The sequence below is a fragment of the Butyrivibrio sp. INlla18 genome, from assembly GCF_900103635.1.
GTDB lineage: Bacteria > Bacillota > Clostridia > Lachnospirales > Lachnospiraceae > Butyrivibrio.
The window spans coordinates 1-115,343 of sequence record NZ_FMXK01000006.1 but is presented as its reverse complement, the minus strand read 5'-3'; the positions used below and the strand labels follow the sequence as shown (position 1 = coordinate 115,343).

Genomic DNA, 115,343 nt, shown 5'->3' with positions numbered 1-115,343 from the left:
TTCCTACTAACGTATAGAGTAAAGAATTGCTGTAACCTACCCAGATCGAACTATACTCAAACACTGCCTTATAGCTATCAAGTGTTGGTGCAACAGGAAGAAATCTGACTCTTCCTGCCATAAGAGCATCACCTGAACTAAAAGAACAGCTCACAATGTAGATAAGCGGATATAGTTCTATTACAAGTAATAACGCCAGTAAAATATAATTTATGAAATATACGACCTTGTCCTGAGATATTTTCTTATTCATTGTTTATTTCACCTTCCCCAAAACTTAAGATTATAAAAATCCATTACCCGTCAACTTATCTGCTATCTTATTGGTAACAAGAATAAGAACAAGTCCTATAAGTGATTGAAAAAGTCCTATCGCTGTCGAATAGGAATAATCCGGAAATGTTGAAACTAATGAGACCTTGTATGCATATGTTGTTATTACTTCTGATGCACTTACATTGTTCTGATTCTGCATAGCAAGGACTTTCTCATATCCAATATTTAAGACACTTCCCATGTTAAGGATCAGCATTATGACCACAGTTGGAAGTATCGCTGGAATATCCACATATTTTATTCTCTGCAAAAGAGTTGCTCCATCGATTATGGCCGCTTCGTGCTGCTCCATATCAACACCCGCAAGTGCTGCGATATAGATAATCGAACAAAATCCAACTCCCTGCCATACTCCGGACCAAACATATAAGGATGGGAACAACCCTGCTGATCCAAGTACACTTACGCCAAATTTCTCATATACAAATTTTCCGATTACGCCTATTCTGGTATCCATCAAAAGGTTTATGATACCAACAAAGACTACTGTAGAAATGAAGTATGGGCAGTAACTAACCATCTGCACCGTTTTTCTAAACCTCAGATTTTTGGCATAGTTAAGTGAAAGTGCCAGTAAGATCGCAGTTGGGATTGATACGAGCATAGAATAAAATGAAAGAATAAGTGTATTTCCCAGGCATTCTTTAAAGTTATAGTTATTAAAGAATCTGATGAAATTGTTCATTCCACAGTTTTCTGCCCAAGGGCTTCCCCATATTCCTTTGCTTACCTGATAATTCTTAAAGGCAAGTATTACTCCGTACATTGGTGCGTATGCGAATATAAAAAGAACTATGACCGGCAGCGACACCATAAGATACAACTGCCAATGTCTTAAAGCATATTGACCAAATCTTTTTAAACTTGATTCTGTGTTTTTCATTTAGCTTTTTTCCTTCCGTCAGATTTGATGGTTCAATTATTATTTCTTTCCGGAAAAAAAATCTATATACAATGTTTTTTTGGAATATTCAAAATTTAAAAGGGGCCCGAAGGCCCCTTTTTATCAGTGTTTTTATATTCAGATGTTTCCAATCTTAAAATCTTCCTCAATAGAATTTAGACCATTTGCAGATATCTTTAGTGTTACAATTTCGTTTTCATATCCTGAACGAAGAATTACTGTTGCTCTTCCTCTAAATGAAGTTGTATCTCCATCAGTATAATTATCTTCTGTAACAGGATTAGCTGATCCAAAGCCTGCAATAGTTGTTCCTTTATTTTTACTTGCAAGTTCAGCCTTTAAACTGATCTTTGCATCAGAAACTACATTTCCATCTTCGTCAATGACTTCTACTCCAACATAAATAAGTGAATGTCCATCAGCTTTCATCTCTTTCTTTTCAGGAATAAGTCTTAAGCTGTGAGGTGCCTTAGTAGTAACAATCTTATCTCTGCTAACTTCAGAGCCTTTTTCATAGCTTATAGCTTCCACTTTACCTGGAACATACTCTGTCTCAAAAGAAACTGAGTTTGGTAATGGTTTTTCCAAACTTACCTTCTTTCTTCCAAGGCTCTTTCCATTTACAAGAACTTCTACTTCTTCCGCCTTTGAAAATACAACGATCTTTATATTCCTGTTTTCATAACCTTCATAGTTCCAGTTCTTTCTGACTTCTGTGAATCCCCATGGAGTCATCATCTCTACTTTTCCAAAGGTATCAGGATGCATTGAATAAACATATGTCTTGTCGCTTCCCCATACTACACTTCTGTAGGCTCCTTGTGGTAGCATAAAACCTGTAATATCATAGTCGGCATCATTTGCAAGTCTCCATGGATATGGTGATGAGGTCGGAGGCATCAGGTACCATCCTCCTGACTTTGCCTTTGGGTCATTTTCATCAACATACTCAGCCTTACCAATTCCCGCTTCTCCAATGTAGTCCCAGGCTGTCCAGGTAAACTCTCCTATAACATATGGGAGTCTTTCTACCAGTGGCCATCTAAAGCCTATTTCTCTTGGGAAATTCTCAGATCCAAGGATCACTCTATCAGGGAACATCTCATGATCTCTTTCATACAGTCCTTCCATGTAGTTGTATCCCACAATATCAAGTCCGTTTGTAAAGGGCTCTGACATAGTTTCCCAGCTTGTACTTATAAGTCCCTCTGAAGAGTTTTGATTTTGACTTTGTCCCTTCATGAGATCATCGTCAAGACCTCCCCAGTATGAACAGATGCCATTACTTATTGGTCTAGTTGCATCAATCTCTCTGATCATGTCACAAAGTTCTTTAGCAAGTGTATATCCATTATCGAGGCCTCCTCTTTCAGGTATCTCGTTACCTGTAGACCAAAGGATAACAGATGGATGATTCCTGTCTCTTTTTACAAAGGCTGTAAGGTCTTTTTCCCAGTCAGATGCAAAAAACTGGCTATAATCTCCGCCACGCTTTGCCATTCCCCAGGCATCAAAAGCTTCATCAAAAACATACATTCCAAGTCTGTCACAAGCTTCAATAAATGCTGAAGATGGAGGATTATGTGCTGTTCGAACCGCATTAAAGCCTGATTCTTTAAGCTTTTTTATCTTTCTTTCTTCTGCTTCATATAATGAAACAGCCCCTAAAAGTCCATTGTCATGATGAAGGCATCCGCCCTTTAATTTAACTTCTTTTCCATTTATTCTAAGTCCTCTTTCAGCATCTGCTGTAATAGTTCTGACACCAAAGAGGGTCTCTGTCTCATCTGCCTTGAATTTTTCTTCCGGAATAAAATGAGTTCTATAAATACCAAGGCTCTTTACACTCACCTTTACTTTATACAGGTTTGGGTTTTCTGCATCCCATAGCTTTGGATCATGTAATATGAACGAAATCCTTGCCGTATCTGTTTTTCCTGAGTTTACCTGTATTACACTCTTTGTCTTTTTCTTCTCTTTTCCATCTTCTTCATCAAAAACTGATACATTAACTTCGCAAAGTCTGTTTTCCAAAGTCCTATTAGCTACTTCTATAACTGCTTCCAAATAAGCTCTGTTTCCATCCACTTCCTTGGTGCAAATAAATACTCCATTTTCTGGCACATGAACTCTTGGACCATGACATATCTTAACGCCTCTGTATAAACCTGATCCTGTATACCATCTGCTGTTTACATACATTGTGGTATTACAGTTAATTGTTATCCTGTTTTCTTTTCCGAAGGTCACATAATCAGTAAGGTCTACATAGAATGGTGCATAACCATAATGCTGACTGCCTACCTTACACCCATTTACATCTATGGACACATTCATCATGGCGCCATCAATCATCAGTCCAACGCATTCATCCTTCCAGTCTTCAGGAATAAAAACCATCTTTGTGTAATTAGAAAGGCCTCCTACAAAATAACCACTATCTGACCTTGCAGGTGCATCAGGTGAGACTTTGGTGCCGATCATTCCATCATGCGGAAGATTGACTACCTCCCCTGGATCTTCGTCCAGCATCCCCAGGGAATCAACGAAATTCCTTCTAAATGTCCATTTTTCATCAATACATACTTTTTCCATAATAACTTACCCTCTCTTAGTTTATATGATCTTATTTTTAGTCATTTCTATATTCAGATGTATTAAGTCCTGTCACTCGCTTAAATGCCCTGCAGAAGGAATTTGTAGATCCATATCCTACCATCTCACTTATCTTAACTATAGGAAGGTCTGTAGTCCTAAGGAGATCTTTGGCCTTATCAATCCTGATATTTTCTATATAATTTGAGAACTTGATTCCCTGAGTCTGTTTAAAGAGACTTGATAAATATGGCTGACTTATCTCAAACTGATCTGCCACCATGGAAAGAGACAGATTCGGATCACCATAATGGCTATCTATATAAGATACAATGCCGCCAGCTATCATGTCTGCATCCTGCATCTTCTTTTGTCTGTTCATGAACTGGCATAATTCCTTAAACAGGTTAAGTGTTATTCTGATCTGGTTAAGTACAGGCAGGTTATGATTCTTTTCAAGTTCTTTGTAGTATCTTGCATACTCACTGTCACCGAGCTTTACAAGGTCAAGCAGCCTAAAGAGTGTGGACTGAAGATCTGTGATCAGCATGTGCTGCACATATACAGGAAGGTCTGACTCAATAAAATATTCCGTGACTATCATCTCCAGATAATCATGAAGTCCCTTCTCATCACCAGTTGTCACATAATGTACAAGCTTAACATGCATATCTGCTGACGGATAGCCAATTGAGTGATTTTCTCTATGGTCATACCAAATGATAGTATTTTCAATCTGCTCTGCTTCATTGTAGCAAAGATACGCAGCATTAAGATATGACTCTCTGATGCGATCCGGACTACTTTCTGTACTTCCTCCATATACAAATATCTTTTCAGCCAGTGATGGAGCCATCTGCATCTTTATATTTTTTACTAGTTCACTGGACTTTTTCCTTATCTCATCCTCACCTGCAGCCTCAGTATTCATTATAAGCGCAAGCTGTCCTTCTCCAAGGTCTGTATAAAGACTTCCTGGAAGCTTTTGATCTATAAGCTCAGTAAGAGAAGCTGAGAAGGTATTTAAAAGCTTTTGATCTCCTTCATCGCCTCCATTTATGACCATATGGAACCTAAAAAGCAGAACCCAAAATGTCCTGTTCTCCACCTGATATTGTAGATAATCTGCCATTCTGAGGATCTCTTTTTCTTCCTGAAAGCCAGAAAATAAAAGTCTGTTAACAAATGCTGTCTGCAAATATGGTTTTTGATCATTCAGAGCATTTGAAAGTTTGTCATTAGAATCTGCCAAATATGTAAATGCCTCTTTTAAGCTGGCCAAAGCTGACTGATGTCCGCCAAATCTCTCTATCTTAAGGGACATTTTATTTAACATATCATTTATAGGAGTAGCATTCTTGATAGAAATCTGATAACTAAGGATCACATCTACCAAAATACCTACAAAAATAAATGCCACAAGTAAAAGAATGCAGTACGTAAGTCTTTGATTGATGATCTTGTTGGGAACAAAGTTAGTGTACCTCATACCCGAAGCTTCCGATTCAAGTGAGATCATAGTATACTGCTCTCCGCCAAGATTTACCTCTTTTTGAATTGCATCTTTTTCATCATCAGCTTCCTGCAAAAGATTTTCTATATCACTATCACTAATAGTCATCTCATCATCAAAAGCTTTATATATGATATTTCCCGAAAAATCCTGAACAACCTGTATACTGCCTTCTTCCATGGCTGGCATCACAGATGATGCAACATCCTCTTTTATGTAGATAGCTACATGTCCATCCCCTCCAATGGTCGTAGAAAGAAGAGGTCTTGTATAGCAGATCAGATTTTCTTTAGTCTTTTTTACATAGATTTCGTATTCTTCCATAGGAAGAAATCCGTAATGTTTACTTTCTTCAGTTCTATCTAAAGACCATTTTTCAAAATCTTCGATATTATCTTTCCTAAGATATAGATCATAAAACTGCTCATAAGTGTAGGCAATTGATTTATTGATAACAACTTCCGACTTATCAAAAAATATATAATAGCCATATACTGCCTGATTTACCAGGTACAGATCTGGCAGAGCTTCCTGGAGCTCATGGATCTTGTAGGTATTGGGATACTCCATGACATTATCAAGATTTTTAAAATGATTAACTTCTACATTTGAAGTAAGACAATCTCCCAGATAGTTCACCTCTGACACAATAGTATCAAAGATGCTTGCTGAATGGATCAGCTCAGTCTTTCTGGTGTTGATGTCATCATGATTAATAACAGCAAGCATGTATGCATAGTAGCTGCAGCATATCACCATAGGTAGCAGCAACACAAAAAAGTACATAATAAAATATTTCTTGAACAGAATATTTTTATTTCCCCTCTTATTCATAAAGAAAGACTACCTTCCCCGCCAAATTTAGAGCTTGTACAAGCCAATTATAACAATACAATTATCATATCTTCCTGTTTGAAAAGATATATTCAATTTATATTTTCATATATTCAAATCTTTAGAATGCCCATAAATACAATGACTTGAGCAAAACGCTCAAGTCATCTTTCGTTTTTCATCCACCGTAATTTCTCCGTTTACGGTTTTGACACAGCACTTCACATATTTTAATTTTCCTAAATGCGGCCTGACGATATAATCCTTAAATCCAACATCAGTCGGACGGATTCCCGCAATGTATTTGGCCATTGTAATAAGCGGGCCTCCAGACCATGCATGATTTAAAGTGCCATTCTTATTCCAGTACTCCCATAATGTGGAATAATCTTCTTCTACCATTTGTTTATATCGACGTTTTATACGAAGCATGGCTTCATCAATGTATCCCATTTCACACAGTGCATCTAATACATATTTTTCCATGTAAGGGCTGGAATTTTCTACAGTCTGCAAAATATAAAGCATTCCCTTATAGTTTTCAGGTTTTGCTAATCCAGATAATACAGCCAAAGCATTTGCTCGGTCATCAGGAACTCCATTATCAGTATTATGGTAATAGGAACCATCCTTTAAGAAATACTTATCAAAATTCTTCTTTATAGACTCCATCCTGTTTGTGTAAAATGCTATATCCTCTGTGTGCCCTAAAAGTTCAGCCATTTTCATGCCGCTATCAAGAGCCATATAGTACCAGCAATTATCCATTACCTTGATATCTGCATTTGCTCCCCAATCAGCCCAATCCCAGCTTCCGGTTCTATGAAGTACAAGACCATCTTCTCCCATCTCAAATGCCTTCAGATAGTCTTTTGACATATCATAAGCCGTTGCTGGTATACTGACATCACCAGTGTATTCATAGTAATAATAAAATCCCCAAATACCTGCCAGATTTTGCATAGGAAGTTCAAACTGATCTGTACCAGAAGGAACAACCGTCAACATTTTTCCAGTATGCTCCCACCATCCAACAAGAGAATCAACACCTTTTTTGTATAATAAAAGCGCTGACTCATTCAGGCAGTAAAGAGACATCTGCATCTCAATATTGACATCTCCCCACCACTGCGTACGTTCTCTGTCGGGACAATCCATGAAAGTATCTCTCATGGTAACATATAGCGTTCTGAGACATTTTTCCCATAATTTATTATAGAAAGCATCATCACATTCAAATCTGCCAACAAATTCAGTATTATAGCCTGTCTCACGGTAAGACAAGCCATGTACTGTAATTCCGGCTGGAATGTGATAATATGCTCTTTCTCCATTCATCCAGCCAAAAGCTTCAAATCCCTGATGTCCTTCTTTGGTATAATAAACCGCCATCACAGACTTATCCTTTGTTTCTCCAACTTCATAATTGTCAGAACAGATCTTTATCTTAAGGCCCGCTGGTGCAGAGATTTCAAGGATTGGCAAAAACTGCGCGTTGTGTGGAAGTTTCATTTCAAACACAGAATCTTCAGAAACAATAGTATCACTCACATCACTCGAATTTAGATATTCAGTTATCCCATAATCTTTTAACTGAGGTATGATTCTTTTTTCCAGTTGTCCCCATCTATCGCGTAAATAAACATCAGCATCATCCCAAAACGAAAAATCATAATCACTTTGAAACCAATTCTCTATATTCATGGAAGCATCAAAATAGAGATTGGGCTCCGCTAATCTAAAATTCACTGGAGGATCAGCTGGATCCGGTCTTACAAAGGCCTGATGTTTACGAGCTTTCCAGGACGAATCGGAAATCAGATTATAATCTGGAAGTTCCATTGCAAACATCAATCCGCCCCTCCCACTGGAAAGATGGGAAAAGCCGCTTTTTCCAATGTACCAAACCAATATTGCAAGATGATTTATTCCATCCACAAGATGTTCTGACAGATTCACTTCATCAAAGTAAGTTCCTTCAGGAGATGGTCCTCGTTTTAATCCGCCTTCCCTCACTACCATTGTTCCATTAACATAAAGCCAGTACTTAGAATCAACTGCAATTTGCGCAATTGCCCTTATCCCGGAATTGGATTTCCATGTGAAATCTTTGCGAAAGCAAATCCAAGTATTTTCTTCATTTTCACCTTCAAGCCATATAAGATCTGCTTGTTCTAGTATTTCATGCTTACCATTTTCAATCATAGACATTCTGGTATATCGCTCCCCTATATCTCACTATCTAAAAGCATCGTTTCAATTATACATAATCCACTATCATCATGGAATACCCGCCTTATATGATAATTTGCCATCCACACTTTTGGGAAATCCGCCAGCCTGAAGTGTGCTCTTGTTCATCCTTCGGATTTTTATGTTTAGCAAAAAAGAGGACTGTCAAAGACAGTCCTCTCAAAATAGCATAGATACTATTTATTATTTATTCTTAGAATCGTTGTAAGCCTTCTTTGCAGCTTCGAATCCAGCCTTAAGTCCCTCAAGACCAGCCTTAGCTACTTCTGCTGACTGCTGTGCAAGATCCTTAGCGATCTCCTCAGCCTTCTTTGCAGCATCCTCAAGCTTAGCCTTTGTCTCATCATCTACAACGCTCTTGCTTGAAGCCTTGCTTGCCTTCTCGGCGATAGCAGCCTGTGCTGCAGCAAGTCTAGCAACAGGTACACGGAATGGTGAGCATGATACATAGTCAAGACCAATCTTGTGGCAGAACTCAACTGATGAAGGATCTCCACCGTGCTCTCCACAGATACCAACGTGAAGTGATGGGTTAACTGGCTTACCAAGCTTAAGTGACATTTCCATAAGCTTACCAACACCTGTCTGGTCAAGCTTAGCAAATGGATCGTTCTCGAAGATCTTTGTGTCATAGTAAGCATTGAGGAACTTACCAGCATCATCACGAGAGAATCCGAATGTCATCTGTGTAAGATCGTTTGTACCAAAGCAGAAGAAATCAGCTTCCTTAGCAATCTCATCAGCTGTAAGAGCAGCTCTTGGGATCTCAATCATTGTACCAACTTCATAATCAAGCTTAGCACCTGCAGCAGCGATCTCAGCATCAGCTGTCTCAACTACTACCTGCTTAACGTACTTAAGCTCCTTAACCTCACATACAAGTGGGATCATGATTTCAGGCTTAACATTCCAGTCAGCGTGTGCCTTCTGAACTTCAAGAGCAGCACGGATAACTGCCTTAGTCTGCATCTTAGCAATTTCAGGATATGTAACTGCAAGACGGCATCCTCTGTGACCCATCATAGGGTTGAACTCGTGAAGTGAGTTGATGATAGCCTTGATCTCGTCTACAGACTTGCCCTTAGCATCAGCAAGCTTCTTGATCTCGTCCTCTGTTGTAGGAACGAACTCGTGAAGAGGTGGATCAAGGAATCTGATTGTAACTGGGCATCCCTCAAGAGCTTCATAGAGCTGCTTGAAGTCGTTCTGCTGATAAGGAAGGATCTTCTCAAGAGCAGCTTCTCTCTCTTCTACTGTATCTGAGCAGATCATCTCACGGAATGCAGCAATTCTGTCTTCCTCGAAGAACATGTGCTCTGTACGGCAAAGACCGATACCCTCAGCACCAAGCTCTCTAGCCTTCTTAGCATCAGCAGGTGTATCAGCGTTTGTACGAACCTTAAGTCTTCTGAACTCATCAGCCCAAGCCATGATACGTCCGAACTCACCAGCGATCTGAGCGTCAACTGTTGCGATCTGACCATCATAGATGTTACCTGTTGTACCATCGATTGAAAGGAAGTCTCCCTCGTGGAACTCTTTTCCACCAAGTGTGAACTTCTTGTTCTCTTCGTCCATGTTGATGTCGCCACAACCTGATACGCAGCACTCACCCATACCACGAGCAACTACGGCAGCGTGTGATGTCATACCGCCACGAACTGTAAGGATACCCTGAGCAGCCTTCATACCTGTGATATCTTCTGGAGATGTCTCAAGACGTACAAGAACTACCTTCTCGCCTCTTTCAGCCCAAGCTACAGCGTCATCAGCTGTAAATACAACCTTACCGCAAGCAGCTCCTGGAGATGCACCAAGACCCTTTCCGATTGGTGTTGCAGCCTTAAGAGCAGCAGCATCAAACTGTGGGTGAAGAAGTGTATCAAGGTTTCTAGGATCGATCATTGCTACAGCTTCTTCTGGAGTCTTGTGTCCCTCATCAACGAGGTCGCAAGCGATCTTAAGAGCAGCTGGAGCTGTTCTCTTACCGTTACGGCACTGAAGCATGTAAAGCTTCTTGTTCTCTACTGTGAACTCCATATCCTGCATGTCATGGTAGTGATTCTCAAGAGTCTCACAAACCTTGATGAACTCAGCATATGCTTCTGGGAATTCCTTCTCCATCTGAGCGATTGGCATAGGTGTACGAACACCGGCAACTACGTCCTCACCCTGAGCGTTGATAAGGAACTCACCCATAAGTTTATTCTCACCTGTTGCAGGGTCACGAGTAAATGCAACACCTGTACCAGACTCATTGTTAAGGTTACCGAATACCATAGGCATTACGTTAACAGCTGTTCCCCATGAATATGGGATATCGTTATCACGACGATATACGTTAGCACGAGGGTTATCCCATGAACGGAATACTGCCTCGATAGCGAGCTTAAGCTGCTCTACAGGATCTGAAGGGAAGTCTTTTCCGAGCTGCTTCTTGTACTCAGCCTTGAACTGCTCAGCAAGTTCCTTAAGATCTGCTGCTGTAAGATCTACGTCAAACTTAACACCCTTCTTCTCTTTCATCTGATCGATGAGCTGCTCGAAGTACTTCTTACCAACTTCCATAACAACGTCAGAGAACATCTGGATGAAACGACGATATGAATCGTATACGAAACGCTCGAATGCAGGATCAGGATTGCCCTTGATCATTGCTGCTACTACGTCGTCGTTAAGACCGAGGTTAAGGATTGTATCCATCATACCAGGCATTGATGCACGAGCACCTGAACGAACTGATACAAGAAGAGGATTCTGAAGATCACCAAACTTCTTACCGTTGATCTCCTCCATCTTCTTAACGCCGTCCATAGCCTGAGCCATGATCTCGTCGTTGATCTTACGACCATCCTCATAATACTGTGTGCAGGCCTCTGTTGTGATTGTGAAGCCCTGTGGTACTGGAAGGCCAATGCTTGTCATCTCTGCTAGGTTAGCACCCTTACCACCGAGAAGGTTACGCATTGTCATGTTACCTTCGCTGAACATATAAACCCACTTGTTCGCCATGTTTTTTACCTTTCTTACCGATTCTATATTTAATCGGTACCCTTACTTTTTATTATAATCACTGTGCTAGTTATCATAAGCTTCCGCAATGATATGTAATTGCTCTAGCCTGTGATAATACAGCTTGAAACACTTACATATCACCACGCAAGCTGTTCCATAATAAACTGCACAGAAATTACCATGATAAGAACAAAAGCTTAAACTCTTGGCCCATTCTGAGGAATGAAACTATCAAAGATGTAAACATCAAAGTGTTTCTTAGCCTCTGTAAGCTCTGATTCGCTCTTTATCGTCCAGGCAGCTGCTGTACTCTTGTACAGGTTCTTGCAAAGTCTCCTTGAACAATTAGCATGATACTTGTGATTAAAAGCTATAAAATCAGGCTTGGTCAAAAAGTTAAGCAAAAGATTGGTGAGTATGAAATACAATACTCCCTTAAACTCTTCTGGCTTTTCTCTATGGAAGTCATCTGAAAGCTGACCTCTGAATACATCAGGATGTTTTCTCCTGAACCAGAAAAGTCCCAGTGGGTTAAAGGACTCAATGCAATATATTCCGTTGTAATCCCTCAACAAACTGTCTACAATTGGACAAACCGATAAATCTGTAAGTTCGATCTTAAGCTCTATGATAAGGGGAACCTTACCACCTACCATCTTAAGAAAGTCTTCAAATTTAGGTATCTTCTCCTCCGAATCAAGAAGATGGAAATTCATGAGCTCTTCGTAGGTATAATCGATCACCTTACCTTTTACCCCAAGGCTACCATCAGGATTCCTAACGGCATCCCCTACTTCATGTCCCTTGTCATATCTGGCAACTCTAGCCAAAGTGAAATCGTGGAATACAACCGGGACATTGTCTTTGGTAAGCTGAACATCACATTCTATACCATATCCGCCCTCTACAGCCTTCTTAAAAGCTGCCATAGAGTTCTCTGGAGCCATAGACTTATTGTCATGCAATCCTCTGTGAGCATACAAGACTTTGGTAAATGGTTCCCTTGAAGGTCTCTTTATCATTCTAGGCATTATCATAAAGAAATATAAGACTGCCAAAACAACGAAAAATATAAGTAAAACCCTCAAAAACAGCATGAACATCACTTCCTAATTACAATTTAAAGCCTCGTTAAAAAATAAACGCGACGCGTCCGCTAAATATTTTACAGCCTTCTTCCGTATAACGCAACCATTTATTTATTAAATGTGTAGCTTTTGCTCTAAAAATTTTATCCTGTTTTTGTATGCTTCTTACAATAAAATAATCCTATCTGGTTTTCGCCAGATAGGACTAATGTTCAAAAATCACTATTATATGAGGTCTATTCTATCAATCGAGAAAAGGCAAGGTATTACAAGGAAATTGCTTCCCTCTGCTTTAGTCCTGTCAAAATGCAACTCAGGATCTACATTAAGCCACTTATTTATCACTTCAGATTCTTCATCTGAATTTTTGATATTTACGTTATTTCTAGGCTCCTCATAATATGAGAACAAAATATTCTCATGAACAGAGATAAAAGCGTACTTATCTCCCTTTAAAAGCCCCTCTTCTACTATAGCGTTATGATACATGATGTATGAAGGAAGCTTATGAGGATATACAAAAGCAATCCTTCCGATGCGCTGTTTCTGAGCTGAAGTTCTCTCATGCTCCCACTTATCAAGATCATCTTCTGGAATATGATGATAATAAACGTTTATCATTGGAGCAAAAAATCTATCTCCATCCTCTTCTGGCCAAGGCTTTAAATAAGGCTTTAAGTCGGCCATAAGAGCATCAACGTCCATTGCTTTTTCATGAAGCTCCCCGACGATCTCCTCAATATATAAAAAGCCCATGTCCTTATATCTGTAAAAAGAAGCATTGCAAAGCTTTCCATTACTGATAAGCTCTAAAAGTTCCTGTTTGCATCTATCTAAGATATTATCAAGAGGCATATCGCCTCCCATTAGTTTAAAGCTGCATCTGTACTGTGATCTTCGTATCATTCCCTACTCCTCCAAGTAAAATAATATAAGCATTAAAAACTGGAATAGATAAATGTAGCTGCATCGTACCCTGGTCCCCAAACTCCGCAGGTAACCACAAATATGATCGCTACAATATATATGAGCCATCTAAGCCACAGGCTCTGTGCTACTATCCTGTCTCTGATGACAATGCCCTTTTTGCCAAATGCGTCAACTATCACCAAAAGAACTAAAGACATGATAACAAGTCGTACATCTGCTTCAGCCAGGCCAAGTGTAAACAAAGTACCATCAGTAAGGCTCCAAAGTGTTACCTTCCACATATGTGTTAGTACATAGATTGCTGTTTCAAAGGTGTCTGCTCTAAAGAATATCCATCCGATATTAACCAGCATAAAGGTAACAAGTATCTTTAGAAGGTGGTGTGAAAAGCTCTCTCTATCAATCTTAAATACTGCTACAAGCTTATCTCTAACTGGCTTTAGCACAATGCCAAGAACCTGAAATACTCCATGAAGAAGTCCCCATACTACAAATGTCCAAGCTGCTCCATGCCAGAGTCCGCTAACTGCAAACACTATCATGAGATTAATAAGCTTTCTCACATACCCCTTTCTGTTACCACCAAGAGGAATGTAGAGATAATCTCTAAACCATGTAGATAAAGAGATATGCCATCTGCGCCAGAATTCTGCAACTGACTCAGAAAGATATGGCTGCGAAAAGTTGTCCATGATCTTGATACCCATGATCCTTGCTGTTCCAATGGCTATACATGAATATCCTGCAAAATCGCAGTAGATCTCAAAGGTATAAAAGATAGTTGCCAAAAAGAGCACTGTACCTGTGTATGAAGAAGGAGACTCATATACCTTATTTACAAGTACTGCTAGTCTATCTGCTATTATGATCTTCTGAAAATATCCCCAAAGCATCAAAAGAAGTCCATCTCTCATAGCTTCATAAGAAAAGCTCTTGGGTTCCTTAAACTGAGGAAGCATATTTCCAGCTCTTTCTATAGGTCCTGAAGTGATCTGTGGAAAGAATGAAATAAAAAGTGCTAGCCTAAGATAGTTCTTTTCAGCAGGGATCTTGCCCCTGTAGCAATCAATGAGATAACCAATACTCTGGAACAGATAAAAAGAAATTCCGGCAGGAAGTATTATATTTACTACCGGCATGGTATCTGAAAGTTTAAAAAGACTTACTATATTTCCGACTGTTTCAAGTAAAAAGCCTGTGTATTTAAAATATCCTAATAAGCAGACCAAAAGCACTATGCTAAGTACAAGACAAAGCTTTGCTGTTTTAGGTGCCTTTTCCTTATTTTTTTCGATAAGAAGTCCTGCGCCGTAGGTAACAAGCGTTACTGCGATCAAAAATACCAGGAATTTGCCGCTTACGATATAGTAAAAGGCCATGCTCGCCAAAAGAAGCCAGATATATCTGACTTTCTTTGGGATAATAAAATATATGAATATGGTCCCCATGATAAAGATCAGGAACTGAAGTGATACAAACTGCATTTCATTCCTCCATACTAGCTAGTAGATCATCTTTCTTCGTAGCTATAATCAAAGCTCTCGCCCGTGTAATACTGATGGGAAGATACCTCCCCCTCTTCAAAAAAGATTATCTGAACATCTGAATAAGCAAATTCGTCAGAATAAAGGTAGTTCGTTTCCTTATCATCTCCAATGTTCATGATCCTATAAAGGTCGCTTACGCCCTCATAGGTGATCACACCATCTGATGTTTCGATCACCTTTTCTTCATCATCACCTGCAAACTCTGTAATATTTCCATGATCTGAGATCAAGAAGTATGAGGATTTAGAAGCTATTGCTTCATCGAGCTTTTCTCCTGCTCCAAAGCTCTTTAACTGTCTCATGAGCACATCATCTGCGTAAGCCACAGAACCGCCTCTTATACTAAAAGCAAACGATGTTGAATCTCCATCTAGTTTCATCATAATAAGCTGAGTATGGATGTCTGCATTCCCTGTAAGGGCGCTTTTTTGACTATCATAGAACTCATCTGCGCACTTTTGCCAGGTAGCATACTCTGCGTCGCCTCTGTGATCAGCAAGGTCAAAGTTTTCTTTTAACCAGTTTCCAATATATCTGGTAACCTTGGTAGCCCCCAAGATATTAAGGTGTCCAGCATCCATGAAATCAAGTCCATAATCCACAACATCAGGGATCTCAAGCATGTTAAGGCAAGGAATGCCATATTCAGAAGCTATCTGGCTAGCAGTATGAGCAGCCGCCTGATTCTCTGCCATAGCAAGGAAAGGCACTGTAACTATGGCTACCTTGATGCCTCTTATCTGACAATCGTCAATGATCCTTCTAAGGTATGTGGTGCCTACTGTCTCTCTATCAAGAGTTCCTGCGCCATAATCTGTATAAGTAAAGCCATCTGAATGCATGACATATTTCATCTCAGCACCCATGAACCTATTGATGTCTGCATTTCCAGTAAGTCTGTTAAAGTCGTCAGAATCAAGCTCTTTCCATCTGTCATGATAAATAATGTAATCAAACAAAAATGGATATTTCTTGGCATCATCCTGGAACATGTCATTTATAGCAAGGATCTTGGTCCTTGTAAGCGGAAATCTGTCGATATTAAGATGAAGCTCATCGCTGTTAACATTAGCATTTGGATCATCCACATATCTGACGTCATTTTCAAGCATATAGGCATCGATCACCACAAGATCAGGTATACGTCTCTCAAGGGCAAGTCTGAACTGCCAATAGCTTGATAAAAGGACGCTTCCATATCCGCCAAGGTTATAGGCTGTGATCCCCTGCTCATCATAGAGCTGAACAGGATTGATACCATTTATTACATGAGACGACCCCAAAAAGAACACATCTACATGCTCTTTTTCGGCTTCCTGTATATACATCTCATTTTTTATATAGCTGGATTTACGCTCAACAACAAGCGCCACTGCCATAAAGCAAAATAATAAGATCAGCAAAAAAGCTACTGTTTTTGTAAATAGTAAGAATTTTCTTTTCATACAAACCCCTGAATAAAATTTATCACTTCATTATAGCATAAGTTCAAAGAGTTCCTGGTCTGTTAAGTGCTTTCTGATCCTTAAGATCAAATGCACTTTGTTGCCACCAGCACCCTGCTGATACATTCTCTGCCACTTATAAAAATGCGGTCCATCGCCGTAAAATCTTACAAAAGACATAAGTCCGCAAAGAACATAATAAGACTGCCTTATATCTGCTTCGCAGTCGTTGTTAAAAAAGCCCTTAAATATGCCTTTTTCTGCATTTCTCATTTCTTCATAGCCTGTTTTAAAGGCTTTTGCTGCAAGGCCTGCTTCATAAAAAGCTCCAAGATAGTCAGGTTCACCTTCTTTATCCTGTCCTTGTGAAATACAGTCTATTACTTCTCTCTCAGCCTCATTTTCAAGTTCTGGATCTTTATCTACAAGGCATTTTAATATGGCATCACAGGTATGAAGTGCACCAAGATAGCTATAGTAATGGTATTTTACCTGCCAGATAAAAAGGTCTTCTAGCCTGTCTTTATCCGTTCCTTCAAGTCTGTCCAAAAGCTCAAGGCACTTATCAAGATACTCTTTGTAGCCTTCTGCGCCCCTTTCAATGATAGGCCTATAATCTAAAACTTGCTCCTTTAAAGTCTTTTTATCAGAAAACCACTTCCACTCATCGGCAGCTTTAGTTTTTGATGGAGCTTTTTGGTCAAAGGCAGTAACAAAGCCTGTTGTAAGAACTCTTGCTCCATGATTTGTAAACTGCTCTCCAGCGTGGTCATCTGCATTTGGACCGTAGGATGGGCAGTAAGAAGCCCACTTCTTGTAAAGAGCTGCTATTTCTTTTACATTCTTTTCTTCAAAGTAGCTCTTGCAATAGTCATATGTATAGCCTTCTGCATAGGCTTCATAGTCAGTATCACTTGGCTCATCTTTCCAAAGCCTTGCCAAAAGATCAAGGTAATAGGCATGGGGCTTAATATTTGAACAGTTAATGATCCAGAAATCATCAGCTTTTTTGTCATATACATTAGAGATCTCTTTTACCACAAAGGCTGGGGAGTTTGGAAGCATGGTCATCTGGGCCGCAGCCTGAAGATCATAAAAGGAAGCATGATAATAGATTCCATGCCTGCCACCAGCGTTATCCTCAGGAAGTGCATATATCCTAGGATTGTGATTGCCCTGTCTTCTAGATACCATCTTGCCAAAGCCATTGTCAGCCCAGATAAAGATCACATCCTCAGGAAGATCAAGAAGCCCCTTCTTGTATAGCTCCATAGTCTCCCCATAAAGATTGGTGCAGCAGATTGCATTATCATCATACTCTTTTACAAGGTCATACTGCCTGCGGATAAGCTTACTCATAAGTTTTCCGCGCTTTTCATCTGTGTCATAGGCTGGATCATCAGACCAAAAAGGCCTGTCCCCCTGCCCTCTAAAGCCAAGATTCCAGATAACCTTTTGATCCTCCTGAGTGATCAAAGCTTCTCTCCAAAGCTTCTCAAAAAGCTCTGGATACTTGTCATATGAGGCATCAAGGTCAGGATAAGCCCTTGCAAACATCTTGGCTCCAAGAGGCTCTGCGTGGTGATGGGTTATCCATAGTCCCATCTTAGAAGCAAGCTTATTGTAAATATGGGCATTTTCGTCTGTCCCTGGAATAGTCATATTGCCTCCACAGCGAAGAAGCGCTTCAAAAGCCATCTCCCAGGGCTTTTCATTATCTCCATCAACTTTCCAGTCATCGATCAAAACTTCATCATTTACAAACCAGCCCCTAAACTTAACCCTGTAAGGCCTAGATTCATAGTAATAATCATCAGGAATCTCTACTGCTTCTTTTTTATGAAATTCCTGCTCATTCCAAAACCAAAATTCATTTACTCCAAGGAAATTTTTGCTGACAAAATAGATTCCATAGATAAATCCAAGATCATCAGAAGCTGATATCACAAGGGATTTTAGGCCTACTGCGCCTTCTTTTATCTCTTTTACCCTGATGACAAAGCATTCCTTTTGAATATCTTCTACATGGTTAAAAGAAATAACAAAACCCTCTAGTTCTGAATCAGATAATGTATTTTGAATATCCCTTTTTAAGGCATTTACAGCCATCAAGACTGCCTCTGATAAATGTGATTCCCCTATTATTTTCGAATTACACGTGATCATTCCCCATTTTTCCCTTCAAAAAAAATACAACTATTAAAGATAGTATCATAAAAAAAGTGGCTAGAGTATCTATTCTCTAGCCATTTTTGATTTTAATTTATCTTCATACATCAGAGCATCTGCCCTCTTAAATACATCATCCATGGAAACATCCTTTTTACTGTCAAAAACCGCCATTCCTATAGCAGCTGAATACCTCTCCCATGGTTCTTTACTCTCATCTGCAGAAGTTAATGCAAATATTGCTTTGAGCTTTTCTAAAAGCGCATCTTTAGTTTCGTAATCCTTATTTTCCAAAAGAACCACGAACTCATCGCCACCTATTCTAAATACCGGAGAGTGATCATATACAACGCAGATCTCATGACAAGCGCCAAAGATGTAGTCATTTCCATGCTCATGACCAAAGCCATCATTGATCTTTTTTAGATTATTAAGATCTACCATCACGATACCAAATCTGGCTTTTCCTTTTATGATATCATCATCAACTCTTTCCTTTGTCTTGTCGTACCAGGCTTTATTCTTTACATGAGTAAGCGCATCCTGGTAAGCCAGCATATCCATATGATTTACCTTATTTCTCATGTCTTCTACTTTATCTTCTGCATCAAGAACGCTGATAACATATTTTCTCATGTCATCAGACATCTGTATAACTGCATTTGATAAAGATTCAACTTCATTTTGGGTATGGATTTCTGGAGGATCATACTTTAATTTCTCAGGATCCTTTTGATCATGCGAAGTCTTAGCGAAAGCAACTACGCTCTTTTCAAGCTTACTGATGGGCTCTGTGATGTTTTTGTTGAGCCACATCATAAAGATTGTTATGAACATTATAGCAAGTGCCACAATAAGTATTACGTTTACAGCAGTATGAAGCTTTATGGTATTTCTAAGTTCAGATACTTCTATATCCACGCAAAGAACTGCAAACTTATTGCCATCTGGATCAATAAGAGATTTAAGCCCTGTATAGTCATATCCCCAGGCACTAAAATCCTTAAAAAAAGTTATATCTGAGCCATCGTTTTCATTCATGGCATCATAATAAAGCTTTAATTCATCCAGCTCATAATCATCATAGGCTACAGAACACAGATAATATCCATCAGGTTCAAACTCTCTTCCATACTTGGTATCTGCTGATAATATATTTACCATACAGGGTTCGTCGCCCATGATCGGATAAACAATGTAAAGATAGTGAATATCAAAGTCTTCCATTATGCCGTCCATAAAATCCATAAGTTCCTTGTACTTATCGGATTCCACTTCTGTTCTGACACACTCTGAAAGATCCTCGATATCAATATGATTCTCAACGTAATTTATAATGTCTGTCATTCTCTCTTCATAAGAGTGATAAAGAGATTTTGTGTATGTACTGTATGTCAAGATACTTAAAATAAGACACAAAAGGACAAAGAATACTAAGCAGCCCAAAAAAATACTTCTTTTTAAAGGTTTGTTGTATGTCTTCATCCTTTTTGATCCTCAAATATAGCGTGGTTAATCTATCTTGTTTACATAAGTACACAGATAATTATACTATATTTCAGTAACTTATATTCCGTTTTTTATATAGCTTTTACAAACAATTTATCATTTATCTTAGTCATCAACATCGAAATGCTCTAAGATTTTTTCCTTCTTTGGCGGCTTAACATCTCCATGCTTGACCATCATCATTGTGCTAAATGCAAGGCAGGAAAATACCACTGCATAAGGGAACAATGTCCTGTATGAAACATGTTCAAGTAAAAAGCCTGATAATATTGGTGTTAGCACCTGAGCTGCCATTGAAAATGTGTAATAGGTTCCTGTGTATTTACCAATATCGCCTGCCCTACTCATCTCAACAACCATAGGATAAGAGTTTACATTTATTGCTGCCCAGCCAATTCCGATAAGGGCAAAAAAGATATTGATAGATGATGAATAAACCGGCATAAGAGCTGCTACAAAATAGCAGACAGTCATTATAACAACACCTACAAGTATAGTCTTTTTTCTTCCAACCTTTGATGAAATAAAGCCAATAGGAATATAGCTAAGTACTGCAGCAACTGTAGCTATGAGAAGTGTTCCTGCATATCCGTCCTGAAGATGCCATACCTCTTCAACATATCTGGTGTAGGCTGTTGTTACGGCATTGTAGGCCATATACCAAAAAGCAACTGATAAAAGGAGGAAAACCAGGCTCCTAAATACATCCTTTGGAAGCTTTGCGCCTTTTCCTTTATTTTCTTCCATATCAGATTCTATCTCTTCACCAAGAGAATGAAGTCCGCCCTCTTCTTCTATCTGCTTTTTGATCTTGTTTTCATTTATAGTTGCCACAAGGATCGCAACTGCAAGGAGCATCAAGATCACTATACTGAGCATAAGTGGCAGATAATTTGTATCTGCCTCATTTTCAGCACTCTTTAAAAGGACCATAGTCATAACAAGAGTAAATACTCCGCCAAGTGCACCCATAAGGTTGATGATGGCGTTACCCTGGCTTCGAAGTGGCGCAGGTGTAAGCTCTGGCATAAGTGAAACCGCTGGAGATCTATAGGTTCCCATGGCAATAAGGAGCACCAGCAAAATCACAACGAAAAATGGCAGATTACCTGATGGCTTTGCTACTAGTATCAGCACTGACAGAGCAGTTACTGCTACTAATGTTCCAACTACGATGTATGGAGTTCTTTTGCCAAATCTACTATCTGTCCTGTCTGACAGAACACCAAATATAGGTAAAAGAAACAGAGCTAGTATATTATCAAACGCCATGATAAAGCCTGTAGCTGTCTCTCCAAGATTGAAGTTGTACTTAAGTATTCTTGGAATCTCGTTGTCGTAGAACTGCCAGAATGCACAGATTGACATAAAGGCAAGTCCTATTAAAATAGTGCGCTTATAATTTAGTTTCATTTCCCCATTCTCCCAACATTTCTTATTTTAGTGTTTTTTCATTCTGAAGTCTTTGTGACCATCCGCAAACCACATATTCTTGGCTCTATATGGATTAGTCTCTTTGCCCGCGTTTGTGGCTGGTGTGGTAAAGTATACAGTTCCCACAGCTGTATCATCTACCTTAGTGTACACATCATCCCAAGTATTCATGGACATGTTGTTACATATAATGTACTTGTTAGAATCCATGGTGATCCTTCCACGTTTCTTTTCCCAAAGGTCAGTACATTCGTGAAGCCAATAGCCGCCTCTTGTAAGAGATGCTGTAACTGTATAGCTTCCACCTTCAGTAAGCTGCTTTTTGATGGCACTTACTACTCCTGCAAAAAGGATCATTCCAGGAATATAGTCAAGGGGTACGCCATTTAGATTAACTGGCTTTTTAAGGCTGCCGTTTCTGATGCTAAGACCTGTTATATCCTCTGCACATGGTGCCCATCCTGGTCTTGTATCCCAAACAGTATCTGAAAAGCACACAAGACTTCCATATATGACATTAGGATTTAATTTATGAATATCCTTCTCAGAAAGACCAAATTTATCAAGAGAGCCCTTCTGATAAGAACATATGACAACGTCAGCTTTCTTAACAAGCTCTTTTGCCTTCTTTAACTGTTCAGGAACATTAAAGTCAAGCTGAACGCTATTCTTGCCAGCCCAGCCGTCAAGCTCAAGCATAGCCTGCTCCTGTTCAACATACTTGCCTCTCCTGATCATCAGTACATCTGCGCCAGCTTCAGCTAAAAGCCTCGTACAGGCAGGTCCTGCAATGATATGAGTAAGGTCCAGAACTTTAAGCCCTGAAAGCGGTCCTCTCTTTTTCTCATAGATACCATATTTTTTCTTGGAGGTATTACTGATCCTAGTCAGTCTATAAAGTGGCATATCGCACACTGCCTTACCAACTTCGGATTCTTCCCACTCCTGTCTTGTCCTTAGCATGCAGCCGCAAGCTCCGTTTTCAAAGGTTTTTTCCTCAAGGTCAAGAGCCTCAAATTTCCTGACTGCCCTGCGAGTCCTTATTTTATCAAAGAAAAGAGATCCAAAGACAAATTTCTCAGGAGCCTTCTTGATTCCTAAGGTCTCCATCATTATTTTCTTTTGGGATTCATAATAGACATGAGCAGAGAACTTTCTGCCATCTTTGGTCTTGTACTTATAAAAAGAGCCATTTAAAGCATTATCAACTCTCATAGCTGAGTTATATCTTGCCTTTATAAACTCTCTGTTACCGGAATATGAACTCATATAAAGCCTTACAACCTGAAGACCAGCCATATCTACGTCGCAGATAATAGGCAGGTTCTCTTTTGAACCACTTCTGATATTGGCTATATCCTGCAAAAGAGCCTGATCAAGCGCAAGGATAGCCGCTGCAGGTCCAGTCTGAAGAACCCTTTCATCTTCATAGAGCCTTTTTACAGCCTTTTTACGAAGCGATAATAAAACCGGCTTTAATACACCTGGAAATGGATTGTTAGTGTGACATGCTTTTTGAATCTGCTTTTGCCTGGAATCAGACAGATTAAAGATAACTTTTGAATCAACTTCTACATCGAGCCTGTCAAGAAGATCTGCATAGCACATTATTGCCTGAAGAGCCTTCTTCCCCATAACTTTACTCATGCATTTACCCCTTCATAAGTGATTGTGATTGATTATTCGATATCCTTTTATATTATACCATCTCATTATCCATAAAAAAACACAATGTAAAAGGCGGGCATCCATTGTTTCAATGAACACCCGCCCTTACTTCTGCTTTTCCAAGGGTCGTTTCCTCTTCTTTCTGCATTCTTCAAATGCTCTTATATTTTAAATCACATCCTTTAGCGACTCCTTGACATCCCTAGGCTAATGTGAAGCATCGCCACCGTCGCTGTTGATGTCAGTCGCCTCGATAACCGTTGCTCGTCTTTGATGAAGCTTAGCCATCTCGACTGCTTTGGTTTTTCTTCTGTGTGATTGTATATATAATATAACATGTACGATAAAGTTTGTCAACAACTTGAAAGAATTGTTTTTGTTTTCAGACAATTCAGACGATTCCTGTATTTATGGGAATCAAATTTCCATACTATTTTATTTGCTACAAAAGTAATTATAATGTATGATATTTTTTGAAGATTTATATATAAATAAAGGGGTTTTATTATGAGCGAATATATTATCAGTTGCTGTTCTACAGCAGACTTAACAGCTGAGCATTTTACACAAAGAGATATCCACTATATTTGCTTTCATTTTGAACTTGACGGCAAGGAATATCCTGATGATCTAGGACAGTCTATCTCTTTTGAAGATTTCTACAGTCAGATGGCTAAAGGAGCCATGACCAGAACATCTCAGGTTGGCGTCGGTGAATATGTTGAATATTTTGAATCCTTCCTCAAAGAAGGAAAAGATGTGCTTCATCTTACACTTAGTTCCGGAATCTCTGGAACACTTAACTCTGCTACTATCGCAAGAGACCAGCTCAAAGAAAAGTATCCAGAGAGAAAGCTTTATGTAGTTGATTCACTTGCAGCTTCATCTGGCTTTGGTCTTCTCACAAATAAGCTTGCTGATCTTCGTGATCAGGGAATGGGAATCGACGAGTTGTATGAATGGGTGATCGAGCACAGACTTGAGTGCCAGCACTGGTTCTTTGTATCAGATCTTAGCTATCTCGTTAGAGGTGGCCGAGTATCAAAGGTTGCAGGCACGATTGGAAGTGTCCTTAACATTTGCCCTCTTATGAACGTAGATTACCAGGGACATCTTATTGTTAGATCTAAGGTAAGAGGTAAATCAGCCGTTATGAAGGCACAGGTTCAGAAGATGATCGAACTTGCTGAGAATGGCAAAGATTACGATGGAGATTGCTACATTTCTAATTCAGCTTGCTATGAAGATGCTAGAAAAGTTGCAGATATGGTCGAAGAAACTTTCCCTAAGCTTAAAGGTAAAGTTAAGATATTTAGCATCGGTACTACTATTGGTAGTCACACAGGCCCAGGAACAGTTGCATTATTCTTCTGGGGAAATAAAAGACTTGATTGATCCAATAATTAAAGCAAACAAAAAACCGCCAATATGGCGGTTTTTTTATTCTGCTAAAAGCAGGTTATGTGTATCATAATCCTTGATCAGATTAGTGATCTTCTTGTCATCCCCAATCACTGTAACATCAAGTGGTCTGTAAAGATTAAGTGATAAAAGACCAACTATTGATTTGCCATCAATAAAACTGTGTCCGTCCTGAACATCAATCTCACATGAAGATTTTGAATTCATGTTGATGAACTGAACAATCTGTGACTTGCATCCTAATGAAACCTTAACCTCTTTTTTCATAATTTTCCCCTTTTTCTCATAAGTCATCGCAGTACCGATAGAAAAAACAACAGATTAAATGATAGCACTGTGTGAACAAATTGTGAACAGGGATATTCTAAACTTTCTATAAAGTTTTTATTATAAAATTACGAATAAAACTTCTTTTCAAGACGCTTATCAAAGTCATCCTTAGGCATTGGGTTATCATAAAGAAATCCTTGAACCACGTGGCACCCAACATGCATAAGCAGTTCAGACTGATTTTCTCTTTCAACACCTTCAGCAATAACATCTATATTAAGTTCTTTGGCCATGCTTATGATGTTCCTTAGAACGATCTCATCGTTTCTTGTAAGAGTTTCACTTGTAATAAAGGACCTATCAATCTTGATGGTCTTTACAGGGAAATCTCTAAGAGTTGAAAGGGATGAATAGCCTGTACCAAAGTCATCAATTGAAGTTGCGATGTTCATTTCCCTAAGTTTAGTAAGGAAAGCTGTCATAAGAGCTCTCTCATCTTCACTTGAAGTCTCTGTAACTTCAATCTCAATGAAGCTTCGCTCTATACCAGCTTCATCTATGATTCTTCCTATCTCTTTTGCAAGGTGCTTGTAGCTTAAGTCTCTTCTTGAGAAATTAACAGATACCGGAACAGGGATCATTCCTTTATCCATCCAATCCTTAACAAAAGCACAGGTTTTCTTTAAAACATAAAGGTCAAGAGATGCTACCATTCCTTCCTGTTCAAGGATCGGTACAAACTCTGTAGGATATAAAACCACGCCGTTACAAAACCACCTAGAAAGTGCCTCTGCTCCAATTATCTCTCCGGTAATAGTATCTACCTTTGGCTGAAGATAGATTCTAAACTCATCATTAGCTAGAGCTTCTTCATACCTTTCTTCTATCTGCTTTTGCCTGTATATTCTGGTACTCATAGCCTTATTCACAAATACATAAGGCTTATTGGCGACGTTTTTGGCATAGCTACAAGCCATAGTAGCTCTGGAAATAAGCTGTCCTGGCTCTTTGAATGACTCATCTACAGCATACACTCCTATAACTGCAGCAATTGAAAAGTCTTCTCTTTTGTCATTCTTTATTCCATAAACAGGAACATTAGAAAGGAAATCTAGGAACTCATTTGTTCTGTCCTTTTTAATAAGAGCTGCAAAATTGTCACCGCCAAAGTGAGATATTATCTCATCCTTTGCACAGAATTCTTTGAGCTTTCTAGCATACCTTTTCATGATCTGATCGCCTTCAGCAAGTCCATATCTTCTGCTGATAAGGCCATAGCTCTTTAAATTAAATGCAAAGGAATCATACTCATAAATAGTTCCGCTCTCCATTTTAGAGATAGCAAACTGAATGAAACCTCCTGAATTAGGAAGTCCTGTAAGATACTGAGTAAGCGCACTCTTTTCCACGATCTTGGAAAGGAGAAATCGCTCCATATGAAATGATAATATATCTATAACAACTGCAAAACTCTTGTACTGTTCTTCACTCCAGGATTTATCGCCATAAAGATAGATGTTATAAGATATACTCTTTTTTTCTCCCATTGGATGCTTGAACAGATATGCTGGAACCTCTTTCTCAGGAACAGGTCCAAATAAAGAAATGACCGTATCTGGTTCTCCTGCGCTATCTGATCCTGGTGCACTAGAAACGATCGCAACGATGGAACGAAGCGAAAAATCCTTGGCAATATCAGAAAGGGCCCCAGGTGAGATCTCAGGAGTCACATCCTCTTCAGATAATATCTGTACAAAGTTTTCAAAGCTTTTCTCGAATGTCATAGCATCCTTCCTTCATAAAAAAATTCATATATATACAACATAATCTTATTAAAAAACAAACTTTTTTTCAACAGCATTAGTTTTTTATGCATCGAAAAAGGCTGTATCAAATTGATACAGCCTTCAATCTCATAAAAAATTACTTCTTGTTTACAAGATCCTTAAGTGCCTTACCAGCCTTGAACTTAGGTGCTACAGATGCAGGAATCTTGATTGCAGCGCCAGTCTGAGGATTCTTACCTGTTCTAGCAGCTCTCTTTGTTGTCTCGAATGTACCGAAACCAACAAGCTGAACCTTTCCCTTCTTCTTAAGCTCCTTAGTTACTGTCTCTGTGAAAGCATTAAGTGCTGCAGCAGCGTCCTTCTTTGAAAGTCCTGCCTCCTTAGCGATTGCATCGATAAGTTCTGTCTTGTTCATGTAATTTTCCCTCCAAAAAGAAATATTTTATTACAAAGCCCATTTTACCATGTTTTTTTGCACTTAACAACACTTAAACATAGAAAAATGGCGGTTTTTTTTAAAAAACCGCCATTTTTTATTAGATTTTTCCTAACTTTGACCTTATAAGATATCCTGGAAACCAGGTCTATACAAATGTCTAGGAATACCATCAACCATGATAGGTCCTACATCGCCCTGAATAAGAGGTCTTACATATGTAATGAACTCATTTGTTACATATGTGCCGTCCTTGCTGATCCACTCTCTTGGAACAGTACGCTCATCATTAGCGATCTTGTGAACATCCTTAACCTCTGTACCAGCCTGATAAGGATCATCTGAAAGTCTCTCAAGTACAACCATCTTGCCGCTATCACCTTCATCTGCGGCCTTCATAGCTGCACCACCAACCTCATAAGCTTCAAGGATATCAACACGTGATGCACAATGGCTTGCAGCTCTCTGAAGAGTTGAAAGCTCGATGGCACGTGTCTTGCATCCGCATTCTGCAGAAACAATGTTGCAGAGGTACCTAGCTGTACCTGTAAGCTGTTTGTGACCAAAAGCATCAACATACTCTACTGATTTGTCCATATCACTTACATACTTACCATCTTTAGTTCTGATACCTTCTGAAACAGCTATAACTATAGATGCCTTAGTCTTAAGAAGAGCTTTGATTTTCTTAATGAATGCATCCATATCAAATGGAATCTCAGGAAGATAGATTGCATCCGGTCCATCACAGTCCTCGCCTTTAGCAAGAGCTGTAGCGCCAGTAAGCCATCCAGCATTTCTTCCCATTACCTCCACAATAATAACCTGTCCGTGACTGGTTTCAAGAGACCAGCTATCTCTTATTATCTCTTTTACTGAAGTACCGATGTACTTGGCTGCTGAGCCATAACCAGGAGTGTGATCGGTAAGGGCCAGATCGTTATCGATCGTCTTAGGGCATCCAACAAATCGAATATCTGAACCTGAAATGATCGCATAATCTGACAACTTCTTGATGGTATCCATAGAATCATTACCACCGATGTAGATAAAGCAATCGATCTCAAGCTTTGCGAGAATATCAAAGATCTTCTCGTAGATTTCTTTACTCTCAAAAATTTCGGGAAGTTTGTACCTGCACGAACCAAGATACGCTGAAGGTGTTCTCTTAAGAAGCTCGATATCAAGTCCGCTCTGAATGTGATCAGAAAGATCTACATATCTCCCTTCCATAAGACCCTGGACGCCATGGATCATTCCGTAAACCTTATTGTATCCACGGTCAATGGCGGTTCTATAAACTCCGGCAAGTGAAGAGTTGATAGCCGCCGTAGGTCCCCCCGACTGTCCAACAATTACGTTTCGTTTCTTTTTCTGTACCATTTCTCCTGTCCCCTTTCATGAGATGTCTTATCCCCTATTATATGCGAAAAACCGTACACTGTCACTATTATTTCAGTGTGATCTCAACGCATAATGGATTGTGGTCAGAGTACACAAAATCTGTACTTATCGTATTAATATCGTGAACCTCAATGTTGTCAGAAATAATAAAACCATCTATAACGTAATATTGAAAACATTCCGGATCTTTATCCTGTGCTGAAACAAGTGGCTTATCCAAGGATCTGCATGTAGGAATACTTGTATCTGTCATAAACTTAAGTCTGTCATCGAAATCTTTTACATCTATGACTCCCGCTTCCCAGGTTCCCTTATGAAGTGGATAAGCGCTTAGATCCGTATTAGAAAATCCCTGATTAAAATCTCCTCCTGCTATTACATAATTTCCTTTATCAAGCTCTGATTCCAAAAGATCCTTTACGACCTTTGTCTGCTCTATCCTGCCTTCGCCATCGTCATAAGCATCAAGATGAAGGTTTATAAGAACTAGCTCTTTGTCTGAATTTTTGATAGGAAGTCTTGATACCTCCAGGCATCTTTTGAGATTTACTGTTCTAAGTGGCCAGCTAAAGGGACAAGGAAGCTTAACTCTTGTGCACTCAGAAACATCATACTTACTAAACACACCTATACCTGCATTGACCTTCCCTATAGGAGGAACAGGCATAGGAATAAAAGATACCACATAGTTGTAGGCAAAAGCTCTTTCATTACTAACTGCGTCTATATCTGCAAACTGTCTGATATATTCAAACTCATCAAAATAATGGGATCTGGTAGAATATCTGTCTACCTCCTGAAGCATCAAAATGTCTGGCTTTTGTTCATTTATAACTTTGGTCATACCATTTAAGTTATATTCAACTCTTCCCTCGTCAGCGGTGCTTACCATCTTGCCGCCGTCCATAAAAAAGTCTGCGTTGTCTCCAAGAGCTCCATAACCAATGTTCCAGGTCATGATAACTATAGGTTCTCCAGTCAAGAGAGTTTCTTCACTTTCTCCATCAACCATGAGGTACTCAAGATCCTGTGGATCATACTCATCAATTGTCAAAAAACCTATGACAGTTCCCAGCATGAGAGCCAACATGAATATAGCAATGCCAGCACACTTTAAAAATTTCTTCATAAAACCCTTTCTATTATGATTTTAGTCAATAAAAGCACCTGCTAGAAAAAGCAGATGCTTTATGTGACTATATCTTAAAAATCTTCCTCAAGAGCAATCTTTCTCCCATGGGATTTGCCAAGGCCATAAGCAATTGAAGCGATAAGGATCACACTAACTGCTGCAATGGCGCATCCAATAAGAAGCTTCTTCTGATCCTCATCGAAGCCCTCCCAGATTTCAAGCCCTTTATCTATCTTATCCTTTGCAAAGCTGATTGCTGCATCTAAGAATTCTGTCATAGCCCCCTCCTATAGACATGAATGTTCTGTGCTCACTATACTATATATTGTACCTCTTAGCCTTTCTTTCCTCAAGTTTTTTTAGTATGAAATCCTTCCATATGAAGTCAAAAATAGCTGCAAATGGAATAGCCAAAAGGATTCCTACTACGCCAAAAAGCCTTCCACCAAGTATGATGGAGATAAGTATCATAAGTGGTGACACACCAAGGCTCTCTCCAAACAGCCTTGGCTTCAATATATATCCATCAACTGTCTGAAGGATAATGGTAAATACAAGGAACCATAAAGCGTACCATGGATTAACAAGTACAAGGATGAATCCACCGATAACAGCACCAACTATAGGGCCAAAGGTTGGTGCAAGGTTTGTAATACCAACGATAACAGAAATAAGCACCGCATAAGGCATTCCTGCTATCAGCATGTAGATTGCATTTACAACACCTACGATAAGACCATCAATAATGTCAAAGCTGATATATCTGATAAGGATCTTATTGCATTTATCTAAAAACTCTCCGGAGCTTTTGTAGGTCTTTTCCTTGAGGATAAGCTCCATAAGTCTTGAAATACCGTGGATGATCCTCTTCTTGTCCAGTAAAAGATATATTGCAAGGATAAAAGAAATAACAACATCAAATACATTCTTACCAGCACTTACAGAGCTATTAACGATGCCCTCCATATTGTCAGTAAACAGACCGCCGATATTCTCTAATACTTTGTTTACAATATTGGCAAGACCACTGAACTCAGAGCTCAAAACACCGTTTTCGTGAGCTTTTTCAAACTGTTCAATGAGCTTTTGTGAAGACTCCACATAGCTTCCAATATTAGAAACAAAGGTTGTGATACTGTCTACTATCTGAGGTATAAGTGCCACAAAAAGTAGCACCACAGCAGCGATTATAACTATGATAGCTGTTGCAACAGATAGCTTCCATCTTGTCTTTTCACTCTTGATCTTCTTGTATATAGAAGTTTCAAAGAGCTTGGATAATGGATCAAAGATATAAGCTATGACGCAGCCTACTACTACTGGCTTTATAAATCCAAATATACTATTTATCCCATCCAGGATCACTGAAAAATGTGAAAGCAGCATGTACAGCACAACTGCCGAACAAGTTGCGATAGTATAAGATACCCATCTTTTTTTGAACCACTTACTGTTAAACTTCATAATCCCTCCGACCAAATTCATCAAAAAATCTGTTGATAAAGGCCCCTATAAAGAAAATATAGAAGCAAAAATATAACCAAAACATCATGACAACCGGAGTTGCCAGGCTACCATAAAGCGAATAGTTATCAGTCTTATTGACGTAAATTGAAAAGAGCCAGGAAAACACATACCATACAACTGCCGAAAAGATCGCACCAGGAAGCTGATGAACAAACTTTATCTTGGTGCTTGGTACATAAGTATATATTAACGCAAATAACAAAATTGCAATACCTATAACTAGTACAAATCTAAAATTGATCAAAAACGACATCACATAGCTAAAGGTTGGAGAAGCACTTACTATAAGGTCTTCTAGAACATTTCCAAATACCATGAGGATCAACATAGTCACAAGGACAACTGCCATAACAACAGTATAAAGAGCTGCAATAAGCCTAAGGTATACATAATTTCTGCGCTCATTTACGTCATAGATGCAGTTAAGCCCTCTGATAAGAGCCAACATACCAAGAGATCCTGACCAAAGTGCAATGATAGCCGTAAGAGAAAGTATGCCTGTCCCCTGATTGTAAGTCTCATCCACAAGCCTTATCAAAATATCATTGGCAAAATCAGGAGTTACCTCTACTACCGCTCTTACCAGATCATTTTCCGTAAGATTCGTATATGGCAAGATCGATGTAAATAATAAAAGTAGTGGAATGAGTGAAAGAATAAAGAAAAATGCTGTACTACTTGCAAAGGCTGGAATATTCTTTTTTTGCATTTTTTCTGAAAAATCTTTGCCCATTGCATAGAGCGCAGCTAAAGCGTTCATATTACCCCCTAAAATGGAAAAAGCAGCCATGATCAAATGACTGCTTTTATTTCCTAAAATAACCCCAAAATGCCGGTTCCTGTTATTTGACTCCTAGCTAACGCCAGGTGGGTTACCGCAACTATGATCTCTGCCTCCCTCTCCCATAGCTGGTCTGCGCATGCGCAGGGCCGAAGGTGTGACATCAAAGATAGCAATGTAGGATTCCCGTTTAAAGTAACTGTAGGTTCAAATTACGCAGGAGTTGTCGGACATCCCAGGAGAAATACATTAGTACTTCTAACTATTATTATATTCAACAAGCGGCTTTTTTCAAGCTATAGCGCCATCTTTTCACATTTATTTTAGGAATCTTAAATAGTTCTATATAAATAATTATCGTAGATCAGATCTCTCTTGTAGCCTCTTTTAACCAGTCAAGAACTGCTTCATCCTTGATAAATGGGCTGATCTTGTTATATACAGCCTTGTGATAAGCATTGAGCTGTTCTACACTCTTAGCGTCCATGTACTTCTTGTCGATAGCTTCAAGATCGATAGGCACATAAGTAAGATGCTCAAATCCGAAGAACTTACCAGCCTCTGTCTCACATCTATCTACTACTTCTACGATATTCTCAATACGAATACCATGGCTACCCTCAACATATACGCCTGGCTCATCAGATACGATCATACCAGGTAAAAGAGCCTGCTCGTCAGCACCCTTTGCAAATCTCCATCTGATGTTGTGAGGTCCTTCATGTACATTTAACATGTAGCCGATTCCGTGACCAGTTCCATGGTTGTAATCAAGACCAATGTTCCAAAGTGGAGCTCTTGCAAATGTATCTACGTTTCTGCCTGTGCAGCCTTCCATAAAGTTTGCTGCTGCAAGATTAAGCATACCACTTACAGTTGCTGTGTAGTGCTTCTTGATCTCATCTGAGATCTCTCCAACAACGATAGTTCTGGTAACATCTGTTGTACCACCCATATATGTAGCACCTGAATCTACAAGGAGCATGCCCTCAGCCTTAACTTCAGCTGCGTTATCTTCTGTTGCCTCATAGTGTGCCATAGCTGCATTTGCATTGTAAGCACTGATAGTAGGGAATGAAAGTTCAATAAAGCCAGGAAGTTCTGCTCTCATGCCATCAAGCTTCATTGCTGCTGTGTACTCAGTCATAGGTACTTTACCTACGTTCTGTTTTACCCAGTAGATAAACTCTGTGAGCTTAGCGCTATCTTTTACATATACTTCTCTGATGTTCTTAAGCTCTGTCTCATTCTTTACAGCCTTCATAAGCTCAGTTGGATTGTACTTGTCCACAAGCTTAACGCCGCAGTCAGCTGCTTTCTTATTAAGAGTCTTGTAGGTAAGGAAATTAGTGTTTCTCTTATCGTAAAGAACATCTCCATCAAACTTAACAGTTTCAAGGAAAGAAGTTAATTCATGATAATCCTTTAATGCAATACCTACTTTATCGCAGTAAGCCTTTACGTCAGCTGTTACCTCTTTTGACTGAACAAAGAGCACGAACTGATCCATTGTGATATATGCGTATGAAAGAGCTACTGGATTGCACTCTACATCATTTCCACGAAGATTTGTAAGCCACATGATATCATCAAGCTTACTTAAGAGATGAGCTTTTGTGCCATACTCTTCCATCTTCTTTCTAACATCAGAGAGCTTTTCCTTAAATGACTTGCCGCAAAGCTCGTCGCTAAGCACGTACATGTCATGGCAAGGAAGCTCTGGTCTGTCTGTCCAAACATCCTCAGCAAGGTCCTTATCGATCTTAAATCTTACTCCCTTGTCTGAAAGCTTCTTTTCAAGGTCTTCTCCGATGCTTGTAGAAATAACTCTTCCGTCAAAACCAAGTGTCTGTCCACTCTTCATATTCTTTTCAAGATATTCTGCAATAGTTGGAACTCCAGGATTCATCATTTTGAAAAGAACTACATCTGTTCCCTTCATCTGATTCTCAGCCTGAATGAAGTATCTACCATCCGTCCACATTCCAGCTTCATCCTTAGATACAACCAGGGTACCGTTTGATCCATCAAATCCGCAAAAATACTCTCTTACCTTAAAAAAGTCTGCAGAGTACTCTGAATTATGGAAGTCAGATGTAGGCATCATATAGTAATCTACTGAAAGCTCAGCCATCTTCTTGCGTAAATTTGCAAGTCTTCCCTTTATTTCTGTGTTTTCATACGCCATTTTAAAATTCCTCCTATGTAAAGATCTGTTAATACAAATCCTACCTGCAAAAAATCCTACTTGCGCCCATAAGCACAAATAGGATTGTATCACTAATTCAATATATTGTCATGGTATTTAAATGGCTGTTTTCTCATCAAAACTGCTCAGATACTGTATCGCTGCTCTCTTGTCCTTTCTGATCTGAATTCTATTTAATAAAACGTAAAATACAGGAAACATGATTCCAAGACAAAAAGCTACAAAAGAGGTCAGAAGCCCAAATAAAATATCCAGTGGAACAAATGGGACAATATACCATACTATCTTGCCTGTCTTAATGGCTACACGCACTGCGTTTACAAATCCTCCACCTATGGAATAAACAATGCCAGCCAGCGCTCCGAATAAAAGAATATATCCAAGCAGTACATATTCACCAAAAAGCTTATTGACTAAAGCTGGAACAACAGTAATATCGAGGATCGTCACAATTACAGACATAGCTATAGAGGCTGTGTTTCTACGAAGCCTTACCTTAGCATCATCGTAGACTTTTTTGGCATAAACCGCATCGTCAAAGACCATTTCATCAAATATCCTTGCTTTAGTCTTTGCCATTTTTGTAATCCTCCTAATGTATATATCTCAAGCTTAAATGTAATTCTTCACGTGAAAATATTAACATTAGTCGTAATGATTTACAAGATTATTTTACTTTTTGCTTAATTTTTATTAATAACTCAGAAATATTCTTAATATCATTAATATATCATTCCGAATTTAGTGAACAGGATGCACCTCAACATCAGATGGAAGCTCCTTTCCCGTATCTCCTGTCCCTTCTATGAATAGTGAAAGTGTAGAATATACCTCAACTCTTGAAATATACTCCCCTTCTGCGAGCCTATACTTTTCGTTTCTTACAGATTCATTAACATGATCTGCAATACTTCTAGCGCCATATATTTTAAACCCTGATTCATAAAACCTTTTTTCGCATTCACTAAGAGAAATATCTCTTTTCGTAATGTCTTTTTCCAAGTACCTGATGATAAAGCTTGCAAATTCCCTATAAGTCAAAGGATCATCTGGTCTAAATAAAAGGTTTCCACTTTCGTCTTTTGCGATAGTTTCTGGATCGATCAAATTGCCATCATAAAGAGCCTGCACATAGCCAGCGTCCCAGTCAAGCTCATTTATGTCAGCATATTCATTTAAATATGGTCTCTTACCTGCAAGCCTAAAGGCCTTAAACATGACCATTAAAAGCTGTGCTCTTGGCATGACAGCATATGGATGAAGATGCATGACGCACGGGTCTAATAGTCCATATCTAAAGGCTTTCTTTATACCTTCATATTCAGGAATCCCCACGGTATCAACAAATGGAGGCTCTATGCTAAACACATCCTTTGAAGGAAGCTCTTTTGGAATGTCCTTGGTATCAGTATCAGGAGTAAATAAGCTATCCTCCTCTATCTTTGAAAAGTACTTTTCATCAAGCTTTTCCTTGATACTATTTAAGAAAAAATCAGCAATGAGAACTGCTCCATACTCATTCGTATGGGTGATATCGCCCTTTATAAAGTAATCCCTTGCCCTATCTCCATATTCTATCCATTTCTTAAAGGTATAGTCGTGGAGATCAACAAGGATCGTATCAGTCTCCTTTGCCGCCTTGTAACAAGCCTTTGAATACTGATCAAGCATTGAATAAAACTTTCCGAATTCATCCTTACCTGGAATCCTGCTGATCGGAGTGCAAAGAACCGGTATTGCTCCAAAACTTCTAACTTCTTCTATATATCTTTTAAGATTTTCCTCATACCCTCCAAAGGCAGCCAGGTTTCTCCTCTTTTGATCGTTATGCCCAAACTGGATCAAAAATAGATCTCCCTTTTTCATGAGCTCTTTTGCTATATCATAGTGACCATCATCCCTAAAGCAGTTTGAGGTCATTCCTGAATGAGCAAGGTTACATACTGCGGCATGATTCGCAGCTCTTGAAATAGTCTGGGCCCAGCCAGCACAGCTTCCATATGGGAAATAAGGATTTCCAGCATTTTGATCTGTAAGGGTTGAATCTCCTGCTACCCAGATAATAGGCACTTCTTCCCTTGTGATACTGACATTTACCTTTACTTTTGGATCATCAGTCCCTGCTCCTGTAAAGCTCACAAATATAACCTTGTCATTACATCTCTTTGGCGAAAGAGCTGGAATATACGGAGTTACAGCAACATAGAATTCTTTTTTATAGGCTTCGTTATTGCCCACAGATATATTGATATTTCTCTCTATCATATTCCTTCTACCAGCAAAAAGAGTCATGTTCTCAATATCTCTTTTGCCAGGCTTAAGTTCGAAGGTAACCTTATAGGTTCCAAATTCTGAAACCTCATATCTTAAGATAGTAACTTTTCTTCCTGCAATTTCTTCTTTGGCAGGCTCTACCTCAAATCTTCTATCGTTCCAGCCACCGTTTTTCAGTGCAAGTTCAGCATCTGTTGATGAATTATCGTTTTGCTTTTTCATTTTTACTCCCATGGATAAAATTGTAATACTCATAGCTTACTCTAAAGTGCCAGTCAAAAGAAACTTCTTTATGCAGGAATAATGGTCATTTTCGTCCATTTATAGCATCTTTTTAAGAATACAACCTTTTTGTTGCATTTTATAGTAGATTCTCATATAATACGAACTGTTGCAAAGAGAATATTTTATTGATTTATTTTAAGTGAGGCTATTTTAATGATAAGTGCTAATAACGTAACACTGAGAGTTGGTAAAAAGGCTCTTTTTGAAGACGTCAACATTAAGTTTACAGCAGGTAACTGCTATGGAATCATCGGTGCTAACGGCGCTGGTAAATCTACATTCCTCAAGATCCTTTCAGGTCAGATCGAGACTACAAACGGTGATGTAGTTATCTCTGACGGAGAGAGACTCTCCTTCCTCGAACAGGACCACTTCAAATATGATGACAACGTAGTTTTAGATACAGTTATGGCTGGTAACGCTCGTCTTTTCGAAGTAAAAAATGAAAAAGACGCTATCTATGCCAAGGAAGATTTCACTGACGAAGATGGAATCAGAGCAAGTGAGCTTGAGGCTGAATTTGCTGAGATGAACGGATGGGAAGCTGAGTCAGATGCTGAAAGCCTTCTTAACGGACTTGGAATTGACACTGAGTTCCACTACAAGCTTATGAAGGAGCTTGATGGTGCACAGAAGGTTAAGGTTCTTCTTGCAAGAGCACTCTTTGGTAATCCTGATATACTTCTTCTGGATGAGCCTACAAACCACCTTGATCTTGATGCTATCGCATGGCTTGAGGAGTTCCTCATCAACTTTGAAAACACAGTCATCGTCGTATCCCATGACCGTTACTTCCTCAACAAGGTATGTACATACATCGCAGATATCGATTATGGCAAGATTCAGCTCTATGCTGGTAACTACGACTTCTGGTATGAATCATCTCAGCTTATGATCCGCCAGATGAAGGAAGCCAACAAAAAGAAAGAGGAACAGATCAAGGAACTTAAAGAGTTCATCGCTCGTTTCTCTGCTAACGCAAGTAAGAGTAAGCAGGCTACTTCCAGAAAGAAAGCCCTTGAAAAGATCGAGCTTGATACTATTAAGCCATCAAGCAGAAAGTACCCATACATCGACTTTAGACCAGATCGTGAAATTGGTAATGAAGTTCTTACAGTTGACGGAATTTCCAAGACTGTTAACGGTGAAAAGGTATTAGATAATATATCATTCGTAGTTCAGAGAGATGATAAGATCGCATTTGTAGGCGGTAACGAGCTTGCAAAGACTACTCTCTTCCAGATCCTTACAGGCGAGATTGAGCCAGACGAAGGAACATACAAGTGGGGTGTTACAACATCTCAGGCTTACTTCCCTAAGGACAACACCAAGGAATTCGACAATGACTACACTATCACAGAATGGCTTACAGGTTATTCTGTGATCAAGGATGCAACTTATGTAAGAGGCTTCCTTGGACGTATGCTCTTTGCAGGTGAAGATGGTGTCAAGAAAGTTAAAGTCTTATCCGGAGGTGAAAAGGTTAGATGCCTTCTCTCCAAGATGATGATAAGCGGTGCTAACTGTCTTATCTTTGATGAACCTACAAACCACCTTGATATGGAATCTATCTCCGCTCTTAACGACGGAATGATCAAATTCCCAGGTGTTGAGCTCTTTGCCTGCCGTGACCATCAGGTCGTACAGACAACAGCTAACAGGATCATGGAAATCCTTCCAGACGGAACACTTATTGATAAGCGTTCAACATATGATGAGTACCTTGAAAATGATGAAATGGCTAGAAAGCGTACAGTATACAACACTGCTGCTGACGAAGAAGAGGATGACTGATCCTCACGCCATCAATATAGTAACCACGTTAATATCAGCCAAGCTGATATAAATATATTCAACCCATTTAAGGAGGAGCATATTATGCAGGAATTTAGTCCGGTAAAAGAGGGAAAGGTCAGAGAAATCTACGACATCGGGGAAAATCTCATCATGGTAGCAACTGATAGAATTTCAGCGTTTGATGTCATTCTTAAAAACAAAGTTGTAAAAAAAGGTGCAGTTCTTACACAGATGTCCAAGTTTTGGTTTGATCTTACAAAGGATATCGTAAACAACCACATGATCAGCGTTGATACAGCTGATATGCCAGAGTATTTTAGAACTCCAGAATTTACTGGTAACAGTATGCTTTGCAAAAAGCTTACGATGATTCCTGTTGAATGTATTGTTCGTGGTTATATTACAGGAAGTGGCTGGAAGAGCTATGTAGAAAACGGAACAGTTTGTGGTATCAAGCTTCCAGAAGGTCTCAAGGAATGCGGTAAGCTCCCTGAACCAATCTACACTCCTAGCACAAAGGCAGAGATTGGTGATCACGATGAGAATATCGATTTTGACAGAAGCGTTGAAGTACTTGAGAAAGCTTTCCCAGGTCACGGACTTGATTACGCTACAAAGATCAGAGATTATACTATCGCTCTTTACAAAAAATGTGCAGACTACGCTCTCACTCGTGGCATCATCATTGCTGATACAAAGTTCGAGTTTGGTGTAGATGAGAATGGTAACGTAGTTCTTGCAGATGAAATGCTCACACCTGACAGCTCAAGATTCTGGCCAGTTGAAGGATACGAAGAAGGTCATGATCAGCCATCATTTGACAAACAGTTCGTTCGTAACTACTTAAAAGCTAATCCAGATTGTGATTACAATCTTCCACAGGATGTGATTGACAAGACAATTGCTAAGTATCTTGAAGCTTATAAGCTTCTTACAGGCAAAGAACTTGCATAATATTTAGTCAACATAAAAGGCGCTTTAGCAAATGCTAAAGCGCCTCTTTTATTATTCAATTCATATTATTTATTTGAAGAACTCCATATCTGAACTTAACTTATCAGCGATACCCTTAAGGGAATTAGCTGATCCAGCAAGTGTTGTAACTGTAGCAGAAAGCTCCTGCATTGATGCTCCTGTCTCCTCTGAAGAAGCAGCATTTTCTTCTGAAATAGCTGAAAGAGAACTCATAGCATCTGATACAACGTTCTTGGCACTTACACAGGTTCCTGCATCTGTCTCGATACTCTTTACACTTGATACTGTAGAAGTAATATCTCCGATCATAGCATTTACGCTCTGCACTGTATTTCCAAGCACCTCCTGCTGTTCGTCATTGCCCTTCTTAACATCAGCTGCCATCTGAACTGCTGACTGTGACTCTGCCAAAAGAACATCCATCTCTTTTCTGATATCATCAGCCATCTGCCTTGAATCTTCAGCAAGCTTACCAATCTCACCGGCAACAACTGCAAATCCCTTACCAGCTTCACCAGCTCTAGCAGCCTCGATTGAAGCATTAAGTGAAAGAAGGTTTGTCTGAGTTGCAATTGATGTGATACCTTCAACCTTCTCATTGATATTCTCAACAGCCTTACTTGTTGCTCCAATCTTTTCAGTGATCTGAACGATATTCTCGCTCATAGCCTCTGAACTTCTCTGGAGATCTGCAAGAGACTGTGCAGATTCTGTACTAACTTCCTGCATTCTGGTTGCAAGATTTGAAAGATCATCTGTGCTGGACTGAACGTTACCAGTAGCTACATCAATATCACCAACAGATTCTGTAACACTCTGAATCTCATCAGCCTGCTGTGTAGCACCAGATGCAATTTCCTGTACTGCATTTGATACATCATCTGCAGTCTGTGAGATCTGGCTTGCAGCATCAGCAAGTTCTTCAGATGAATTATGTACTGAAACGGCTGATTCTTTGATATTTGTTACTATTCCACTAAGTACATCCAAAACTGAATTTGTATTTGCGATCATCTCGCCAAACTCATCTTTTCTATTCTGGAACTTTTCGATCGATACGAACTCACCGCTTGCCAAATGGCTAAGAGCACCATTGATCTCACGGATAGGTCCTGTAAAGGAGTTAGCCATTGCAAAGGATGCAATTACAGCTACGATTGCCATGATCACAGCAATTCCAACACCAATATTTGCGCTTCTCTTAGCAGATGCAAGTGTCTTGTCATAGTTTGATGATACTACTACGATCCAACCAGTAGTTGGTTCCTGCTGATATGATACGATCTGTTTATCAGAGCCCTTACCAGTTACATATGTACCTGAGCTGCTACTCTGAGCCATCTTAAAGAAATCTCTGTCACTTCTATCATCAGCTTCATCTTCTGCACTGATCTCATAATCAGAATGAGCAATTACGATACCAGATTTATCTGTAATGAACGCTCTTTGGTCATTACCAATATTTTCCTTAAGAAGCTTGTGTAATACAGACAGATCATAACTTCTCTGTACTATACCAATTGGTGTTGAATAACCATAATCATAAACAGGAGCAACAGGAATGATAATTCTTGATCCTGTAGCCTTTGATACAAGGATATTTGAAATATAATTTTTTCCCTTCATCGCTTCCTGGAAATACTCTCTCTCATGAATATCAGAAAGCTTATTTCCATCATCTCTTACAAGCTGCTGACCTGTAGAATCAGATATAACAAGAGCATTTCCATCATTATATGGAGTATTTACCTTCTGAAGGAAAGCGATCATCTCACTTTCATTTCTGGTAGATGGATTTTTAACATATTCAATAGTATATGGAGATTCAGACACAGCCTCTAAAGTTCTGAGCATCTGGTTGATCTCTTCCATAAATGCCCCTTCAACAATAGCGCACTGCTTTGAATTAGTTGTCTCAGCATCCGCAAGACCTTTGCTGATGGAACTATTGAAGTTGATTAGCATAGTGATCACAAGAGGTATTGTAACAACCAATACCATTACCAAAACAAGCTTGGCTTTTACACTGTTTAAGCCGAAATTTTTTGCGTTGTTGTCTTTAGGTTCCTTTTTTCCCATAGTATTAATTCTCCTTAAATAACATGAATAAAACTTACTAAATTGTATAAACAACTCCGTATATAAAATTATACTACTCCATAGCATAAATGTGCGTTATTCCGTACATGTTTAATAAATATTTAATAATAATTGTTTATAATAAAAAGAAAATACCGTCACTATTCAATTGATAGTGACGGTATCTGGCTTTGTGATACTTTTCTATTATTTGTTTTTAATCTTTAAAGAACTGCATATCCTGATTGAGTTTATCAGCAATTGCCTTAAGGCTATTTGCTGATTCAGCAAGTGTGGTAACTGTTGCTGAAAGTTCCTGCATTGATGCGCCTGTCTCTTCTGAAGAAGCTGCATTTTCTTCTGAAATAGCTGAAAGAGCACTCATAGTATCTACTACTGCATTCTTGGAAGTTTCGCATGTATCTGCGCCTTCTGAAATAAGCTGAACGCCTCCTACTGTGCTTCCGATATTAGCAAGCATTCCATTTACTGCCTGGAGTGTCTCACCAAGAGCTACCTGCTGATCGTTGTTACCCTGCTTAACATCCTCTGCTGCTCCAACCGCTGCCTTACTCTGTTCAAGAAGGATATCCATCTCTTTTCTGATGTCATCAGCCATCTGCTTGGAATCTTCTGCAAGTTTACCAATCTCTTCAGCTACAACTGCAAATCCCTTACCAGCTTCACCAGCTCTTGCTGCCTCGATTGAAGCATTAAGTGAAAGAAGATTTGTTTGAGTTGCAATAGATGTAATGCCTTCTACCTTATCACTGATATTGTTAACAGCTTCCTGAGTTGACTGAATTGTCTTTGAGATCTCATCAATCTTTTCCGTCATTTCAGATGAAGAATCCTGTAGAGAAGCGAGTGATTTACTTGATACTTCAGAAGCTTCTTTCATCTGATTTGCAAGATCTGAAAGGCTTCCTGTTGAATTCTGAACATCGCCAACGGCATCACCGATCCTGCCAACATTTTCAGATGCATGCTGAATCTCTTCTGCCTGCTGTGTTGCACCAGATGCAATTTCCTGTACTGCATTTGATACGTCTTCTGCTGTCTGTGAGATCTGATTAGCCATATCTGAAAGATTTTCAGAAGACATGCCAACTTCATTTGCAGAAGCTTTGATGCTAGTAACGATATCGTTAAGTGCATTGATTACTGAGTTTGTGTCTTTTGAAATCTCACCAAATTCATCTTTTCTTTCATCATGTTTTTCAACAAGTGTAAATCTACCATCTGCAAGATCTCTAAGTGAGCTTCCAACTGCCTTAATAGGCTCTGTAAAGCTCTTTGCCATCATGAATGAGATTGCAATTGCAACTCCAAGAAGTACAATTCCAACGATGACAACAATAAGAGCCGCGCTCCTTGCTGACGCAAGAACCTGCTTGTCATTAGTTGCTGTACAGATGCAATAGCCTGACTGAAGCTCTTTTTCATAAGCAACATAAGCATTGTAGCCTCTACCTGTATCCACATAATAAAAGCCTTTATCAAGACCAGATGTCATGAACTCAGAATTTGCTCTGCTCTCTTCTTCATGAGCGCCTTCGCCGATCTCATACTGAGCGTGTGCCGCAATTGTTCCTTCTCTATCTACAAGGAACGCATCCTCTGATTCAGATGCAAGCATTTCGTGGAAATTGTTAAGATCATAGTTTCTTTGAACGATGCCGATTATCTTATCGCCATCTTTGATTGGACATGCAAATGTAATGATACGTTTTCCGGTTGTTTTACTAACCTGAACGTTAGATACGAATACTTCTCCGGCTATTGCCTTCTTGAAATATTCTCTTTCAGATACGTCTACTAGGTCGCCTTTTGCTCTGGCAATCTGCTTACCATCAGGACCTGTAATAACTGTTGTGTCGCCATCTGCTAGAACTTCGTCGCATTCAGCAAGTGTTGCAATGATGGCATCTTCAGGAATACCTGCTTCACCCTTTACATAGTTAATGATAGTTGGGTTTCCAGCTATACTCCTTATCATGTTCATGTTTGCATCGTATACACCTTTAAAGTTATCTTCGATGTATCTAGCCTGCCATTCGAGAGCAGTCTGAGCATCCTCCATAGCTTTGTTTGTAGAAGTGATATAACTTACTATCACTGCAACTGTAAGTGGGATTGCAGCTACAAGTACCATAACAAAAATAAGCCTTGTTTTGATACTGTCTTTAAAGCTGACTTTCCTTTCCCCTTTTGTACCGCTTTGTGCCTCATTATGAGCCATCTTAATCCCCTCCATGTTATTAAATTTTGAGTAAAGTTGCCTGATATAAAGAATTTTAATCGATCAACAACTTTAATATTATTATCGACCTCTTTTCTAAAATAGTTTATATTTCATTTGAAAACTTTCTAAAATAAATATAAAGTATTTCTAAAAAAGATATAAAAAAGACGCCTCCGCTTATGGGAAGGGTGCGGAGACGTCCTTTTTCAATTCCTATATAATACTTTAAGGAAAAATAAACTTATGATTTGAAGAATTCCATATCCTTATTGAGTTTCTCAGCAATACCTTTAAGATTGTTTGCAGATCCAGCAAGTGTTGTAACTGTTGCAGAAAGCTCCTGCATTGAAGCTCCTGTTTCCTCTGAAGAAGCTGCATTTTCTTCTGATATAGCTGAAAGTGCACTCATTGTATCTACTACTGCGTTCTTGGATGTTTCGCAGGTATCAGCGCCTTCAGAGATCTGCTGAACGCCGCCTACTGTGCTACTGATATCTGTAAGCATTCCATTGACTGCTTCAAGAGTTTCACCAAGAGCAATCTGCTGATCGTTATTGCCCTTCTTGACTTCATCAGCTGCTGCAACTGCTGCTTCAGACTGTTCAAGAAGTACTTCCATTTCTTTCCTGATATCATCTGCCATGTCCTTAGAGTCATCAGCAAGCTTGCCAATCTCTTCAGCAACAACGGCAAATCCCTTACCTGCTTCACCGGCTCTTGCAGCCTCAATAGAAGCGTTAAGAGAAAGAAGGTTAGTCTGTGTTGCAATAGATGTGATGCCTTCTACCTTTTCACTAATAGTATTAACAGCGTCCTTAGTAGCCTGAATAGTACTAGCGATATCATCAATCTTAGCTGTCATCTCTGCAGAGGATTCCTGAAGAGATGTAAGCGATTTACTTGATACTTCAGAAGCTTCCTTCATCTTGCCAGCAAGATCAGAAAGACTGCCTGTAGAATTCTGTACATCTCCTACTGCCTCACCAATCCTTCCTACATTCTCAGAAGCCTGCTGAATCTCGTCAGCCTGCTGGGTTGCACCAGATGCGATCTCCTGTACAGCATTTGAAACATCTTCTGCAGTTTGCGATATCTGATTTGCCATATCTGAAAGCTCTTCAGAAGAATTACCAACATCACTTGCAGAACGTTTTATATTAGTAACTATGTCATCAAGGGTCTGAATAACTGAATTAGTGGCTTTTGAAATAGCTCCAAATTCATCTTTCCTCTTGTCAAATTTTTCGACCATAGAAAATCTACCATCAGCCAGAGCCGCAAGAGATTCATTAACAGCCTTAACTGGATCCGTGAAGCTCTTAGCCATGATGATAGATATAATGACTGCAACAATTACCAATACAACTCCTATGATGACTACTATCATTGCAGAACGGATTGCCTCAGCCATGATATCAGATTCTTTGGCTGAAACACAAACAATAAAACCAGATACAGGTTCTTTTATCCATGAGCTATATGTTAGCTGACCATCAAATGTCATCTCAACAAGTCCGCTAGACTCAGAGGATGACATATATTCAGCACTACTCATATCACGTGGCTCATCATCAGCAGAAATCTCAAACTGAGCATGAGCAACTACTATACCATCTCTATCAACAATGTAGCCATCATCAACATTTTCTGCCAGGAAATTATGGAGATTTGCAAGGTTATAGGTTCTATGAACTGTACCAATGATCTCTGTTCCAGCTTCATTATAGATAGGAACAATAATATTAGTTACACGGTTTCCTGTTGTTTTAGCAGTAACGATATTTGAAACTACAGGCTTACCTGTAGAAATACACTGCTGGAAGTAATCTCTGTCACCAATATTAGATCCTTCTTTTTTATCAGCTCTGATGATCTGATCACCGGTAGGAATACACATAGAAATACTGGTGTTGCCGTCATTGATATTAGCATTCATCTTATCAAACTCAGCCCAAATATCTTCATCAGTAATTCTCTGATCTGGGGTCCCTCTAGTAGCCATATACTCTCTAGTGCTAGGAGAACTAGCAAAGGTCAAAAGAGCTACAATATTTTGATTTATAACATTAGAATAATCAAGTTCTACTGCTCTTGCCTGAGACGCCAATAAATCTAATGCATCATTTCTAGCCTTATTGGTGGATGTAAAATAACTGATAAGTACTGCAATAATAAGCGGAACAGCCGCTACCAGTACCATGATTGAAATGAGCTTAGTCTTGATACTATCCTGCATTTTTATGCCGGATTTGTTAGATACGTTCTGGGGATCCTTCTTAGCCATAACTTGCCTCCATTTGTACATTAGACACATTCACCAGCTACATTTTTTATTTCTATTTTTTTATCGAGATAATGAATTATACTATATTGGAATGTATATTCACGTTATAGCGTTTATATTTAATAAACTTTTAATACCTTTTAATCTTTGAAACTATAATATTCTTGCTAGTTCCACCGATAAAATAGTCAAAGGAGAAAAAACATGAATATCCTTAATGAAAACAAATAAAGCACCGTCACTGAGGCAGGTTCCCAGTGGCGGTGCTTTTATTTGCATAAAAATAAAATATTTAATCTAAATTCTTTTTGATTGCTTCTAAAAGTTCACTATACTCTTCAAATGCTGGAAGCTCTGGATTATCAGCCTTGATCTTATCTGTTGACTTAAATAAGAATCCAGCCTTACTAGCCTTTATCATAGCTAGATCATTGTAGCTGTCTCCACTTGCGATAGTATCATATCCAATAGACTGAAGGGCCTTAACTGTAGTAAGCTTAGAATTTTCTATTCTCATCTTAAAGCCTGTAATCTCGCCGCTATCTGCTACTTCAAGGCTATTACAGAATATTGTAGGCCATCCAAGCTTCTCCATAAGTGGAGTTGCAAACTGTGTAAAGGTATCACTTATGATAATGACCTGAGTCATGCTTCTAAGCTCATCCAAAAACTCTTTTGCTCCAGGAAGTGGATCGATCTTCGCAATAGTCTCCTGAATCTCCTTGAGTCCAAGTCCGTGCTCTTTTAAGATTCCAAGTCTCCATCTCATGAGCTTGTCATAATCAGGTTCGTCACGAGTTGTCTTTTTGAGCTCAGGAATTCCTGAAGCCTCAGAAAAAGCAATCCAGATTTCTGGTACAAGTACCCCTTCAAGGTCTAAACATACTATATTCATAAATCTTCCTCTCAAATCTCTACCTTAGGCAATGTAGCAAAACTCTTGTTAAGCTCATCGTCTGTAGGAATGTAATCTGTCATTTCTCCGTCATTGAACTTCTGATAAGCAACCATATCAAAATAGCCAGTTCCAGTAAGTCCAAAGAGGATTGTCTTTTCTTCGCCAGTTTCTTTGCACTTTAATGCCTCATCAATTGCAGCTCTGATAGCGTGGCTACTCTCTGGAGCTGGAAGGATACCTTCAACTCTTGCAAACTGCTCAGCAGCCTCAAATACTGCTGTCTGCTCAACAGATCTAGCCTCCATATATCCATCATGATAAAGCTGTGAAAGAATTGGACTCATGCCGTGATAACGAAGTCCTCCTGCGTGGTTTGCTGAAGGAATGAAGTTGCTTCCAAGTGTGTACATCTTGGCAAGAGGACATACCATTCCAGTATCGCAGAAGTCATATGCAAATTTACCTCTTGTAAAGCTTGGGCAGCTTGCTGGCTCAACAGCGACGATCCTGTAGTCCTTCTCTCCTCTAAGTTTCTCACCCATAAATGGAGAAATAAGTCCACCAAGGTTTGATCCGCCGCCGGCACATCCAATGATGATGTCCGGAGTAACTCCATATTTATCAAGTGCAGCCTTAGCCTCAAGTCCAATAACAGTCTGATGTAAAAGAACCTGATTAAGGACGCTACCAAGAACATATCTGTAGCCTTCTGTCTTAGTTGCAACTTCTACAGCTTCAGAAATTGCACATCCAAGGCTTCCTGTAGTTCCAGGATGCTCTGCATTTATCTTTTTACCGATCTCAGTTTCCATTGATGGTGAAGGTGTAACACTAGCTCCATAGGTACGCATAACCTCACGTCTAAATGGCTTCTGCTCGTAGGAAACCTTTACCATGTATACCTTACAATCAATTCCAAGATAAGCTGATGCCATAGAAAGAGCTGTTCCCCACTGACCTGCGCCAGTCTCTGTCGTAACGCCCTTAAGGCCCTGCTTCTTGGCATAATAAGCCTGAACAATAGCTGAATTAAGCTTGTGGCTTCCGCTTGTATTATTACCTTCAAATTTGTAATAGATCTTGGCCGGTGTTCCAAGCGCTTTCTCAAGGCAGTACGCTCTAACAAGTGGAGATGGCCTGTACATCTTGTAGAAATCTCGGATCTCCTGTGGAATATCGATATAAGCAGTTGTGTCATCAAGTTCCTGCTTGATAAGCTCGTCGCAGAAAACTGGGCGCAGATCCTCAAATCCCATAGGCTGTAATGTAGCAGGATTTAAAAGAGGTGCTGGCTTATTCTTCATATCAGCCCTTACGTTATACCACTGTTTAGGAATCTCATCCTCGCTTAAATATATCTTATAAGGAATACTTTTTTCACTCATGTTCCCCTCCTCCAATACATGTATGTATTATTAGCACTTCACTACATTAAAGCACAAAATTTTCTTAAGGTCAACCTTGTTCATTAGTGCACGCAGCCTTAATTGGGCCAAGTAATTCCTCAGGTACAAAGAGCTTTCCAAAGCCTACTCCAAGATCTATCTTTTTCTTGTTGGCACCATGGAAGTCAGAGCCACCACTTACAAGAAGATCATACTTTGCCGCAAGCTCTTTTATCTGGCGCTCTTCCCCTGCTGTATAAGTTGAATAGATTGCTTCTATTCCCTTAAGTCCTGCGTTTTTAAGTCTTGCCACAAGCTTCTCTAGCTTGGCATCGCTCATATGATACAAGACAGGATGGGCCAAAATAGGTACTCCGCCAACCTTTAATATGCATTCAATAGCCTGCTCAGGGCTTATCTTTTCTCTAGGAACGTAGTACTTGCAATGATCTCCAATAAATCTATCAAAGACCTCTTCCTTACTCTTTGCAAATCCTTTGTCCATGATAAGCCTTGCAAAATGAGCTCTTGTAACCACTGCTCCCTTTGCAAACTCTGATAATTCTTCATAGCTTATAGGAATTCCAGCTTCATTTGTGAGCTTTTCACACATCTTTTTATTTCTTATAGTTCTTGAATCCACAAAGTCTGTAAGACTATCAACAAATTCCTTATTGTGATGATCTATGTAAAGACCTACTATATGAACATCTTTGCCCTCATTAACTGTAGAAAACTCTATTCCAGGGATAACTTCCATATCATCATAAGTTTTACTGCAGTAATCTAATGCTTCATCTAAACCTTTAACCGTATCATGATCAGTAAGGGCAATTGCTGCCAGATTCTTTTCATGAGCGTAGTCTATCAGTTCTTTTACTGAATAAGTTCCATCTGAACAGGTAGAATGCGTGTGAAGATCTATTGCTCTCATTTGGCCTCCTTATAATTCATGTTTACTATGACATTTTACTATTATCTTTGGCAAAAAAGTAGCCTGTAATGGCGCTATATGATATACTGATATGGTGCTATTTTATGCAGTATGTGGCATGATATATGACTTTGAATACATTTATTTAAGGAGAACTCGGAATGAAAAAGTATATCAAGATTGCAAGATTAGATCATTGGATCAAACAGTTTTTTATTATGCCTGGTGTGGCAGTTGCTCTTCTTTTGACTGAGCACAGCCTTACTGATATTAATTTACTTAATCTTTTCTTTGGTTTTTTTGGCACATGTTTTATTGCCAGTGCCAACTATGTCATCAATGAATGGCTTGATGCTCCTTTTGACAAATACCATCCTGTCAAAAAGAACAGACCTGTTGTTACAGAGAACATGCAGCTTAAATGGGTATTAGTAGAATATGCCATCTTCATCGTATTTGGTCTTCTCTTCTCATACCTTGTAAACAAGCTCTTTTTGTACACATCTATCGTCCTTTTGGTCATGGGCGTTATCTATAACGTTAAGCCTATCCGTAGCAAGGACATCGTTTATTTTGATGTTATCTCTGAGTCTATCAATAACATGCTTAGACTCCTTATGGGATGGTTCATTGTAACTTCTGATTCCATTCCACCTTCAAGCATTCTTCTTGGATATTGGATGGCTGGTGCTTATCTCATGGCTACCAAGCGTTTTGCAGAATACAGGATGATCGGTGATCCATCTACTGCTGGTCTCTACCGTAAGTCTTTTGTCAGATACACAGAAAAGAAGCTCCTTGCATCTTCAATCTTTTATGCACTGGCTTCTACCTTCTGCCTTGGTGTTTTCCTTGTAAAATACCGCATTGAGTATTTGCTCTGCATTCCATTTATTTTCCTTCTCTTTGCTTACTACTCAGCAATGTCACTTGATAACGACTCTGCCGCTCAGAAGCCTGAGAAGCTCTACAAAGAAAAGAAACTTATGCTCATTGTACTTCTTATAATCGTATTGTTTATAATCTGTACATTCTGCAATTTTGATTTCTTAAAGCCACTTACATCAAGTGCACTTATTAAGCTTGAGGTTTGACAACATGCGCATTCTGAACTTCTGCAAAAAGAACTTAATATTCATCTGGTGTTTAGCAACAAGCTTTACAATCCTGTTATTCACCAGCAGATCATCATTCTTTTTCCCATATAACAACTGGGATGATGCCAACAGCTATTTCACCATGGGCAAGGGACTGATGAATCACATGGTAATCTATAGGGACCTTTACGATCAGAAAGGTCCTTTTCTTTATTTACTGTATGGAATCTGCTATCTCATCAGTAACAACAGTTTTAAGGGCGTATTTCTTTTTGAGATAATAGCAGCAACTCTCTTTCTTTATTATTCCTTCCAGATCATCAGACGTCACTGCAATATCAAGATCGTCTATATGCTGATTCCTTTTCTAGCAGCAGGCGTGTATTCATCCAAGAGCTTTTATTGGGGCGGAGCTGCTGAGGAGTTCTGCCTTCCAATGTTTGCCTATAGCCTGTATATTCTTAATAAGTTTTTATTTCCAGTTTCCGGGGATAAAAAGATATCAGAAAGCAACAAAGAGATTTTTATAGTAGGACTTCTTACTGGAATCACTTCACTTATCAAGTACACCATGCTTGGTTTTTACTTTGCTTTTGGAGTTATTGTCCTGATCCTGATCATTTATAGAGAAGGCTTTGTTAAAGCAATTAAGCCTGCGCTGATCTACTTCCTTGGTATAGTGGTCCCATTTATTCCATGGTTCATATTCTTTGGAGTTAATGGCGCATTGGATGATTGGTACCGCTGCTATATCTTTAATAACCTGTTCTTTTATAGTGACATAGCAGGTGAAAAGATAACTCTTTCAACCAAGCTTTATAAGTTATGCAAGCTACAATACTGGCTCTTCATTGATAACTTTGAGTACTTCCTATTCATCGCCATAGGCTTTATAGCTAATATTTTCACTGAAAAGATCATACTCAGAAAAGTAATGTATCCATTTATGTACTTATGTACATTTATGTTCATATTCTATGGCGGAGGAACTCTTCCATACTATTCAATTCCACTAATGCCATTTTCGATCATTGGATTTATAGCCATTGGAAAACTCCTCAAAAAAATTTCTGAACATTATTCAGATGAACACTTCTGGTACAATCTTGGAATACTTGCACTCATCTTCAGCGTAGTATTTGCTAAGAACAACTCCCAGAGTTCAAACTATATCTTCACTGATAAAGATACTTTCTGGCTTACAGAAGCAGCTTCTAACATAGAAGAAGCACCAAACACTACTCTCCTAAACGTCGGAGCCCTGGACGTTGGTCTCTACACCATAACCGGCATAGTACCAACCTGCGAATACTTCCAAACTAACGGTATCGCACTTCCCACAATGTTCTCCGAGCAAGAACGCTACATCAAGGAAGGTATCACAACTTACGTCATTTCAAGCGAAGGCGAACCCGAGCACATCTACGATCATTACAACCTCATCTACCACACCGCCTTCTACGACAACGGCTACGACCAATCCTATTACCTGTACAAACACAAATAATAAAACGCCACACGCACTTATCCCGTGCATGTGGCATTTTTATTTAAGTCCACTTCTGTTTTTTGGGGGCGCGCCCTCTGGGACTACTGAGGCCGCCAGCACCGCGCAGGTCTGCATAGCCTTTGGCGGAGGCACCACCCTCTTGGACATATTATTTTTGAATCTCTGAGGATTTTTCTATGTTTATGAGGGCCGGATTTCTTTCTTATAATTCTGTTTTTGAAACACTGTCTGAGTCTTTGATGCCATTTTTGCTGTAAAGTTTTGTTTTGCCCTCATCAAAAAACGATACTTTTCTATATGCTCATGCAGCTTTTGTTTTAATACGCATGCTCTTGCTACAGACTCGCAGGGCGGAATTTATATAAGTGGTCAATGGAGCTACGCTCCCATAACAGAAAAAGAGACGACTCTCCAAGCTAGCTTGGTAGATCGTCTCTTTCTTCTGTTAAAAAGCCCGCAAAAGCGGGCGTGACCACTTATATAAATTCTCTTCGCCCTGCTTCAAACAACGCAAACCGCATGCGTGTCAAAAGCTGCTTATGAGCATAAGAAAAATGGCGTTTTTTGACAATCGTTCAAACTCAAAACTTTACAGCCAAAAATGTGCTTCAAAGACGAGTTTGTTTCAAAGAATTATAAGAAAGAAATCCGGCCCCATAAACATAAAAACCGAAGGATGAAAAAAAATATGTTCAAGGGGTGGTGCCTCCGCCAAAGGCTATGCAGACCAGCGCGGTGCTGGCGGCCCCAGTAGTCCCAGAGGGCGCGCCCCCAAAAAAATCAGAAATGAACTTAAATAGCATCCTCTATGAAAGGAGCTAGGCCGTCGTGGTCGTTATCGAAATCTGTGATGACGTCGGCGATGGATTTGACGAGGTCTGTGGCGTTGGACATGGCTATGCCTAGGCCTGCAGCTTCGATCATGGAAATGTCGTTTTGTTCATCGCCTGCGGCGAGGGTATTCTCGACGGGAATGTTTAGGTAGGAGGCAAGGCGCTTTACTACGCTTCCTTTACCAGCTTCTGATGGAAAAATTTCCATGTAATATGGGTTTGAGTATAAAAGAGTTAGCTTGTCGCCTACTAGGTCCTGAAGGGCTAAGCGGAAGCGTTCCTGCTTGTCGTGATCGTGTAGTTCAATAGCGATCATCTTAGATGGTGGTGATGATAGTTCTTTCATGATGTCATCAGTTACTATGAGAGGAGTCTTGATAACTCTTCTGTAATAGTCCATGCACTCACCATTTCTTTTGCTAACGATATGAGTTTCGTTATAGGTGTGGCAGTGAATGTCGTATTGCTCTGACAGATCGATAATCTTAGGCACAAGGTCTAAGGGCACACCTGTCTTAAATACGTACTTCTGATCGTCAACACTATATATTTCTGTTCCGTTTGATCCGCATAAAAAACTGCCCTTAAAATCAAGGCCAAGACCCTCATAGACAGCTTTGGCGCTGTCTATAGCTCGTCCTGTATTGATGCAGAAATGATTTCCTGCATCAGTAAACCTTTTAAGGGCATCCATAGTCTTATCAGAAATCTTCTTTTCACTAGTCAGAAGGGTTCCGTCTAGATCAAAGAAAAAAATCTTCTTTTTATTTTTGTCCATTTTATCCCTCAACGATCAAGTATCTACCGTCGCCAACCTCAAATACTTCGTCAGCCTCAAGCACATTTGATCCTTCTGTATCAATTCCAGCTTCTTCAAAATACTCCTCAACTTCATCAGCCCCATCAACGACTACAGCCATGCAGTCCTCAAGGAATGCCTCTGCCTCTTCCATATTCTCTGCAACATTTTCTGGAAAAAGCTGCCCCTGATTCTCTAAAAAGCATCTCAAAACCGCTTCATCATACTCGTGCATAACAAACCTCCAAACTTACAGTAAATTTAATTCTTTCATTTCCTTATAGAGTCTTGCAATTGGAAGTCCTACCACATTGTAATAATCTCCAACAAGGCCTTTGATAAATATCGCAAACTTGCCTTGAACTGCATAGGCACCAGCCTTATCATCAGATTCCCCAGTGCTGACATAATTTTCTATCTCAGCATCTGTCATAGGCTCAACCTCTACCTTAGTCTCTTCATAGAAGGTATGGCTACAGGTCTCGCCATTTTTTTGATAGAAAATAGTAACTCCTGTATATACTTCGTGGGAGTTACCCTGAAGCATCTTTATCATCGAAACCGCTTCATCTCTATCTTTAGGCTTGCCCAGTACTCTATGATTAAATGATACAATGGTGTCTGCGCCTATTACAATAGAGACCTCTGACTTATCCGTTAAGATTTTGTGAAAAATCTCTGAAGCTTTTTGGAATGATAACTCCTTTACAATGTCGCATGGCTCACTGCATTTGGTTTCTTCCTCTGATACGGCAGGTATTATCTCGAACTGTGGAACTACCTGTTTGAGCAGTTCCTTGCGCCTTGGTGATCCTGACGCTAAAACGTAACGCATATAAAAATCCTCTTTCTTTATGTACTATGAGTCTCTGGAACAAAGACCCTTGTGTTCTGAGTTGTTGGAAGCTTAGCCTTCTCTGTGGCTTCCAAGCCAAAGACAAGCTGAGAATTAATTTCTTCTCCAAACTCATCATTAGTTATCTTATTAAATCTTCCCTCAGCATCCATGACATGGGCTTTCTTGTTGTCCTTAAGTTCCATATCAAGAATATGCCAGATCTTTTTCCTGAGCTTATCATTTTCAATTGGGAAAAGAATCTCCACTCTTCGCTCAAGGTTTCTAGGCATCCAGTCAGCACTACTTGCGTAGTATTCAGGACTTCCTCCATTTTCAAAATAGAAGATCCTGCTGTGCTCAAGGAAGTTACCAACGATCGATCTTACAGTTATATTCTCTGAAACTCCAGGAACACCTGCCCTAAGACAGCATATACCTCTGACAATAAGGTCTATCTTGACGCCTGCATTACTTGCTCTGTACAGAGCCGCAATGACATCCTTGTGACAGATCGAATTCATCTTGGCTATGATCCTAGCTGGCTCTCCTGCAAGAGCGTGCTCTTCTTCTCTCTTAATAAGATCAAGTATCCTATCCTTTAGCCACAATGGCGCAATTGAAAGCTTATTCCATCCAAGAGGCTCAGAATATCCAGAAAGCATATTAAATACAGCAGTTGCATCTTCACCAAATGCAGGTGCGCAGGTAAAGAGGCCAACGTCAGTATACTGCTTGGCTGTGGAATCATTGTAGTTACCTGTTGCCAGGTGAACGTATCTCTTTATTCCATCTTCTTCTCTTCTGACTACAAGAGTGATCTTACAATGAGTCTTAAGGCCCACAAGACCGTAGATAACATGACAGCCTGCTTTTTCAAGCATCTTGGCCCAAACGATATTGTTTTCTTCATCAAATCTAGCCTTGAGCTCAACGAGAACCGTTACCTGCTTGCCATTGTCAGCAGCCTTAGCAAGAGCTGCAATAATAGGTGAATTACCACTAACTCTGTAAAGAGTCTGCTTGATAGCAAGTACATCAGGATCAACAGCAGCTCTTTCTACAAACTTAACTACATTTTCAAAGGTCTCATATGGATGATGCATAAGGACATCACCATTTCTGATAACCTCAAAAATATCCTTGTCGTTATTAAACTCAGGTACTGCAGCAGGAGCTTTATATCTGTGTTCCTTAAGATGATCAAAGCCTACAAGCTTGTACATCTTCATAAGGAAAGTAAGATCAAGTGGACCATTTATGGTATAGATCTCACTTTTTTCAACTCCCAGATCCTCAGCAATAAGATTAAGAAGCTTAGGATCCATTCCCTCGTTTACTTCAAGTCTTATAGCCTGGCCCCACTGACGAAGTTTTATCTGCTTCTCGATCTCTTTTAACAGATCCTCCGCTTCGTCCTCGTCAATTGAAAGGTCCGCATTTCTACCAACTCTGTAAGGAGCTGTTGTCAAAATATCATAGTTAAGGAAAAGCTTATCCATGTTGTCCTGAATAACCTTTTCAAGAAGAACTACTTTTCTGATATCATCATCTTCCTCGTCATAAGGAATCTCGATGATCCTTGGCAGAACATCAGGCACCTGAACTGTGGCAAAATCAACGCCGTCCTTTCCCTCTTTCTTTTTAAGAAGCGCTCCTATATTAAGAGACTTATTTCTGATAAGAGGAAACGGTCTTGATGAATCAACGGCCATAGGTGTCAAAACAGGATACACATACTCATCAAAATATCTGCTGACATAATCTGCATCATCACCTCTAAGCTCGCTTGGATCACAGATCTTGAGCCCATTATCCAAAAGAAGTGGTAACAGCTGTTCATTGTAGATCTCATACTGCCTGTCCACAAATTTATGGAGGCTTTTAAGAACTGCGTCCAGCTGCTCAGTAGCAGTCATGCCTGAAATATCAAGCTTCTTGTAATCAGCGTTGATCATATCTATAAGTGATGCAACTCTGACCATGAAAAACTCATCCAGATTACTTGCCGTTATGCTAAGAAACTTAAGCCTTTCAAAAAGAGGATTACTCTTATCTACTGCTTCTGACAAGACTCTTTCGTTAAAAGAGATCCAGCTAAGCTCTCTGTTTATGTACAATTTAGGATCATCAAAGTTTAGTTTTTTTGCTTCTTTGTTTTTCCTCATATACGCCCTCTTTTTTTAATAAATCTTTTTCTGACGGATAACTGGTTTTATAGCAAATACTTCTTCAAAGAAGTTAGCCCTATTAGTAAAAAGTCCCTTCTCCATGGTTATATCATCTGAAGTATCAACCTTTATGATAAGCTCCTTGTCCTTGATGCTGACATCTACATCTTTAAACTTTTGTTTGTGAGTTCTATCAAGGCCATTGGCTACTCGTATGATAGCTGTAAGCTTGGCAACCCTTAGGTAATCTTCCCTTGAAAAGCCATCAAAATACTGATTTCCTGAATTATAATATTCAAAGTCTTCATGATTAAATCTAACTACATTGGCAACGATAGCTCTCTCTATGTGAGAAAGACCAATGATCTCCGTAGACATTATGATGTTGTAGGAGCAATCGCCAAGATACACAAGGCTGATATATTTGCCGCAGTCATGAAGAATGGTTGCGATGTTTAAAAGAAGCCTATCTCTCTTAGTAAGTCCATGCAGTTCTTTGGTATTGTCAAAAATATTAAGAGCAATGCTCTGAAGCGTCTCTCTTCTTGATCTGCTTCCAAGAAATCTCTTCGAAATATTCTCAGAACATGCAATGATATCCTGTTCGAAATCGTGTGATGACTGAATATATTTCTTTTTCTCAGCGTACTCGTAAGCTATTCCATCGCAAAGCGTAACGCCGGGAGCCCATATATTCTCTGCCTTGGCCATGTCAAGAATACATTTGATCAGAAGACCTGACACATATAAAAGCGGCACGTTATCCTCTGGAATGTTGAGCTTTTTGGCTACTTCAAGGTCACTCATGGTAGCTGATCTTTCAATGAATCTATTGTACTCTTCCTTGGTAGCAAAGCCTTCCTTACCGTTACCGATGCCCATTCTCTGCATGATAGGAGAAACATAATCATCTATGATGACAATGTTCTCGATCTTTTTATCCTTGATATGCATCTTGGAAAAAACTGAAAGCTGAGAATTTACAAGCTCTGGCACAAGGTCACTATACTTGGATCTTGTGGCCTGAACCAGTCTCATGGTTGAAAAAAGACGAAGCACACCCATTTTCAGATTCTGGGTTGCAAAAAGTCTTCCCTTTTCAAATAAAGAAATCTGGATACTTCCACCGCCTATATCTACGATGGCTGTAGGCCTTTTGATTATCTTCTCAAAATGATCATGCTTTAAGGCAATTGATTTGTAATCCAAAAATCTCTGCTCTGAATTACTAAGGACATCAAAATGTATGCCAGTTCTCTGCTCTAATAGATCTCTTACGATCAAGATGTCATTGGTCTCTCTGACTGCACTGGTTCCATAGGCCTGATAGTGAGTAACACCATAGCCCTTCATTATCTTTTTGAACTCGCCAAATATCCTGATCATCTCATCCACATGATGACTTGAGATCCTACCGGAAGCATAGGTCTCACTTCCAAGATCCATTCTGTGTCTGACATGATCAAGCTCACGTACTCCGTTCTTCATTGACAGCTCAAAGATCTTGAGCGCTATCTCGTAAGAACCTACGTCAATTGCTGCAAATACTTCACCACCCATAAGATACCCCTGTGTTTTTAATAGTTACCTAAGATCCTAAGTAACTTAGCTTCTTCTCTAAGACCTCTAAGTGCGTTCTTGACTGCGCTGTCTGATAGATTGCCTTCGAAGTCAATAAAGAATCTGTATTCCCAATTTCTATCCTCTATTGGTCTTGACTCGATCTTGGTCATATTAAGTCCATTGTAGATAAAGTGTGACATCAGATGATACAGCGCTCCTGCCTCATGAGGAATCTCCATGCAGATGCTGATCTTGGATGCACTCTTTAAAAATACCTTTTGATTAGTAACGATGATAAATCTTGTGGAATTTGAATCAGCCTGATTTACGCCTTCCTCTATAACTTCAAGGCCATAGACGTCAGCAGCTCTTTTGCTTGCTATAGCAGCCTGAGACTTATCACCATCCTGTGCTACCTTCTTGGCTGCAAAGGCATTATTCTTCATACTGATCTGGCTGATACTGCTGTGATCAGCTAAAAACTTTGCGCTCTGCATAAGTGACTGAGGATGTGAATATACAGTCTTGATGTCATCAAGCTTTGCTCCTGGAACGCCCAAAAGACAATGCTTTATCTCGATTATCTGCTCTCCAACAATGTAGTGCTCATATTCTGCAAGAAGGTCATAAATCTCGCTTACAATACCTGCTGTGGAATTCTCGATAGGAAGAACTGCAAAGTCGCAGCTGCCATCCTCCAAAACGGCCATGGCATCTCTAAATGTCTCAACTGCGATACTGTTAACATTTTCTCCAAAGAATCTTTTCATGGCTTCTTCAGAATAAGAACCTGCAGCCCCCTGAAAACACACTCTGGAGCCCTCTTTATCAATAGAATCTATCTCAATAAATGGAAGCTTACCAGAAGCTCCTGCCTCTGTGAGCTTTTGATACTGAAGTTTTCTACTCATGGACATGAGCTGTGAAAAGAGCTCTTTTACCCCTACCTTGTTAAAATCAGAAGCTGTCATATCCTGTACTGCCTGGAGCTTAACCTCTTCTCTTTCCTTGTCAAAAACCTTTTTACCAGTAGATATCTTATAATCAGCAACCTGTGAAGCTATATCCATTCTCTTTTCAAAGAGCTCCACTATCTGCTTGTCAACAACATCAATCTCTGCCCTTAGATCTTTTAAGTCCATACCATCCTCCGCGTTTTTCATTAATAAGAGTTTAGAACAAATACCGCTTGATAGCAAGAAATAACGCGCCTATAATAGTATTAGTAAATTCGCGGGGTAACATATGAAAAAAGGATATATATTTATTAGTTTTATTTTAGTCATACTTGCAGGTGCTTTTATAGCATTTCACATCTACAGAAATATTATCCCTATGTCTCCTTATGACACTGGCAATTCTGCCGGCAATCTCCACAATTACGGATTAGTCTTTGAAATGGGTGACAAAGTTTATTTTGCCAATCCTTATGATAGTAACTGTCTCTATTCCATGGATCCTGATGGAACTCATTCCAAGAGACTTACAAATATGGGCGTCAAATATATAAGCGGTGCTAATGGCATCCTTTATTTCTATATGGATTCCAGCAACACATCAGGTAAGGTAACTGGTCTTGGTTCTGCTACTAATCAGTACGGCGTATACAGATACAACACCAAGACAGGTGATCTTAAGTGTCTTGCAAGGGAAATGTGCGGCGAGGTTCAGCTCTGCGGCGAATATCTCTATTATCAGGTCAAGACTGATGGTGGATATCTCGAGAAGATAAAGGTCAACAAGACAGATAAAAAGGTCGTTTATGAGGAAATGGCTTCTCCAGTTTGCTACGACAACGGTGTTATCTACTATTCCGGTGTTACCAAGGATCACAGCATCCATATGCTCTACACTCAAAACGGTGATTATACCAGGGATTTCCTTACAGGCTACTACTTCTTCCCTGTTGTAAAAAATGGGTATATCTATTTCATGAATGGCGAATCCAACTACAGCTTATGGCGTGCCAGCCTCCTTACAGGCATTCCTGAGCTTGTTACATCAGATAGGATTGATTTTTACACAATAGACGACAGATACATCTACTACGCATACTCTAGCGAGACTAATCCCGCTCTAAAGAGATGTAATCTTGATGGCAGTGATCCAGTTGTTTTATATAACGGAATCGTAAACAGTCTCAACACAACTTCAAAAGAACTATATTTTAAAGTTTACGGAAACGATGAAATGATGTATCATATGCCTTTGGATGGATCACGTCCTGCAGAAATGTTTTTACCGCAGTAATAATCCAATCATAAAATTATATATAAAAGAGGAGATTGTATGAATAGTTTGCGTCACATGATGAACCCTCTGGACTTCTCAGTTGATGAGCTAGAGGACCTCTTCGATGTTGCCAAAGATATCGAAGAAAACATGGATGCCTACTCCCACAAATGTGATGGGAAGATAATGGCGACATGTTTCTATGAACCTAGTACCAGAACGAGGCTCAGTTTCGAAACAGCAATGTTAAGGCTTGGTGGCAAGTGTTTAGGATTTGCCGATGCCAGCAACTCATCAGCAGCCAAGGGAGAAAGTGTTGCTGATACAATTCGTGTTATTTCTTGCTTTGCAGATATTTGTGCAATGCGTCATCCAAAAGAAGGTGCTCCAATGGTCGCAGCTTCTAAGTCTTCTATTCCAGTAATCAATGCAGGTGATGGTGGTCATCAGCACCCCACACAAACTCTTACAGACTTACTCACTATCAGATCTTTATATGGTAAACTTGGTGATTTCACCATTGGTCTTTGCGGCGATCTTAAATTTGGCCGAACAGTTCATTCTCTTATAAATGCTCTTACCCGTTATACCGGGATTCATTTTATTTTCATTTCCCCAAAGGAATTAAAGGTTCCTGATTACATCACAGAAATGCTTGATTCTAAAGGCATTACATATGAAGAAGTAATTAAGCTTGAAGACGTTATGCCACGTCTTGATTTCCTGTACATGACACGTGTACAGAAGGAAAGATTCTTTAACGAAGAAGATTACATCAGGCTCAAGAACTTCTATATCCTTGATAAAGCCAAGATGGAACTTGCCAAGGAAAAGATGTACATCCTTCATCCACTTCCAAGAGTTAATGAGATCTCTGTTGAGATCGATAATGATCCAAGAGCAGCATACTTCAAACAGGTTCAATACGGTCTGTATGTGCGTATGGCTCTTATCCTAACTCTCCTTGATATGACAGATGCCCATATGAATGAAGGGCTCCTTAGAAAATTTTGATCAGCACATTAAGAAAAGAGGTTATTCATGTTAAATATTGGAAAAATTGAAGAAGGCTTTGTTCTTGATCATATTCAGGCTGGCAAGGGAATGCAGATATATCGTCACCTTGGCCTTGATAAGCTTGATTCAACAGTTGCTATCATCAAAAATGCCAAGAGTAAAGTAATGGGCAAAAAAGACATCTTAAAGGTTGAATGCGATATCGATACCCTTGATCTTGATATCCTTGCTTTTATTGATCACAACATCACAGTCAATGTTATCAAGGCTGGTGAGATAATTGAAAAAAGAGCTCTTGTACTTCCTAAAGAGATCACAGGAGTTATCAAGTGCCACAATCCTAGATGCATCTCTTCTATCGAGCAGGAGCTTCCTCAGATCTTCTATCTTGCAGATGAAGAAAAAGAGATCTATCGCTGTAAATACTGCGATGAGAAGTATTCAGAAGGTGCAGGAAATAAGGAATAAATAAAATGGACCTAGGGGACGGGGTTAGTGGTTCAAAAAATGAACCACTAACCCCGTCCCCTAGGTCCAAAATTTTTTTATTTAAAGAAGCACGCATCTCCAAAGGAAAAGAACCTGTAACGTTCCTTTATTGCTTCTTCATAAGCATTTAAAACGTGCTCTCTTCCAGCAAGAGCTGATACCAGCATAACAAGAGTTGATTCTGGTAAATGGAAGTTTGTAATAAGCTGATCTAAGACTTTAAACTTATATCCTGGGTAGATGAAGATTGATGTATCTCCGCTACACTCAGTTAAGTGGCCACTTTCATCAGCTGCGCTTTCGATAGTTCTGCAGCTTGTGGTTCCAACGCAGATTACTCTGTGTCCCTCAGCCTTAGCCTTGTTGATCTTGTCAGCAGCCTCCTGAGTTACCTGATACCACTCAGTATGCATGTGATGTTCTTTTACATTATCAACCTTAACAGGTCTAAATGTACCAAGACCTACATGAAGAGTTACAAAGGCCATATCTACGCCCTTTGCCTTGATATCTTCAAGAAGTTTTTCTGTAAAGTGAAGTCCCGCTGTAGGAGCTGCTGCTGAGCCCTCATACTTGGCATATACAGTCTGATACATATTCTTGTCCTGAAGCTTGTGGGTAATGTATGGAGGAAGTGGCATTTCACCAAGCTTATCAAGCACTTCTTCCCATATTCCATCATAATAGAACTTAACGAGACGATTACCCTCTTCTACTATATCCAGGATCTCAGCCTTTAACATGCCTCCACCAAAAGATACTCTGGCTCCCGGTCTAAGCTTTTTACCAGGTTTAACTAAAGTCTCCCAAACGTCAGCTTCTTTTCTCTTTAAAAGAAGGATCTCTACGGCAGCGCCCGTCCCTTCCTTTTCTCCAAGAAGTCTTGCAGGGATAACCTTTGTATTATTCAGAACCAGGCAATCACCTGGCTCTAAATAATTTATGATCTCATTAAATTTATGATGTTCTATTTCTCCAGTATTTTTGTCTACCACAAGGAGTCTGCACTCATCCCTCTTTTCCATAGGGTCCTGTGCAATAAGCTCCTCAGGGAGATCAAAATAATAATCTGAAGTTGATAATCCTAATTCTGACATTTAATTACTCGTTTCTAAAATCAATGTTCTGAAGGAAGGCTACGTAACCTCTAAGTGCTTCGTAAAGGTCAGCCTTATCGATTACTTCCCATGGTGCATGCATGTTAAGAACTGCAACACCAGCGTCGATAACGTTCATTCCGTAAAGTGCAAGGATGTAAGCGATTGTTCCGCCGCCACCTACGTCTACCTTACCAAGCTCTGCTGTCTGATATACGATGCCTTCTTTATCAAGGGCACGTCTGATCTCAGCTATGAACTCAGCGTTAGCATCATTTGATCCGCTCTTACCTCTAGCACCTGTGAACTTGTTAAATACAAGACCTTCGCCAAGGAAAGATGCGTTCTTCTTTTCGAAGCATGATGCATATGAAGGATCAAAGCCAGCACTTACGTCAGATGAAAGCATGCAAGAATTTGCAAGACATCTTCTAAGTGAAAGATCATTGAAGCCTTCCTTTGTAAGAGCCATAAGCTCTGCTACTGCGTTCTCAAAGAATCTGCTGCGCATACCAGTTGCACCAACTGATCCGATCTCTTCCTTATCAACAAGGATGCAGCAAGCTGTTCTCTTGAGGTTCTTGGCTTCCATGATAGCTCTCATTGAAGGGAATGCACATACTCTGTCGTCATGTCCATAGCCCATGATCATTGATCTGTCAAAGCCAGCGTCTCTTGACTTACCAGCAGGAACGATCTCAAGCTCTGCAGAGATAAAATCTTCCTCTTCGATTCCATAAAGGTCATTGAGGATTGCAAGGATTCCTCTTCTAACAGCGCCAGATACCTTGCCGCTCTCAGCCTTCTCAGCCTTCTCAGCTGCAATTGCATACTGCTGACCAGCTGTGAGCTTTGCATCCTTCTTTTCAGCCTTTTCTTTTTCTTTGCTCTCAATTACAAATGGTCTATGACCAATGATAAGATCAAGGGCCTCACCTTCGATAACGTTAGAAGCCTTCTTGCTGAGCTGATCCTGTGCAAGGTGAATAAGAAGATCTGATACGAAGAATACTGGATCATCCTCGTCCTCACCTACGTTAAGCTGAACTGTTGTGCCATCTTTTTTAACAAGTACGCCATGAATAGCAAGTGGCATAGCTACGTAGTGATACTTCTTGATACCGCCATAGTAGTGTGTATCAAGGTAAGCAAATCCGCCATCCTCATAGAGTGGATTCTGCTTAACATCAAGTCTTGGAGAATCGATGTGTGCTCCAAGAATATTAAGACCATTCTCCATTGGCTCTGAACCCATCTGGAAAATAGCGATTGACTTGTTCATCCATACTGAATAAACCTTGTCACCCTTTTTAAGCTTTGTCTTGCTACCAATAAGAGTATTAAGCTCTCTGTAGCCTGCAGCCTCGATCTCGTTTACGATAGTATCGATAGCTTCTCTTTCTGTCTTGGACTCATCAAGGAACTTCTTGTAGTCCTCTGCAAACTGATCAACTTTCTTGAGCTGAGCAGCGCTATAGGTTGTCCATACGTTCTTTCTATTCATATATACCTCCTAAGTATTTGGTCATAAAAACTCTTACCTTAAAACAAGTAAAGAGGATGATGCAAATGCATCATCCCCAACTTTATTATTCGAAGAACAATCTTCTCTTTGCCAAATATGATTGTAACATATTATGAACGAAGTTCAATATTAAGAGACTCAAGTCCATTTAATATTTTCTTCATTGCTGCTGCTACTTCTTCATCCTCAAGGGTCTTTTCTTTGTCTCTAAATGAAAGAGAATAAGCCATTGACTTGAAGCCTTCCTTGATCTGTGCTCCTTCATAGATATCAAAGAGCTCAAGGCTTTCAAGCTTCTTGCCGCCGCGCTGTCTGATCATCTTCTCGATGTCTCCAGCAAGGACGTTCTTTGGAACTACCATTGAAAGGTCTCTTGTAACTGCAGGGAACTTGGCAATTCCTGTGTAGATAGTATCAAATGCAGCATGACTGACAACATGAGGCATATCAATAACTGCTACATATACTCTTGTATCGATGTCGTAGTTATCACATACAGCTGGGTGAACTTCACCGAGATATCCGATAACTTCTCCGTCATAAACGATATTAGCCTGTCTTCCTGGGTGAAGGAATGGCTTGCCTGCATTTGGATCATAAGTAAGCTTATCAAGCATGTGAACGCTATCAAGGAACTCCTCAACTGCACCCTTCATGCTATAGAAATCACCTTCTCCATAGAAACCAAGTGTGAGCTGCATTCTCTCATCTGGAAGCTCTGTAAGAGGAAGACTCTTTGGAACATAGATGTTGCCCATCTCATAGAGTCTTACATCCTTATTTCTACGATTATAGTTTGTAGCAAGGCTAGTAAGGATTCCGTTAAGAGGAATAGTTCTCATGATAGAGAAATCTTCTCCTAATGGGTTAGATATCTTGATAGCCTGTCTCTCTTTTGCATCCTCTGGTAAAAGAAGCTTATCAAATACCTTAGGACTTTCAAATGAGTATGTATAGCCCTGTGAGAAGCCGCAGAACTGAGCAACCTCTCTAGCTTTTTTCTCAACTCTCATCTTGAATGAAATGCCACCTGTTGTAGCGCTGTTCTTTGGAAGAGTTGTAGGAATCTTGTCATATCCAAAGAATCTAGCAACTTCCTCAGCGATGTCACACATCTGGTTAAGATCCTGTCTGAATGATGGGATGATAACCTCATCAGTAGCTGCATCATAGCCAACTTCTTCTCTACCCAGGATCTCGATCATCTCATCCTTAGAAATATCTGTTCCAAGAAGCTTATTGATCTTGTCTGCCTCAAGAGCAAATCTCTTAAGAGGAGCAATTGGAAGTCCAACCTGAACAACACCAGGAACAACCTTACCGCAGCCAAGCTCTACTACAAGCTGGCAAGCACGGTTAATAGCATCAAGAGCGTTTGCTGGATCAAGTCCTTTCTCAAAAAGACCTGATGCATCTGTACGAAGACCTACTCTCTTAGCTGACTTTCTGATGTTTGGTCCATTGAATGTAGCAGCTTCAAAAAGAACTGTATCTACATTGTCAGTGATCATTGAGTTCTCACCACCCATGATACCAGCGATACCAACTTCCTTCTCGCCGTCACAGATCATAAGAACGTCCTTATCAAGCTTTCTCTCCTGACCATCAAGAGTAACAAATGTATCTCCATCATTAGCTCTTTTAACAACGATCTTGTTACCAGCAATAGTGCTCATATCATAAGCGTGCATTGGCTGGCCATATTCCATCATTACATAGTTTGTGATATCTACAAGGTTGTTGATAGGTCTGATACCAACACTGGCAAGTCTTCTCTGCATCCATTTTGGTGAAGGAGCGATCTTGATATCCTTAACGACTCTTGCGCAGTAATTTGTGCAAAGGTCTGTGTCCTTGATCTCAACGCTGATCATGTCCTTAGCGTTTCCATCAGCTTCTTCCTTAACTTCTACTACTGGAGCCTTGAAAGGAAGCTTGTATGTAGCTGCAGTTTCTCTAGCGATACCAAGAATGCTGTAGCAGTCAACTCTGTTAGATGTTACTTCAAACTCAAATACAGTGTCATGAAGTCCAAGTACTTCTACTGCATCTGCGCCAACTTCTGTATCCTGTGGGAAGATATAAAGACCTTCCTCTGGAGCTTCTGGATAGAAATCTCTAGTAGAACCAAGCTCTTCGATTGAGCACATCATACCAGCTGATGGTACTCCGCGGAGCTTACCTGCTTTGATCTTGATTCCTCCTTCTGGAAGTGGGCCGCCGTCATGACCACCAGCTACTCTTCCGCCATCAAGAACAACAGGAACCTTGTCGCCCTCTTTCATATTATTTGCGCCTGTAACGATCTGGATAGTCTCTGTTCCAATATTAACCTGACAGATAACAAGCTTATCAGCGTCTGGATGAGGCTCGATCTTGTCGATCTGACCAACTACGATCTTGTCGAGGTTCTTATCAAGTGGCTCGTATGTTTCTGTCTTGGTTCCAGAAAGAGTCATTGCGTCAAAGAATTCCTGATCTGTGCAATTTAAATCTGGTACATATGCTTTAATCCATGATTTGGATGAATTCATTTTTTTATCCCCTTTTCTTAATCTGTTAAATCTATCATTAGAACTGATTCAAAAATCTGATGTCATTCTCATAGAGAAGTCTCATGTCATCAATCTCATACTTAAGAAGTGCGATTCTCTCAAGTCCGACACCGAAAGCGAAACCTACATACTCGTTAGGATCAATTCCGCTCATCTCTAATACGTGAGGATGTACCATTCCACAGCCAAGGATCTCGATCCATCCCTCTCCCTTACAGAAACGGCATCCCTTACCGCCGCACTTAAAGCAGCTTACGTCCATCTCAGCAGATGGCTCTGTGAATGGGAAGTGATGTGGTCTGAATTTTGTCTTAGTATCTGGTCCAAAGAGCTGCTTAGCAAACTCTGCAAGAGTTCCCTTAAGGTCAGCAAATGTAATATCCTTGTCGATCACAAGACCTTCTACCTGATGGAAAGAAGGTGAATGAGTAGCGTCAACTTCATCAGCACGGAATACTCTACCAGGAGCGATCATCTTGATAGGAATACGTCCCTTTTCCATTTCATGAACCTGTGTAGAAGATGTCTGAGTTCTAAGAAGAAGATCTCCTGTGATATAGAAGGTATCCTGCTCGTCCTTAGCTGGATGATCAGCTGGAATATTAAGAGCTTCAAAGTTGTAGTAATCCTTCTCGACTTCTGGTCCTTCAACTACTTCGTAGCCCATTCCTGTAAAGATTCTCTCTACTTCTTCAAGAGCTACTGTATTAGGATGTCTGTGTCCAACCTTATTCTTCTTGGCAGGAAGTGTTACGTCGATAACCTCTGCCTTGAGCTTAGCATCACGTGCTGCAGCTTCCATTTTGGACTTAGTCTCTTCTAAAACCTTTTCGATTGCTTCTCTTGTCTCATTAACAAGCTGACCAACCTTAGGTCTATCCTCTGGAGCAACGTCCTTCATGCTCTTAAGGATACTTGTAAGTTCACCTTTTTTACCAAGAACATTTACTCTGATCTCGTTGAGTTTCTCAAGACCATCAGAACTCTCTATCTGCTTAAGAGCTTCCTCTCTGATCTTATCAAGCTGTTCACTAATCATCATCTTTCTCCTTTTTTTGTAATAAAAAACGTCCCATGTGTTTGTTCAACACAAGGGACGATAATATACCGCGGTACCACCCAAGTTCCTGCAACTAAATGCAGACACTTCAGTTGTCTGTAACGTAGACTTACGATCCAGGCTACTAGAATCCTTCACCAAGACTGCTCCAGTGCGAAATTTCCGTATATAGTATTGCCCTAAGAAGCTCTCAGCCGATGACTTCTCTCTCTGAAAGGGATGCTACAACATCTCTAGGCTACTGCCAAACACCATCAAAGCATTTAACTTATTTACACCTTAATAATTTTATGTTTGCAAGTAAAAAAAGTCAACCCATAATTACAGGAATGAACTAATAAAAATCTCAAGTCCTATTCCTATAAGAATGACGCCGCCCACGATCTTGGCATTTGATGCAAGCTTAGTTCCGAATTTATTTCCAAGCTTAAGGCCTATATAGCAGATGATAAATGTCACTATGCCAATTATAAAAGAAGCACCAAGAGCCATTACTGTCTTGTAATCTGCGATAGTAAATCCAACTGAAAGAGCATCGATCGAAGTAGCTACCCCCTGCACCATAAGGCACCTTAGGTCAAGCTTATTGGTATTAGGGTCAAGGCCACATCTAGGGCACTCTTTGTTAGTACACTCCTTGCAGTTACCATCTTCAGAGCATTTCTTTTCCTCTATAGCCTCTTTTATCATCTTGCCACCGATAAAAGAAAGAAGTCCCAAAGCTATCCAAGGAATGAATTTCTGAAAGCCGTTAAATAAAACTTCGGCGTTATGAACAAGAAACCATCCAATTAACGGCATAAGAAACTGAAATCCTGCATAGATTCCAGCAATATAGGCTTTTCTTTTTCTCTTCATCTTTGGCTCAATAAAACCATTTGCCAAAGAGACAGAAAAAGCGTCCATAGCAAGCCCAATGCCAAGCATGATGCTATTGAACACAAACAATACGTATTTTGCCATTTAAAATCTCCTAAACAGATAAATAAAGGAACTGCTTAATGCAGTTCCTTTTAGCTATTACAGATTATATTTTGCTGCGATAAGTGGAGCAACCTTTGAAGATCCGATTCTGCTGCATCCAGCTTCGGCATATGCAAGAGCATCCTCTATTGTACGGATTCCGCCTGCAGCCTTGATCTTAACATCAGGTCCGATATGCTTTTTGAAGAGTTCGATATCAGCAAGTGTTGCACCAGCTGAACCAAATCCTGTTGAAGTCTTGATGTAATCAGCCTTAACTTCTGTAACGATCTTGCAAAGCTCGATCTTCTCTTCTTCTGTAAGATAGCATGTCTCGATGATGACTTTAAGGAGCTTATCTCCGCAAGCTTCTCTGATCATCTGAAGCTCTTTTCTAACTTCATCATATCTGTGATTCTTGACATCGCTTATATTTACTACTGTATCGATCTCATCTGCACCGTCTTTGATAGACTCTTTTGCCTCTACTACCTTAGAAGCTGCGCAGTTGTATCCAAGAGGGAAGCCAATTACTGTGCAAAGCTTTAAGCTATCGCCGTACTTGTCATGCACTCTCTTTAAATATGTTGCAGGAATGCAAACTGTAGCTGTGCCGTATTTAACAGCCTCATCGCAAAGAGCAACGATTCCTTCCCATGTAGCATCTGCCTGAAGCAGAGTATGATCAATAAGTTTTATGATTTCTTTTTCTTCCATTTCAATGATTCCTTTCTGAATATACAACACTAAGTATTATATACTAAACATTCATATTATAGAACCCTATCAGTATATATGTAAACTTAGCGCTTATCAACAGGAATATATTCCTTACGTGGTTCAATAGCCATATAAGCAGGACGAATGATCTTACCGTTATTAGCAAGTTCTTCCATTCTGTGAGCACTCCAACCAACGATTCTGGCAATGGCAAAGATGGTAGGATAAAGCTCTTCAGGAAGGCCAAGCATTCTATAAACGAATCCAGAATAGAAATCCACGTTAGCACTTACACCCTTATACATAGTGCGTTCTCCACTGATGATCTGTGGTGCAAGACGTTCTACAAGCTTGTAGAGCTCAAACTCTTTTTCTTTTCCCTTTTCAACAGCGAGCTTTTCTACAAAGCTCTTTAAGATAACAGCTCTTGGATCAGACTTTGAATAGATAGCATGTCCAATACCATATATGAGTCCTGCTCCATCAAAGGCTTCTTTGTTGAGGATCTTGTCAAGGTAGGCTCTAACCTCTTCTTCATCCTCCCAATCCTTAACATTGGCTTCAATATCATCAAACATATGAACTACTTTGATATTAGCTCCGCCATGTCTAGGTCCTTTAAGAGAACCGATGGCAGCTGCGATCACAGAATAAGTATCTGTCATACTTGAACTTACTACATGTGTGGTAAAAGAAGAATTGTTACCACCGCCATGCTCCATATGAAGCACTAGACAGATATCAAGAAGCTTGGCTTCAAGCTCTGTATACTGACTATCTGGTCTTAAAAGATAAAGGATAGTCTCTGCAGTTGATAATTCCTCCAGCGGAGGATGGATAATAAGTGAATTACCCTCGTGATAATGATTGTAAGCATGGTATCCATAAATAGAAAGAAGTGGAAACATGCTTATCAGCTGAAGTGACTGACGAAGTACATTTGGAAGTGAAACATCATCAGCATGATCATCATAAGAATATAGTGTAAGTACACTTCGTGCCAGCGTATTCATCATATCGCGGCTAGGAGCCTTCATTATTACATCTCTTACAAAGCTTGGTGGAAGGCTCTTATAAATTCCAAGCAATTTTTCAAACTCGAAAAGTTCTTTGCCAGTTGGCAACTTATCAAATAAAAGCAGGTATGTACATTCCTCGAATGCAAACCTATTTTCCTTGACTGCAGCATCTATCAGCTTATGAACATCATATCCTCTAAAATAGATCTCGCCGTCTGCTGGCACCTCTTTGCCATCAACTACCTTTTTGGCTACAATCTCAGAAATTCTTGTTAGTCCTGTAAGTACACCCTTACCATTTAGATCACGAAGCCCTCTCTTAACGTCATATTTTAAAAACAGATCATATTCAATAAGATCAGCCTCTCTAGAAAGATTGGAAAGTTCAACAATCTCCGGCGTGTTTTCTGAATAATATCCTTTACCTAAATCCATACGCACCTCCTTATAATTGTGTTTTAATAAAATCTAGCTTTCCCCTTTTCGATAAAAACATTTCCGATCACATAGAAAACCAAAACACCTACGTAAATATAGACGTGTAAATCTCCTCTGCTGTATAGATCGCAAAAAATGCCGGTCATACCAAGAAGCACAAGGATAAAGCCCTGAGCAAAATGCCTTGGGAAAGCATACTTTTTGAAGCCTTCCCTGTCCTTAAGCTTGTGCACATTAACCTTTGGAGAAATCATAAAACCGACTTTGATCAGATCATTTACTCTCATCTGTTCTGCATAGTAAATGAGTAGAGCGCCGCCGAGAATTATCAAAATATCTGCAACATTACTAAATGAATCCATTTATCTCACCTCAGATTCCAAGAAAGTTCTTTACTGCCTTTTCCATTTCTGTTCTATCTACAACAGTCTTGTGTCTGATCTCGGCTGTTCTGATAGATGTAACAGCTTCTGGAATATCTACCTTAGAGATAGCTGAAAGTTCATCAGCAAGAGCAAAATCATCCTTAGAATCATCACCATGTCCAAGTGCATTCATAACGCTTCTTGTGAACTTGAATGGACTTGCTGTTGAAGCGATAACTGTTACCTTATCATCTCCTGTTTCTTTCTTGTATTTATCATAAACAGCGCTTGCAACAGCTGTGTGGGTATCAATTAGATAGCCTGCACCATCAAATACTTTTTTGATAGTTGCAAAAGTCTCTTCCTCTGTAGCATATCCGCCATAGAAAGAATCAAGTTTTGCACGCATATCATCAGATATTTCATACTTACCATCATTTGAAAGCTTGGCCATAAGATCTGCATCCTTAGCAGGATCATTGCCAGCGATATGATAAATAAGTCTCTCTAGGTTAGATGAAATAAGAATATCCATTGAAGGTGATGATGTTAATACAAAATCACGGTTTCTGTCATATTCACCTGACTTAAAGAAGTCAAATAATACCTTGTTTGAATTGGAAGCACAGATAAGCTTAGCAATTGGTACTCCCATATTCTTGGCATAATATGCAGCAAGAATGTTACCGAAGTTACCTGTAGGAACTACAACATTGATCTCGTCTCCATCAGCAATTCTTCCCTCTTTTAACAGTTTGCAATAAGCATAGACATAATATGCGATCTGAGGAACAAGTCTTCCAATATTGATAGAGTTTGCTGATGAGAACTGGAATCCCTTGCTATCCATAAGTTCTGCAAGAGCCTTATCAGTAAAGAGCTTCTTAACTCCTGTCTGAGCATCATCAAAGTTTCCTTCGATGCCGATAACACAAGTGTTGTCACCTTTCTGTGTTACCATCTGCCTTTCCTGAATAGGGCTTACACCGTGCTTTGGATAAAAGACAATGATCTTAGTGCCAGGAACATCTGCAAATCCGGCAAGCGCAGCTTTACCTGTGTCTCCACTGGTAGCTGTAAGAATGACAATATCATTCTTTACCGCATTCTTCTTGGCAGCTGTAGTCATAAGATATGGAAGGATTGAAAGAGCCATATCCTTGAATGCAATTGTTGATCCATGATAAAGCTCAAGATAGAAAGCTCCGTCAGCTTCTGATAAAGGAGCGATCTCCTCTGTATCAAACTTAGAATCGTATGCATGAGAAATGCAATACTTAAGCTCCTCTTCGGTATAATCTGTAAGAAGAAGCTTCATAACTTCATAAGCTGTTCCCTGATAATCAAGGTCTGCAATTTCTCTGAGTGACTTCTCGAGATGTGGTATATGGTCAGGAACATACAAGCCTCCATCTCCGGCGAGACCTCTAAGTATAGCCTCTGACGCTTTAATATTCCCCTTTTCCCCTCTGGTACTACTATACAAAACTTCCTTTGCCATTGCTTTTACTCCTCATTTATTGGTAAAATAATAATAAGTATACCATAATTCTCTAGTAAATATCCACTTTTATTTTAACGCTTTGACTCATTAAAGTTTTCTTGATTTGGGGGATCCATTGAATAATAAAAAAATTGTTGGAGTATATTACACATCCTTAAAAGATGGCACTCCGTCCTATAGAGCTTCTATAACCTACTGCGGAAGGCACATCGCCCTTGGTTCTTTTGACAATGACAAGGACGCAGGCAAGGCCTACAAAGACGCAAACAAAGTTCTTAACAATCCAAAATATGACATAAGTTCATATAGTGATAAAATGACTCTTCCTTTCGATAAGTATGTCTCTTTGATCAATTACAGAGACAAGGGAATGTACATCTCTAACCCTATCTATCTGGAAAAGAAGTATTTTTTGTATTATCTAGCTCCTGATCATGCCCTTAAATTTGATATTGATGACCTCTTCTACTATTCATCCCACAAGATCATGAAAAGAGGCTCTCATCTCTTCGTAGCTGATTATGGAAGCCAGCTTTCAGTTCTCCAACGCTACGGCATCAAGAGCTATGCAGTTCTAGGAAGGGATTATAGATTTGCTAATGACGATCCAACTGATCTTAGATACGAGAATATAATCATCCTCAATAGATACCATGGTGTAAGACAGTATGCAGAGAAGGGCTTTATCAGATATAAAGCTGTCATACACGTAAAAAGCAACTATGTCATAGGCAAATATAACTCTGAGGCAGAAGCTGCCATCGCCTACAACAAAGCTGCTGATATGCTCATAAAACAAGGTATAGACAAAAACTATGAATTAAATTATATAGAGGAGCTCACTGCTTCACAGTATGCTGACATCTATATGAAAACCAAGATCTCTCCAAAGATCAGTGCCATAACCAAGTGATCAGTCACGAGGCTTCATGTAGAAGTTACCCATGACCTCTTCTGTTCTGATAGAGTTGATAAAGGCATTTGGATCAATGGCCTTTATCTTTGGAATAAGTTTTCTGATATCTGAAGCGCTTACTATTGAGTAAACGATCTTTTTATTCTTGTGGGCAAAAGAGCCCTCTCCATCGATAAGTGTTGCTCCATGTCCGCACTCAGAGTATATCATGGCACACACATCGTCTGGCATATCCGTGATTATGAATAATGTACGCTGCTGGTATGTCTTGTAGAGCACGTGCAGTGCCTGCGTAGAAACATACTGGTAAATAATGGAATAAAGCGCTTTATCCCAACCAAACATAAATCCAGCAATTGTAAGAAGTACTACATTACCACCGAGAATTATAGGGAATGCATCCATTCCTTTTTTCTGTGAAAGGAAAATGGAAATAAAATCTGTACCGCCACTAGTTGCATCAACTTCAAGACACATAGTGATAGCTATAGAGTTCAGGATACCACCAAATACCGCAACAAGAAGTGAATCATGAGTTACAGTCATAACTGGAATAAGGTCAACAAAGAAACCATTGAAGATAACCATGATCATTGAGAACAAGGTGAACTTCTTGCCTATATAACGGAAACCAATATATACAGGTATCGCATTTAATAAGATATTGATAGGGGTGTAAGCAATCTGAATGCCGCAATACTTGGCCACTGCTCTCTGAATAACAATTGTAAGACCCTGCGCTCCGCCAGGGATAAGTCCACCACCATTAATGAAGGTCTGGATATTAACAGCCATAAGAAAAGCTGCTAGCAATACAACTATCAGCCTAATGGTGTCTCTTTTAAGAGTTGAGATGATCCTTGTTTGTTTCTCTGACATAAATATGCCCTTTACATTTATATATTTTACGAGCCTAGTATAACTCTTTATATGTAAACTGGCTAGATATTTTTTTGATTTATGTAAACAATTTCAAGGAAACGTCAGCCTACGATCTCACCTACTCTGTCAGCATACTTGATCCTGTATATTCTGATCAAAGACTCATTGATCCTGTCTTCTGATATCTCTCCGCTATTAACAGCTGATAAAAGGCCTTCATATGCAGCTGTAAAATCTTCTGGACAATAGATCATGTCAGCACCAGCCTTGATAGCTTCTACTGCTGACTGTTCAGGAGTATAGTACTCCGTGATAGCGCCTTCATTCATAGCCCCAGTTACTACAACACCATCGAATCCAAGTGCACCTCTAAGCTCATCACCAATGATCATTTTTGAAAGTGATGCAGGAGTGTTATCACCAGACACTTGAGGGAATGAAGCGTTAGACATCTGTATTGCTTTGATATTAGAGTTATCAATAGCATTTTTAAATACTGTGTATTCTCCGGTAACAAGTTCCTCTTTGCTCTTGTCTATAACTGCCATCTGCTTGGATGTATCTGCACTAGCTGGAAATGCAACTGCGCAGGCACTTACTCCAGATTCCTGAATGCCATTTACCAAAGAAGAAGTAATATCCTGAACTGCCGCAAGATCTGTACCATATTCTCCGCTCTCAGTTATATCCATATTAGGTGCAAGATCAAAGTTAAATCCATAGCCAAACATAGCTGAGCCAATGGCAGAACCTGCACATAAACCTGCATCAGAACTATTGATATCAGAAACGCCTTCAATACCGATCGCACTTGCTATAGCGCCATTACCATTTTCATTAGTGATAGTAAAAAGTGGATACTTGCTCATTGATGCTGTAGTGCTAAGCATCTCTGAAATCTGCTCTGCGGATTTGATATTCTTTTTGGAATAAACGATTCCGCCAACAGCATATGTAGAAAGAGCATCCTGTGTACCTGATCCAGCCTTGATGGCTGTATCAACACCTGTAAGCTGTTCTGGTGTTACTATAAAAAGAGCTGCCACCTTATCTTCAATCGGCATCTCACTTATACAACTGTTAACAACCTCATCTAAAAGGTCCTCTTGTGTCATCTCCTGAGGTTCCTGCTCAGCTTCAGGAGTTTCTATAACAACAGACTGAGCACTAGCTTCTTCAGCTGCTTTCTGCTCTTCTTCCGCCTGCTTTTCTACCTTGTGACTATCAAATACTTTTTTGACACTGATAACGCCAAAAGCTCCTGCTCCAAAAATAACAAGAACAAAAACTGCCAGACAAATATATGCTATTAACTGGCTGCGCTTTCTCCTTTGCCTACGCGCCAATCTCTTTTCATCAAAATCCTGTTCGTCGATCCTACTCATAATATCCCCATATCAAAACTTAATTTCTACCACTATTTTAGCATATATTAGCACTGTCTGCACAAAAAATCAGGGCAGAAGCTTCATCATATTACCTGCTTCTGCCCTTATACCGAGTACTCATCTTCTAAACTAAATATTTCGTCCAACGGACTGTTCCTCCGAATTTCTCAGCTATTTTTTCCATTTACTTTTGCATTCATATGCTGTGGCTGCAAGGAATTCATATTGCAATCACCACTGATCATGTACTCAAATTGCTGTATTACTACTTCTTTTGAACTTAGAACTTTTAATTAAATAGAACCTATTACTTAGTCTGGTGGTCCGTACCATCCTTTCTTTGAATATTTTAATTAACTATCCCTTTGGAGTGTACCTGCCTTTCTTTCTCCCCGTCCCCAATTGTATATTTCGACTGGAGAAGTATTTTATGTAATTTTCTTTGTTGGTTTTATTATAGATATGCCTCTATGATTTGTCAATACATTTTCTTGTTTTTGATTGATTATTTTGAATATAGCATGCTAATTGTAGAATATTCTGCGTATTATTATAATTGTATATGCTTTTTATACAATTCTGCAGACTTTTTATGCCTATTTCCAAATGCTGAAAATAAGAGGATTTTCACATTATAAAATTTTTATACTTTTTAGTTTTTGGTTAAAAATTAAAAGGGACTGTAATTAGAATTGTTTAACTATTCAAAACAACTTCTAACTACAGTCCGTAATTATAGGAGTTAAAAATGTAATTAATCTAATGGATATTTATCAGTGAGGGTCTTGATGATAGCGCGAGCTTCATCATTCTTTTCACCTTTGCTCTTGATGACTACTGCTATTGCTTCTGCAATCTTATCCATATCATCGGTATTCATGCCTCTTGTAGTAACTGCTGGAGTACCAAGACGGATTCCACTAGTTACAAATGGAGACTGCTGCTCATTTGGAATAGTATTCTTGTTGGCAGTGATATGTGCATCATCAAGCCATGCCTCAACCTCTTTTCCTGTAAGACCATAATTTGTAAGATCTACAAGCATAAGGTGATTGTCTGTTCCACCAGATACGATCTTGATATCTCTCTTCATAAGGCCATCGCAAAGAGCCTTGGCATTATCAACAACGTTCTGAGCATATGTCTTAAATTCAGGAGAAAGAGCTTCCTTAAAGCAAACTGCCTTGGCAGCAATAACATGCTCTAATGGTCCGCCCTGTATTCCAGGGAATACTGCCTTGTTGATCTTGAACTTATCCTGAGCTTCCTGATTCCAGAGAATAAGACCACCACGAGGTCCGCGAAGTGTCTTGTGAGTAGTTGTAGTAACCACATCAGCATATGGGAATGGGCTTGGATGAACACCAGCAGCAACAAGTCCAGCGATGTGCGCCATATCTACCATAAGGATCGCACCGCAAGCATCAGCAGCTTCTCTAAATTTCTTGAAATCTATTGTTCTGCAGTATGCTGAAGCACCAGCAATTATGAGCTTTGGTTTGTGTTCTACAGCAAGCTTGTACATTGCATCATAATCAAGTACACCATTTTCATCTACACCATAAGGTACAACGTTAAAATATGTTCCAGAGATATTAGCTGGGCTTCCGTGAGTCAAATGACCGCCCTGGCTAAGGTTCATGCCCATGATAGTATCACCAGGCTGAAGAAGTGCAAACTGAACAGCAAGATTTGCCTGTGCCCCTGAATGAGGCTGAACATTTGCATAATCACAGTTAAAGAGCTTCTTTGCTCTCTCAATAGCAAGCTTTTCTACTTCATCTACTACATAACAACCACCATAGTATCTTTTACCTGGAAGTCCCTCTGCGTATTTGTTAGTAAGCGGACTGCCCATAGCTGACATAACCGCCTTACTGGTCCAGTTTTCTGAAGCAATAAGTTCAATATGATCATTCTGTCTTGATACTTCTGCTTCAATCAAAGATGCGATCTCTGGGTCTACTCTTCTTACTTCTTCAAGCGAATACATTTCTTACTCCTCCCACTATTCAATTCTACAATTTAATGTGTTAAAGTCACATCTCGCATATCGTACCATACTATCCCAAAAAATGCTATAATGTTTTCGATTAATTCTTTTAACAGGAGTGTCTTATGTATTACTGCATAGTGAATCCTTCAGCCCGCTCAGGAAAAGGAAAAGAAATCTGGAATAAACTCGAGTACAAATTCTTAGAAAAAAAATTGGACTATAGGCCTTACCTCACAAAGGGACCTGGTGATGCCACTAAGATAGTCAGAAATCTTATGGAAAACCCAGACGAAGGTGTCAAAGCACCTTTTAAGATAGTAGTCCTTGGAGGAGATGGAACGCTCAATGAAGCCATTAACGGAATTACTAATTTCGATGATGTACTTCTTGGCTACATTCCTATCGGATCTTCAAACGATTTTGCAAGGGATCTGTCTTATCCTAAGGATATGGATGATCTGTTAGATTCAATAGTGAAGGGTGAAAAGACAAGATCTTTAGATCTTGGAAAACTCACTTACAACAATATGACCAAGCCTTTATCAAGGCTCCATGACGATGAAGTATCAAGCACAAGATATTTTGATGTTAGTTCAGGAATAGGTTTTGATGCAGCCGTATGCGAGGAAGCTCTATCCTCCGGCACCAAGAACTTTTTAAATAGGATTGGTCTTGGCAAGCTCACCTATGGGCTCATCGCTATCAGACAACTCCTTAAAGCTGATAAAATACCATGTGATATCGAACTAGATGACGGCACAACTGTCCATTTAAAACGCTTTATCTTCATTGCCGCCATGGTACATCACTACGAAGGCGGCGGATTTAATTTCGCGCCAAAGGCTGACCTTACTGATGGTAAATTTGATCTGTGCTATGCAGGTGATATGCCTCCGGCAAGAATGATGTTTGCTCTTCCATTTTCATTCTTTGGCAATTACTACTGGATCAAGGGCATCGGTCATCACGTAGTCAAAAAGGCAACTATAAAGACCATGATTCCTATGTGGGTTCACACAGACGGCGAAGTATCTGTTAAATCCGACAATATTACAGTTGAATGTCTTCAGCAGAAGTTATCAATGATGTGCTGATAAACACTAAGAAACCGGTATGAGTAATCTCATACCGGTTTTAAAATGTCATATTTTATTGATTGTAATACGCAAGCTTTTCTTCTCTTTTCTTGCAGAAAGCTTCCATAAAGGATGTGTGATATATCAAAAGATAGAACACTGTAGCCATTATGAAGGCTGTGATCACATCATACATAGAATGCTGCTTGATGAAAAGAGTTGAAAGGATAATTGATACTCCAATGAGATCACTTATCGCTTTGCCCAGCTTGTTAAACCTCTTACTACGATGAATTGCTATCATTGTCCCAAGGGAATTATAAACGTGAATACTTGGCCATAAATTGGCTGGTGTATCACTGGCGTAAATAATTCCTACCAAATGAGTAAAGACATTGTCCCTAGGAAATACTGCTGGTCTAAGCTGGTGCATATTAGGAAAGACTGTAGAAATAACAAGGAAAATAGTCATTCCAGTTGCTAAAAAAATGAAATTCTTGTAGTAATCCTCTATGTCACACATCAGCATCATAAACACCAATGTAAGCGACACGTACAAAAACCACATGTAGTACGGGATAACAAAGACCTCAACAAATGGGATAATGTCATCTACTGCTGTATGGATCACTGCATAATGAGCAAATCTATGTCTCTCAATGCAGATGAACCAGATCATGTAGATAGGTGCATAGATCATGATAGGCTTAAAAAGGATAAGCAAATCATGGAAGTATTCCCTGTCAAGCGGCCTTCCTATCCATCTTTCGATTTTTTCTTTCATAATATTATTGCCCCTCGTGTAACAAAAAACAAACCAATTCCGCTTGGAACTACTCTAGCATATTTTAAATATTAATTAAAGTGAAATATTTTCTGAAGAAGTTTATATCCCGCTAAAGTAATCTTTCTTCCGCCCTTTCCTGGAAGATAGATATATGTTCCTTCTATACTGTATCTGATCTTGACATAGAGCCAGAAATTCTTTTCCTTGATATAGTCAAGAAGCTCTTTTCTCTTGGCAAGATTCTCCTCTGTATCCTCAGTAATAAGAAGTACAGATGAAATAGCTGTAATGATCTCGAGATAATTGAACATGTACTTATGTCTTTCTCTCTGAGAACGGATCATTCCATAATTTTCTACATAATAGTCGATCATAAGCTTGTTGACTCTGAGCTGCTGATCGATTCTTGAAAGCATGATCTTCTGGTTAACTGACTGATCTTCACGTCCAATGTAGTAATAATAGAAATTAACATCAAGGTAATACATTGTCTTAACAAATGGCAATGGATTGAAAACGTAGATGTTATCCACATAGAATGTGTGCTCAGGAAGCTTTAATCCACAATCCTTCAAAAGCTTTGTTCTAAAGATAACAGAATGCATTAACAGGTAATGTCCCTTAGGTGTTCTCTTAACATCTTTCCATGTAAAGAGCTCCTCAATAGGGAACATTGTGCTATAGCGCATTACCTTATGTCTCTTCTCTCCAACTTTGTTATATACAAAGTTGCTGATGAGAAGGTCAAGCTGTGTCTCACCACCAGCAAGTTCTGCAAGTGTAGAAAGAATCTTTCTGTATGCTATCTCTTTTACCCAGTCATCAGAATCTACAACCTTAAAGAAAAGTCCTGTTGCATTCTCAATTCCGGCATTAACTGCGCTTCCGTGTCCGCCATTTGGCTTATGAACCGCTTTGACGATGGTAGGATATTTCTTGGCATATTCATCAGCGATCTCTGCTGTTCTATCCTTTGATCCATCATCTACAATTATGATCTCGACTTCTTCTCCACCTACTAAAAGTGAATCAATACACTTGCTCATGTAGGCTTCAGAATTGTAACAAGGTATCGCAACTGAAAGTAATTTCATTATCTATTAACTCCTTAATCTAGTGCTTTCAAATTTTTCCATAGTTGTAAGGCAGGTACGAAGGTCTGCATATCTGTCATAGACATCGCCCTCTTCTACAACCACGCCAAGAGACATTGCCATGATATCGATCATATCATTGGTGATAACAGGTCTGAGCTTTGATAAAATATCATTTTTGTCTACAGCAAGATCTGCGTCCATGAACTCAATAACAAGTGGATCAAGATTGAGCTCCTGTGCCTCATCATCTACAGTCTTATCCATTACCTCAGAATGTTTATAAGGCTCGTTTCTAAACTGCTCTCTGATAGTCTCAGGTGTTGACCTGTTTTCTGTCTTTTCCTGCGTTTTCACTTCAGGCTTAATCTCAGGCTCTTTCACAGCTTTTGGCTGCTCTAGCGAAGCTTTCTCAACCTTTTCAAAGCGGTATTTCTGGGTAACTTCAGGATACTTAACCCTGTCAACTTCAGACATAAACATATCTAGAGGTCTGCAATATGTCTTGTAATCACCATAGAGCGCCTGGTAAACGACCAATTCATCTCTGGTCTCTGAATGTATCGCTATAGTAACGATCTGATACAGTTTTCCCTTAAAATGTCTGTATATTTCCTGTGGTATTGGTCTTGGTCTATCCACTGTGCTCCTCCTATAAAAAACATTTTGCACATCTTCTTAGTATAACCCTATAATTGTCTTTTTTCAAATTATGCCTTGGGTCTCTTAGTTGTGCAGCCTATTATCACTATCTCAACGCAGATAACGTAATCAAGCTTACCTGTCTTAACTGCCTCATCATTGGAAGCGCAAAGCTCTAGTGCATCACGAAGCTCATTAAAACTAAATTCCCTTGCCCAATTCTGGTATTTACCAACAAGGAAAGGAGCTATTCCTGCAGCACTTGCTATCTGTCCTTTCTCCCTGTGATTATCAGTCATTTCCTTTATCTGCAGCATAAGATTAAACTGTCTTGTAATAAGAGCAAGGATCTTGGCCGGAGGCTCTTTTAATGCAAGAAGGTCATAGTACAGATCAATAGCTCTTTTCTGATTTCTATCAGCTATAGCATCTGTCATAGCAAAGATCCTGCTGGTGATCCAGTTAGCACATACAGCCTCAATATCCTCTTCTGTAACTTCGCTCCTATCTATGCAATAGCATACGAGCTTTTCAATCTCGCTATTTATATTGGACATATCAGTTCCAACGCGTTCTATAAAAAATGAAAGCGCTCTTCCTGAAATGTTTTTACCCTCAGACTTAAATTTGCTGTAAACCCACTTTTTAAGGGTTTCCTCATCCTGCTCGTCGCATCCCATCTCAAGACCTATCTTAGAAGCCGCCTTAAAGATGTCTTTTCTCTTATCAACTTCCTTCTCAACAAATATAAAGAAGGTTGTCTCTGATGGTGCCTTTAGATATTCTGCAAGTTCAGCACATCCGCTCTTAAAAAAGCCGCTGTTCTCAACTAAAATAACCCTTTTATCTGATAAAAAAGGAAGTGTCTCAGCCATATCAATGACTTCAGCCGGGTTAATGGAATCGCCCTCATACCTGGTAAAATTCATGGAATCAGCTCCGCCTCCAAGGGCTTTAACAAGCTTGTCCCTATTTTGCAATCTAAGATATGCTTCCTGTCCATATATCAAATAGCACTGTTTAAAAGTACCATTCTTGATGTCTTCATTAAGTTGTCTTTGCTTAGCAGGAAAGTCTGATGTCTTCACAGCCATATGTCTAATCTCCCAAAAAACTTGCTTCAGAGATTATTCTAACAGATATAGAAGATCTAATGCAATAAACACGGATCTAGTCCAGAAATGCTCGGATATTCATTTTATTGCCTTTTATTTCTACAGTGATATTACCTGATTCATCTGTACGATAGATCTTGGTTCCTGCTTTTCTAAGTCTTTCAAGAAGCTCAGCATGGGGATGACCGTATGAATTACCTTCGCCACAGCTGATACAGGCAACTCTTGGGCTTAAGAGTTCCACAAACTCAGTGTCCGTGGTATATCTGGACCCATGGTGAGCTACCTTAAGTAATGTCAGATTCTCAAAGTCAGCCTTATCTTTTTTGATGTCTGCCACAAGGTGCTCCTGCCCTTTACCTTCTACATCTCCTGTAAAAAGAGCTTTGAACTGCCCGTACTTTAGATAAAGAACTGTAGAATACTCGTTTGCTCCATCTACAATCATATCTTTTTGCGGATTAAGACAAGTAAGCTCAATATCATTAAATGCTAGCTTTTCTCCGCAGCTTATGTAGCTAACTGAGATTCCCAGCTCTTTTGCAGTATTCTCAAGCTCCAGATAGCCATCTTTCCTACATAATTTATATACATCTGGAAGTATCAGATTGTTGATAACAAAGTCACCTTTTTTCACAAGTTCCAAAATCTCTAATATACCAGAAATGTGATCCCTGTCTTCATGAGTTATTACCACAGCGTCAAGTTTGCCAATGCCTTCATAGGATAAATATGGAATTATAGAGTATTTCCCAACTTTCTTTTTGCTTGTACTACCTCCGTCTATCAAAATTGTTTCATGGTGTGTTCTTAGTAAAATGGAGTCTCCCTGACCTACATCTATCATGGATATCTGAAGGTCTGGGAGATTTTTATATAAAAGGATGACGGTAGCTGATATCAAGACTAACCACTTCCCACAATATCTATAACGAAGAAGGTAATTATTTGTCTTCACCTTTGAAAAAGCGATGACAAGTGCCACGAGAGCATAATACAAAATAATCTTCCACTTCTGCGTATGCCCAAGATAAAGGATCTTACCAGGAAGCATGCCTGTTCCAAGACACAAAGTACCATATACCTTAAGTATCACATGTATCAGGAAAGCCTCTATATCAGCAAATATTCCTATGCCCATTCCCAAAAGAGTCATAGATGCGATACAGCCAGTAAATAATAAAATGATTCCAAGGATCATAAGTGGTTCCATAAGAGGCAGTACAATAAGATTTAGAAAAAAAGAGTATATAGGAAATGTGTAATAAAAGCTCACATAAACTGGAAGTGTCATTATAGTAACAGAAATCCCTACATTTAGGCTTTCCTTAACCTTATTAGTGTATCTTTTTATAAATCCCTCTTCCTTATCATCAGCAAACTTCATTTCTTTTTGTTTTTTACTATCTTTTTGTAAAAAGAGATTTGGCTTAAGAAGTGCTATTGCGACTATAGCGCCAAAAGAAAACAGAAAGCCACTATTATATAGATAAAGTGGCTGATCAAAAATGAGAAGCAGTTCAGAAAGCGCAAGGGCTGAAAGAACATCATAGGTTCTTCCTATTACCTTTGAAAAGATCATGACCACAAACATGCATATTGCTCTAAAGGCTGATGTACTAAGGCCGCACATACTACCATAAAGAAACATTATCACTACAGATATTATTGTTCCAAATACCATAGGAAGCTTTAGCCTTTTTAGTAGTTTATATATTCCCATACCAAGTATAGAGATGTGAAGGCCACTAACAGCCAAAATATGCATTATACCGCTGTTTTTATAAAGCTCTTTCACCTCATCATCCATAAATGCCTTATCTCCTAACAAAACAGCTTTCATGATAGAGGAATCATTCTTATCAAGCCTTTTATCCAGAATTTTCTCTAGGAACCGCCTAAGCCTATAAAGATCTTCTTTGACGAAGTCTTTTTTGCCATCTGCTGCATGGATCTTGGCATTATACAATCTATATGCAATTTTTAACGACGAATAATACAGACGACTGTCGAACTCTCCAGGATTTCTGGGAGGTGAGAAGGCGCTTACTTTGCCGCCTATAGTTACCATCTCTCCAACAGAAGGTTCAAAACCTCCACTTTCAAGATAGCATTCCACATATTTAAAATTTCCTTTTAGCCTATCACCAGGAATTAGATAGATAACTAGAACCTCTTCTCCTGCAGAATTTAATCTGACTTCCTTCTCGGCAACAATTCCTGCCTCTTCTAAGTAGGTGCCATCTTCTTGTGCAGGAGAATAGTTCGTTAGTTTTGAAATAGAAAATTCAAGATAGATAAAGACAATCGCCGTAATGATCAAGGAAATGAAACATAACGGCCGTTTCATAAAAACTAAACTCCTAAAGTTTATTCTATAATATCCAGATTTCTCTCATATGAACCTGAAATAATGAAATCCATGTAAGTAAATGTAAGTTCGCCATTTACGGATAATACAACCTTATTCACATTTGAAAACTCAACGATGGAGTTGACCACAGAATAAAGCGCAACCTCAGCAGTTACATTATTGGGCTGTGTCAAAAATGCTGAGTCAAAGTCAACATAGCAGACACCATCCTTGATGCTGATACTATTAAGCTTACAATCCTTGTTGATAGTCGGAAAAGCTATGTTGGTATTTGGTCCACCAATAACCTGCTCAACTACAAGTCTCTCCATGGAAATATTACTGTTGTAAACTACAGATCTGTATACAGGAACAAGCTTGTCTCCTGTTTCATTTGCAAAGTAAAGCTTGAGTTCTATCTTTTCGTAGGTATTGATCTCATTACCAACGTTATAGATAAATTGATCAGCAGACATATTGCCAATGATATTGCCATAGTGGTCAGTAAGTGGTGTGCCCTCGATCTGGAATGATACATAATCAATAAAATCCAGCTGAGAGAAGGTTCTTACTATTGCTGCTCTATTTAGTATCTCGATAGTTCTTCCAAGCTCGTTGTAGCTTCTTCCAAAATTAAGTGTAAGGATCTTGTCCTTTAGGGAATAACCAGAAAGCGTAATATTCTTGATAGGCGCCACATATTCAAGCTTGTCTGAATCAGTCTCAAGCACATCAAGAAGTTCATTTATTATGCCTTCTGCATCATCTTCAGAAGCTTCTATATTGTAGACCTTTGAAATAATGCCAGTCTCTTCCTGGTTGATGTAGTAGACCTTAAAGAGTTCTTCATCTTCGCTACTACTACCTCCACAGGACACCATAGACATAAAAAGGCTTACACAAAGACCTAAAGATATTATTTTTTTGATATAATGTCTGACCTTCATCTTCATAATACTTTTGAGCCATTACTGATAAGAGGAATCTTAACAGTAAATATTGTCCCTTCATCAACTGTACTAGTAACGTCGATCGTTCCTCTGTGCATAAGCACAGCATTTCTAGCAATAGCAAGTCCCAGACCAGTTCCGCCGATCTCACGGGATCTGGATTTGTCTACGCGGTAGAATCTCTCATAAATATGATCCAAAGAATCTCCAGGTATACCAATACCTGAATCCATAACCTTCACTGTAAAATACTGATGATCTGCATCAAGCTCAACCTTGACCCAACCGTTGTCCCTATTATATTTAATGGCATTTTCTACAAGGTTCATGATAACGAGTGATATCTTAACCTCATCGATCTCAGCTGTGATAGTTCTCTTGCTCTCAAGTGTAAGATCTATGTTGCGTCTCTGAGCTATGGGTTTCATCCTCTTAAGGACTACTTCAGTCAAAAGAACTACATCAACAGAAGTAATATTAAGACCAGAAGCCTTTTTGTCCATCTTAACAAGAGCTAAAAGATCGTTGATGATCTTGTCCTCTCTGTCAATCTCTGCTCCTATATCCTGCATGAACTCTCTATAGACCTCATTAGGAACATTTTCCTGAGATAAAAGAGAATCAGCAAGAACCTTGATAGAAGTAATAGGTGTCTTGAGCTCGTGTGAGACATTTGATACAAATTCCTGTCTTGAATCATCCAAAACCTTCATTCGTCTCAAAAGAGCATTGAAAGCATTGATGATCTGCTCAGTCTCATAATAATTTGGTCCAATAACTGGATCATCAGTATAACCAGCCTTAACATCATTGATGGCTGCTGTGATCCTGTCAAATGGTCTAAGAAGTGCATGCGAAACAAGGACGGCGAACACAAGGATAACTATAACAATGATAGTCTCAAGTGTTGTAGCTCTTTTACTAAGGATAGCCAAAGTAGTATCAATAGTATCTGTTGATACACTGGTAAGAAGTACGCCTCTTACAACCTCATTGGATGTTGAACTTCCGGTAACATCTCCCTCTTCTATCATCTCTGTTGTGATGATAGGAGTTATCATCTCAATATAACCATTTGCGCTGTCATATTTTGAGATAGTTCCTTTTGATCCAGTCTTAAGGCACTTAACCACTTCCTCAGAGATAATAGTCTTTCCCTGACTGATATTATAAGTATCCTTTACAACCTTAAGATCGTCGTTGATCACCATTACACGACCATCATAAAGATTGGCAAGCATATCAAGTTCTGCATTTATAACTTCTGATGAGGTATCCTGGAGATAATTGTACGTGATCAAATGATTAGCCAGGATTCTGAGCTGAGTTTGAATCTCAGAAGATCTAACATTGACAGCACGATCTTCATAACTATCCAAAATAAGGGTATGCATCGCAAAACAGGATGCAAAACCTGTTACAAAGACAATTATGAAAAATCGTACTCGTAGACTTTTTAATATATTTCGAATATTGATCTGTTTAAAAAATTCGGCCATATCGCTAGTTGAAATCATCCCTGGAAATAGTATCCACTTCCCCACTTAGTTCTTACATATCTTGGCTCACTTGGATTTACTTCAAGCTTCTCTCTAAGTCTTCTGATATGTACATCTACTGTTCTCTCATCGCCAGGATAGTCTGAACCCCAGATAGTTTCAAGAAGTTCTTCTCTTGAATAAACCTTTCCAGGATTGTGGATAAGGAGTTCCAAAAGCTCATATTCTCTGCTGGTAACGTTAACTTCTTTATCCTTAACGAATACTCTTCTATAAGCCTCATTAAGCTTAAGGTCTCCAAAGATCAAGCAATGCTCATCTGAAGGAGCCTTTGTTGTTCTACGAATGATTGCTTTGATTCTAGCCTTTACCTCAAGAATATTGAAAGGTTTGGTAATATAGTCATCTGCACCATATTCAAGGCCAAGAATCTTGTCCATGTCATCGCCCTTAGCTGTCAACATAATGATAGGAACATTTGAAAATTCACGAATCTGCTGGCACACTTCAAAGCCCGTAAATACAGGAAGCATAACATCAAGTAAAATAATGTCATACTCATTAGTCTTAGCCATATCAATTGCTTCCTGACCATCATATGCACAATCAACAATCATATCATCCTGCTCAAGGCTGAATTTGATTCCTTTTACTATTGCTTTCTCGTCATCTACTACTAGTGCCTTCTTACTCATTCCCTCACCACTTTCTTTTTTATACAGTTATATAATCCTTTATCTTAGAAAAAAGTTTTTCTTTTATTCCAGATACTTTCATAATATCTTCAATGGTACTAAAATTCCCATTTTGTGTGCGATAATCAACAATCTTGGTAGCTATCCCATCACCAATTCCAGGAATAGTCTTCAGATCTTCTTTGGAAGCCCTGTTGATATTTATAAGTCCTGATCCCAGATCAGAATTTAAAAAATTGCCTGAAATTACAGGCTGCATAGTACTTACTTCTTGAACTGTTGGAATCTGTATCTTGATACCGTCCGAGATAGGTTCAGCCAGATTAACGTAGTTATGATCAGCTTCAGCAGAAAAGCCTCCCGCAGCTATCACTGCATCATTTACTCTGCTCCCTAAGGGAAGCTCATAAACTCCAGGAGACACCACTGCTCCACAGATATAGATAACCATCGACGTTTCTACTAGTGTATTACTGGCGCCCTCGTTTGAATCACAAAGGTCAGAACTCGAAGAATTCGAAGATGTTTCATTCTCCGTAACCTCTGTAAGAATTATGTCAGAACCGTTGTTAGCATTAGTGCACCCAGTCAAAAGTAGTCCCAGTGCTGCAATTAGTACTAAATATTTACGCATGTTTCCTCCAGATAAGAGGACCCCGCCATGCATTATTTTATTCTAGACGATTGTAAGCAAATTAGCAAGTGATAACAGATCAATCACTCTCTTCAGTAAGACCTTCTGTAATAGACCCATCATCAGGATCTGGAAGAGTCTCTTCAGTGTAAGCATCACCTGTAACCTGAGTCATAATGTTCTCAGATACTTCCTTAAGGATACTATTACAATCTCCTCCATTCCAAATGTCTGTAAAGGCTATCTCAAGCTGCATCCAAAGGTTGCTGGTCTCAATAGTCTTTGGCATAGGAACTGAATTGCTGTATACCTTAACAAATGTGTCAAGGTTGGAATCATCATAGTTAACGCCGCCGTGGGCTGCAACCTTGCCACCAAGCTTATAGATATCTCCTGAATCATCGTTGAGAAGATACTTGGCAAAAGAGTTCGCTTCAGAAGGATGTTCTGAATAACCGTTAACTACGATACACTGGGTAACGGACATTGTTCTAGTACTAAACTTCTGAGAAAGAGCTGGAATCTCAGCTACAGCAAACTCGTACTTGCAGTCTCCAGAAGCCTGAGCAGCTTGTATCTTAGCAAGAATATCTGTTGTTGCTACTGTAAATACAATTTTACCATTAATGAAATCATCTGTAACCTTATTGTAATCAATATCATCTGCATCGATAGCAAAGAACTGATTGAGAAGCTGATAAATCTTCATACAGCTAATGGTATCTGTGTTGTAAATATCTATCTGAGCAACGTCATCACCGGCTTCGCCGCCTACGTTCATATAATTACCTACAAAGAAATAATTATAAAATATATCTGTAACATCCCATTTAAAAATAGAATCCACTCCGTCGGGTACATTGTAGCTCAAGGAGAATTTCAAAATATCAGCAATTGAATGAGGGATTGAATCCTTTACATACTGATCGATCTGCTCCTGAGAGATTTCTTCATCCACTACTTCTTCTGATGAAGCTTTAGTATCTGTTGTTGATGCTGACTCAGATGAAGCATCAACTTCTTCCTGAGCAGCCTCTCCACTTGCCTTGTCGATCTCGGCTGCAATATTCTCTCTTGCCATATCATCAAGATATGTCTTGTTATAAATGAGAGAACTTGTCTCAAAGTAGAATGGATAGGCTATGAACTTGTCCTTGTATGTAACAGAATTAATGGCTGCCGCCGGAAAAACTTCCGGGTTAAGATAAGCAGCACCATTGTCAATTTCAAGAGCAAGTCCTGCAAGATAAGCTTTTTCAAGGGAATCGTTTGTAATTATAAAAAGATCTGGATAATTGTCATCTTCCAAAGATGCCTTATTGATGTTTTCAAGATATTCAAGACCAGAAACAAGAACAGGTTCGATCCTGACCTTTTTGCTAGACTCAGAATAAGCCACTGCCCTACTCTGAAGGTATGGAGTGAGGGCGTCATCCGTATACCATATTCTGACAGTAGTCTTTTTCTTTTCAAAGAATGATCTATCTTCAAAGACACTCTGTCCCAGGTGGGCATAGATCAAAGTGCCCACCAAAGTACAAAGTAATAATATTACTGAAAAAATTCTAATCCTTGCTTTCATAAACTCCCCAGACATGAGTTTAAGATCTCTATCATGTCATCCACGTTTTTCTTTGTAATTACGAGGGGTGGCACAAATCTTATGATCTCAGCGCCTGCGTTTATCAAAATAAGACCATTTTCGAGAGCTTTATTGATAACATCAGCAACGGGCCTGTTAAATACAAGTCCCTGCATCAGACCTACGCCTCTTCTAGTTAAGATAAAATCATATTTTTCTACAAGCTCATCAAGGCGTTTTTCAAGATATGGTGCTACCTCATTCACATTCTCTATTATATTGTCCTGCTTAAATAAATCAAGAACTTTGTTAATAGCAGAGCATGCAAATGGGTTTCCGCCATAGGTTGTTCCATGATCTCCCGCAACAAGTGAATTAGCTCCAACTTTTTCTGTCATAAGGAAGGCTCCCACAGGTACTCCGCAGCCCAAAGCCTTAGCAGTTGTCATGATATCTGGCTTGATACCATATCTCTGCCAAGCAAACATTGAGCCTGTTCTTCCCATTCCGCACTGGATCTCATCAAGGATCAGCAAGATATCCCTCTCGTCGCATAATTTCCTAACTTTAGTAAGGAACTCTTTATCTGCTGGGAAAATGCCGCCCTCTCCCTGAACTGTCTCCATTATAATAGCGCAAGTTTTTTCATTTACGCAGGCAAGAACGCTTTCAAAGTCATTTAGATCAGCAAATTTAATATTTCCGATCATTGGTTCAAAAGCTTCTCTATAATGTGGATTTCCTGTTACTGATAAAGCTCCAAAAGTTCTTCCATGGAATGAATGATTCATGGCAATGATCTCATGATCATTTTTGCCATCCTTAAGATATGCATATTTTCTTGCTGCCTTAAGTGCCCCTTCCACAGCCTCAGCTCCACTGTTTGTAAAGAACACCCTATCCATCTGGGATACTTCCTTAAGCTTCTTGGCAGCTTCGATAGCTGGTACATTATAATAGTAATTAGATGTATGAAGAAGCTTATCTATCTGGTTTTTCAGCGCATCATTGTAATCCTTGTAGTTGTAGCCAAAGGCAAACACAGCTATTCCAGCTACAAAGTCAAGATACTTTTTTCCATCAAGATCGTACAGATATACTCCATCACCTTTATCTAGAACAATCTGATATCTGTTATAGGTATGAAGAAGCGCCTTTTCAGCCTCATCTATGTATTTCTTCATTGTTTCGCTCATGTCATTCTCCTTGATTCAAGATCACTCATTTTCAGCGAGGTCATCATTATCAGCCATAAACATGGTTCCAACACCCTTATTAGTAAAGATTTCAAGCAAAATGCAATGTGGTATCCTTCCATCAAGGATATGCACTCTATTAACGCCTTCTTTTATGGCATCAGTGCAGTTATTAAGCTTTGGAAGCATTCCTCCGCCTATGTTGCCTCCTGCGATCAGCGCATCTGCCTCTGAACATGTAAGCCTTGAGATAAATGTAGACTTATCATTTATGTCTTTATAAACACCTTCAATATCCGTAAGGAATGCAAGCTTGTCAGCTCCAACAGCCTTGGCGATCGCACAAGCAGCGTCATCAGCATTGATATTGTAAGTATCAAAATTATCATCAAGTCCGATAGGTGCAATGATTGGAAGGTAATCATTATCAAGAAGGTCGAATAACACTTCCGGATTGACCTTATCAACCTCTCCTACAAAGCCAATATCTTGGCCATCAGAGTATTTCTTGGTAACATGCAGTAGGCCAGAATCCTTGCCACTTATACCTATTGCCTTAACTCCAAGCTCCTGAACCATTGTCACAAGCTGCTTATTGACTCTTCCAAGAACCATCTCTGCTATTTCCATGGTCTCTTCGTCAGTCACACGAAGTCCATTAACAAACTGAGCCTCTTTTCCTACCTTTGATACCCATGAGCTAATGGCTTTGCCTCCACCATGGACGATGATAGGCTTAAGTCCTACAAGCTTTAAAAGAGTAACGTCTGTTATTACATTCTTTTGAAGTTCCTCATTACTCATAGCACTTCCGCCATATTTTACTACTATGATCTTCTTGTTGAATTTCTGAATATAAGGAAGAGCCTCTACAAGCACTTCCGCTTTTTTAAGTACGCTTTCCATATCCTTATCCATAATCTTCTCCTTAGCTTCTGTAATCAGCATTTATCTTGACATAATCATATGTAAGATCGCATCCCCAAGCTGTAGCCTCAGCATCTCCTTCATGCATATCAACAAAAACAGTTACTTCGTGAGCCTTCATAATATGAAGTGCTTTATCTTCATCAAATTCAATTGGAGTTCCCTTATGAAAAACTTCTAATCTACCATTCTCACTTTCAAAGAACAGTTCCACATCGTTTTGATCAAAATCAGCACCAGAATATCCCATAGCACAAAGGAATCTTCCAAAGTTCGCATCGCAGCCATAAATAGCAGCCTTTGAGAGATTAGAACCTACAATTGATCTAGAAAGTGTTCTTGCATCAGCCTTGGACTTAGCATTCACAACCTTTGCTTCAAAAAGCTTTGTTGCGCCTTCTCCATCAGAAGCCATCTTCTTTGCAAGGAAGGTACAAACAAAGGAAAGAGCTTCTTTGAATGTTTCATAGTCTTTTCCTTTTTCCTTGATGCAGCTATTTCCTGCAAGGCCATTTGCCATGCATATAAGCGTATCGTTTGTAGATGTGTCTCCATCAACAGTTATCATGTTAAAAGAATCCTCAACTACGCTACTTACTGCCTCCTGCAAAAGACTCTTTTCTATAGAAATATCAGTTGTAAGGAAAGCGAGCATCGTGCACATATTAGGATGTATCATTCCTGAGCCCTTACTCATTCCTCCAAGAGTGACATTCTTTCCATCAATATCAAATGTTACTGCAATTTCCTTATTTACAGTATCTGTGGTCATTATAGCTTTTGATGCATCTGTTCCAGCGCTTATACTCTCATCAAGTGTTTTGCTCATCATTCCAACACCAGCAACAAGCTTATCAACAGGAAGCTGCATTCCAATAACTCCCGTAGAAGCAACTGCAACAGATGTATAAGGAACCTTAAGACTTTCTTCTACTGCCTTTGCAGTAGCTTCGCAGGCATCAAAGCCTTCTTTGCCAGTGCAAGCATTGGCAATTCCTGAATTGATGACCACTGCATGCATTGCATCTCCAGACTTTACTATTTTTTGATCCCACTGTACGCATGCGGCCTTAACAACATTTGTAGTAAAGGTTCCTGCGCAGACACATGGCTCCTTAGAAAAGACAAGCGCCATATCCGTTCTATCTTTGTACTTGATATTTGCTTCGCAGCTACTTGCTGCAAAACCCTTCGCTGCAGTTACACCGCCCTCAATAATATTCATGCTCTCATCTCCCGTCATTTATTAAAGATAGTAAGATTATTCTCATTTAAAACAAAATCGTAATAGTTCATGTCACTTCGCAGGTTCCATCCCATCTTTTGCCAGAACTTATTGCCGACTTCATTAGTAACAAAGGCATTGAGGCACACCTTATTTATATGCTCTTCCTTTAGCTTTGCTACGCAAAACTCTACCATTTTCTTGCCTATACCATGCATTCTGTACTTTTCGCTCACGCATACATGATATAGACAAGCTCTCCTTCCATCATGGCCGCATAAAATAGCACCCACTATCTTTCCATCCTCGACATCTACTGCGCTTGTTGTTGGATTTCTTTTCAAAAATCTCTCAACACCTTCCTTGGAATCATCCATAGATCTGATTCCAAATCCATGGATCGACATCCAAAGCGAATAAACTTCATCATAATCATCGATAGTCATTACACGAACCATAGTCTCACCTGCTGTCTTTCTGATTTATGGGAAAAGAGGTACTATCTTAAGTCCTGTATCCTCTTTAAGTCCAAACAAGATGTTCATATTCTGAACCGCCTGTCCAGCTGCGCCCTTTACAAGATTATCTATAGCGCCCATCATTATGATCCTTCCTGTGCGCTCATCGATCTTAAATCCGATATCCACATAGTTACTGCCTTCAACCCATCTGGTCTCTGGGTAAACACCATCACCAAGGACCCTGATGAATTCTTCATTTCCATAGTACTTTTCATATGCAGCCTTAATATCTTCTGAAGTAGGAAGACTTCCATCCTTCTTTGGTAAAAGAGTTGCATACTCTGTAGCCAGGATTCCTCTATTCATAGGAACTAAGTGAGGCGTGAAATTTATAAGGATCTCTTTTCCTGCTGCATATCCAAGCTGTTCTTCAATCTCAGGAGTATGTCTGTGACCAGCAACTCCATAAGGCTTGCAGCTCTCATTAACTTCGCAGTACAGGTTATTAACCTTTGCCCCTCTTCCAGCACCTGAAACACCACTTAAGGCATCTACTATAAGAGTAGTTGTATCAATTAGTCCCTCTTTTACAAGCGGATAAGCTGTAAGTATTGAGCAAGTTGTGTAGCAACCTGGGTTAGCGATGAGCCTTGCATTTTTTATCTTGTCTCTATTTATCTCACAAAGGCCATAAACCGCTTCATCTATATATTCAGGAGCTTTATGCTCAATCTTGTACCATTTCTCATATACTGATACATCCTTAAGTCTAAAGTCCGCTGAAAGGTCTATGATCTTGACCTTACTAAGTATCTCTTCATTAACAAGGCTTGCACAAAGTCCCTGTGGTGTAGCCGTAAAAATTACATCTACTTCTTTTGCAAGTGCATCCATATTGTCATCTAAGCATTTTGCATCCACCATCTTAAAGAAGTTTCCGAAAATGCTGCTGTACTTCTCATCTATATAGCTTCTAGATCCGTACCATACAACCTCTGCTTCAGGATGTCCCATAATAAGTCTTACTATTTCAGCCCCTGCATAACCAGTTGCTCCAATAATCCCAACTTTGATCATTTTATTCATCCTTCCTTTATATGGAATATTTGTAAAAAACAAGCTCAAAACCTTGTATAAACAAGCTCAGTATACGACCGTAAAAAAAATAATGCAATAGGTTTTTTAAATATTTATGCAGGAAATTTATGATTTTTAAATATTTATGCATTTTTCTATTGCATTTTATGCATAAGTGTTTTATATTATGGTCAAGTGCTACTAAACGTGCACCAATAAAACAGATTATCGAAAAATAACATAAAGAAAGATGAGGAGAAATGATATGGCAAAAGAAAAGGTAATTCTAGCGTACTCTGGTGGACTTGATACAACAGCTATCATTCCATGGCTCAAGGAGAACTTCGATTATGAAGTTGTATGCGTATGCATCGACTGTGGACAGGAAGAAGAACTTGATGGACTTGAAGAAAGAGCTACAAGCTGCGGCGCAAGTAAACTTTACATTTTAGATGTAGTTGATGAATTCTGCGACGAATATGTAGTTCCTTGTGTTATGGCACATGCTGTTTATGAGAATAAGTACCTTTTAGGAACATCAATGGCTCGTCCACTCATCGCAAAAAAGCTCGTTGAGATAGCAAGAAAAGAAGGCGCTGTTGCTATCTGCCACGGTGCTACTGGTAAAGGAAATGATCAGATCCGTTTTGAGCTTGGTATCAAAGCCCTTGCTCCAGATATCAAGATCATTGCTGCTTGGAGAAATGACAAGTGGACTATGGATTCTCGTGAATCTGAGATTGAATACTGCAAAGCACATGGAATCAATCTTCCATTCTCTGCTGATTCAAGCTATAGCCGCGATAGAAACCTCTGGCACATTTCTCACGAAGGTCTTGAGCTTGAAGATCCTTCAAAGGAGCCAAATTACAAGCATCTCTTAGTACTTGGCAAGACTCCTGAGGATGCTCCTGACACTCCAACAACTGTCACAATGACATTTGAGGGCGGTATTCCAAAGTCAGTAAATGGTAAAGAAATGAAGGTTTCTGATATCATCAGAACACTTAATAAACTTGGTGGCGAAAATGGTATCGGTATCGTCGATATCGTAGAGAACCGTGTAGTAGGCATGAAATCTCGTGGTGTTTATGAGACTCCTGGCGGAACTATTCTCTACGAGGCACATCAACAGCTTGAGGAGTTGATTTTAGACCGCGATACCTATACAATGAAGAAAGATATGGGCAACAAGTTTGCTGATATAGTTTATGAAGGGAAATGGTTCACTCCTCTTCGCGAAGCACAGCAGGCATTTATTGAGTCAACTCAGAAATATGTCACTGGTGAAGTTACCTTCAAGCTCTACAAAGGCAACATCATCAAGGCTGGAACCAAGTCTCCATATTCTCTCTACAACGAGAGCATTGCTTCATTTAAGACTGGTGATCTTTATGACCACCACGATGCAGAAGGCTTCATCAATCTCTTTGGCCTCTCATCCAAGGTTCGCGCTATGAAGATGCAGGAAGTGGAAAACAACAAGTAATCAATGAATTCGCTTTTTTACATAATAATATATTTTGTAGTTATAAATATTTTTGGGTTTGCCTTAATGGGAATTGATAAGAGGAGGGCGCGCAAAAGCGCCTTCCGCATTCCTGAGGCGACCCTTTTTTCTGTGGCAATAATAGGTGGCGCCTTAGGTTCTACCATTGGTATGTTCTTCTTTAAGCACAAGACCAAGCACTGGTACTTCAAATTCGGTCTGCCACTTATTTTCCTTATTCAGATAGTAATTATTGTTGTTCTTTTCTTTTTACCGCTTGAGATCAGATTTATCTAAAACTACTGTGAGGTACACTTATGCATATAGCCGTATGTGATGACAACATTGCTGATAGAAAGCAAACAGAAAGATTATTAGGAAGACAGTCTGACCGTATTTTTAAAGAATCCGGCGAAAGACTCTATATAGATTCCTATGGAAATGTGGATGCCTTCATGATCCATCCTCAGATGTACCATGGTCTTTTTGTTGACATGACATCCAGTGAAAAAAATGGCATTGAGATTGCTAAGATGCTATTAGAATGCGGTGTGACCAAACCGATCATACTCTGCTCTTCTACCATTGATTACAAAAAAGAAGCAGAAAAAGCAGGTTTAAATGAAGACAATATTCTTTTTCTTAATAAGCCCATCAAAGTAGCTGAGCTTACCGAGGTCATGGACAAGATAAAGCTCATGATGGGTGATCCTATCAAGGTTTTGGAGCTTCGTGGTCAAAAAGACACTGTTTACGCAAAGGGTGATGATATCATCTGCGTAAAAAAGAAAGGCTCAGAGCTTGAGATCACTCTTACAGAAGGTAAGTCTATCTCTATCATTGCTGATATCTACAATTTCTACGATCAATGTGCCATTTTTCCACAGATCTGCCCTGTATCAGACGCAGGTCTTATCAATATCAATCACATTGCCTCTACCTCTTTTGGCAAAGTGACCCTTGATAATGGCATGACACTAAACATCTCACTTATTTACAGAAATTCAATCAAACAGGCAAAAGAACTCTTAAAAGAACTCCAAGCACAGACAAATTCTGACAGGAATTAACGACATAAAGAATTCACTATTATGAGGTTTACCTGTCGATTTTATCGTGGTATCATCAATATGTAGTATTTAATACTACGTCCAATAACATTACCTGGAGGACCTATGAGTTTTAAAATTGTAGTAGACAGCTGTTGTGATCTACCAGCTGAATACAAAAAAGATCCCAGATTCGAAGTTGTACCGCTTATTTTACAGGTGGATGAGCACGTTATAGTAGATGATGACACTTTCAACCAGCAGGACTACCTTGCTAAGGTTGCTGCTTCTCCTGAATGTGCCAAGACTGCATGCCCATCTCCTGAATTATATATGAAGGCTTATGATTGTGATGCAGAGGATATTTACGTGGTCACTCTTTCTTCCAAGTTAAGTGGCAGTTATAACAGTGCTCTTCTTGGCAAGAATCTTTATCTTGAAGAGATCGGTGAAAAGAACATTCACATCATCGACTCATTATCTGCAAGTAGCGGTGAAGTAAATATTGCCTACAAAATCGTTGATCTTGTAGAGTCTGGTCTTAAATTTGAAGATGTTGTTACTAAGATTGAGGAATACCGCGATGAAATGAGCACATTCTTTGTTTTGGATTCTCTTGAAACCCTTCGCAAGAATGGACGCCTTTCAGGTATGAAGGCATTAGTTGCTACTACCCTCAACATCAAGCCTATCTGCTACGGTACAAATGGTTCTATTGACCAGCGCGGACAGGGAATCGGCATGAAAAAAGCCCTCGTAAAGATGGCTGATATCATTGCCGCTGAAGTAAAAAATCCAGAAGAAAAAAGAGTTATGATCGCTCATGTTAACTGCTATGAAAGAGCTTGTGTTGTCAGAGACCTTATTATCAAGAACACTCCTTTCAAAGAAGCTGTCATCTTGGATACAGCCGGCGTTTCAACGACATATGCCGGAGATGGTGGTATCGTAGTTACATACTGATCATACCGGAGAAATAAATGATCGCACTAAAAGTAAAGCAGCAAAAAGTATTTATGGCTAAGCTTCTCACCACAGAAGCTTTTGATGATTTCCTTGTAACAGAAGCCACGATAGATACCTATAACACCTTTCATATCGATGGCAAAATCAATAAAGAGTTCTATCAAGACGGCGAGCTTCCAGATACAGATTATTCTAAATGGTCTACTATCCGTCCTATCGCTTTAGAGCTCATCAAAGGTAAGATAACTCCTTTAGGTTTTAAGTTTGTTCTTCAGTTAGATTCCAAAAGAAAAGAAGAACTTCTAAAAAACAGCGACGCCGGTCTAAATCCTGATCAGGTAAGCCTCGGCATCAATATTCGCTTTGCAAATGGAGAAGTTATCATCACTACTGGAATCTCCTATAGCCTTTTTACTCTTGATAAAAGTGCAGAAAAGGCTTGGGATGAATATATCCCAAGCCTTTTAGATTCATATGATATTCCAAACGATATTCTTTGATCATCTCAAGTATTATATTTCTGCAAGATAGCAATAAGAGCGTCGTATTTGGGCTTTATCTGGTTGTACTTCTCTTCATAACCATCCATAGAGCCCGCTCTTAATATCTCTGTAAGCTCACAAACCGGAGTAATAAATCCCTTAAGTCCCAAATTGGCGCCTACGCCCTTTAGAGTATGTACTGCTTTAAAAGCCTCAGAAACATTACCTTCTCCAAGATACTTGGTAAGGTCGTTCATACTCTGATCATTTAGAAACTTAAACATGAATTTGGCGATCAGGTCTTCATTACCCATGAATCTGTCAAGAATCTCATCCCAATCAACGCCCCATTCAATTAGTTCAGCTTTAAATCCAGCGTCCATAGCTCTCCCACCTGTTTATGACATTGTTATAAAACGCTCAACCATAGATTAATTTTACACCATTTGGTATAACGCTTCAACATATCAATTTGAATTTAATGTGGTAAGCTTCTCAGCCTGATCAGCGGCAATAAGAGAATCAATAAGTTCATCGATATCTCCATCCATGATCTGGTCTATCTTGTAGAGAGTAAGATTGATTCTGTGATCAGTTACTCTTCCCTGATGGAAATTGTAAGTTCTGATCTTCTCAGATCTGTCTCCGCTTCCTACCTGGCTACGTCTAAGTTCTGCTTCATCGTTATGCTGTCTTGCAACTTCCATTTCATAGAGCTTGGCCCTCAGAACCTTAAGAGCCTTAGCCTTGTTTTGCTGCTGACTCTTCTCATCCTGACATGAAATAACGATTCCTGTAGGAAGATGTGTAAGTCTAACAGCAGAGTCCGTAGTATTGACGCACTGTCCACCATTTCCTGACGCTCTAAATACATCAAATTTGCAGTCATTCATATCAATATCTACTTCTACATCTTCTACTTCTGGCATGATAGCCACAGTGATGGCAGATGTATGTATACGTCCACCTGACTCAGTAGCTGGTATTCTCTGAACTCTGTGAACACCACTTTCAAACTTAAGTCTGGAGTAAGCTCCGTTTCCCTTTATCATAAAGCTTACAGCCTTGATACCGCCAATACCGATATCTTCTAAGCTCATGGTCTCAACTCGCCAGTTCTGTCTCTCAGCATATCTTGTGTATACTCTGTACATATCAGCTGCAAAAAGAGCTGCCTCATCTCCGCCCACGCCTGCTCTGATCTCAACAATAACATTTTTGTCATCATTAGGATCCTTTGGTAAAAGAAGGATCTTGAGCCTTCCTTCTATCTCAGGAAGCCTGTCCTTAGCATCAGAAAGCTCTTCTCTTAGCATTTCCTTCATATCAGGATCTGACTCCTCATCAAGCATAGCGAGAGATTCCTCTATAGTCTCTTTGCACTTCTTGTATTCTGTATAGCACTCAACAAGAGCCTCTAAGCTCTTTTGCTCTTTCATAAGGTCCCTGAACTTATTCTGATCCGAAACAACAGCTGGATCATTAAGTTCCATAGTAATATCCTCAAAACGTCTTAATATATCTTCTAATCTATCAAACATAGTCTTTTCCTCGCATATTAGTATTAACTGTCACATTAAGCCTCACAGCTAATAAAAACATGCACTAACGACTCTGTCATTGCCTGCATAATCTTTGAGGACTTGGATATCATGAAACTTACCATTAGCTTCCATAAGGCCTTTGACAGCCTCTGCCTGATCATATCCGATCTCAAGAAAAAGATATCCGCTTGAATACAGATAATCTCCGATATTATCTATGATCCTCCTATAGAATGTAAGTCCATCTGCGTCCCCATCAAGAGCAAGCCTAGGCTCATAGTCCTTTACTTCAGGAGCAAGTGTCTCAATAACATCGCTTGCGATATAAGGTGGGTTAGAGACCACTATATCAAACTTCTCCCCCTTGGCTGGGAAAAGATCTGTCCTTATGATCTTTGTTCTTTCATCAAGACCTAGGAGCGCCGCATTTTCTGTGGCAACAGCTATAGCCTCATCTGAAATATCTGTACATACAGCCTTTGTATTATTTGTGTAGTTCAAAAGACTAAGGGCGATACATCCAGAACCTGTGCATAGATCCAGCACTCTCATGCCATCTTCAAAGAATCTAAGAGCTTCTTCTACCAGTATTTCTGTGTCCTGCTCTGGAATAAGTACATTTTCATTGACCTTAAATGTAAGCCCCATAAAATCCCATTTTCCAAGAATATAAGCAACTGGCTCTCTTTTGGATCTTCTTTCGATAAGTTCCTGATATCTACTATTTTCTTCGTCAGATATCTCCCTATCTGGATGAGCAAATAAAGTGCTATGATCTGTGTTACATACGTATTCCAAAAGGAGTCGGGCATCCAACTTAGCTTCTGGAATTCCGACTCTCTCTAAAGTATCTGTTCCTTTTTCAAACAAATCCTTGTAATTCATAATTACTTACTCTTCATCACTACTAGCTGTATTATCTTCTAACTCGAGTTCAAGGTCATCTGTATCCTCGTCATTGTCAGAAGATGGCTCATCATCATTTAACCAACTATCATCGATCTCATAGCCAAAAGAGTCCTTAAGATACTGCTTCCAGTCAAATACAGCCTCAACAGACTTGATAGCAACCTCTATCATGCTATCATCAGGCTCCTTGGTTGTAAGCTTCTGAAGCCATAAACCTGGAGCAGAAATAAGACTGACTAAAAAGAAATCTGTTCTACCTGCAAGTCTGATAATCTCATAAGAAATACCAGAAATAACAGGGATAAGTGCTATTCTAACCACTACTCTAAGTACATAAGAGTCAACTCTTATAAAGAAGAAAAGTACGATACTAACAAGCATTACGAAAAGAATAAAGCTGCTTCCACATCTCTTGTGGAGTCTTGAGCTCTTTCTGACATTTCCTACTGTAAGAGGTCTACCCTTCTCAATACAGTTGATGCACTTGTGCTCAGCACCATGATACTGGAAAAGTCTCTTGATATCTTTCATCCTGGAAATAAGAAGGATATAAAGAATGAAGATCACAATACGAAGAACACCCTCAAAAATAGCTATTAAAGAAGTGTTTCTTACGAACTTGGCAAGGACTTCTGATAATGCATATGGAAGCACCATAAACAACGCGATGGCAAACACAAAAGATAAAAGTGTTGTAACCACCATAAGAAATGTATCCTCGTGTCCACCTGAAACCTGATCAAGTCCTTCATCAAGTTTGGATGGCTTTTCTTTTTCTTCTTCATAAAATGAAGAAGAATAGTTTAATGATTTAAGTCCAAGTATAAGAGAATCGATAAAAACGAATATTCCCCTGATAAAAGGTATGTTAAGGAGTTTGCTACCATAAGCAATACCATGGTACTCATCTATCTCCACTGCAATATCACCATCAGGCTTTCTGACAGCAACTGCATACATATCCTTATTTCTCATCATTACGCCTTCAAGAACTGCCTGTCCGCCAATTCCTGAGTAATGCTTAACTTTACGTTTTTTCATAGTCACCTCTGCATAAGATAATGGAAAAAGAAAAAGGTTGAGGCCCTAGCCTCAACCTCTCTTATTCTACATTTCTATGAATTACTGGTTGTTCATGCCGTATTTCTTGTTGAACTTATCAATACGTCCACGAGCAGATGTAGCCTTCTGCTGGCCAGTATAGAATGGATGGCACTTTGAGCAGATTTCTACGTGAATCTCACTCTTTGTTGATCCAACTGTGAATGTGTTACCGCAGTTGCAAGTAACAGTGGCCTGATGGAATTCTGGCTGAATATCCTGTCTCATCTCTTCTCACCTCTCTATATACAAAGAATCTTCTTATTAACTATAGTTACCGCTGTAACAACAGCTATATCAATATAGCATTACCAGAAATAAAAGTCAAGGGTTATTTTCATTTCCTATCCAGATACTTTTTCAGCTTGTGCCTTATTCTCTGCATAGCATTATCAGTAGACTTTTCATCTCTTCCAAGAACGGCAGATATCTTTTTTACACTCATTCCCGTAATATAAAGATCTAAAACCTGTCTTTCCAAGGAACTAAGCTCCTTGTCTATTGCCTCTTCAAGAGCCATCAGGTTTTCTTTATCAATGATCTGCTGCTCAGGTATATTGCTAGAATCTGATTCCAAGACATTTTCTAATAATCCGGAATCATCTTCATCACCATCTCTGTTAGAATACAGAGAAATGTAGCTATTTAATGGAGCATGCTTTTTTCTGGCAGAAGCCTGTATTGCTGAGTACATCTGCCTGGATATACATAGGTCCGCAAATGTCAAAAAACTGGCATCTCTACCAATGTCATAATCTCTTATGGCTTTGAATAGCCCTATCATGCCCTCCTGGATCAGATCATCCCTGTCTGCTCCAAGAATATACATGGAACCAGCCTTCTTTTTAACCAGATTCTTGTACTTATTCATACAATAATCGATCGCATCAGTCTCTTTGCCATCATGGATCCTTAAGATAAGCTGTTCATCTGTAATATCTTTAAACTTGTTTTCACTCATATTAGTTCAGTCTTTGTCTGACAATCTCAAAAGCGAGAACTCCAGTTGCAACAGAAGCATTAAGAGAATCAATATCTCCCTTCATAGGAATTGATGCGATCATATCGCACTTTTCCTTAACAAGTCTTGAAACTCCGCTTCCTTCATTACCAATAACAAGTCCTATAGAGCCCTTAAGATTAAGCTTGTACATAGTCTCTCCGCCCATATCTGCGCAGACAAACCACATTCCCTTATCCTTTAATTCCTCAATAGTCTGGGCAATGTTAGTAACCTTAGCTACTGGTGTGTAATTAATTGCTCCTGCTGAAGCCTTGGCTACTGTTGCAGTAAGTCCTACTGCTCTGTGCTTTGGAATGATAACTCCATGAGCACCAGCAAGGTTAGCAGTACGGATAATAGCACCAAGATTATGTGGATCTTCGATATTATCAAGAATAATGATAAAAGGATCCTCATTCTTGTCCTTGGCTCTCTTTAGAATATCCTCTACTTCAGCATATTCATAAGATGCAGCATAAGCAATTACGCCCTGGTGCTTGCCAGTTTCAGAAAGCTGGTCAAGGCGCTCTTTTTTAACAAAGCTTATAACAGTATCCTTATGTTTTTTGGCCTCTCTTAATATAGTCTGTACAGGACCATCCTTGCATCCATCAAGGATAAAGAGCCTGTCTATTGTCTTGCCTGAGCGAAAAGCTTCAAGTACGGCGTTACGTCCTTCTACAATTCTGCTCTCAAAATTTTCTTCCATTGTAAATCCTCATCTTTATAGAATATCAAGTTCAAGCTTCTCAATACCAAGTTTAACCAGGGCGCAGGCTCTATCCATATCATTTTTAAGATAAAGATAGCCCATTACCGCTTCAAAGCCTGTAGCCTCTAAATAGTCCATAGTAGTGGCATTTTTGGCCTTGGTATGTGGCTTGGAGTTACGGCCTCTTCTATAGATATCTTTTTCATCCTCTGTAAGCTCATCCATAACGGCAGCTACTATCTTAGCCTGTGTTGGCGCCTTAACAATGCTACTAGCCCTTGTATGAAGCTTATTAACTGCAGTATTGCCCTTATTTACCAAAATAGACCTGATGATCACATCAAAGATAGCATCTCCGATATATGCTAGTGTCAGAGGTGAATAAGTCCTGATATCCTGAGCCTTAATATTAAACTGTTCGTTTAAATAATCATTTAAACCAGCTGCCATTTTACTCCTTCTCTTGTATCCTTGATCTCTACTCCCTTTGCAAGAAGTTCGTCGCGAATAGCATCAGCTGTTGCAAAATCCTTTGCCTTTTTAGCCTCTGTTCTGCGAGCAATAGCATCAAGAATATATGCCTCAAGCTCTGGATCTACAGAAGCGCCCTCAGAAAGAGCCTTTGCATGTCCAATAAGATCAAGTGAAAGAACCTTATCAAAGCTCTCAACAAGTGCAAGCTTGGTTGCATCATTTGTATCAGCCTTAAGTGCATCATATAAAACAGTGATAGCCATAGAAGTATTAAGGTCATTAGATACAGCATCAAGGAAGCTAGCCTCAAACTTAGCTTTAACAGCCTCATCTACTGCTCCATCCTCTTTGAGCTCAGAAACTCTCTTTACAAGCTTGTTATAAACAGCTGCCACCTGGTCAAGGGCATCAAAAGAGAATTCCAAAGGTTTACGATAATGTGACTGTAAGCAGAAAAGTCTGTAAGCAAGTGGATCATAGCCTTTTTCTTTAAGTACAGATACTGTAAGAACAGCACCCTTTGACTTACTCATCTTGCCTGCTCTGTCATTTAAGTGGTTGCTGTGGAACCAGTAGTTGCACCACTTATGTCCAAGGAAGCTCTCAGACTGTGCAATCTCATTGGTGTGGTGAGGGAAGATATTATCTACGCCGCCGCAGTGAATATCAATATACTCTCCAAGGTGCTTCATTGAAATGCATGAGCACTCAATGTGCCAGCCTGGATATCCAACTCCCCATGGGCTGTCCCACTTAAGAGCCTGGTCCTCAAACTTAGACTTTGTAAACCAAAGAACAAAGTCAGTCTTATTCTTTTTATTTACGTCCTCTTCTACATCATCACGAACACCTACCTGGAGCTGCTCTTTTTCTACTTCAGAAGAGAAAACATAGTAATCATCAAGCTTGCTGGTATCAAAATATACGTTACCACCTGCAACATAAGCAAATCCCTTATCAAGAAGAACCTGCACCATGTTGATAAACTCAGGAATGCAGTTTGTAGCTGGTTCGATCACATCAGGACGCTTGTTGCCAACTGCATCAAAGTCAGTAAAGAAAGCATCTGTGTAGAACTTTGCGATTTCCATAACTGTCTTGTGTTCTCTCTTAGCACCTGCAAGCATCTTGTCTTCACCAGTATCAGCATCAGATGAAAGGTGTCCAACATCAGTGATGTTCATAACACGCTTAACATCATATCCAGCATACTCAAGTGACTTGATAAGTGCATCCTGCATGATATATGTACGGATATTTCCGATATGAGCATAGTGATAAACAGTAGGTCCGCAAGTATACATTGCTACCTTTCCTGCTTCCTTTGGAACAAAATCTTCTACCTTTCTGGATAAGGTATTGTAAAAGTTAAAATCATGAGCCATTTTGTCTATTTCTCCTTTACCTCTATTACTGGCATCCTCCGCAGCAGCCGCCCTTTGGCTCACCTGCCTGGAAGGTAACATTCTGAGCATGAAGTTCAATTGGACTTGTCAAAAGACATATTGCCTGTGAGGAAATCCCCTGTCCTTCACCGGTAAATCCAAGTCCCTCTTCTGTTGTAGCTTTAACATTTATCTGAGACAGCTCTATTCCAAGAGCATCAGCAATATTCTGTCTCATTTCATCAATATAAGGTCTCATCTTAGGAGCCTGAGCTATTATAGTAGCATCAATATTCTCAATTAGGAATCTGTTTTCGTCAAGCATCTTCCCAACCTCTTTTAAAAGAGCTATTGAATCAGCACCTTTATACTTTGGATCAGTATCAGGGAAGTGCTTGCCAATATCTCCAAGAGCAGCTGCTCCAAGGAGCGCATCCATTATAGCATGTAAAAGAACATCCGCATCTGAATGTCCAAGTAATCCCTTTTCATAAGGAATCTTAACTCCTCCGATGATAAGGTCTCTATCTTCTACCAGACGATGTACGTCATATCCCATTCCAATATGCATAATTACCTCGCATCAAAAAACTAATATAAAAATACTACCTCATAGCATATCATCTTAAAAACAATTCCACAACAAAGGCGGTAATACAGGCAAAACCTGCAACTGTAAGAAGGCTCTTTTTTTCAAAAGCCAAAATAAGCGCAACTACAAAACCAGCAATTGCTGAATATAAATGATCTGTTGCAGATAAAATTCCTGGAAACGTCATAGCTGCCAGTGTAGCATAAGGCACATAATACAAAAATGACTTAATAAAGGGACTCTTTATCTCTTTTCTGATAAGTGTCAGAGGCAGCGCCCTTATAAGATACGTAACTCCTGCCATAAGCAGGATATAAAGATATACTCTACTCATGCTCTTCCTCCTTAACTGGTGCATAGATCGCAGCTATAGCAGCTACAAGCACCGTAATGATAATGATTCTAAATCCGGAAGAAATAGCACGTAAATATGGAGCATATGTAAATATAGTAGATAAGATCATAGCGGCTACTACAACCATCAGCACCGCCTTACTGGTTCTGGTATCTGGAATGATGATCGCAATGAACATTCCGTATATCGCAAGTCCCAGACAGCTAATGATCCTCTGAGGCATTATCTGTCCAGCAAAGGCCCCAAGACCTGTGCCAAGGATCCAGCCAAAAACTGAAACAAATATAAGACCGTAAGAATATAATGGATAGAGCTTACCCTTTTTTAGAACAGAAAGAGCAAAGATCTCATCAGTAACTCCGTAGGATATTCCAAGTCTGTAGCCTGTCCCAAGCTCTGGATCAAGCTTCTGAGAAAGAGCTGTACTCATGAGCATATATCTAAGATTTATGATAAGCTGCAATATAGCCAGCTCAACAAAGCTTCCATTTCTGGCTATGATCTCAAGAGCTGAGAACTGGCCAGCACTAGTAACATTTAAAAGCGATGTCATGATAGCCTGAAATACACTCATTCCAATCTTGGAACTTTCAATCCCAAAGGCAAAAGACACTGCGATGTATCCCAGACATACTGGAATCGCATCTCTGCATCCATCCCTAAAATCTACTATTGTACCTTTTTTCATAATTCTCCTCTTATGTCAAAACCTTAAAGCTGCTCTAACTTTTTTAACAGTTCCTGTACATCGAGCTTTTCAATGCTTCCCTGGATCATCTTGGCGTTTCCGCCGCCTCTTGCAGCAAACTCATTCCCTAGTAGATCCTGAATAGCTTTAAGCTCTTTGCCTATACATCCTGTTGAGATGATATATCTATAATTATCCACACCATCGCCGGCAAATATGCCGCAATATCCACCATGTGTCTTAGAAAGCTCGTTAACCATCTTGCGCATAGTGTTTCCATCATATGTAGAAGGCTTTATCAAAAAGACATCTTCCTTCGAAGAATCTATCTCCTTTAGCTCATAACCAACAAGCTCATCCATAGCTTCTGCTAGCTTTTGTTTTGAGTTACTATTTTCATCTGAAAGCTTTTTGACAGAATCTACTATCTTACCCTCTGATGTCGTAAAGATGTTAACCAGCTCTTTTATTATATTCTGCTGGGAATTCACATATTCAAGGGCTCTCTGACCGCACAGAATATTAACTCTGACGCCTCCCTTATAATTCTGAAGCCCTACAACCTTTAAAAGGCCAATCTCTCCAGTTTTTAAAACATGGGGTGCACAGCAAGCACAGACATCGTAGCCTGGGATCGTAACTATACGCACATCTCCTGAAAGCTCCTTCTTGCTCCTATAATCAATCGTAGCAAGTCTATCTGCATCAGGAAATTCGCAGATAACCTCGATATTGGCCCAGATAGCCTTGTTGACCTCAAGCTCAATTTCTCTGATGTCTTCTTCTGTAAGAACACCGCTGTAATCCATTGTAACTTCTGAATCACTTAGATGAAATCCCACATTTTCAAAGCCAAATCTTGAATGAACTATTCCAGAAAAAATATGCTCTCCTGTGTGTTGCTGCATGTTGCTGAATCTATGATTCCAGTCAATACAGCCGTGAACTGCACATCCTTCTGCAATAGGTGAATCCGTTATATGCCTTACCAGCCCTTCGCTGGATGATATAGCTGTATGAGTCACCTTGTACTCTTTTCCACTTTCATCTGTAAGGCTTCCTATATCAGATGACTGTCCACCCTGCTCTGGAAAAAAAGCTGTTTTATCAAGAACAACCTCATACTTCCCGTTTTTACCTTCTAGGCAGGAAATTACCTTTGCGTCAAATTCCTTAATATATGCACTTTTATAATAAAGTTCTATCGTATTATTCATGGGGAATATTTTAGCATAAAACACGCTTTACTGCACTAATTAAGAATAGTGCAATTTCTTATTAAATGAAAAAGAGACTGCAATCATGCAGTCTCTAATGGTAATTGTGATAGCTCGTAGACAACTCTGCTCTTAACTTCATCTTTCTCTGTTTTGAGAGCAAAGGCCATTTCAGTATAGAGAAGCTTCTCAGCCATGTTTAAGTATTTCTCATTAAGCGTTGCGAACTTCTTACCTTCTGCCTCACGAATAGCCTTGATCTTACGTAATGCTTTGACAAGGCTCATCATTTCGTCAGCAATATTTCTTTTGACTATTTCAGCAATTGCAGGCTCAGCTTTTTTGCCCTCTGGAAGATCAATTTCTTCAATTGCCTCGATTTCGTCAATCAATCCTTCGGCTTCATCAGCGCTCATAACTTCACGAACCTTATCCTCAGCTCCATCAACTGGAACATAGAGAACACTGCCCGCATCAACGGCAGAAACCATCATGTAATACTGCTTCTCATTTCCCCTCTCAAGAAACGATGGTACAAGAATCTCTTGTACTCTACACAAACCATGATTACCGTAAATAACGCACTCTCCTACATTCAACATATTGTTCCTCCTTCTGAAAAAAACAATCTGCCATGATGTCATGAAAGCGCTTCCACCTTGAAGGATATAAAAAATTCCTACTTTTTCGGAATTTCGCGGCGTAGGATTATTATACCATAATCTTAATTATTTTGTAATAGTTAATCGTTTAATTTTTTCCATCTTTCAAAGGACATAGCGTTGATGTACTCTACTCTTTCCTCCTCCAGCATGAGTACCTTCACATGGGGTTCTACATGGTGAAAAACGAACCCGCACTTCTCCTGAACGCGCTCAGAATTGTGATTTTCCAAGAAGTAACCACAGTATATCTGGTGAAGCCTTAAGTCTTCAAAACCGTGGCGCAAAAGTTCCCTTACAGCCTCAGGTGCAATGCCCTCACCCCAGTGTGGATAGCCTACCCAGAATCCAATCTCACCTTCGCTCTGTCCAAGCCTTTTATTTTCATTGCCGTAGAGATCAAGACTGATGTTGCCTATGGGCTCGTTTTTGTGCCCCTTAAGACAGATGGCATAGGTTTCTGGCTTTTTAAACACAGTTCTGATGATGGCCTTTGAATAGCCCTCATCCAGGTGTGGTATCCAGCCAGCACTATATGCCACTCTTTCATCACTTGCATACTTATAGAGACTGGCAGCATCTTCATCCTGCCAGCCTCTTAATATCAGCCTGTCTGTCTCTAGCGTCGTCATCATATCACTGACTCATGTAAGTAAAGCCGGTCTTTGCAGTGAACACTTCAAAAGCTTTTTTGAACAAAGTAAAATAAGCTTCCTCCTTGTACATTGCTTCTGGTGCCAGGAAAAAAATTACTTGTCCACTCTTGATATCCCACTCTATGTCGTGCCTTGGATCAAGTGCATCTATATCCTTGAAAGAAAGGCCATATTTAGCTTTACAATACTCATCACGGTTTTCCATATCCATGGTAGCCTCGATGATCTGCCCCTTTATCTTTAAAAGCTGATCAAGCTGCTCAAGCATGATCTGATGAACAATATTTAGTGGAGTAAGCTCATATCCAACCAGTTTCATATCGGATATGATCCTATTAAAGTCCACCTGGCAGTACATAAATGGATCTACCTTCTTTTCACCGTAACAAAATACCGCTTCGTACAATCCCTCGTTCATCTTTTTTCTCCTTTCAAGTCTGTCAAGAATTTAATGTATTCATCTTCAGGAATTGGTCTTGAATAATAAAATCCCTGTAAGTACTCAACACCATTTTCTATAAGTATTTCGGCTTGTTCCAGAGTTTCTACACCCTCTGCCAAAATATGAAGTCCATAATCCTTAAGGAATTTGATAGTATATTTGAGCATCTTCATATTTTCCGGTTTGTTCTTATCAAGACAGTTCCAGATAAATTCCTTATCCATCTTAACTATCATATAATCCATCTTTAAAATCTCTAATAGATTCGAATATCCTGAACCAAAGTCATCCATTGAAAATGTACTTCCCCTGTCCTTGAGCTTGCGTACATTTTCTTTAAATACTTCGTCATTATTGATATACGCTGTCTCTGTGATCTCAAAGTTGATAAAGGTTGGTGGAATATGATACTTTTCCATCTTCCTGATAAGTCTGTCATAGGCCTGGAAATCTACTACTTCATTTCCTGACAGGTTTACTTCTATGGTCTGGATACCATAGCTTGAAAGATTATTCTCTGCAATAAATGAACATACCTTTTCAAAAACAAGGTCATCAATTTCAAGAATGAGGCCGCATTTTTCAGCAATTGGAATAAAGTCCTCAGGAGATATATAGTTCTCAGAATTATCTCTCTTTAATCTAACAAGGGCTTCCGCTGATGAAAAAGAGCCATCTTCCACCTTAAGAATAGGCTGATAATAAACTTCAAAGGCCTTTTCCTTAACTGCTTTTCTGACTACGTCCTCAATAGTGTTTCTATAGAGCATTTTGTCCACTACAGCTTCTGTTATTACAAGATTAGGTGAAGACTGGGTGTTAATATATTCACAGGAAACATAGCTTAGTATCTGCAGCGTCTCATCTGCTTTCTTGGAATACTTCGGAATTTCAAGTATGGAGAAAGTAAGCTTATAATTGCCGCCTCCCACCTCGTAGTTATTGATAAAATCCATGAATTCTTCTATTCGTCCAGTTTTTTTCACTATAAAGCTAAGAGTGTTCCAATCAGTAAGATATGCAGACGTTCCAAGTTTGATGCGCCCATATTCTGCTATTGTTTTCTGCACAGCTCTGAGTTCTTTGGTATCTGAACCACTTAGAACATTGGTCTTTCCTGTAAAAATTACAGATATTATGTAAAAACTTTGCTTAAGACCAAATAGTTCAAGCAAAAGAAGTGTAAAAGCATCCTTGGTCTTAACATTGATAATGGACTTTTCATATAGCTCTTTCGGATTCTCGATGACCAAAAAGAGAATGAGTCCCATGAGCATCATTGCGATGGATGATACCTGAACTCCCTTCTTAATACTCTGCAATAGTCCAAAGCAAACCCATAAAAGGAGAGCTCCTTCTAATGCAAAAAAATCTTCTCTTCTAAGTCTGCTCCTATGAATAAAGACAGATATTATAGTGACGGCGATGTAGGTAAGACCAATGGCATAACCAAGAGTTATCATTGGACCATAATTATAATAATAACCGCTCTTACTTCTTCCGTATTCTATCTTGCCAAAAAACAGTGTAACTACGCTGATAAGCATAGGAATTGCTGTCAACACAACTAGCAAATTTGAAACTATCCTGCTCTTGGTGATCTTGGAAAAAGCATATATCCATATACTATAGATAGAAACCAGCGTAGATGAAGCATAAAGCCACTGCATAGTCTTACGAAGCGACTTAAAGGATCCTGACATATCTGTAAATACAAAGCATTCTATTATCTCAATAAGAACATTGATAAAAGCCACTACCAAAAAGCCAAAAAATAGCCGCGCTGAATAAAGCTGCGGCACTGTCTTCCTCAGGTACACTAAGATCAATATTCCTAATACCAAAATTGCAACAATTGGTGAACGTATTTCCATGTATAAATTATAATATATTTCCTTTCCTGCAACAACTAATTTACATGCAAAAGGTAACCTGTGTATGGCGGAATATCAAGGCCACCACCAAAATCTATCTCTTTTCCTGTTATCATATCCGTTGCCTTGCCAGCCCTTGCATTAAAGTCTGCATGGAAAGAGTTTTCATCTGCATTTATCACTACGATAACCCTGTCAGATTCTGTTTCCCTCTCAAATATGCACTGTCTGTTTGTTAAAAGAAGTGACGTGAAGCCGCCATAACTAAGGGCCATGGACTTTTCTCTGGCTTTGCAAAGTGCTGCTATGGTATCAGTAAGGTCATTCCACTGAGGGCTATCAAAGCATGGCCTAAGAGCTGGATCTCCCTGTGACTTGTCAGCTTTTTCGCCCCACTCACTGCCATAATAGATCGTAGGAATTCCTGGCATTCCAAACATAAGAGTATAGATAAGCTTTAAATGCTCAGGCCTATTTAATACACTTGCTATTCTGCTAACATCATGGTTATCCACAAAAGAAAGGAGATGCTTGCCCTTATATAAGGTCCAGTTCTCTGGTCCAAACTGTCTAAGGAGCGAGTGAATGATCTCAAATAAATTCATGCTGTTAAGGGCTGAATGCATTCCCTTATAGCACTCATAGTTTGTAGCACTGTGGCACAGCTCATCTCCCATTATCCTGTTGTAGTCTCCGCCTATCATCTCTCCCATAAGGAAGAAATCTTCCTTGAACTTCTCAGTCTCGTAGCGAAGTCTCTTCAAAAAGTCAGTATCAACGCAGTATGCAACATCAAGTCTAAGACCGTCGATTCCAAACTCGTCGATCCAGAATTTCACACTGTCTATAAGATAATCAGCGACTGCAGGGTTACGCAAGTTAAACTTAACAAGGTCGTAATTGCCTTCCCAGCCTTCGTACCAAAGACCATCATTGTAATTACTATTGCCGTCAAAGTTTATGTTAAACCAATCCTTATACTGTGAATCCCATCTATTCTTGAGAACATCTTCAAAGCCAAAGAAGCCTCTTCCAGCATGATTAAACACTCCATCAAGAACTACTTTTATTCCCTCTTTATGGAGAGCCTTACATACCTTTTTGAAATCAGCATTGGTTCCAAGGCGCACGTCTATCTTTTTATAGTCCCTGGTGTTATATCCATGGGTATCAGACTCAAATACAGGGTTAAAGAGAATTGCACCCACTCCAAGTTTCTTAAAGTGAGGAATCCAATCTATTACCTTTAAGATCCTGTGTTCAAGTTTACCATCATTTTCAAAAGGTGCTCCGCAAAAACCTAGAGGATATATCTGATAAAAACTGGTTTCATAAGCCCACATAGCCAACTCTCCTTTACTTAATTTTGATATATTATTAATCTTAACACATATAAAGAATCGTAGTTTAGATAACTTATGTTCGACCAAGAATTCATGGGCATCTTTTTGAAAAAAATTATAAAAAATCTGTTGACAACACTATTAGTATTGAGGTATATTATGTTGGTCGGCTGCGTGAGGCAGTCAGGCACAACAACATATGGCGAGGTAGCTCAGCTGGCTAGAGCACGCGGTTCATACCCGCGGTGTCGAGGGTTCGAGTCCCCCTCTCGCTACTAAAAAGGAAAGCAATAATTGCTTTCCTTTTTTGTTGCCCTGAAATGGACCTAGGGGACGGGGTTAGTGGACCATTTTTTCAAAAAATGGTCCACTAACCCCGTCCCCTAGGTCCATTTCCGTCATCACATCAACACGCAAAAAGAAGCGATGCACCAATGAACAGGGGTCTGTCAAGTAGATAGGCCAAATAAACAAAACAAGTCAAGAGAAAAGGTGATCACTTCATTAGAGGTGGTCACCTTTTTAGATGCTGAAATCATATAGATTTGGAAATGGTGACAGTTTGAACTGTCACTATAATCCTTGGTCTGCTTAATGACTACTTTATCTGTCATGGAATGCCAGTCAACCCTGCGCTATGCGCACCGCGAAGCGGCTGCGGGGTTGACAGACATTCCATGGCAGATATTCTGTAGTCAAGCAGATCAAGGATATTTGTGCGCTTGGCGCACTTTATTCAAGGCCAGTAG

General features: G+C 39.4%; 97 protein-coding genes, 1 tRNA gene, 1 other RNA gene and 1 other annotated feature (1 of these 100 running past the window's edge). Of the genes, 16 read left to right on the top strand and 83 right to left on the bottom strand.

Annotated elements, in window-relative coordinates; all coding sequences use genetic code 11:
• The 14 genes from BLS24_RS04615 to BLS24_RS04550 all read right to left on the bottom strand — a co-directional run.
• Window positions 1–253, bottom strand: partial view of a carbohydrate ABC transporter permease gene (locus BLS24_RS04615; RefSeq protein ID WP_071176293.1) — the 5' end (the start) only. The gene continues 635 nt to the left of window position 1, outside the view; 253 of the gene's 888 nt are visible here — the first part of the coding sequence; the start codon lies at window positions 251–253; the stop codon falls past the left edge of the window.
• 30 nt (window positions 254–283) lie between these two features.
• Window positions 284–1,219: an ABC transporter permease gene (locus BLS24_RS04610; RefSeq protein ID WP_091756584.1), complete on the bottom strand. Its 936-nt coding sequence runs from the start codon at window positions 1,217–1,219 to the stop codon at window positions 284–286.
• Window positions 1,220–1,357: 138 nt separating this feature from the next.
• Window positions 1,358–3,835 carry a glycoside hydrolase family 2 TIM barrel-domain containing protein gene (locus tag BLS24_RS04605; RefSeq protein WP_091756582.1) on the bottom strand — a complete coding sequence of 826 codons (2,478 nt, stop codon included), beginning with the start codon at window positions 3,833–3,835 and terminating at the stop codon, window positions 1,358–1,360.
• Window positions 3,836–3,872: 37 nt separating this feature from the next.
• Window positions 3,873–6,182 (bottom strand): helix-turn-helix transcriptional regulator, encoded by a 2,310-nt coding sequence (locus BLS24_RS04600; protein WP_091756580.1) that lies wholly within the window; start codon window positions 6,180–6,182, stop codon window positions 3,873–3,875.
• Window positions 6,183–6,341: 159 nt separating this feature from the next.
• Window positions 6,342–8,393, bottom strand: a complete 2,052-nt coding sequence (locus BLS24_RS04595) for an alpha-L-rhamnosidase-related protein (RefSeq protein ID WP_091756579.1) — start codon at window positions 8,391–8,393, stop codon at window positions 6,342–6,344.
• Between the two features lie 225 nt (window positions 8,394–8,618).
• The gene (gene ppdK, locus BLS24_RS04590; RefSeq protein WP_091756578.1) at window positions 8,619–11,447 is read right to left on the bottom strand and encodes a pyruvate, phosphate dikinase; all 2,829 of its coding nucleotides are present in this window, start codon (window positions 11,445–11,447) and stop codon (window positions 8,619–8,621) included.
• Window positions 11,448–11,647: 200 nt separating this feature from the next.
• Window positions 11,648–12,472 (bottom strand): glycerophosphodiester phosphodiesterase family protein, encoded by an 825-nt coding sequence (locus tag BLS24_RS04585; RefSeq protein WP_242872231.1) that lies wholly within the window; start codon window positions 12,470–12,472, stop codon window positions 11,648–11,650.
• 291 nt (window positions 12,473–12,763) lie between these two features.
• On the bottom strand, window positions 12,764–13,444 hold the full coding sequence (locus tag BLS24_RS04580; RefSeq protein WP_091756574.1) for a hypothetical protein: 681 nt from the start codon (window positions 13,442–13,444) through the stop codon (window positions 12,764–12,766).
• A gap of 32 nt (window positions 13,445–13,476) precedes the next feature.
• Window positions 13,477–14,952 carry an MBOAT family O-acyltransferase gene (locus BLS24_RS04575; RefSeq protein WP_091756572.1) on the bottom strand — a complete coding sequence of 492 codons (1,476 nt, stop codon included), beginning with the start codon at window positions 14,950–14,952 and terminating at the stop codon, window positions 13,477–13,479.
• Window positions 14,953–14,978: 26 nt separating this feature from the next.
• Complete coding sequence (locus BLS24_RS04570; protein ID WP_091756570.1) at window positions 14,979–16,460, bottom strand: hypothetical protein; 1,482 nt, start codon at window positions 16,458–16,460, stop codon at window positions 14,979–14,981.
• 30 nt (window positions 16,461–16,490) lie between these two features.
• A complete protein-coding gene (locus BLS24_RS04565; RefSeq protein ID WP_242872230.1) occupies window positions 16,491–18,569 on the bottom strand; it encodes a glycosyl hydrolase 115 family protein in 2,079 nt (692 codons plus the stop codon).
• A gap of 126 nt (window positions 18,570–18,695) precedes the next feature.
• Window positions 18,696–19,976: a sensor domain-containing diguanylate cyclase gene (locus tag BLS24_RS04560; RefSeq protein ID WP_176764330.1), complete on the bottom strand. Its 1,281-nt coding sequence runs from the start codon at window positions 19,974–19,976 to the stop codon at window positions 18,696–18,698.
• Window positions 19,977–20,243: 267 nt separating this feature from the next.
• Window positions 20,244–21,551: an MFS transporter gene (locus BLS24_RS04555; RefSeq protein WP_091756564.1), complete on the bottom strand. Its 1,308-nt coding sequence runs from the start codon at window positions 21,549–21,551 to the stop codon at window positions 20,244–20,246.
• 27 nt (window positions 21,552–21,578) lie between these two features.
• Window positions 21,579–23,219 carry a CoA transferase gene (locus BLS24_RS04550; RefSeq protein WP_091756561.1) on the bottom strand — a complete coding sequence of 547 codons (1,641 nt, stop codon included), beginning with the start codon at window positions 23,217–23,219 and terminating at the stop codon, window positions 21,579–21,581.
• Window positions 23,220–23,747: 528 nt separating this feature from the next.
• Here BLS24_RS04550 and BLS24_RS04545 point away from each other — a divergent pair.
• Window positions 23,748–24,635: a DegV family protein gene (locus tag BLS24_RS04545; RefSeq protein WP_091756559.1), complete on the top strand. Its 888-nt coding sequence runs from the start codon at window positions 23,748–23,750 to the stop codon at window positions 24,633–24,635.
• A 45-nt stretch (window positions 24,636–24,680) separates the two neighbouring features.
• On the opposite strand, the gene BLS24_RS04540 is transcribed toward BLS24_RS04545, so the two are convergent.
• The 12 genes from BLS24_RS04540 to BLS24_RS04485 all read right to left on the bottom strand — a co-directional run bounded on the left by BLS24_RS04540 (window position 24,681) and on the right by BLS24_RS04485 (window position 36,704).
• Window positions 24,681–24,929 carry an HPr family phosphocarrier protein gene (locus BLS24_RS04540; protein ID WP_091756557.1) on the bottom strand — a complete coding sequence of 83 codons (249 nt, stop codon included), beginning with the start codon at window positions 24,927–24,929 and terminating at the stop codon, window positions 24,681–24,683.
• A gap of 128 nt (window positions 24,930–25,057) precedes the next feature.
• The gene (locus BLS24_RS04535) at window positions 25,058–26,716 is read right to left on the bottom strand and encodes a putative bifunctional diguanylate cyclase/phosphodiesterase (RefSeq protein ID WP_091756554.1); all 1,659 of its coding nucleotides are present in this window, start codon (window positions 26,714–26,716) and stop codon (window positions 25,058–25,060) included.
• Between the two features lie 139 nt (window positions 26,717–26,855).
• Window positions 26,856–27,134, bottom strand: a complete 279-nt coding sequence (locus BLS24_RS04530; protein ID WP_071176309.1) for an HU family DNA-binding protein — start codon at window positions 27,132–27,134, stop codon at window positions 26,856–26,858.
• A 144-nt stretch (window positions 27,135–27,278) separates the two neighbouring features.
• Window positions 27,279–28,538, bottom strand: coding sequence for a 6-phosphofructokinase (locus tag BLS24_RS04525; protein WP_071176310.1), 1,260 nt, complete (start codon window positions 28,536–28,538; stop codon window positions 27,279–27,281).
• Window positions 28,539–28,605: 67 nt separating this feature from the next.
• The gene (locus BLS24_RS04520; protein WP_091756552.1) at window positions 28,606–29,688 is read right to left on the bottom strand and encodes an endonuclease/exonuclease/phosphatase family protein; all 1,083 of its coding nucleotides are present in this window, start codon (window positions 29,686–29,688) and stop codon (window positions 28,606–28,608) included.
• A gap of 74 nt (window positions 29,689–29,762) precedes the next feature.
• Window positions 29,763–29,969 carry a hypothetical protein gene (locus BLS24_RS04515; RefSeq protein ID WP_091756550.1) on the bottom strand — a complete coding sequence of 69 codons (207 nt, stop codon included), beginning with the start codon at window positions 29,967–29,969 and terminating at the stop codon, window positions 29,763–29,765.
• A 40-nt stretch (window positions 29,970–30,009) separates the two neighbouring features.
• Window positions 30,010–31,155 (bottom strand): AI-2E family transporter, encoded by a 1,146-nt coding sequence (locus BLS24_RS04510; protein WP_091756548.1) that lies wholly within the window; start codon window positions 31,153–31,155, stop codon window positions 30,010–30,012.
• Window positions 31,145–31,978 carry a YihY/virulence factor BrkB family protein gene (locus BLS24_RS04505; protein WP_242872229.1) on the bottom strand — a complete coding sequence of 278 codons (834 nt, stop codon included), beginning with the start codon at window positions 31,976–31,978 and terminating at the stop codon, window positions 31,145–31,147. Before BLS24_RS04505 ends, BLS24_RS04510 begins: the two co-directional genes overlap by 11 nt.
• A 57-nt stretch (window positions 31,979–32,035) precedes the next feature.
• Window positions 32,036–32,244: non-coding RNA, 6S RNA (gene ssrS / locus BLS24_RS04500), on the bottom strand.
• A gap of 119 nt (window positions 32,245–32,363) precedes the next feature.
• Entirely contained in the window at window positions 32,364–34,187 is a 1,824-nt protein-coding gene (locus tag BLS24_RS04495) for an aminopeptidase P family protein (RefSeq protein ID WP_091756546.1), read from the bottom strand.
• 117 nt (window positions 34,188–34,304) lie between these two features.
• The gene (locus BLS24_RS04490; protein ID WP_091756544.1) at window positions 34,305–34,787 is read right to left on the bottom strand and encodes a hypothetical protein; all 483 of its coding nucleotides are present in this window, start codon (window positions 34,785–34,787) and stop codon (window positions 34,305–34,307) included.
• Between the two features lie 162 nt (window positions 34,788–34,949).
• The gene (locus BLS24_RS04485) at window positions 34,950–36,704 is read right to left on the bottom strand and encodes a GDSL-type esterase/lipase family protein (protein ID WP_176764329.1); all 1,755 of its coding nucleotides are present in this window, start codon (window positions 36,702–36,704) and stop codon (window positions 34,950–34,952) included.
• A gap of 216 nt (window positions 36,705–36,920) precedes the next feature.
• Between BLS24_RS04485 and BLS24_RS04480 the strand changes: the two genes are divergently transcribed.
• Together BLS24_RS04480 and BLS24_RS04475 are read left to right on the top strand one after the other, a co-directional pair.
• Window positions 36,921–38,561 (top strand): ABC-F family ATP-binding cassette domain-containing protein, encoded by a 1,641-nt coding sequence (locus tag BLS24_RS04480; RefSeq protein ID WP_091756540.1) that lies wholly within the window; start codon window positions 36,921–36,923, stop codon window positions 38,559–38,561.
• An 84-nt stretch (window positions 38,562–38,645) separates the two neighbouring features.
• Window positions 38,646–39,518, top strand: coding sequence for a phosphoribosylaminoimidazolesuccinocarboxamide synthase (locus tag BLS24_RS04475; protein ID WP_091756539.1), 873 nt, complete (start codon window positions 38,646–38,648; stop codon window positions 39,516–39,518).
• Window positions 39,519–39,587: 69 nt separating this feature from the next.
• Here the strand turns inward: BLS24_RS04475 and BLS24_RS04470 are convergent, their stop codons facing one another.
• The 6 genes from BLS24_RS04470 to BLS24_RS04445 form a co-directional block, all read right to left on the bottom strand.
• Window positions 39,588–41,618 carry a methyl-accepting chemotaxis protein gene (locus tag BLS24_RS04470; RefSeq protein ID WP_091756536.1) on the bottom strand — a complete coding sequence of 677 codons (2,031 nt, stop codon included), beginning with the start codon at window positions 41,616–41,618 and terminating at the stop codon, window positions 39,588–39,590.
• A 217-nt stretch (window positions 41,619–41,835) separates the two neighbouring features.
• The gene (locus tag BLS24_RS04465; RefSeq protein ID WP_091756534.1) at window positions 41,836–43,860 is read right to left on the bottom strand and encodes a methyl-accepting chemotaxis protein; all 2,025 of its coding nucleotides are present in this window, start codon (window positions 43,858–43,860) and stop codon (window positions 41,836–41,838) included.
• 244 nt (window positions 43,861–44,104) lie between these two features.
• Entirely contained in the window at window positions 44,105–46,147 is a 2,043-nt protein-coding gene (locus BLS24_RS04460) for a methyl-accepting chemotaxis protein (RefSeq protein WP_091756531.1), read from the bottom strand.
• Between the two features lie 292 nt (window positions 46,148–46,439).
• On the bottom strand, window positions 46,440–47,042 hold the full coding sequence (thrH, locus tag BLS24_RS04455; RefSeq protein ID WP_091756529.1) for a bifunctional phosphoserine phosphatase/homoserine phosphotransferase ThrH: 603 nt from the start codon (window positions 47,040–47,042) through the stop codon (window positions 46,440–46,442).
• Window positions 47,043–47,053: 11 nt separating this feature from the next.
• Window positions 47,054–48,430, bottom strand: a complete 1,377-nt coding sequence (locus BLS24_RS04450; protein WP_091756527.1) for a TrpB-like pyridoxal phosphate-dependent enzyme — start codon at window positions 48,428–48,430, stop codon at window positions 47,054–47,056.
• 70 nt (window positions 48,431–48,500) lie between these two features.
• Window positions 48,501–49,364: a PHP domain-containing protein gene (locus BLS24_RS04445; protein WP_091756525.1), complete on the bottom strand. Its 864-nt coding sequence runs from the start codon at window positions 49,362–49,364 to the stop codon at window positions 48,501–48,503.
• Window positions 49,365–49,525: 161 nt separating this feature from the next.
• Between BLS24_RS04445 and BLS24_RS04440 the strand changes: the two genes are divergently transcribed.
• A complete protein-coding gene (locus tag BLS24_RS04440) occupies window positions 49,526–50,458 on the top strand; it encodes a UbiA prenyltransferase family protein (protein WP_091756523.1) in 933 nt (310 codons plus the stop codon).
• A 4-nt stretch (window positions 50,459–50,462) separates the two neighbouring features.
• Window positions 50,463–51,968 (top strand): glycosyltransferase family 39 protein, encoded by a 1,506-nt coding sequence (locus BLS24_RS04435; RefSeq protein WP_091756521.1) that lies wholly within the window; start codon window positions 50,463–50,465, stop codon window positions 51,966–51,968.
• 795 nt (window positions 51,969–52,763) lie between these two features.
• On the opposite strand, the gene BLS24_RS04430 is transcribed toward BLS24_RS04435, so the two are convergent.
• Genes BLS24_RS04430 through pheA form a run of 6 tightly spaced genes read right to left on the bottom strand, consistent with a single transcriptional unit; the run spans window position 52,764 to window position 59,314 of the window.
• The gene (locus tag BLS24_RS04430; RefSeq protein WP_091756519.1) at window positions 52,764–53,582 is read right to left on the bottom strand and encodes a Cof-type HAD-IIB family hydrolase; all 819 of its coding nucleotides are present in this window, start codon (window positions 53,580–53,582) and stop codon (window positions 52,764–52,766) included.
• Window position 53,583: 1 nt separating this feature from the next.
• Window positions 53,584–53,838 (bottom strand): glyoxalase, encoded by a 255-nt coding sequence (locus tag BLS24_RS04425; RefSeq protein ID WP_091756517.1) that lies wholly within the window; start codon window positions 53,836–53,838, stop codon window positions 53,584–53,586.
• Between the two features lie 15 nt (window positions 53,839–53,853).
• Window positions 53,854–54,438: a Maf family protein gene (locus tag BLS24_RS04420; protein ID WP_091756515.1), complete on the bottom strand. Its 585-nt coding sequence runs from the start codon at window positions 54,436–54,438 to the stop codon at window positions 53,854–53,856.
• Window positions 54,439–54,455: 17 nt separating this feature from the next.
• Entirely contained in the window at window positions 54,456–56,606 is a 2,151-nt protein-coding gene (locus tag BLS24_RS04415; RefSeq protein WP_091756512.1) for an RNA degradosome polyphosphate kinase, read from the bottom strand.
• 15 nt (window positions 56,607–56,621) lie between these two features.
• Complete coding sequence (locus BLS24_RS04410; protein WP_091756510.1) at window positions 56,622–58,169, bottom strand: Ppx/GppA phosphatase family protein; 1,548 nt, start codon at window positions 58,167–58,169, stop codon at window positions 56,622–56,624.
• Between the two features lie 17 nt (window positions 58,170–58,186).
• Window positions 58,187–59,314 (bottom strand): prephenate dehydratase, encoded by a 1,128-nt coding sequence (pheA, locus tag BLS24_RS04405; protein ID WP_091756508.1) that lies wholly within the window; start codon window positions 59,312–59,314, stop codon window positions 58,187–58,189.
• A gap of 103 nt (window positions 59,315–59,417) precedes the next feature.
• Here pheA and BLS24_RS04400 point away from each other — a divergent pair, with 103 nt between their 5' ends.
• Genes BLS24_RS04400 through BLS24_RS04390 form a run of 3 tightly spaced genes read left to right on the top strand, consistent with a single transcriptional unit; the run spans window position 59,418 to window position 61,889 of the window.
• Window positions 59,418–60,422, top strand: a complete 1,005-nt coding sequence (locus BLS24_RS04400; protein ID WP_091756506.1) for a DUF5050 domain-containing protein — start codon at window positions 59,418–59,420, stop codon at window positions 60,420–60,422.
• A gap of 48 nt (window positions 60,423–60,470) precedes the next feature.
• Window positions 60,471–61,418, top strand: a complete 948-nt coding sequence (gene pyrB, locus BLS24_RS04395) for an aspartate carbamoyltransferase (RefSeq protein WP_091756808.1) — start codon at window positions 60,471–60,473, stop codon at window positions 61,416–61,418.
• A gap of 27 nt (window positions 61,419–61,445) precedes the next feature.
• Entirely contained in the window at window positions 61,446–61,889 is a 444-nt protein-coding gene (locus BLS24_RS04390; protein WP_091756504.1) for an aspartate carbamoyltransferase regulatory subunit, read from the top strand.
• Window positions 61,890–61,966: 77 nt separating this feature from the next.
• On the opposite strand, the gene queA is transcribed toward BLS24_RS04390, so the two are convergent.
• From queA to thrC, 9 genes are all read right to left on the bottom strand, one after another.
• The gene (gene queA, locus BLS24_RS04385; RefSeq protein ID WP_091756502.1) at window positions 61,967–63,007 is read right to left on the bottom strand and encodes a tRNA preQ1(34) S-adenosylmethionine ribosyltransferase-isomerase QueA; all 1,041 of its coding nucleotides are present in this window, start codon (window positions 63,005–63,007) and stop codon (window positions 61,967–61,969) included.
• A gap of 4 nt (window positions 63,008–63,011) precedes the next feature.
• On the bottom strand, window positions 63,012–64,511 hold the full coding sequence (locus BLS24_RS04380) for an aminopeptidase (RefSeq protein ID WP_091756500.1): 1,500 nt from the start codon (window positions 64,509–64,511) through the stop codon (window positions 63,012–63,014).
• A 131-nt stretch (window positions 64,512–64,642) separates the two neighbouring features.
• The gene (gene pheT, locus BLS24_RS04375) at window positions 64,643–67,066 is read right to left on the bottom strand and encodes a phenylalanine--tRNA ligase subunit beta (RefSeq protein ID WP_091756498.1); all 2,424 of its coding nucleotides are present in this window, start codon (window positions 67,064–67,066) and stop codon (window positions 64,643–64,645) included.
• Between the two features lie 37 nt (window positions 67,067–67,103).
• Window positions 67,104–68,126 (bottom strand): phenylalanine--tRNA ligase subunit alpha, encoded by a 1,023-nt coding sequence (gene pheS / locus BLS24_RS04370; protein ID WP_330393331.1) that lies wholly within the window; start codon window positions 68,124–68,126, stop codon window positions 67,104–67,106.
• 50 nt (window positions 68,127–68,176) lie between these two features.
• Window positions 68,177–68,414 (bottom strand) — a binding site (T-box leader).
• Window positions 68,415–68,468: 54 nt separating this feature from the next.
• Entirely contained in the window at window positions 68,469–69,110 is a 642-nt protein-coding gene (locus tag BLS24_RS04365) for a manganese efflux pump MntP (protein WP_091756496.1), read from the bottom strand.
• Window positions 69,111–69,167: 57 nt separating this feature from the next.
• Entirely contained in the window at window positions 69,168–69,827 is a 660-nt protein-coding gene (gene deoC / locus BLS24_RS04360) for a deoxyribose-phosphate aldolase (RefSeq protein ID WP_091756494.1), read from the bottom strand.
• Between the two features lie 86 nt (window positions 69,828–69,913).
• On the bottom strand, window positions 69,914–71,284 hold the full coding sequence (locus BLS24_RS04355; RefSeq protein ID WP_091756492.1) for a citrate/2-methylcitrate synthase: 1,371 nt from the start codon (window positions 71,282–71,284) through the stop codon (window positions 69,914–69,916).
• 23 nt (window positions 71,285–71,307) lie between these two features.
• A complete protein-coding gene (locus tag BLS24_RS04350; RefSeq protein WP_091756490.1) occupies window positions 71,308–71,649 on the bottom strand; it encodes a hypothetical protein in 342 nt (113 codons plus the stop codon).
• A gap of 10 nt (window positions 71,650–71,659) precedes the next feature.
• A complete protein-coding gene (gene thrC / locus BLS24_RS04345) occupies window positions 71,660–73,153 on the bottom strand; it encodes a threonine synthase (RefSeq protein ID WP_091756488.1) in 1,494 nt (497 codons plus the stop codon).
• Between the two features lie 118 nt (window positions 73,154–73,271).
• Between thrC and BLS24_RS04340 the strand changes: the two genes are divergently transcribed.
• On the top strand, window positions 73,272–74,069 hold the full coding sequence (locus BLS24_RS04340; protein ID WP_091756486.1) for a hypothetical protein: 798 nt from the start codon (window positions 73,272–73,274) through the stop codon (window positions 74,067–74,069).
• Here BLS24_RS04340 and BLS24_RS04335 read toward each other — a convergent pair whose 3' ends face one another.
• The 3 genes from BLS24_RS04335 to glyA all read right to left on the bottom strand — a co-directional run bounded on the left by BLS24_RS04335 (window position 74,070) and on the right by glyA (window position 78,335).
• Window positions 74,070–74,951, bottom strand: a complete 882-nt coding sequence (locus BLS24_RS04335) for a YitT family protein (protein WP_091756484.1) — start codon at window positions 74,949–74,951, stop codon at window positions 74,070–74,072.
• A gap of 104 nt (window positions 74,952–75,055) precedes the next feature.
• Complete coding sequence (locus tag BLS24_RS04330) at window positions 75,056–76,339, bottom strand: glycoside hydrolase family 3 N-terminal domain-containing protein (RefSeq protein WP_091756482.1); 1,284 nt, start codon at window positions 76,337–76,339, stop codon at window positions 75,056–75,058.
• Between the two features lie 757 nt (window positions 76,340–77,096).
• On the bottom strand, window positions 77,097–78,335 hold the full coding sequence (gene glyA, locus BLS24_RS04325; protein ID WP_091756480.1) for a serine hydroxymethyltransferase: 1,239 nt from the start codon (window positions 78,333–78,335) through the stop codon (window positions 77,097–77,099).
• Window positions 78,336–78,460: 125 nt separating this feature from the next.
• Between glyA and BLS24_RS04320 the strand changes: the two genes are divergently transcribed.
• On the top strand, window positions 78,461–79,432 hold the full coding sequence (locus tag BLS24_RS04320) for a diacylglycerol/lipid kinase family protein (protein WP_091756478.1): 972 nt from the start codon (window positions 78,461–78,463) through the stop codon (window positions 79,430–79,432).
• 55 nt (window positions 79,433–79,487) lie between these two features.
• On the opposite strand, the gene BLS24_RS04315 is transcribed toward BLS24_RS04320, so the two are convergent.
• The 15 genes from BLS24_RS04315 to argC all read right to left on the bottom strand — a co-directional run bounded on the left by BLS24_RS04315 (window position 79,488) and on the right by argC (window position 95,651).
• The gene (locus BLS24_RS04315; RefSeq protein WP_091756476.1) at window positions 79,488–80,198 is read right to left on the bottom strand and encodes a phosphatase PAP2 family protein; all 711 of its coding nucleotides are present in this window, start codon (window positions 80,196–80,198) and stop codon (window positions 79,488–79,490) included.
• Window positions 80,199–80,269: 71 nt separating this feature from the next.
• Window positions 80,270–81,295, bottom strand: a complete 1,026-nt coding sequence (locus tag BLS24_RS04310) for a glycosyltransferase family 2 protein (protein WP_091756474.1) — start codon at window positions 81,293–81,295, stop codon at window positions 80,270–80,272.
• A 6-nt stretch (window positions 81,296–81,301) separates the two neighbouring features.
• The gene (locus BLS24_RS04305) at window positions 81,302–81,937 is read right to left on the bottom strand and encodes a DUF1653 domain-containing protein (RefSeq protein WP_091756472.1); all 636 of its coding nucleotides are present in this window, start codon (window positions 81,935–81,937) and stop codon (window positions 81,302–81,304) included.
• Window positions 81,938–82,005: 68 nt separating this feature from the next.
• The gene (gene holA, locus BLS24_RS04300; RefSeq protein ID WP_091756470.1) at window positions 82,006–83,031 is read right to left on the bottom strand and encodes a DNA polymerase III subunit delta; all 1,026 of its coding nucleotides are present in this window, start codon (window positions 83,029–83,031) and stop codon (window positions 82,006–82,008) included.
• 76 nt (window positions 83,032–83,107) lie between these two features.
• The gene (locus BLS24_RS04295) at window positions 83,108–85,402 is read right to left on the bottom strand and encodes a DNA internalization-related competence protein ComEC/Rec2 (protein WP_091756468.1); all 2,295 of its coding nucleotides are present in this window, start codon (window positions 85,400–85,402) and stop codon (window positions 83,108–83,110) included.
• A gap of 20 nt (window positions 85,403–85,422) precedes the next feature.
• A complete protein-coding gene (locus tag BLS24_RS04290; protein WP_176764328.1) occupies window positions 85,423–86,292 on the bottom strand; it encodes a GerMN domain-containing protein in 870 nt (289 codons plus the stop codon).
• A gap of 62 nt (window positions 86,293–86,354) precedes the next feature.
• The gene (locus BLS24_RS04285; RefSeq protein WP_091756806.1) at window positions 86,355–87,854 is read right to left on the bottom strand and encodes a sensor histidine kinase; all 1,500 of its coding nucleotides are present in this window, start codon (window positions 87,852–87,854) and stop codon (window positions 86,355–86,357) included.
• A gap of 14 nt (window positions 87,855–87,868) precedes the next feature.
• Window positions 87,869–88,549, bottom strand: a complete 681-nt coding sequence (locus BLS24_RS04280; RefSeq protein ID WP_091756464.1) for a response regulator transcription factor — start codon at window positions 88,547–88,549, stop codon at window positions 87,869–87,871.
• A 19-nt stretch (window positions 88,550–88,568) separates the two neighbouring features.
• Window positions 88,569–89,183: a helix-hairpin-helix domain-containing protein gene (locus tag BLS24_RS04275; protein ID WP_176764327.1), complete on the bottom strand. Its 615-nt coding sequence runs from the start codon at window positions 89,181–89,183 to the stop codon at window positions 88,569–88,571.
• 79 nt (window positions 89,184–89,262) lie between these two features.
• Window positions 89,263–90,765 (bottom strand): sugar ABC transporter substrate-binding protein, encoded by a 1,503-nt coding sequence (locus BLS24_RS04270; protein ID WP_091756460.1) that lies wholly within the window; start codon window positions 90,763–90,765, stop codon window positions 89,263–89,265.
• Complete coding sequence (locus BLS24_RS04265) at window positions 90,762–91,961, bottom strand: aspartate aminotransferase family protein (protein ID WP_330388192.1); 1,200 nt, start codon at window positions 91,959–91,961, stop codon at window positions 90,762–90,764. The genes BLS24_RS04270 and BLS24_RS04265 overlap by 4 nt, the downstream gene beginning before the upstream one ends.
• 21 nt (window positions 91,962–91,982) lie before the next feature.
• Entirely contained in the window at window positions 91,983–92,879 is an 897-nt protein-coding gene (argB, locus tag BLS24_RS04260) for an acetylglutamate kinase (RefSeq protein WP_330388191.1), read from the bottom strand.
• Window positions 92,880–92,889: 10 nt separating this feature from the next.
• Window positions 92,890–94,113, bottom strand: a complete 1,224-nt coding sequence (argJ, locus tag BLS24_RS04255; RefSeq protein ID WP_091756458.1) for a bifunctional glutamate N-acetyltransferase/amino-acid acetyltransferase ArgJ — start codon at window positions 94,111–94,113, stop codon at window positions 92,890–92,892.
• Between the two features lie 14 nt (window positions 94,114–94,127).
• Window positions 94,128–94,571 (bottom strand): GNAT family N-acetyltransferase, encoded by a 444-nt coding sequence (locus tag BLS24_RS04250; protein WP_091756456.1) that lies wholly within the window; start codon window positions 94,569–94,571, stop codon window positions 94,128–94,130.
• A 24-nt stretch (window positions 94,572–94,595) separates the two neighbouring features.
• Window positions 94,596–95,651 (bottom strand): N-acetyl-gamma-glutamyl-phosphate reductase, encoded by a 1,056-nt coding sequence (gene argC, locus BLS24_RS04245; RefSeq protein WP_091756454.1) that lies wholly within the window; start codon window positions 95,649–95,651, stop codon window positions 94,596–94,598.
• Between the two features lie 265 nt (window positions 95,652–95,916).
• On the opposite strand from argC, the gene BLS24_RS04240 reads away from it, so the two are divergent.
• From BLS24_RS04240 to BLS24_RS04220, 5 genes are all read left to right on the top strand, one after another.
• On the top strand, window positions 95,917–97,140 hold the full coding sequence (locus BLS24_RS04240; protein WP_072702105.1) for an argininosuccinate synthase: 1,224 nt from the start codon (window positions 95,917–95,919) through the stop codon (window positions 97,138–97,140).
• Between the two features lie 3 nt (window positions 97,141–97,143).
• Window positions 97,144–97,437 (top strand): DUF1294 domain-containing protein, encoded by a 294-nt coding sequence (locus tag BLS24_RS04235; RefSeq protein ID WP_091756452.1) that lies wholly within the window; start codon window positions 97,144–97,146, stop codon window positions 97,435–97,437.
• 20 nt (window positions 97,438–97,457) lie between these two features.
• The gene (locus BLS24_RS04230; protein WP_091756450.1) at window positions 97,458–98,210 is read left to right on the top strand and encodes a response regulator; all 753 of its coding nucleotides are present in this window, start codon (window positions 97,458–97,460) and stop codon (window positions 98,208–98,210) included.
• Window positions 98,211–98,315: 105 nt separating this feature from the next.
• On the top strand, window positions 98,316–99,152 hold the full coding sequence (locus tag BLS24_RS04225) for a DegV family protein (RefSeq protein ID WP_091756448.1): 837 nt from the start codon (window positions 98,316–98,318) through the stop codon (window positions 99,150–99,152).
• Between the two features lie 17 nt (window positions 99,153–99,169).
• Window positions 99,170–99,655, top strand: coding sequence for a DUF5721 family protein (locus tag BLS24_RS04220; RefSeq protein ID WP_091756446.1), 486 nt, complete (start codon window positions 99,170–99,172; stop codon window positions 99,653–99,655).
• Window positions 99,656–99,660: 5 nt separating this feature from the next.
• On the opposite strand, the gene BLS24_RS04215 is transcribed toward BLS24_RS04220, so the two are convergent.
• The 18 genes from BLS24_RS04215 to BLS24_RS04130 form a co-directional block, all read right to left on the bottom strand.
• The gene (locus BLS24_RS04215; protein WP_091756444.1) at window positions 99,661–100,020 is read right to left on the bottom strand and encodes an Hpt domain-containing protein; all 360 of its coding nucleotides are present in this window, start codon (window positions 100,018–100,020) and stop codon (window positions 99,661–99,663) included.
• Between the two features lie 84 nt (window positions 100,021–100,104).
• Complete coding sequence (gene prfA / locus BLS24_RS04210; protein WP_091756442.1) at window positions 100,105–101,178, bottom strand: peptide chain release factor 1; 1,074 nt, start codon at window positions 101,176–101,178, stop codon at window positions 100,105–100,107.
• A 48-nt stretch (window positions 101,179–101,226) separates the two neighbouring features.
• The gene (gene prmC, locus BLS24_RS04205) at window positions 101,227–102,066 is read right to left on the bottom strand and encodes a peptide chain release factor N(5)-glutamine methyltransferase (protein ID WP_091756440.1); all 840 of its coding nucleotides are present in this window, start codon (window positions 102,064–102,066) and stop codon (window positions 101,227–101,229) included.
• A gap of 6 nt (window positions 102,067–102,072) precedes the next feature.
• Window positions 102,073–103,131: a DUF1385 domain-containing protein gene (locus BLS24_RS04200; protein ID WP_091756438.1), complete on the bottom strand. Its 1,059-nt coding sequence runs from the start codon at window positions 103,129–103,131 to the stop codon at window positions 102,073–102,075.
• A gap of 81 nt (window positions 103,132–103,212) precedes the next feature.
• Window positions 103,213–103,419 carry a 50S ribosomal protein L31 gene (rpmE, locus tag BLS24_RS04195; RefSeq protein WP_026488091.1) on the bottom strand — a complete coding sequence of 69 codons (207 nt, stop codon included), beginning with the start codon at window positions 103,417–103,419 and terminating at the stop codon, window positions 103,213–103,215.
• Window positions 103,420–103,528: 109 nt separating this feature from the next.
• Complete coding sequence (sigH, locus tag BLS24_RS04190; protein WP_091756436.1) at window positions 103,529–104,152, bottom strand: RNA polymerase sporulation sigma factor SigH; 624 nt, start codon at window positions 104,150–104,152, stop codon at window positions 103,529–103,531.
• A 1-nt stretch (window position 104,153) separates the two neighbouring features.
• The gene (rlmB, locus tag BLS24_RS04185; RefSeq protein WP_091756434.1) at window positions 104,154–104,903 is read right to left on the bottom strand and encodes a 23S rRNA (guanosine(2251)-2'-O)-methyltransferase RlmB; all 750 of its coding nucleotides are present in this window, start codon (window positions 104,901–104,903) and stop codon (window positions 104,154–104,156) included.
• 15 nt (window positions 104,904–104,918) lie between these two features.
• Complete coding sequence (locus BLS24_RS04180; protein WP_091756432.1) at window positions 104,919–105,356, bottom strand: Mini-ribonuclease 3; 438 nt, start codon at window positions 105,354–105,356, stop codon at window positions 104,919–104,921.
• Window positions 105,341–106,765, bottom strand: coding sequence for a cysteine--tRNA ligase (cysS, locus tag BLS24_RS04175; RefSeq protein ID WP_091756430.1), 1,425 nt, complete (start codon window positions 106,763–106,765; stop codon window positions 105,341–105,343). Before cysS ends, BLS24_RS04180 begins: the two co-directional genes overlap by 16 nt.
• 25 nt (window positions 106,766–106,790) lie before the next feature.
• Entirely contained in the window at window positions 106,791–107,336 is a 546-nt protein-coding gene (ispF, locus tag BLS24_RS04170; protein WP_091756428.1) for a 2-C-methyl-D-erythritol 2,4-cyclodiphosphate synthase, read from the bottom strand.
• A 49-nt stretch (window positions 107,337–107,385) separates the two neighbouring features.
• Window positions 107,386–107,691, bottom strand: coding sequence for an AzlD domain-containing protein (locus BLS24_RS04165; protein ID WP_091756426.1), 306 nt, complete (start codon window positions 107,689–107,691; stop codon window positions 107,386–107,388).
• Window positions 107,684–108,400 (bottom strand): AzlC family ABC transporter permease, encoded by a 717-nt coding sequence (locus tag BLS24_RS04160; RefSeq protein ID WP_091756424.1) that lies wholly within the window; start codon window positions 108,398–108,400, stop codon window positions 107,684–107,686. The genes BLS24_RS04165 and BLS24_RS04160 overlap by 8 nt, the downstream gene beginning before the upstream one ends.
• A 23-nt stretch (window positions 108,401–108,423) precedes the next feature.
• On the bottom strand, window positions 108,424–109,617 hold the full coding sequence (locus BLS24_RS04155) for an alanyl-tRNA editing protein (protein ID WP_091756422.1): 1,194 nt from the start codon (window positions 109,615–109,617) through the stop codon (window positions 108,424–108,426).
• Window positions 109,618–109,700: 83 nt separating this feature from the next.
• Window positions 109,701–110,219, bottom strand: coding sequence for a CarD family transcriptional regulator (locus BLS24_RS04150; protein WP_176764326.1), 519 nt, complete (start codon window positions 110,217–110,219; stop codon window positions 109,701–109,703).
• Window positions 110,220–110,359: 140 nt separating this feature from the next.
• Entirely contained in the window at window positions 110,360–110,914 is a 555-nt protein-coding gene (locus BLS24_RS04145; RefSeq protein ID WP_091756418.1) for a GNAT family N-acetyltransferase, read from the bottom strand.
• A gap of 1 nt (window position 110,915) precedes the next feature.
• Window positions 110,916–111,353 (bottom strand): hypothetical protein, encoded by a 438-nt coding sequence (locus BLS24_RS04140; protein ID WP_091756416.1) that lies wholly within the window; start codon window positions 111,351–111,353, stop codon window positions 110,916–110,918.
• The gene (locus BLS24_RS04135; protein ID WP_176764325.1) at window positions 111,350–113,179 is read right to left on the bottom strand and encodes an EAL domain-containing protein; all 1,830 of its coding nucleotides are present in this window, start codon (window positions 113,177–113,179) and stop codon (window positions 111,350–111,352) included. The genes BLS24_RS04140 and BLS24_RS04135 overlap by 4 nt, the downstream gene beginning before the upstream one ends.
• 107 nt (window positions 113,180–113,286) lie before the next feature.
• Window positions 113,287–114,594 carry an alpha-amylase family glycosyl hydrolase gene (locus BLS24_RS04130; protein ID WP_091756412.1) on the bottom strand — a complete coding sequence of 436 codons (1,308 nt, stop codon included), beginning with the start codon at window positions 114,592–114,594 and terminating at the stop codon, window positions 113,287–113,289.
• Window positions 114,595–114,795: 201 nt separating this feature from the next.
• Here BLS24_RS04130 and BLS24_RS04125 point away from each other — a divergent pair.
• Window positions 114,796–114,869: transfer RNA gene (locus tag BLS24_RS04125), tRNA-Met, on the top strand.
• The last annotated feature ends 474 nt before the right edge of the window (window positions 114,870–115,343 follow it).

Bases quoted from the DNA above. Each gene is read 5' to 3' on its own strand.
- BLS24_RS04485 (WP_176764329.1), bottom strand. From the start codon at position 36,704: ATGAAAAAGCAAAACGATAATTCATCAACAGATGCTGAACTTGCACTG.
- pheT (WP_091756498.1), bottom strand. From the start codon at position 67,066: ATGAATTCATCCAAATCATGGATTAAAGCATATGTACCAGATTTAAAT.
- BLS24_RS04555 (WP_091756564.1), bottom strand. From the start codon at position 21,551: ATGAAACTAAATTATAAGCGCACTATTTTAATAGGACTTGCCTTTATG.
- BLS24_RS04220 (WP_091756446.1), top strand. From the start codon at position 99,170: ATGATCGCACTAAAAGTAAAGCAGCAAAAAGTATTTATGGCTAAGCTT.
- BLS24_RS04595 (WP_091756579.1), bottom strand. From the start codon at position 8,393: ATGTCTATGATTGAAAATGGTAAGCATGAAATACTAGAACAAGCAGAT.
- rpmE (WP_026488091.1), bottom strand. From the start codon at position 103,419: ATGAGACAGGATATTCAGCCAGAATTCCATCAGGCCACTGTTACTTGC.
- BLS24_RS04280 (WP_091756464.1), bottom strand. From the start codon at position 88,549: ATGAGTAAGAAGGCACTAGTAGTAGATGACGAGAAAGCAATAGTAAAA.
- BLS24_RS04180 (WP_091756432.1), bottom strand. From the start codon at position 105,356: ATGGCAGCTGGTTTAAATGATTATTTAAACGAACAGTTTAATATTAAG.
- BLS24_RS04540 (WP_091756557.1), bottom strand. From the start codon at position 24,929: ATGAAAAAAGAGGTTAAGGTTTCATTAGGATGCAAGTCACAGATTGTT.
- BLS24_RS04200 (WP_091756438.1), bottom strand. From the start codon at position 103,131: ATGAAAAAACGTAAAGTTAAGCATTACTCAGGAATTGGCGGACAGGCA.
- ispF (WP_091756428.1), bottom strand. From the start codon at position 107,336: ATGCATATTGGAATGGGATATGACGTACATCGTCTGGTAGAAGATAGA.
- pheA (WP_091756508.1), bottom strand. From the start codon at position 59,314: ATGGACTTAAAAGATCTAAGGGCAGAGATTGATGTTGTTGACAAGCAG.
- BLS24_RS04480 (WP_091756540.1), top strand. From the start codon at position 36,921: ATGATAAGTGCTAATAACGTAACACTGAGAGTTGGTAAAAAGGCTCTT.
- BLS24_RS04450 (WP_091756527.1), bottom strand. From the start codon at position 48,430: ATGAGTGAAAAAAGTATTCCTTATAAGATATATTTAAGCGAGGATGAG.
- BLS24_RS04600 (WP_091756580.1), bottom strand. From the start codon at position 6,182: ATGAATAAGAGGGGAAATAAAAATATTCTGTTCAAGAAATATTTTATT.
- BLS24_RS04365 (WP_091756496.1), bottom strand. From the start codon at position 69,110: ATGGCAAAATACGTATTGTTTGTGTTCAATAGCATCATGCTTGGCATT.
- BLS24_RS04315 (WP_091756476.1), bottom strand. From the start codon at position 80,198: ATGAAAGAAAAAATCGAAAGATGGATAGGAAGGCCGCTTGACAGGGAA.
- BLS24_RS04605 (WP_091756582.1), bottom strand. From the start codon at position 3,835: ATGGAAAAAGTATGTATTGATGAAAAATGGACATTTAGAAGGAATTTC.
- BLS24_RS04520 (WP_091756552.1), bottom strand. From the start codon at position 29,688: ATGAAGAAATTTTTAAAGTGTGCTGGCATTGCTATATTCATGTTGGCT.
- BLS24_RS04415 (WP_091756512.1), bottom strand. From the start codon at position 56,606: ATGAGGAAAAACAAAGAAGCAAAAAAACTAAACTTTGATGATCCTAAA.
- BLS24_RS04390 (WP_091756504.1), top strand. From the start codon at position 61,446: ATGTTAAATATTGGAAAAATTGAAGAAGGCTTTGTTCTTGATCATATT.
- BLS24_RS04510 (WP_091756548.1), bottom strand. From the start codon at position 31,155: ATGAAGTTTAACAGTAAGTGGTTCAAAAAAAGATGGGTATCTTATACT.
- BLS24_RS04530 (WP_071176309.1), bottom strand. From the start codon at position 27,134: ATGAACAAGACAGAACTTATCGATGCAATCGCTAAGGAGGCAGGACTT.
- BLS24_RS04235 (WP_091756452.1), top strand. From the start codon at position 97,144: ATGAATTCGCTTTTTTACATAATAATATATTTTGTAGTTATAAATATT.
- BLS24_RS04285 (WP_091756806.1), bottom strand. From the start codon at position 87,854: ATGGCCGAATTTTTTAAACAGATCAATATTCGAAATATATTAAAAAGT.
- BLS24_RS04290 (WP_176764328.1), bottom strand. From the start codon at position 86,292: ATGTCTATGGTGTCCTGTGGAGGTAGTAGTAGCGAAGATGAAGAACTC.
- BLS24_RS04580 (WP_091756574.1), bottom strand. From the start codon at position 13,444: ATGATACGAAGATCACAGTACAGATGCAGCTTTAAACTAATGGGAGGC.
- BLS24_RS04535 (WP_091756554.1), bottom strand. From the start codon at position 26,716: ATGACATTCGAGAAAAGCTTTGAAAACTTTGTACAGATATTATCTGAA.
- BLS24_RS04470 (WP_091756536.1), bottom strand. From the start codon at position 41,618: ATGGGAAAAAAGGAACCTAAAGACAACAACGCAAAAAATTTCGGCTTA.
- BLS24_RS04585 (WP_242872231.1), bottom strand. From the start codon at position 12,472: ATGATAAAGAGACCTTCAAGGGAACCATTTACCAAAGTCTTGTATGCT.
- BLS24_RS04610 (WP_091756584.1), bottom strand. From the start codon at position 1,219: ATGAAAAACACAGAATCAAGTTTAAAAAGATTTGGTCAATATGCTTTA.
- argB (WP_330388191.1), bottom strand. From the start codon at position 92,879: ATGGATAAGGATATGGAAAGCGTACTTAAAAAAGCGGAAGTGCTTGTA.
- BLS24_RS04320 (WP_091756478.1), top strand. From the start codon at position 78,461: ATGTATTACTGCATAGTGAATCCTTCAGCCCGCTCAGGAAAAGGAAAA.
- BLS24_RS04465 (WP_091756534.1), bottom strand. From the start codon at position 43,860: ATGGCTCATAATGAGGCACAAAGCGGTACAAAAGGGGAAAGGAAAGTC.
- BLS24_RS04130 (WP_091756412.1), bottom strand. From the start codon at position 114,594: ATGTGGGCTTATGAAACCAGTTTTTATCAGATATATCCTCTAGGTTTT.
- BLS24_RS04475 (WP_091756539.1), top strand. From the start codon at position 38,646: ATGCAGGAATTTAGTCCGGTAAAAGAGGGAAAGGTCAGAGAAATCTAC.
- BLS24_RS04435 (WP_091756521.1), top strand. From the start codon at position 50,463: ATGCGCATTCTGAACTTCTGCAAAAAGAACTTAATATTCATCTGGTGT.
- cysS (WP_091756430.1), bottom strand. From the start codon at position 106,765: ATGGCTCATGATTTTAACTTTTACAATACCTTATCCAGAAAGGTAGAA.
- BLS24_RS04295 (WP_091756468.1), bottom strand. From the start codon at position 85,402: ATGAAACGGCCGTTATGTTTCATTTCCTTGATCATTACGGCGATTGTC.
- BLS24_RS04550 (WP_091756561.1), bottom strand. From the start codon at position 23,219: ATGAGTAAAGTTATGGGGAAGAAGGCTCTTCAGGCAATAATGTGCTAT.
- BLS24_RS04240 (WP_072702105.1), top strand. From the start codon at position 95,917: ATGGCAAAAGAAAAGGTAATTCTAGCGTACTCTGGTGGACTTGATACA.
- BLS24_RS04545 (WP_091756559.1), top strand. From the start codon at position 23,748: ATGAGCGAATATATTATCAGTTGCTGTTCTACAGCAGACTTAACAGCT.
- BLS24_RS04575 (WP_091756572.1), bottom strand. From the start codon at position 14,952: ATGCAGTTTGTATCACTTCAGTTCCTGATCTTTATCATGGGGACCATA.
- prfA (WP_091756442.1), bottom strand. From the start codon at position 101,178: ATGTTTGATAGATTAGAAGATATATTAAGACGTTTTGAGGATATTACT.
- BLS24_RS04515 (WP_091756550.1), bottom strand. From the start codon at position 29,969: ATGACAGAATTCTTAGATGCAGCAATCAGCTTTGCAAAGGATAAGATA.
- BLS24_RS04460 (WP_091756531.1), bottom strand. From the start codon at position 46,147: ATGGCTAAGAAGGATCCCCAGAACGTATCTAACAAATCCGGCATAAAA.
- glyA (WP_091756480.1), bottom strand. From the start codon at position 78,335: ATGTATTCGCTTGAAGAAGTAAGAAGAGTAGACCCAGAGATCGCATCT.
- BLS24_RS04420 (WP_091756515.1), bottom strand. From the start codon at position 54,438: ATGCGTTACGTTTTAGCGTCAGGATCACCAAGGCGCAAGGAACTGCTC.
- BLS24_RS04350 (WP_091756490.1), bottom strand. From the start codon at position 71,649: ATGGATTCATTTAGTAATGTTGCAGATATTTTGATAATTCTCGGCGGC.
- BLS24_RS04380 (WP_091756500.1), bottom strand. From the start codon at position 64,511: ATGAATAGAAAGAACGTATGGACAACCTATAGCGCTGCTCAGCTCAAG.
- BLS24_RS04560 (WP_176764330.1), bottom strand. From the start codon at position 19,976: ATGACAGACATTATAAATTACGTTGAGAATCATATTGATATCGAGGAT.
- BLS24_RS04440 (WP_091756523.1), top strand. From the start codon at position 49,526: ATGAAAAAGTATATCAAGATTGCAAGATTAGATCATTGGATCAAACAG.
- thrC (WP_091756488.1), bottom strand. From the start codon at position 73,153: ATGGCAAAGGAAGTTTTGTATAGTAGTACCAGAGGGGAAAAGGGGAAT.
- BLS24_RS04430 (WP_091756519.1), bottom strand. From the start codon at position 53,582: ATGGACAAAAATAAAAAGAAGATTTTTTTCTTTGATCTAGACGGAACC.
- BLS24_RS04505 (WP_242872229.1), bottom strand. From the start codon at position 31,978: ATGAACGCTTTAGCTGCGCTCTATGCAATGGGCAAAGATTTTTCAGAA.
- BLS24_RS04150 (WP_176764326.1), bottom strand. From the start codon at position 110,219: ATGTTGAATGTAGGAGAGTGCGTTATTTACGGTAATCATGGTTTGTGT.
- BLS24_RS04155 (WP_091756422.1), bottom strand. From the start codon at position 109,617: ATGAATAATACGATAGAACTTTATTATAAAAGTGCATATATTAAGGAA.
- BLS24_RS04565 (WP_242872230.1), bottom strand. From the start codon at position 18,569: ATGGCTGTAAATGCCTTAAAAAGGGATATTCAAAATACATTATCTGAT.
- holA (WP_091756470.1), bottom strand. From the start codon at position 83,031: ATGGCTGTGAAGACATCAGACTTTCCTGCTAAGCAAAGACAACTTAAT.
- BLS24_RS04445 (WP_091756525.1), bottom strand. From the start codon at position 49,364: ATGAGAGCAATAGATCTTCACACGCATTCTACCTGTTCAGATGGAACT.
- queA (WP_091756502.1), bottom strand. From the start codon at position 63,007: ATGTCAGAATTAGGATTATCAACTTCAGATTATTATTTTGATCTCCCT.
- BLS24_RS04215 (WP_091756444.1), bottom strand. From the start codon at position 100,020: ATGGACGCTGGATTTAAAGCTGAACTAATTGAATGGGGCGTTGATTGG.
- ppdK (WP_091756578.1), bottom strand. From the start codon at position 11,447: ATGGCGAACAAGTGGGTTTATATGTTCAGCGAAGGTAACATGACAATG.
- BLS24_RS04355 (WP_091756492.1), bottom strand. From the start codon at position 71,284: ATGGATTTAGGTAAAGGATATTATTCAGAAAACACGCCGGAGATTGTT.
- BLS24_RS04525 (WP_071176310.1), bottom strand. From the start codon at position 28,538: ATGGTACAGAAAAAGAAACGAAACGTAATTGTTGGACAGTCGGGGGGA.
- BLS24_RS04165 (WP_091756426.1), bottom strand. From the start codon at position 107,691: ATGAGTAGAGTATATCTTTATATCCTGCTTATGGCAGGAGTTACGTAT.
- BLS24_RS04310 (WP_091756474.1), bottom strand. From the start codon at position 81,295: ATGAAATTACTTTCAGTTGCGATACCTTGTTACAATTCTGAAGCCTAC.
- BLS24_RS04140 (WP_091756416.1), bottom strand. From the start codon at position 111,353: ATGAACGAGGGATTGTACGAAGCGGTATTTTGTTACGGTGAAAAGAAG.
- BLS24_RS04425 (WP_091756517.1), bottom strand. From the start codon at position 53,838: ATGCACGAGTATGATGAAGCGGTTTTGAGATGCTTTTTAGAGAATCAG.
- BLS24_RS04335 (WP_091756484.1), bottom strand. From the start codon at position 74,951: ATGTCAGAGAAACAAACAAGGATCATCTCAACTCTTAAAAGAGACACC.
- argJ (WP_091756458.1), bottom strand. From the start codon at position 94,113: ATGAATATTATTGAGGGCGGTGTAACTGCAGCGAAGGGTTTTGCAGCA.
- sigH (WP_091756436.1), bottom strand. From the start codon at position 104,152: ATGAGTGAAAACAAGTTTAAAGATATTACAGATGAACAGCTTATCTTA.
- rlmB (WP_091756434.1), bottom strand. From the start codon at position 104,903: ATGGAAGAAAATTTTGAGAGCAGAATTGTAGAAGGACGTAACGCCGTA.
- thrH (WP_091756529.1), bottom strand. From the start codon at position 47,042: ATGAATATAGTATGTTTAGACCTTGAAGGGGTACTTGTACCAGAAATC.
- BLS24_RS04250 (WP_091756456.1), bottom strand. From the start codon at position 94,571: ATGGTTCGTGTAATGACTATCGATGATTATGATGAAGTTTATTCGCTT.
- pheS (WP_330393331.1), bottom strand. From the start codon at position 68,126: ATGATTAGTGAACAGCTTGATAAGATCAGAGAGGAAGCTCTTAAGCAG.
- BLS24_RS04490 (WP_091756544.1), bottom strand. From the start codon at position 34,787: ATGGCAAAGACTAAAGCAAGGATATTTGATGAAATGGTCTTTGACGAT.
- BLS24_RS04160 (WP_091756424.1), bottom strand. From the start codon at position 108,400: ATGAAAAAAGGTACAATAGTAGATTTTAGGGATGGATGCAGAGATGCG.
- BLS24_RS04410 (WP_091756510.1), bottom strand. From the start codon at position 58,169: ATGGGTGGTGAAGTATTTGCAGCAATTGACGTAGGTTCTTACGAGATA.
- BLS24_RS04265 (WP_330388192.1), bottom strand. From the start codon at position 91,961: ATGAGCGAAACAATGAAGAAATACATAGATGAGGCTGAAAAGGCGCTT.
- BLS24_RS04400 (WP_091756506.1), top strand. From the start codon at position 59,418: ATGAAAAAAGGATATATATTTATTAGTTTTATTTTAGTCATACTTGCA.
- prmC (WP_091756440.1), bottom strand. From the start codon at position 102,066: ATGAATTACAAGGATTTGTTTGAAAAAGGAACAGATACTTTAGAGAGA.
- BLS24_RS04275 (WP_176764327.1), bottom strand. From the start codon at position 89,183: ATGCGTAAATATTTAGTACTAATTGCAGCACTGGGACTACTTTTGACT.
- argC (WP_091756454.1), bottom strand. From the start codon at position 95,651: ATGATCAAAGTTGGGATTATTGGAGCAACTGGTTATGCAGGGGCTGAA.
- BLS24_RS04145 (WP_091756418.1), bottom strand. From the start codon at position 110,914: ATGATGACGACGCTAGAGACAGACAGGCTGATATTAAGAGGCTGGCAG.
- deoC (WP_091756494.1), bottom strand. From the start codon at position 69,827: ATGGAAGAAAAAGAAATCATAAAACTTATTGATCATACTCTGCTTCAG.
- BLS24_RS04495 (WP_091756546.1), bottom strand. From the start codon at position 34,187: ATGGCGTATGAAAACACAGAAATAAAGGGAAGACTTGCAAATTTACGC.
- BLS24_RS04230 (WP_091756450.1), top strand. From the start codon at position 97,458: ATGCATATAGCCGTATGTGATGACAACATTGCTGATAGAAAGCAAACA.
- BLS24_RS04330 (WP_091756482.1), bottom strand. From the start codon at position 76,339: ATGAGTAGGATCGACGAACAGGATTTTGATGAAAAGAGATTGGCGCGT.
- BLS24_RS04225 (WP_091756448.1), top strand. From the start codon at position 98,316: ATGAGTTTTAAAATTGTAGTAGACAGCTGTTGTGATCTACCAGCTGAA.
- BLS24_RS04570 (WP_091756570.1), bottom strand. From the start codon at position 16,460: ATGAAAAGAAAATTCTTACTATTTACAAAAACAGTAGCTTTTTTGCTG.
- BLS24_RS04270 (WP_091756460.1), bottom strand. From the start codon at position 90,765: ATGAAAGCAAGGATTAGAATTTTTTCAGTAATATTATTACTTTGTACT.